Annotated in this window: 96 protein-coding genes and 3 tRNA genes (2 of these 99 cut by a window edge); 56 read left to right on the top strand and 43 right to left on the bottom strand. The window is 51.3% G+C overall.

Features of this window, described 5'->3' with window-relative positions:
* Window positions 1-836, top strand: the 3' portion of a protein-coding gene (ubiA, locus tag AB8809_RS19970; protein ID WP_349855350.1) for a 4-hydroxybenzoate octaprenyltransferase. The gene continues 28 nt to the left of window position 1, outside the view; only the last 836 of its 864 coding nucleotides appear in the window; the start codon falls outside the window, past its left edge; the stop codon is at window positions 834-836.
* Window positions 837-968: 132 nt separating this feature from the next.
* Here ubiA and plsB read toward each other — a convergent pair whose 3' ends face one another.
* The gene (plsB, locus tag AB8809_RS19965) at window positions 969-3,437 is read right to left on the bottom strand and encodes a glycerol-3-phosphate 1-O-acyltransferase PlsB (protein WP_256553862.1); all 2,469 of its coding nucleotides are present in this window, start codon (window positions 3,435-3,437) and stop codon (window positions 969-971) included.
* Window positions 3,438-3,564: 127 nt separating this feature from the next.
* Here plsB and AB8809_RS19960 point away from each other — a divergent pair, with 127 nt between their 5' ends.
* The 3 genes from AB8809_RS19960 (at window position 3,565) to AB8809_RS19950 (ending at window position 5,353) form a co-directional block, all read left to right on the top strand.
* A complete protein-coding gene (locus AB8809_RS19960) occupies window positions 3,565-3,930 on the top strand; it encodes a diacylglycerol kinase (protein ID WP_012773221.1) in 366 nt (121 codons plus the stop codon).
* A 110-nt stretch (window positions 3,931-4,040) separates the two neighbouring features.
* Window positions 4,041-4,649 carry a transcriptional repressor LexA gene (gene lexA / locus AB8809_RS19955; protein ID WP_012773222.1) on the top strand — a complete coding sequence of 203 codons (609 nt, stop codon included), beginning with the start codon at window positions 4,041-4,043 and terminating at the stop codon, window positions 4,647-4,649.
* Between the two features lie 494 nt (window positions 4,650-5,143).
* Window positions 5,144-5,353: a CsbD family protein gene (locus AB8809_RS19950; protein WP_010298839.1), complete on the top strand. Its 210-nt coding sequence runs from the start codon at window positions 5,144-5,146 to the stop codon at window positions 5,351-5,353.
* Between the two features lie 91 nt (window positions 5,354-5,444).
* Here AB8809_RS19950 and zur read toward each other — a convergent pair whose 3' ends face one another.
* Window positions 5,445-5,954: a zinc uptake transcriptional repressor Zur gene (gene zur, locus AB8809_RS19945; RefSeq protein ID WP_010298842.1), complete on the bottom strand. Its 510-nt coding sequence runs from the start codon at window positions 5,952-5,954 to the stop codon at window positions 5,445-5,447.
* A 106-nt stretch (window positions 5,955-6,060) separates the two neighbouring features.
* Window positions 6,061-6,759 (bottom strand): pirin family protein, encoded by a 699-nt coding sequence (locus AB8809_RS19940; protein ID WP_182100378.1) that lies wholly within the window; start codon window positions 6,757-6,759, stop codon window positions 6,061-6,063.
* Window positions 6,760-6,871: 112 nt separating this feature from the next.
* Between AB8809_RS19940 and AB8809_RS19935 the strand changes: the two genes are divergently transcribed.
* Complete coding sequence (locus tag AB8809_RS19935; RefSeq protein ID WP_012773225.1) at window positions 6,872-7,768, top strand: LysR family transcriptional regulator; 897 nt, start codon at window positions 6,872-6,874, stop codon at window positions 7,766-7,768.
* A 70-nt stretch (window positions 7,769-7,838) separates the two neighbouring features.
* Here the strand turns inward: AB8809_RS19935 and AB8809_RS19930 are convergent, their stop codons facing one another.
* From AB8809_RS19930 to AB8809_RS19885, 10 genes are all read right to left on the bottom strand, one after another.
* The gene (locus tag AB8809_RS19930) at window positions 7,839-8,834 is read right to left on the bottom strand and encodes a glutathione S-transferase family protein (RefSeq protein ID WP_349855347.1); all 996 of its coding nucleotides are present in this window, start codon (window positions 8,832-8,834) and stop codon (window positions 7,839-7,841) included.
* Between the two features lie 108 nt (window positions 8,835-8,942).
* A complete protein-coding gene (locus AB8809_RS19925) occupies window positions 8,943-9,338 on the bottom strand; it encodes a DoxX family protein (protein WP_012773227.1) in 396 nt (131 codons plus the stop codon).
* 273 nt (window positions 9,339-9,611) lie between these two features.
* A complete protein-coding gene (locus AB8809_RS19920; RefSeq protein WP_180777433.1) occupies window positions 9,612-9,902 on the bottom strand; it encodes a YqjK-like family protein in 291 nt (96 codons plus the stop codon).
* Entirely contained in the window at window positions 9,899-10,294 is a 396-nt protein-coding gene (locus AB8809_RS19915) for a phage holin family protein (RefSeq protein WP_012773229.1), read from the bottom strand. The genes AB8809_RS19920 and AB8809_RS19915 overlap by 4 nt, the downstream gene beginning before the upstream one ends.
* Window positions 10,295-10,307: 13 nt before the next feature.
* On the bottom strand, window positions 10,308-10,613 hold the full coding sequence (locus tag AB8809_RS19910) for a YqjD family protein (RefSeq protein WP_012773230.1): 306 nt from the start codon (window positions 10,611-10,613) through the stop codon (window positions 10,308-10,310).
* 176 nt (window positions 10,614-10,789) lie between these two features.
* Window positions 10,790-11,179 carry a DUF1090 domain-containing protein gene (locus AB8809_RS19905; protein ID WP_012773231.1) on the bottom strand — a complete coding sequence of 130 codons (390 nt, stop codon included), beginning with the start codon at window positions 11,177-11,179 and terminating at the stop codon, window positions 10,790-10,792.
* A gap of 5 nt (window positions 11,180-11,184) precedes the next feature.
* Complete coding sequence (mzrA, locus tag AB8809_RS19900) at window positions 11,185-11,580, bottom strand: EnvZ/OmpR regulon moderator MzrA (RefSeq protein WP_012773232.1); 396 nt, start codon at window positions 11,578-11,580, stop codon at window positions 11,185-11,187.
* Window positions 11,581-11,582: 2 nt separating this feature from the next.
* Window positions 11,583-12,266, bottom strand: a complete 684-nt coding sequence (locus tag AB8809_RS19895) for a DedA family protein (RefSeq protein ID WP_012773233.1) — start codon at window positions 12,264-12,266, stop codon at window positions 11,583-11,585.
* A gap of 453 nt (window positions 12,267-12,719) precedes the next feature.
* On the bottom strand, window positions 12,720-13,496 hold the full coding sequence (gene exuR, locus AB8809_RS19890; protein ID WP_012773234.1) for a transcriptional regulator ExuR: 777 nt from the start codon (window positions 13,494-13,496) through the stop codon (window positions 12,720-12,722).
* A gap of 206 nt (window positions 13,497-13,702) precedes the next feature.
* A complete protein-coding gene (locus AB8809_RS19885) occupies window positions 13,703-15,004 on the bottom strand; it encodes an MFS transporter (protein WP_181829712.1) in 1,302 nt (433 codons plus the stop codon).
* Window positions 15,005-15,420: 416 nt separating this feature from the next.
* Here AB8809_RS19885 and uxaC point away from each other — a divergent pair, with 416 nt between their 5' ends.
* From uxaC to AB8809_RS19865, 4 genes are all read left to right on the top strand, one after another.
* Window positions 15,421-16,830, top strand: coding sequence for a glucuronate isomerase (uxaC, locus tag AB8809_RS19880; protein ID WP_012773236.1), 1,410 nt, complete (start codon window positions 15,421-15,423; stop codon window positions 16,828-16,830).
* A gap of 206 nt (window positions 16,831-17,036) precedes the next feature.
* Window positions 17,037-18,503, top strand: a complete 1,467-nt coding sequence (locus AB8809_RS19875; RefSeq protein WP_349855344.1) for a tagaturonate reductase — start codon at window positions 17,037-17,039, stop codon at window positions 18,501-18,503.
* A 19-nt stretch (window positions 18,504-18,522) separates the two neighbouring features.
* Window positions 18,523-20,013: a UxaA family hydrolase gene (locus AB8809_RS19870; protein ID WP_012773238.1), complete on the top strand. Its 1,491-nt coding sequence runs from the start codon at window positions 18,523-18,525 to the stop codon at window positions 20,011-20,013.
* 88 nt (window positions 20,014-20,101) lie between these two features.
* Window positions 20,102-20,632, top strand: a complete 531-nt coding sequence (locus tag AB8809_RS19865; RefSeq protein WP_012773239.1) for a YgjV family protein — start codon at window positions 20,102-20,104, stop codon at window positions 20,630-20,632.
* Between the two features lie 84 nt (window positions 20,633-20,716).
* Here the strand turns inward: AB8809_RS19865 and sstT are convergent, their stop codons facing one another.
* From sstT to AB8809_RS19850, 3 genes are all read right to left on the bottom strand, one after another.
* Window positions 20,717-21,964, bottom strand: coding sequence for a serine/threonine transporter SstT (gene sstT / locus AB8809_RS19860; protein ID WP_012773240.1), 1,248 nt, complete (start codon window positions 21,962-21,964; stop codon window positions 20,717-20,719).
* Window positions 21,965-22,250: 286 nt separating this feature from the next.
* On the bottom strand, window positions 22,251-23,204 hold the full coding sequence (locus AB8809_RS19855) for a TerC family protein (RefSeq protein ID WP_349855342.1): 954 nt from the start codon (window positions 23,202-23,204) through the stop codon (window positions 22,251-22,253).
* A 272-nt stretch (window positions 23,205-23,476) separates the two neighbouring features.
* Entirely contained in the window at window positions 23,477-24,475 is a 999-nt protein-coding gene (locus tag AB8809_RS19850) for a Gfo/Idh/MocA family protein (RefSeq protein WP_256542367.1), read from the bottom strand.
* Between the two features lie 161 nt (window positions 24,476-24,636).
* On the opposite strand from AB8809_RS19850, the gene rlmG reads away from it, so the two are divergent.
* Window positions 24,637-25,776: a 23S rRNA (guanine(1835)-N(2))-methyltransferase RlmG gene (gene rlmG, locus AB8809_RS19845; protein WP_012773243.1), complete on the top strand. Its 1,140-nt coding sequence runs from the start codon at window positions 24,637-24,639 to the stop codon at window positions 25,774-25,776.
* Window positions 25,777-25,792: 16 nt separating this feature from the next.
* Here rlmG and AB8809_RS19840 read toward each other — a convergent pair whose 3' ends face one another.
* Window positions 25,793-27,847: an NADPH-dependent 2,4-dienoyl-CoA reductase gene (locus AB8809_RS19840; protein ID WP_349855341.1), complete on the bottom strand. Its 2,055-nt coding sequence runs from the start codon at window positions 27,845-27,847 to the stop codon at window positions 25,793-25,795.
* 215 nt (window positions 27,848-28,062) lie between these two features.
* Here AB8809_RS19840 and AB8809_RS19835 point away from each other — a divergent pair, with 215 nt between their 5' ends.
* From AB8809_RS19835 to AB8809_RS19790, 10 genes are all read left to right on the top strand, one after another.
* Window positions 28,063-28,359 (top strand): hypothetical protein, encoded by a 297-nt coding sequence (locus AB8809_RS19835; RefSeq protein WP_012773245.1) that lies wholly within the window; start codon window positions 28,063-28,065, stop codon window positions 28,357-28,359.
* 251 nt (window positions 28,360-28,610) lie between these two features.
* Complete coding sequence (gene spy / locus AB8809_RS19830) at window positions 28,611-29,099, top strand: ATP-independent periplasmic protein-refolding chaperone Spy (RefSeq protein WP_012773246.1); 489 nt, start codon at window positions 28,611-28,613, stop codon at window positions 29,097-29,099.
* A 201-nt stretch (window positions 29,100-29,300) separates the two neighbouring features.
* Window positions 29,301-30,770: a GGDEF domain-containing protein gene (locus AB8809_RS19825; RefSeq protein ID WP_349855340.1), complete on the top strand. Its 1,470-nt coding sequence runs from the start codon at window positions 29,301-29,303 to the stop codon at window positions 30,768-30,770.
* Window positions 30,771-30,841: 71 nt separating this feature from the next.
* Window positions 30,842-31,201: a DUF305 domain-containing protein gene (locus AB8809_RS19820; RefSeq protein WP_349855501.1), complete on the top strand. Its 360-nt coding sequence runs from the start codon at window positions 30,842-30,844 to the stop codon at window positions 31,199-31,201.
* 318 nt (window positions 31,202-31,519) lie between these two features.
* A complete protein-coding gene (locus AB8809_RS19815; protein WP_349855339.1) occupies window positions 31,520-33,448 on the top strand; it encodes a beta-glucoside-specific PTS transporter subunit IIABC in 1,929 nt (642 codons plus the stop codon).
* 56 nt (window positions 33,449-33,504) lie between these two features.
* Complete coding sequence (locus AB8809_RS19810; RefSeq protein ID WP_349855338.1) at window positions 33,505-35,235, top strand: sulfatase; 1,731 nt, start codon at window positions 33,505-33,507, stop codon at window positions 35,233-35,235.
* Between the two features lie 218 nt (window positions 35,236-35,453).
* Window positions 35,454-36,917 carry a sulfatase-like hydrolase/transferase gene (locus AB8809_RS19805; protein ID WP_349855337.1) on the top strand — a complete coding sequence of 488 codons (1,464 nt, stop codon included), beginning with the start codon at window positions 35,454-35,456 and terminating at the stop codon, window positions 36,915-36,917.
* 108 nt (window positions 36,918-37,025) lie between these two features.
* Window positions 37,026-38,249, top strand: coding sequence for an anaerobic sulfatase maturase (locus tag AB8809_RS19800; protein ID WP_349855335.1), 1,224 nt, complete (start codon window positions 37,026-37,028; stop codon window positions 38,247-38,249).
* Window positions 38,250-38,544: 295 nt separating this feature from the next.
* A complete protein-coding gene (locus tag AB8809_RS19795) occupies window positions 38,545-39,627 on the top strand; it encodes a porin (protein WP_349855334.1) in 1,083 nt (360 codons plus the stop codon).
* Window positions 39,628-39,712: 85 nt separating this feature from the next.
* Window positions 39,713-41,392 carry a sulfatase gene (locus tag AB8809_RS19790; RefSeq protein WP_349855333.1) on the top strand — a complete coding sequence of 560 codons (1,680 nt, stop codon included), beginning with the start codon at window positions 39,713-39,715 and terminating at the stop codon, window positions 41,390-41,392.
* 74 nt (window positions 41,393-41,466) lie between these two features.
* On the opposite strand, the gene AB8809_RS19785 is transcribed toward AB8809_RS19790, so the two are convergent.
* Window positions 41,467-42,855, bottom strand: coding sequence for a 6-phospho-beta-glucosidase (locus tag AB8809_RS19785; protein ID WP_349855332.1), 1,389 nt, complete (start codon window positions 42,853-42,855; stop codon window positions 41,467-41,469).
* Window positions 42,856-43,236: 381 nt separating this feature from the next.
* Between AB8809_RS19785 and AB8809_RS19780 the strand changes: the two genes are divergently transcribed.
* Complete coding sequence (locus AB8809_RS19780; RefSeq protein ID WP_349855331.1) at window positions 43,237-43,740, top strand: DUF1543 domain-containing protein; 504 nt, start codon at window positions 43,237-43,239, stop codon at window positions 43,738-43,740.
* Window positions 43,741-44,155: 415 nt separating this feature from the next.
* Window positions 44,156-48,385: a sulfite reductase subunit alpha gene (locus tag AB8809_RS19775; protein ID WP_349855330.1), complete on the top strand. Its 4,230-nt coding sequence runs from the start codon at window positions 44,156-44,158 to the stop codon at window positions 48,383-48,385.
* 97 nt (window positions 48,386-48,482) lie between these two features.
* On the opposite strand, the gene AB8809_RS19770 is transcribed toward AB8809_RS19775, so the two are convergent.
* Window positions 48,483-49,250: a type 1 glutamine amidotransferase domain-containing protein gene (locus tag AB8809_RS19770; RefSeq protein WP_349855329.1), complete on the bottom strand. Its 768-nt coding sequence runs from the start codon at window positions 49,248-49,250 to the stop codon at window positions 48,483-48,485.
* Window positions 49,251-49,431: 181 nt separating this feature from the next.
* On the opposite strand from AB8809_RS19770, the gene AB8809_RS19765 reads away from it, so the two are divergent.
* Both AB8809_RS19765 and AB8809_RS19760 read left to right on the top strand, forming a co-directional pair.
* Complete coding sequence (locus tag AB8809_RS19765; RefSeq protein WP_342413260.1) at window positions 49,432-50,334, top strand: LysR family transcriptional regulator; 903 nt, start codon at window positions 49,432-49,434, stop codon at window positions 50,332-50,334.
* A 251-nt stretch (window positions 50,335-50,585) separates the two neighbouring features.
* A complete protein-coding gene (locus tag AB8809_RS19760; protein WP_349855328.1) occupies window positions 50,586-52,577 on the top strand; it encodes an acyltransferase family protein in 1,992 nt (663 codons plus the stop codon).
* A gap of 383 nt (window positions 52,578-52,960) precedes the next feature.
* On the opposite strand, the gene AB8809_RS19755 is transcribed toward AB8809_RS19760, so the two are convergent.
* A tRNA-Ile gene (locus AB8809_RS19755) sits at window positions 52,961-53,036 on the bottom strand.
* A gap of 141 nt (window positions 53,037-53,177) precedes the next feature.
* Between AB8809_RS19755 and mug the strand changes: the two genes are divergently transcribed.
* Window positions 53,178-53,681, top strand: a complete 504-nt coding sequence (mug, locus tag AB8809_RS19750; protein WP_256599994.1) for a G/U mismatch-specific DNA glycosylase — start codon at window positions 53,178-53,180, stop codon at window positions 53,679-53,681.
* 96 nt (window positions 53,682-53,777) lie between these two features.
* Here mug and rpoD read toward each other — a convergent pair whose 3' ends face one another.
* From rpoD to rpsU, 3 genes are all read right to left on the bottom strand, one after another.
* Window positions 53,778-55,616, bottom strand: a complete 1,839-nt coding sequence (rpoD, locus tag AB8809_RS19745) for an RNA polymerase sigma factor RpoD (RefSeq protein WP_012773255.1) — start codon at window positions 55,614-55,616, stop codon at window positions 53,778-53,780.
* A 154-nt stretch (window positions 55,617-55,770) separates the two neighbouring features.
* Window positions 55,771-57,525, bottom strand: coding sequence for a DNA primase (gene dnaG, locus AB8809_RS19740; RefSeq protein WP_349855326.1), 1,755 nt, complete (start codon window positions 57,523-57,525; stop codon window positions 55,771-55,773).
* Between the two features lie 153 nt (window positions 57,526-57,678).
* Window positions 57,679-57,894, bottom strand: a complete 216-nt coding sequence (gene rpsU / locus AB8809_RS19735; protein ID WP_001144069.1) for a 30S ribosomal protein S21 — start codon at window positions 57,892-57,894, stop codon at window positions 57,679-57,681.
* A gap of 227 nt (window positions 57,895-58,121) precedes the next feature.
* Here rpsU and tsaD point away from each other — a divergent pair, with 227 nt between their 5' ends.
* The gene (tsaD, locus tag AB8809_RS19730; protein WP_349855325.1) at window positions 58,122-59,135 is read left to right on the top strand and encodes a tRNA (adenosine(37)-N6)-threonylcarbamoyltransferase complex transferase subunit TsaD; all 1,014 of its coding nucleotides are present in this window, start codon (window positions 58,122-58,124) and stop codon (window positions 59,133-59,135) included.
* A gap of 97 nt (window positions 59,136-59,232) precedes the next feature.
* On the opposite strand, the gene argR is transcribed toward tsaD, so the two are convergent.
* Window positions 59,233-59,703, bottom strand: a complete 471-nt coding sequence (gene argR / locus AB8809_RS19725; protein ID WP_012773258.1) for a transcriptional regulator ArgR — start codon at window positions 59,701-59,703, stop codon at window positions 59,233-59,235.
* A gap of 470 nt (window positions 59,704-60,173) precedes the next feature.
* On the opposite strand from argR, the gene mdh reads away from it, so the two are divergent.
* Entirely contained in the window at window positions 60,174-61,112 is a 939-nt protein-coding gene (gene mdh, locus AB8809_RS19720) for a malate dehydrogenase (RefSeq protein ID WP_349855324.1), read from the top strand.
* Between the two features lie 69 nt (window positions 61,113-61,181).
* On the opposite strand, the gene AB8809_RS19715 is transcribed toward mdh, so the two are convergent.
* Window positions 61,182-61,445 carry a helix-turn-helix transcriptional regulator gene (locus tag AB8809_RS19715; RefSeq protein WP_012773260.1) on the bottom strand — a complete coding sequence of 88 codons (264 nt, stop codon included), beginning with the start codon at window positions 61,443-61,445 and terminating at the stop codon, window positions 61,182-61,184.
* A gap of 187 nt (window positions 61,446-61,632) precedes the next feature.
* Between AB8809_RS19715 and AB8809_RS19710 the strand changes: the two genes are divergently transcribed.
* Both AB8809_RS19710 and AB8809_RS19705 read left to right on the top strand, forming a co-directional pair.
* Window positions 61,633-62,019 (top strand): DNA-binding protein, encoded by a 387-nt coding sequence (locus AB8809_RS19710; protein WP_349855323.1) that lies wholly within the window; start codon window positions 61,633-61,635, stop codon window positions 62,017-62,019.
* Between the two features lie 247 nt (window positions 62,020-62,266).
* Entirely contained in the window at window positions 62,267-62,641 is a 375-nt protein-coding gene (locus AB8809_RS19705; protein ID WP_010283015.1) for a DNA-binding protein, read from the top strand.
* Between the two features lie 85 nt (window positions 62,642-62,726).
* On the opposite strand, the gene ispB is transcribed toward AB8809_RS19705, so the two are convergent.
* Entirely contained in the window at window positions 62,727-63,698 is a 972-nt protein-coding gene (ispB, locus tag AB8809_RS19700) for an octaprenyl diphosphate synthase (RefSeq protein ID WP_349855322.1), read from the bottom strand.
* A 256-nt stretch (window positions 63,699-63,954) separates the two neighbouring features.
* Here ispB and rplU point away from each other — a divergent pair, with 256 nt between their 5' ends.
* From rplU to cgtA, 4 genes are all read left to right on the top strand, one after another.
* On the top strand, window positions 63,955-64,266 hold the full coding sequence (gene rplU, locus AB8809_RS19695; RefSeq protein WP_010283026.1) for a 50S ribosomal protein L21: 312 nt from the start codon (window positions 63,955-63,957) through the stop codon (window positions 64,264-64,266).
* A gap of 19 nt (window positions 64,267-64,285) precedes the next feature.
* Entirely contained in the window at window positions 64,286-64,543 is a 258-nt protein-coding gene (rpmA, locus tag AB8809_RS19690) for a 50S ribosomal protein L27 (protein ID WP_012773263.1), read from the top strand.
* Window positions 64,544-64,632: 89 nt separating this feature from the next.
* Window positions 64,633-65,595: a DMT family transporter gene (locus AB8809_RS19685; RefSeq protein WP_012773264.1), complete on the top strand. Its 963-nt coding sequence runs from the start codon at window positions 64,633-64,635 to the stop codon at window positions 65,593-65,595.
* 260 nt (window positions 65,596-65,855) lie between these two features.
* The gene (gene cgtA, locus AB8809_RS19680) at window positions 65,856-67,028 is read left to right on the top strand and encodes an Obg family GTPase CgtA (RefSeq protein ID WP_181847051.1); all 1,173 of its coding nucleotides are present in this window, start codon (window positions 65,856-65,858) and stop codon (window positions 67,026-67,028) included.
* A 70-nt stretch (window positions 67,029-67,098) separates the two neighbouring features.
* Here cgtA and dacB read toward each other — a convergent pair whose 3' ends face one another.
* On the bottom strand, window positions 67,099-68,532 hold the full coding sequence (dacB, locus tag AB8809_RS19675) for a serine-type D-Ala-D-Ala carboxypeptidase (RefSeq protein ID WP_012773266.1): 1,434 nt from the start codon (window positions 68,530-68,532) through the stop codon (window positions 67,099-67,101).
* Between the two features lie 268 nt (window positions 68,533-68,800).
* Between dacB and greA the strand changes: the two genes are divergently transcribed.
* A complete protein-coding gene (greA, locus tag AB8809_RS19670) occupies window positions 68,801-69,277 on the top strand; it encodes a transcription elongation factor GreA (RefSeq protein ID WP_012773267.1) in 477 nt (158 codons plus the stop codon).
* 128 nt (window positions 69,278-69,405) lie between these two features.
* Here the strand turns inward: greA and yhbY are convergent, their stop codons facing one another.
* Window positions 69,406-69,699, bottom strand: coding sequence for a ribosome assembly RNA-binding protein YhbY (yhbY, locus tag AB8809_RS19665; protein ID WP_010283039.1), 294 nt, complete (start codon window positions 69,697-69,699; stop codon window positions 69,406-69,408).
* Between the two features lie 143 nt (window positions 69,700-69,842).
* Here yhbY and rlmE point away from each other — a divergent pair, with 143 nt between their 5' ends.
* The 6 genes from rlmE to AB8809_RS19635 all read left to right on the top strand — a co-directional run bounded on the left by rlmE (window position 69,843) and on the right by AB8809_RS19635 (window position 75,458).
* Window positions 69,843-70,472 carry a 23S rRNA (uridine(2552)-2'-O)-methyltransferase RlmE gene (gene rlmE / locus AB8809_RS19660; protein ID WP_012773268.1) on the top strand — a complete coding sequence of 210 codons (630 nt, stop codon included), beginning with the start codon at window positions 69,843-69,845 and terminating at the stop codon, window positions 70,470-70,472.
* A 56-nt stretch (window positions 70,473-70,528) separates the two neighbouring features.
* Window positions 70,529-72,469 (top strand): ATP-dependent zinc metalloprotease FtsH, encoded by a 1,941-nt coding sequence (gene ftsH / locus AB8809_RS19655; RefSeq protein WP_181829698.1) that lies wholly within the window; start codon window positions 70,529-70,531, stop codon window positions 72,467-72,469.
* Window positions 72,470-72,586: 117 nt separating this feature from the next.
* Window positions 72,587-73,420: a dihydropteroate synthase gene (gene folP, locus AB8809_RS19650; protein WP_012773270.1), complete on the top strand. Its 834-nt coding sequence runs from the start codon at window positions 72,587-72,589 to the stop codon at window positions 73,418-73,420.
* A gap of 7 nt (window positions 73,421-73,427) precedes the next feature.
* On the top strand, window positions 73,428-74,765 hold the full coding sequence (glmM, locus tag AB8809_RS19645) for a phosphoglucosamine mutase (protein WP_181829697.1): 1,338 nt from the start codon (window positions 73,428-73,430) through the stop codon (window positions 74,763-74,765).
* Window positions 74,766-75,014: 249 nt separating this feature from the next.
* Window positions 75,015-75,347, top strand: coding sequence for a preprotein translocase subunit SecG (gene secG, locus AB8809_RS19640; RefSeq protein ID WP_012773272.1), 333 nt, complete (start codon window positions 75,015-75,017; stop codon window positions 75,345-75,347).
* Window positions 75,348-75,371: 24 nt separating this feature from the next.
* Window positions 75,372-75,458, top strand: a tRNA-Leu gene (locus AB8809_RS19635).
* A 60-nt stretch (window positions 75,459-75,518) separates the two neighbouring features.
* On the opposite strand, the gene AB8809_RS19630 is transcribed toward AB8809_RS19635, so the two are convergent.
* From AB8809_RS19630 to AB8809_RS19595, 8 genes are all read right to left on the bottom strand, one after another.
* Entirely contained in the window at window positions 75,519-76,535 is a 1,017-nt protein-coding gene (locus tag AB8809_RS19630) for an NADP-dependent oxidoreductase (RefSeq protein ID WP_180777454.1), read from the bottom strand.
* A gap of 52 nt (window positions 76,536-76,587) precedes the next feature.
* The gene (locus tag AB8809_RS19625; protein WP_180777455.1) at window positions 76,588-77,214 is read right to left on the bottom strand and encodes a hypothetical protein; all 627 of its coding nucleotides are present in this window, start codon (window positions 77,212-77,214) and stop codon (window positions 76,588-76,590) included.
* Window positions 77,215-77,278: 64 nt separating this feature from the next.
* On the bottom strand, window positions 77,279-81,352 hold the full coding sequence (locus AB8809_RS19620) for an amino acid adenylation domain-containing protein (RefSeq protein ID WP_349855321.1): 4,074 nt from the start codon (window positions 81,350-81,352) through the stop codon (window positions 77,279-77,281).
* Between the two features lie 78 nt (window positions 81,353-81,430).
* Complete coding sequence (locus tag AB8809_RS19615) at window positions 81,431-86,932, bottom strand: beta-ketoacyl synthase N-terminal-like domain-containing protein (RefSeq protein ID WP_349855320.1); 5,502 nt, start codon at window positions 86,930-86,932, stop codon at window positions 81,431-81,433.
* Window positions 86,933-87,071: 139 nt separating this feature from the next.
* Window positions 87,072-87,344: a hypothetical protein gene (locus tag AB8809_RS19610; RefSeq protein WP_012773277.1), complete on the bottom strand. Its 273-nt coding sequence runs from the start codon at window positions 87,342-87,344 to the stop codon at window positions 87,072-87,074.
* A gap of 224 nt (window positions 87,345-87,568) precedes the next feature.
* The gene (locus tag AB8809_RS19605; protein ID WP_349855319.1) at window positions 87,569-87,841 is read right to left on the bottom strand and encodes a phosphopantetheine-binding protein; all 273 of its coding nucleotides are present in this window, start codon (window positions 87,839-87,841) and stop codon (window positions 87,569-87,571) included.
* Window positions 87,842-87,851: 10 nt separating this feature from the next.
* A complete protein-coding gene (locus tag AB8809_RS19600) occupies window positions 87,852-89,363 on the bottom strand; it encodes an amino acid adenylation domain-containing protein (RefSeq protein ID WP_349855318.1) in 1,512 nt (503 codons plus the stop codon).
* A 102-nt stretch (window positions 89,364-89,465) separates the two neighbouring features.
* Entirely contained in the window at window positions 89,466-90,095 is a 630-nt protein-coding gene (locus AB8809_RS19595; RefSeq protein WP_181829690.1) for a DUF2589 domain-containing protein, read from the bottom strand.
* Between the two features lie 325 nt (window positions 90,096-90,420).
* Here AB8809_RS19595 and AB8809_RS19590 point away from each other — a divergent pair, with 325 nt between their 5' ends.
* Window positions 90,421-93,519, top strand: coding sequence for an amino acid adenylation domain-containing protein (locus AB8809_RS19590; RefSeq protein ID WP_349855317.1), 3,099 nt, complete (start codon window positions 90,421-90,423; stop codon window positions 93,517-93,519).
* A gap of 246 nt (window positions 93,520-93,765) precedes the next feature.
* Here AB8809_RS19590 and AB8809_RS19585 read toward each other — a convergent pair whose 3' ends face one another.
* The 3 genes from AB8809_RS19585 to AB8809_RS19575 are packed head-to-tail and all read right to left on the bottom strand — an operon-like array spanning window position 93,766 to window position 95,301.
* Window positions 93,766-94,197 carry a hypothetical protein gene (locus AB8809_RS19585; protein ID WP_012773282.1) on the bottom strand — a complete coding sequence of 144 codons (432 nt, stop codon included), beginning with the start codon at window positions 94,195-94,197 and terminating at the stop codon, window positions 93,766-93,768.
* Between the two features lie 56 nt (window positions 94,198-94,253).
* Entirely contained in the window at window positions 94,254-94,715 is a 462-nt protein-coding gene (locus AB8809_RS19580) for a lysozyme (RefSeq protein WP_320702843.1), read from the bottom strand.
* On the bottom strand, window positions 94,708-95,301 hold the full coding sequence (locus AB8809_RS19575) for a DUF2589 domain-containing protein (RefSeq protein WP_012773284.1): 594 nt from the start codon (window positions 95,299-95,301) through the stop codon (window positions 94,708-94,710). Before AB8809_RS19575 ends, AB8809_RS19580 begins: the two co-directional genes overlap by 8 nt.
* Before the next feature lie 433 nt (window positions 95,302-95,734).
* Between AB8809_RS19575 and AB8809_RS19570 the strand changes: the two genes are divergently transcribed.
* The 12 genes from AB8809_RS19570 (at window position 95,735) to AB8809_RS19515 (ending at window position 108,962) form a co-directional block, all read left to right on the top strand.
* Window positions 95,735-96,349, top strand: coding sequence for a response regulator transcription factor (locus AB8809_RS19570; RefSeq protein ID WP_181829686.1), 615 nt, complete (start codon window positions 95,735-95,737; stop codon window positions 96,347-96,349).
* 322 nt (window positions 96,350-96,671) lie between these two features.
* Window positions 96,672-96,748: transfer RNA gene (locus AB8809_RS19565), tRNA-Met, on the top strand.
* A 218-nt stretch (window positions 96,749-96,966) separates the two neighbouring features.
* Window positions 96,967-97,419 (top strand): ribosome maturation factor RimP, encoded by a 453-nt coding sequence (gene rimP, locus AB8809_RS19560; protein WP_010279686.1) that lies wholly within the window; start codon window positions 96,967-96,969, stop codon window positions 97,417-97,419.
* 21 nt (window positions 97,420-97,440) lie between these two features.
* Window positions 97,441-98,970, top strand: coding sequence for a transcription termination factor NusA (gene nusA, locus AB8809_RS19555; protein ID WP_012773287.1), 1,530 nt, complete (start codon window positions 97,441-97,443; stop codon window positions 98,968-98,970).
* Window positions 98,971-98,995: 25 nt separating this feature from the next.
* Window positions 98,996-101,695: a translation initiation factor IF-2 gene (infB, locus tag AB8809_RS19550; protein ID WP_012773288.1), complete on the top strand. Its 2,700-nt coding sequence runs from the start codon at window positions 98,996-98,998 to the stop codon at window positions 101,693-101,695.
* A gap of 74 nt (window positions 101,696-101,769) precedes the next feature.
* Entirely contained in the window at window positions 101,770-102,168 is a 399-nt protein-coding gene (gene rbfA, locus AB8809_RS19545; protein WP_012773289.1) for a 30S ribosome-binding factor RbfA, read from the top strand.
* Complete coding sequence (truB, locus tag AB8809_RS19540) at window positions 102,168-103,112, top strand: tRNA pseudouridine(55) synthase TruB (protein WP_349855316.1); 945 nt, start codon at window positions 102,168-102,170, stop codon at window positions 103,110-103,112. Before rbfA ends, truB begins: the two co-directional genes overlap by 1 nt.
* Window positions 103,113-103,233: 121 nt before the next feature.
* Window positions 103,234-103,503, top strand: coding sequence for a 30S ribosomal protein S15 (gene rpsO, locus AB8809_RS19535; RefSeq protein WP_010279698.1), 270 nt, complete (start codon window positions 103,234-103,236; stop codon window positions 103,501-103,503).
* 249 nt (window positions 103,504-103,752) lie between these two features.
* A complete protein-coding gene (pnp, locus tag AB8809_RS19530) occupies window positions 103,753-105,873 on the top strand; it encodes a polyribonucleotide nucleotidyltransferase (protein WP_012773291.1) in 2,121 nt (706 codons plus the stop codon).
* A gap of 140 nt (window positions 105,874-106,013) precedes the next feature.
* On the top strand, window positions 106,014-106,898 hold the full coding sequence (gene nlpI, locus AB8809_RS19525; RefSeq protein ID WP_012773292.1) for a lipoprotein NlpI: 885 nt from the start codon (window positions 106,014-106,016) through the stop codon (window positions 106,896-106,898).
* 104 nt (window positions 106,899-107,002) lie between these two features.
* A complete protein-coding gene (gene yrbN / locus AB8809_RS19520; protein WP_155116494.1) occupies window positions 107,003-107,080 on the top strand; it encodes a protein YrbN in 78 nt (25 codons plus the stop codon).
* The gene (locus AB8809_RS19515; RefSeq protein ID WP_180777465.1) at window positions 107,073-108,962 is read left to right on the top strand and encodes a DEAD/DEAH family ATP-dependent RNA helicase; all 1,890 of its coding nucleotides are present in this window, start codon (window positions 107,073-107,075) and stop codon (window positions 108,960-108,962) included. Before yrbN ends, AB8809_RS19515 begins: the two co-directional genes overlap by 8 nt.
* A 110-nt stretch (window positions 108,963-109,072) precedes the next feature.
* Here AB8809_RS19515 and AB8809_RS19510 read toward each other — a convergent pair whose 3' ends face one another.
* The 3 genes from AB8809_RS19510 to AB8809_RS19500 all read right to left on the bottom strand — a co-directional run bounded on the left by AB8809_RS19510 (window position 109,073) and on the right by AB8809_RS19500 (window position 112,131).
* Window positions 109,073-110,080, bottom strand: coding sequence for a luciferase-like monooxygenase (locus AB8809_RS19510; RefSeq protein ID WP_181829684.1), 1,008 nt, complete (start codon window positions 110,078-110,080; stop codon window positions 109,073-109,075).
* Window positions 110,081-110,245: 165 nt separating this feature from the next.
* The gene (locus AB8809_RS19505; protein ID WP_181829683.1) at window positions 110,246-111,124 is read right to left on the bottom strand and encodes a U32 family peptidase; all 879 of its coding nucleotides are present in this window, start codon (window positions 111,122-111,124) and stop codon (window positions 110,246-110,248) included.
* A gap of 11 nt (window positions 111,125-111,135) precedes the next feature.
* Complete coding sequence (locus AB8809_RS19500) at window positions 111,136-112,131, bottom strand: peptidase U32 family protein (protein WP_039502133.1); 996 nt, start codon at window positions 112,129-112,131, stop codon at window positions 111,136-111,138.
* Between the two features lie 376 nt (window positions 112,132-112,507).
* Here AB8809_RS19500 and AB8809_RS19495 point away from each other — a divergent pair, with 376 nt between their 5' ends.
* Together AB8809_RS19495 and AB8809_RS19490 are read left to right on the top strand one after the other, a co-directional pair.
* Window positions 112,508-113,032, top strand: coding sequence for an SCP2 domain-containing protein (locus tag AB8809_RS19495; protein WP_012773297.1), 525 nt, complete (start codon window positions 112,508-112,510; stop codon window positions 113,030-113,032).
* A complete protein-coding gene (locus AB8809_RS19490; protein WP_349855313.1) occupies window positions 113,026-113,568 on the top strand; it encodes an N-acetyltransferase in 543 nt (180 codons plus the stop codon). Before AB8809_RS19495 ends, AB8809_RS19490 begins: the two co-directional genes overlap by 7 nt.
* Window positions 113,569-113,592: 24 nt before the next feature.
* Here the strand turns inward: AB8809_RS19490 and AB8809_RS19485 are convergent, their stop codons facing one another.
* Window positions 113,593-113,892, bottom strand: a complete 300-nt coding sequence (locus AB8809_RS19485; RefSeq protein WP_180777469.1) for a GIY-YIG nuclease family protein — start codon at window positions 113,890-113,892, stop codon at window positions 113,593-113,595.
* A gap of 203 nt (window positions 113,893-114,095) precedes the next feature.
* Here AB8809_RS19485 and AB8809_RS19480 point away from each other — a divergent pair, with 203 nt between their 5' ends.
* On the top strand, window positions 114,096-115,343 hold the 5' portion of the coding sequence (locus AB8809_RS19480) for an amidohydrolase (protein ID WP_349855311.1). The gene runs 231 nt beyond the window's last position; the window shows 1,248 of its 1,479 coding nt (coding positions 1-1,248); its start codon is at window positions 114,096-114,098; its stop codon lies off the right edge, out of view.

Below are 115,343 nucleotides of genomic sequence, written 5' to 3'. Positions count from 1 at the left end.
GGCTGGCTTATTGTCGCTTGATGCGAATTGATAAACCGATAGGTTCTCTGCTGCTGCTGTGGCCAACGCTATGGGCGCTGTGGCTGGCGGGAGGGGGAGCGCCTGCGCCGTGGACGCTCTTTGTTTTTGTCGCTGGCGTGTTCTTAATGCGTGCGGCGGGCTGCGTCATCAATGACTATGCCGATCGACACTTTGACGGTCATGTAAAACGTACCGCTTCTCGCCCATTACCCAGTGGTGAGGTGAGCGAGCAATCTGCCAAAGTGCTGTTTGTCGTGCTGGTCTTGCTGGCGTTTGGTCTGGTGCTGACGCTGAATACGATGACGATCTGGCTGTCCGTTGCGGGGCTGGGGCTGGCATGGGTCTATCCGTTTATGAAACGGGTCAGCCATCTTCCTCAGTTTGTGCTGGGCGCCGCGTTTGGCTGGTCGATCCCGATGGCGTATGCCGCAGTGAGTGAAAGCCTGCCTGCAACCTGCTGGATGATGTTTCTGGCGTATATCTGCTGGACGGTCGCCTACGATACCCAATATGCGATGGTGGATCGCGACGACGATCTGAAGATCGGTGTGAAATCCACTGCGATCTTGTTTGGCCGTTTTGACAATCTCATCATCGGGTTATTGCAGTTTAGTATGCTGGCGCTGTTGTTGGTTTTAGGAACGATGACCGGATTGGGAATGCCGTACTACATTTCGCTGTTGGTGGCTGGCGGGATGTTTATCTATCAGCAAATACTCACGGCCGGGCGCGAGCGCGACGCCTGTTTTAAGGCGTTTCACAACAATAAGTACGCGGGAATGGCGATATTTATCGGTGTGCTGTTTGGCCTGTAAGCTGAATAGCAGAGACAAAAAAGCAGCGATTTCTCGCTGCTTTTTTTATGGCAGAACATCCAGATGTATCCGTGATGCTAAACGCACTCGCGGCTTGATGGCGGCGTATCCATCCGCCATTTTCTCGCCTGACTACTCCTGCGTTGTCTCTTCCACTACCTGGCTTTCGGCTTCCATTTCAGCGGATGAGCTGGCGCTTTCAATGGTCAAGCGCACTTCTGGGGTGATCAAATCGCCGAGAATGTTGTAGATCGCCACGATATCACCTTGCGCCGCTTCCGCACTGTCGGTGATATAGCCTTCCGTCCGTAAGGTTGCGACCAGCGTTGAGAACACCGCTTTATCAAAGAACTCTGGCGCATTGATGCCGTGCAGGACGGACAGGCGTTGAGCCATGTTCCGGCTTTCTTTTTCCAGCGTTCCGCGGTTGATTTCTGGATTCGCACACAGCAACGACAGCGTAATCGCATAACGTTGCAGCGTTTCACGCACGCCTGCCGACAGCAATTGCAGCGTGCGGATACGTGGCGGATTGATCGCCAGCTCACCGTCACGACTGCACAACAACTGCTGTTGAACCAGTTCATTAGCCAACGTTTCCAGCACGCCCGGTAATTGCTCTTTGGAATAGTGCAGGAACAGTTCGGATTGCAGCAGCGGATAGATCAGCGCGATCTGGCGCACGACTTCTGCAAGCGTAATCCGACGGTGGTGGATGACGATGCTGGCGATCAGCGACGGTAACACCAACAGATGCTGGATGTTATTGCGATAGTACGTCATCAGAACGGCCTGCTCGCGCGGCAGAATGATGATATCGCCAATGCTGTCCTTCTCGACTTCGAACTTGTTCATGCTCAGCGCATGTTCCAACAGTTCATCCGCTGTCTTTTTGGGAACCGTAATATCTTTGTGGTAAGGAACCTGACGCAGCAGTTGCAGATAGCAATCCAGCTGTTCTTGCATTTGCTCGCGAGTCAGTGAGCGCTGGCGGGATGCCAAAAGAGCCGTAGAACACAGGTTCATCGCGTTTGCTGCCGCAGAATTATTGATGCGTACCATGATATCCATCGAGATATCCTGCACCGTCGGCGTTAGCCAACTTGGGCGCTGTGCTTCGATAGGATCAATCGCATCACGCCATTGCGGAACATGCTGGTTCAGATAGGTGGTCAACGGGAGTGGTTCACCGAAGTTCACATACCCCTGGCCGAGATTACGCAGTTTGCGTAAACCGCGCACCATCTGCATAAAGCCTTCTTTTTCCTTCACCGCGCCGCGCAGCTCTTTCGCATAGGTGCCGACTTCCATCACATGCTCGTAGCCGACATAAATCGGCACCAGCGTGATAGGGCGCGTACCGCCTCTGAGCATGGCCTGAATCGTCATCGCCAGCGTACCGGTTTTCGGCTCTAACAGGCGACCCGTGCGTGAACGTCCGCCTTCCATGAAGTATTCCACCGAATAACCACGGGCAAACAGTTCACCCAGATACTCACGGAAAATAGTGGAATACAGCTTATTGCCTTTGAAGGTACGACGAATGAAGAAGGCGCCAAGGCGACGGAAGATCGGACCCGCTGGCCAGAAATTAAGATTGATGCCTGCGGCGATGTGCGGCGGCACTAGGCCCTGATGGTATAGGACGTAGGACAGCAGCAGATAGTCCATATGGCTGCGGTGGCAGGGCACATAGACAATACCATGACCATCCTGTGCCAGCTGACGAACGCGTTCGGCGTTATGGACGTTGATCCCTTGATAAAGGCGGTTCCACGTCCAGCTTAAGACGCGATCCGACAGACGCACGGCTTCGTAGGAGAAGTCGGCGGCGATTTCTTCCATCAACGCAATGGCGTTCTGCTGCGCTTTTTCATGGGAAATCTTCTTACTGCGCGCCTCATCGTCTACGGCCTTCTTGATCGCTTTGGAATCCAGCAGCTTATTAAACAGTTCCTGACGTACCGGCAAGCGTGGGCCAACTGCCGCCAAACGCTGGCGGGAGAAGTGCATACGCGCGACGCGCGCCAGTTTGTGGGCTATGGTTTTGTCAGTGCCATGCTCGGTCGCCATATAGCGCAGCGACACCGGGCTGGAGAAGCGAACAAAACTGTCACGCCCTAGCCACAGGACGGCGAAGAATTTCTCAATGCCGTTGAGCAATCGCAGGTGTGGTGTAGCCTGAGAATGGCCTTCCCGACCCGGAGAACGTCCAAACATCACGGAAACCGGCACCATCTGCACGTCTAAATCTGGATTGGCGCGATGCAGATCCAGATAGTCGTGGAACAGCTTGACGGATTTCTGCTTGGGAACGTAATAGCGGAAGACGCGCGGCCCGTCATTAATAAAGACGTGGCTGGGAAGTTCGACGCCGTTGAATTCGAACGATTGCGAGGGATCGGGTAACCCCAATGCCAGGCATTTCGCGCGTAGCGTCAAGAGATCCGCCTGAGAGTTATAAGGCAGAACATAGAGTATAGGACGTGAGGGATCTAACCCCAACTCGACCACGGGATCTGCGGGAATAACTTTACTTTTAACCAGCAGTTTTAGTGGGAGATTCAATAATTTATAGTAAATTTTACGCCAACCTGACATAACAACTTGGAGCCTCTTGTTAGCAATGCGCCGCAAGGATACCAGAAACTGCGTCGGAAATCTGTGGTGGTGAGACAACGTAAGCGCGTTAAAATGCGAACTATTTTACGTAAAGAATGGAGGATAAATGAATAAAGCAACGGGGATGACCCGGATTATTAAGGCGACCGGTTATTCCCTTAAGGGGCTGAAGCAGGCTTGGCAACATGAGGCGGCATTTCGTCAGGAAACAATATTGACGATTGTCGGCGTGATTATTGCGTGTCTGCTGCCGGTTACGCTGGTCGAAAAGCTGCTGCTGATCGGGTCTGTGGTATTGATTATGCTTTTTGAGCTGGCTAACAGCGCCATTGAAGCGGTTGTCGATCGTATTGGCCTTGAGCATCACGAATTATCCGGTCGGGCGAAAGATATCGGGTCGGCGGCTGTTTTTGTTGCCATCGTGTTAGCGGCTGTCGTGTGGGGTAGCATTCTCTGGCAACATTTTGCCTGACGGCACGCATAAATGAATAAAAGTCAGAGGCTTTGCCTATATCTCCATTCCCAATTGTGGCGTACCTGTATATACTCACAGCAAGACTGTATAAACAACCAGGGGGCGGAATGAAAGTATTAACAGCAAGGCAGCAGCAGGTTTATGACCTGATCCGCGATCACATTGCGCAGACCGGAATGCCGCCAACGCGCGCGGAAATTGCTCAACAGCTGGGGTTTCGCTCTCCCAATGCGGCTGAAGAACATCTGAAAGCACTGGCGCGTAAAGGTGTGATTGAAATCGTATCGGGTGCTTCTCGAGGTATTCGTCTGCTGATGGAAGAAGAGACGGGTATTCCTCTGGTTGGTCGCGTGGCCGCAGGTGAGCCTCTGCTGGCGCAGGAACATATCGAATGTCACTATCAGGTTGACCCTGCAATGTTCAAACCCAGCGCTGATTTTTTGCTGCGCGTGAGCGGCATGTCGATGAAAGATATCGGTATTATGGATGGCGATTTACTGGCCGTGCATAAAACGGAAGATGTACGCAATGGTCAGATTGTCGTCGCGCGCATTGACGATGAAGTGACGGTAAAACGCCTGAAAAAGCAGGGCAATATGGTGCACCTTCTCGCTGAAAACGAAGAGTTTGCCCCCATTGTTGTTGACCTGCGTCAGCAGAGCTTTTCGATAGAAGGCTTAGCGGTTGGCGTGATTCGTAACAGCGACTGGAGCTAACGGTCATAGAGATGCACTGCTCGTCTTTCTGGGTCAGTGCATCACGTTTTTGTGTTAATCGCTTTATGTGTGAGTTGCTTCATGTGTGAGTGCCCCGCGTGTTAATCTGCTAGTTGTATATATTTCGTTACATTTCGCGTGTGTTTTCTCTTCTCTCCCTTACCGCCTGTTTTTCCATTACTTTTACGGTCATTTTTCCTTTCTTGGCGCCTTCGCTAGTTACAGATTCCTTATTTTTAATTTTAAGTAAAATATTCGACTATAATTTTTATCAAGGTAAGCATTTTTATCTCGATTGAGCGTTTAGTCATTAAACATTAGCCATCACATTTAGGTTAGCCTGGCAGATCGAGGAAGGGCAGTGGTGCAGAGCACCGTGATGGTTCACAGAATGATGACTCTGCTTACTGAACAATTTATCTGACACTGACTGACGCCTACGTCGGTAGTGACGATTCATTTATGCGCAATACACCTAAGGTACGGAGATTCTGATGAATAAAGACCAAGCCAGCGGTAACTGGAAACAGTTTAAAGGTAAAGCGAAAGAGCAATGGGGCAAATTAACGGATGACGATCTGACGGTCATCGAAGGTAAGCGTGACCAACTGGTGGGGAGAATCCAGGAGCGTTACGGGTACGCAAAAGAAGCGGCAGAGAAAGAAGTGAAACACTGGGAAGAGCATCACAAATATCACTGGTAGTGAACGTGATGCTAAAAAACGATAGCCCTGAGGGCTATCGTTTTTTTTATATAGAAAAACCTTGTCAGGCAGAAGGCCCCATCAATAAGCGCTAGCGTTTTTTAATCGGAACCGTATGGTCGTGATCGCAATGATCCGGCTGCTTGCATGATGCCACTTCCTGACAGCCTCCACACAGCCCGTGCGCTTCCACAACGCTGTGGCGCAGCGTAAATCCCGACTGCTGTGCCAGGCTACGTAATGTTTCTTCCACCCCTTCGGTTTGACGTTCCGTAACCTGTCCGCAGCGGTCACAGATGAAAAGGGCAGACGTATGGCTGTGGTCTTCGATATGGTGACACAGCACGTAGCTGTTGTTTGATTCGACTCGATGAATGAAGCCTTGTTCCAGCAGAAAATCCAGCGCGCGATAGACGGTCGGCGGTTTGGCCTGGGGCTCGGAAACTCGCAGCAGATCCAGCAGGTCATAAGCGCTGATAGCACCTGACTGCTGTGCCATAAGGCGTAAAACCTCTAACCGCTGTGGCGTTAGACGCACAGCGCGCTGCTGACAAATCTGTTCAGCCTGGGCAAGAAGTTTGTCCTGTTTGGTTGAATCCATTGTCATATCACCCTGACGCATTGAGGAACAAGACGGATATCTTACCACGGCTGAATAAAAACGCCGAACTGGCGGCGTTTTCCTGATAAAACAACGGACAGAAGATCTAGACGACCAGATCGATGAGCAGCGCACGCAAAGGCGATTCTGCCCGTAGCGTCAACGTTGTTTCTTCTTTGATAAAGGCGCCGTCGCCACAGTGTAGGGCTTCACTGCTCTGATTGCCTTTTACCACCATTGAACCGTGAATCAGTTGGAGGTATGCCTGATTTCCCTGCAGCGCGATCGTGCTTTGCTCATTCTGCTGGAGATCGACATGGTGGATCCAAACCTGCTGGCGCAGTTGCAGACTGGTGTGTTCACCTTCCGGCGACGCAAGCAGAGTATGGCTGGATGAATCCAATTCCATACGCTGTAACGGACTGTTCTCTCGAGTCTGACAGGCGTTTAGCCATAATTGCAGCCGCGTCAGCGGTTTACTGGCGCTGGTATTATGTTCGCTATAGCTGACGTTTGGCTGAGTGGCGAGCAGCAGCACATCTCCGGCTTTGGCCTGAATGTGGCAACCGTTACTATCGCGGTATTCTGCTTCACCCTGAAGAATAATGTTCAGGATATCGACCCGTGGATAGGTTCGTGGCTGGAACGATGCCCCCGGTGCCAATACTTCCTGATTGAGCACGCGTAGAGAAGCGTAGCCCAACAACTGTGGGTCAAAATAGTGACCAAAAGAGAAGGTGTAGCGTGCCTGCAACCAGCCATAGTCGGCCTGGCCGCATTGCCCCGCTGCTCTTCGTGTGATCATAATCTTTATCCCCCAGATAATAATTTCTTAAACCGATAGTAATTGTGTGGACGTTGGATTGTTAGCTAGTTAATCTGGTGGGTATATTCAAAATTCCTGAATGAGTACGAAGATGGCGAAAGAACGAGCTTTGACGCTGGAAGCCTTGAGGGTTATGGATGCGATCGATCGTCGCGGCAGCTTTGCCGCTGCGGCAGACGAGCTGGGTAGAGTGCCTTCGGCGCTGAGCTATACCATGCAAAAACTGGAAGAAGAGCTAGATGTGGTGTTGTTCGATCGTTCCGGGCATCGTACTAAATTCACGAATGTCGGACGAATGCTGCTGGAACGCGGACGTATTCTGCTGGAAGCGGCGGATAAACTCACTACGGATGCCGAAGCGTTGGCGCGCGGTTGGGAAACACACCTGACGATTGTGACGGAAGCGCTTATTCCGACTCAGCGGCTTTTTCCCTTAATCGATAAACTGGCGCTCAAAGCGAATACGCAGGTATCGATTCTGACGGAAGTGCTGGCGGGGGCGTGGGAGCGTCTTGAGCAAGGGCGTGCCGATATCGTGATTGCGCCGGACATGCATTTTCGTGCGTCTTCCGAAATGAATACCCGCAAGCTGTACACGATGAATAATGTGTATGTCGCCAGCCCTGAGCACCCCATTCATCAGGAACCTGAGCCGCTGTCGGATGCGACCCGAGTGAAATACCGTGGGATTGCGGTGGCGGACACGGCGCGTGAGCGCCCGGTACTGACCGTGCAACTGTTGGATAAACAGCAGCGTCTGACGGTGAGCTCTCTGGATGATAAGCGGCGTGCGCTGTTGGCGGGATTAGGCGTCGCGACCATGCCTTATCCAATGGTGGCGCAAGATATTGCCGAGGGGCGTTTACTGGTCGTTGGGCCGGAGCATCAAATGGAAAGCCAGATTATTATGGCGTGGCGGCGAGACAGCATGGGCGAGGCGAAGTCCTGGTTCCTGCGTGAAATTCCGAAGCTGCTAAACCAGCCCTAAATCCCGCACTTTGCTACGGCAAGGTGCGAACCACACCTTGCCTTGTGCTTCATCGCTAATCGACAACGCCTTAGTATAAACTGATCACTGTCTTATCACGCTGATGAGGCTGGTTCAGATCTTGCTCTGGGCCCAGCGAAATCACACCATGTGGATTAATCGTGCCGTGGCTACGGTAGTAATGGTGACGAATATGCGCCATATCGACGGTATCGGCGATGCCAGGCATTTGATAAATATCACGCAGAAAGCCGAACAGGTTTGGATAGTCGCTCAGGCGATATTTATCGCATTTAAAATGCGTGTGATAGACCGGATCGAAACGGATCAGCGTCGTCCACAGCCGCAGATCGGCTTCGGTTAACTGCTCACCAGTCAGATAGCGCTGTTTTGCCAATATGGCTTCCAGATCGGATAACGCAGCGAAAACGGTCATTGCGGATTCATCATAAGCTGACTGACTCGTCGCAAAACCGGCTTTGTAAACGCCATTGTTGACCTTGTCGTAAATCCAGCCGTTCAACTCGTCAATCTGAGCGCGTAGCGCTTCCGGGTAATAGTCTCCCGCTGTTGCCCCCACGCCGTCAAAAGCGCTGTTCAGCATACGGATGATATCGGCGGATTCGTTACTGACGATGGTGTGCTGCTCGGTGTCCCACAGGACTGGCACGGTCACCCGACCACTGTAGTCTGGCTTGGCGTGCAGGTAGAGTTGGTAAAGGAATTCGTGCTGATAGAGCGAGTCTCCTGTTGCCCCCTCAAAATCGGTACCGAACGTCCAGCCGTGATCCAGCATGAGCGGATGAACCACCGAAACGGCGATATGATCTTCTAACCCTTTTAACTGTCGCATGAGTAGCGTGCGGTGTGCCCACGGGCAGGCGAGAGAAACATAGAGATGATAACGGCCGGACTGAGCGGGAAAGCCACCTTTGCCGGTGAGGCCAGGGGTGCCATCGGGCGTTACCCAATTGCGAAATACGGATTCTGAACGCTTAAAGTGACCGCCGGTAGATTTGGTTTCATACCAGGTATTGTGCCATACGCCGTCAACCAGTTGTCCCATAAATCCTCCCGTTAGTGAGTTATGATAAAACGACGGCAAGCCTTGTTTGCTTGCCGTCTAATTCATTATTCGACTATTAAGTGTAGTACAGGCCGGAAAAGGCTCGTCTTACCACTTTTTGCCCAGCAGACGATCGATGCTGAATGCGCCTGGACCGGTTACAGCCAGCAGGAGGTAGCCGCCAGCGATGGTCAGGTTTTTCATGAACATCAGTTGGTTCATACCTTCCGCAAAGTTAGAGTGGAAAATCAGTGCGGTCAGCAGTGTAAAGCCCGCCGTGAACAGTGCAACGGTACGCGTCAGCAGACCGAACAGCACCGCCAGACCACCACCCAACTCCAGCAGAATTGTCAGCGGCAGCAGGAAGGTGGGTACGCCCATCGCCTGCATGTATTGTTGTGTGCCTGCATAGGCATCACCCAGCTTACCGTAACCTGCAACGATAAACAGAATTGGCATTAAGATACGTGCAATCAGCAGTGCAGTGCTTTCTAAATTTTTCATCATCTCTCCAATTAATTTTGTCGTGGGCTATGTCGCCCTGTTGTGTTTGTTGTAGCAGGTGTGGTCTGAAAACCTGGCCTGCCATCAGGTTATGGGCAGATAGTATAGAGAGATGATTTGCGCTACCAGCGAGTATAATTGTTCTTTTATTTCAGAAAAATTGATGTTTAGTTAAATGTACGAGAACGCGCTGTAATGGTGTGAGCGCGTTAGAAGAAAATGAGATGAAAGATGCCGTACGGGAAAGGCCGAACGCCGAGGCGATAGGAAAGATTATGAACGTGAGTCAAACGTTTTGCGGACGAGTCTGAATGTTCCCCACAGCCCGACGAGGCGGCGTCCCCAGCGAATCATGCGGCTGGGATGGCGCACGCCATAGAGTGCGACGAGGCTGGAGCCCACGATCCAGTATTTACGCCACTGCATCAGACTTTGCCAGCCGCGATCGTAACGAGCGGTGGTATCCAGCCAGTGTTTCTTACCTGCCGATAAATCCAGCCGCTGCTGTTGTATCCGGCGCAGTAGCTGGGCTTTTTCTCTGTCTCGCTGCTGACGCTGGCTCATTTGGGATCCTCCTCCAGCAACGATCTGTCGGTCGCCAGCTCCTTACGTGTTGCCTTGAGCAAGGTGGAACGACGTACCTTCAGGAGTGTCCAGACGCCACCTATCAGCGCCAGTCCAAGTAATGTGGCTGTGATACACCCCAGAGCAAAGAGACGATACTGGGGATCGATGCCCCAGATGATGAGCGCAATCAGGCTCATAATGCCAAAAGTGGCGAAAATCAGCGTCAGACCGACCATCATCAGCAACTGAATCAGATTGGTTTTTTCTTCCTCTAATTCAATGACTGCGAGTCGGACACGGCTTTCTACCATGCTGACAATAATGGAGATGATGCGCTGAGCAGAAGCCATGACCCCGCTTGCGGGGCCTTGTTGTGATTTATCCGTCATAACGATCCGCTAATTAGCGACGAGACAGCAGGACGCCAAGCACGACACCGACAGCGGCACCAATACCGACACCGGTCCACGGGTTCTGGCGTACATAGTCGTCCGCAGATTCAACTGCTTCTTTCGTGTGGGAAGCGATACGCTCGCCGGTATCGCTCAGACGATTGCGGGTTTCTTTCAGCGCGCTTTCTGCCTTATTGCGCAGCTTGTCGAGTTCTGCTTTAGATTTATCGCTGGAGGTGCTTAATACTTCTTCCAGCGTATCCGCCAGTGATTTCAATTCGGCGCGTAGGTACTCAGAATTTTGATCTTTAGCCATATTAATAACCCTTCATGTTTATAAACCTGAGTGTTAACTATAGCTGAAGCTGAAATTTATGCCGCCCAAAATGAGTACGGACAATTCTGATAACTCACTGTAAATTTTAGTGATTTGTTTTTTGATTATAAAGTGAACAATTGCTGTGTGTTTTATAGGGACAATATAGTGATGGGTTATTGCGATGCGGCACGTTCCGCAGCGCGTAATTCCTGCTCGGCTTCAGCCAGCTTTCTTTCGCGCTTGAGGATTTTCTCGGCGTCATCCCCTTTCTGCCGGCTTTCGTTCAGTTCCTGCTGCCGTTCCGCGACGTCTTTACGTTTTTCTGCAATCGCTTCCTGACGTTTCTCTGCCAGCCCTGCATCCGTACAGTGGGTTTTCACGCCGTCCAGAGCTTTCTCTAATCCATTGATACGGTTCTGATTACCATGTTTACGCGCTTCATCGATTTGGCGCTGAATGTCCTGCGCTTTTTGCTGACAGGTTTCCACCTGATTGGCGGTATTCGCCAGTACGTGGCCGGAAAGCAGGACAGATAATGCAAGAACAGATGAAGATAGTTTCATATTTGTCACCCCAGTTTGGATTGTTTCTGTGTCAGTTTCTGCTGCCAGAACGGTGTCGGGGTTGTCGCTTGTTGCGCGGTAATGGTGACTTTAGGCAGAGACAAACGCAGGACATCTCTGGCAGCAATACTCTGTTCTGGTGAGGCAAGACGGACGATCAGGCTATCTTGCTCTGGTGTAATGCTTTTGATCGCAATCCCTTTTTCATTAAGACGCTGATACACGTAAAAGCCATCTGGCAGCGCGGCGCCATCATAAGGCTTGATATGCAGCATCGCATCATCCTGGGAATGACGCAGCGACTGGGACTGCGTCAATGCGATAATTGGCAGGGCAAGCAATATCAGTATGCGAGCTACTTTTCTGGGGGTGAGTTTTGGGAATAACCAACGGATTGACACGGTTAGCTCCCTTTCTCTGCATTACTGGCTTTCGTGTCGCGTTTTTTGCGCCATAGCACAAAGAGTGAGCCAAACAGCCCGATAAACAGCAGCGCCAGCGGCAGCAACATCAGGCAAAGCATGAGTTCGTCTTCATATTTCAGGAAAACCGTGGTTTTCCCTAAGGCGAAGCCCAGCGTCACCAGAATAAATACCCACAGGAATCCACTCATCCAGTTAAAGAACTGAAAACGTGCGTTATTCAGGCCTGACAGGCCAGCGATGGTAGGTAATAACGTTCTGACAAAAGCCAGGAAACGGCCAACTAAAAGCGCGGATAGGCCATGGCGGTGGAAGAGTTGGTGGGCACGCTGGTGATAGTGTGCGGGTAAATGCGATAGCCAGCCCTGAACCACACTGGTATTGCCAAGCCATCTCCCCTGAATGTAGCTGGCCCAGCAGCCGAGGCTGGCGGCCGTCGTCAGGAGAAATAGGGTAAACGGGTAATTCATTGTGCCTTTGGCGACGAGAACGCCGACCAAAATGAGCAGGCTATCGCCGGGCAGGAAAGCCGCCGGGAGCAGGCCATTTTCCAGAAAGATAATCAGAAACAGCAAAATGTAGATGGTCCATACCAACTTCGGGTCGGCTAAAATATCGAAATCCTGATGCCAGAGTGCGTTTAACAGTTCTTTGATTAATTCCATCCGGTATTCCTAATACTGCTGTTGCATTTTAGCCTTGGCGACAATCACGCTTCTGGACATGATAAGAGCGAATACAGTGCTTTCAGGGCGCAGGATTATTATTTTTTTATGATCTCTGCCTTGTTCCGCCCGATAGTGACGCGGTGTCTGACTTGATGCTGGTTTTTCGCTGCGAACCCGATAAACAGGCGGGTAGGGATTGTTTGGTCTTGGCTGACTTTACATCCAAAGCGGCGGATTAAGCGTAAGAAAGACGCGTTAACTGTAACAAAATAGGTGTTTCTGAGACAGAAAAATATTACGACAACTGAGGCGGTTTAGGGGGATTTTTCGAGGAAGAATTGGGATTTCTGCGATATTTTACACTCGCTGACAGAAATCAACGTTTTCTGACCTTTTCCAGTGCATCCAAAATATTACCCCTCGTTCAAAACAAGGGGCAAAAAAACGCAATTAGGATTTACCCGCGTGTATCTGGTCGAGGTGCACGACCGGGTTTTCGGCGAACATATAGCGATCGACGTTAAACTCGAAATCGTCTGTCGTGGCGCGAAACAGCATCTGCTTGGTGTTTTCCAGATGTTGCCACATCGCCAGCTTGGCGGCGTAAGGATCTTTGCGAATCAGCGCCTTAAGGATGCGGTCGTGCTCTTCGCACCAGCTTTCTATCGACTTGTCGTCAATGTGCTCATGCAGTTTGCGCCAGTAGGGATTGTGGATCCGTTGGCTCCACATTTTTTCGACGATGGTCGCCATCGCGGAATTTTGTGTTGCCAGCGCGACCTGAACGTGGAATTTCAGATCCCACTGAGAGTCACGGAAGCGATCTTCCTGACGTGCATACTCCTGAATTTCCATCAGTTGGATGATGTCCTGACGGGTTACCTGCGTAGCGGCAAATTCAGCAATGTTGCTTTCAATGAGTTGGCGTGCCTGAAGCAGTTCGAACGGACCAGCCGCGACGAATTCAATATCGCCGCTATTAATGAACGGGTTTTTCTGCTGGTTGGAAATGACGTGAATGCCTGAACCCTTGCGTACTTCAACGTACCCTTCGACTTCCAGCATAATAATAGCTTCACGCACTACGGTGCGGCTGACGTTCATTTCTTCAGAAATATAGCGTTCTGCCGGTAATTTTTCGCCGACCTGGTACATACCGCTTTCGATACGCTGTTTTAATTCTGCGGCTAACTGCTGGTATAGCCGTCGGGGTTCAGTGAGTGCCATGATGATGTCTACTCTCGATAGATGACGGTCCATGTGCCACGTCAGGGCCTGAGTGTCTATCTCGTTAATCTTTGAGGGATGATTTGTTATACCACTTAATCATAGCAGCAACCAATGTTGTGGTCACAGTTATTACAATGTGTTACTGGGAGGTGGCTCACCCGGTATCAGATCATACCGGATGAGTCAGGATAATGCAGGGATTATCAGTGCTGGTTGGCTTCTTTCAATGTTTCAGCTGCGGCGGCGACTTCTGAAGCGGGTTGGTTTTTCAACACCGTCCAGATGACGACAGCGCCTAACAGGTCAAACACCGCCAGTGCGGCAAACAGTGGGCTGAAGCCCATCGTATCGGCCAATGCACCGACCACCAGGGCAAACATGGTGCTCGCCATCCAGGCAGCCATACCGGTTAAACCGTTTGCTGTGGCGACTTCATTACGGCCAAATACGTCGGATGACAGGGTAATCAGCGCGCCGGACAGCGACTGGTGCGCGAAACCGCCGACGCACAGCAGCGCGATGGCAACATAAGGGCTGGTGAACAGTCCGATCATACCGGGGCCAATCATTAGAACCGCACCCATGGTGACCACCATCTTGCGGGAAACGATCAGGTTCACTTTGAAATATTTCTGGAACAGCATCGGCAGATAGCCGCCGAGGATACAGCCGATATCGGCGAACAGCATCGGCATCCAGGCGAACATGGCGATTTCTTTCAGATTAAAGCCATAGGCTTTAAACATGAATAGCGGGATCCAGGCGTTGAATGTTCCCCAGGCCGGTTCAGCCAGGAAACGTGGCAGCGCAATACCCCAGAATTGGCGGTTACGCAGGATCTGCCAGGCAGACATTTTCTTCGCATTATTGGTTTGGTGTTGCGCTTCCTGTCCGCTAAGAATGTAGTCACGCTCTTCGTCGCTGAGTTTCTTCTGATCTTTCGGGTGTTTATAGAAAACGAGCCAGCAGATAGCCCAGATCAGGCTCAGTACACCGGTAATGATAAACGCCATTTCCCAACTGTGCGCCACAATAGCCCAAACGACCAGCGGTGGAGCAACCATCGCGCCAATGGATGACCCGACATTGAAATAGCCGACGGCAACAGAACGCTCTTTTGCCGGGAACCATTCGCTACTGGCTTTCAGGCCTGCAGGGATCATCGCTGCTTCCGCCATACCGACCGCGCCGCGGGCGATCGCTAATCCTCCCCAACTGTTGGCCAGCGCGGTCCCCATACAGAAAACTGCCCACAGAATGGCGAACATGGCATAGCCGATTTTGGTACCCAGCAGATCCAGCACATAGCCGGCGATGGGTTGCATAATGGTATAACAAGCTGAATAGGCAGCAACGATGTAAGAATATTGCTGTGTGGTGATGTGCAATTGATCCTGTAGCGTCGGGGCTGCAACAGAAATTGCATTACGCGTCAGGTATCCCAGCACGGTGCCAATGGTCACCAGGCCGATCATATACCAGCGTAATCCTTTGATTTTACGCATTTAACTTTCTCTCCGAGTCAATAAAAAACACAGTGGTGGCTCTTGAGTAGCGTCACGGTGTGAGGTGTCTTGTAATGTGGTACGACACGTTTTGTTGTTGTGCTGAACAGGAAAACCCTTCTCTTTGTGAGATAGCGATTGAATCCCTGCTTAAGGCAGCGCTACAATAATTTGTCATACAACTTTAAAAGTTGAGTGATATCACAAAACCATTATTTTTATGCGGAATAACGAATTGCTCGCTGAAATCGAGAGCAACAAGCGGTTTGAGGCGATAAATGCTGGGTTATTGTACTGCTTGTTACATTTTTGCGATCATGACCTCACAAATACTGTGAGATATCGCGCATAATTGGTGTGATATCTTTTAACGGTCAACTAATTTGGTGCACAAGAAGCACGGTAAGGAAGAAAACATGCCCCAGTTTCTGAGTGAAGATTTTCTGTTAGACAGTGAATTTGCCCGTCGTCTCTACCATGAGTATGCCGTCGACCAGCCGATATTTGACTACCACTGCCATCTGCCGCCTGAGCAGATCGCGGAAAACTATCGCTTCAAAAATTTGTATGACATCTGGTTGAAAGGCGATCACTACAAGTGGCGTGCGATGCGCACCAACGGTGTGCCTGAGCGTTTGTGTACGGGCGATGCCAGCGACTGGGAAAAATTTGAAGCCTGGGCCGCTACCGTGCCGCACACCATCGGCAATCCGCTTTATCACTGGACACATCTGGAACTGCGCCGTCCGTTCGGTGTAACCGGTACGCTGCTGTCACCAAGTACGGCAAAAGATATTTGGGATCGCTGTAATGCCATGTTGGAGCGCGATGACTTTACCGCGCGCGGCATCATGCAGCAGATGAACGTGAAAATGGTGGGTACGACGGACGATCCGATTGACGATCTGCGCCACCATAAAACTGTTGCTCAGGATTCAAGCTTCTCTATCAAAGTGTTGCCGAGCTGGCGCCCGGATAAAGCGTTCAATATTGAACTGGCAACCTTCAACGACTATATGGCGAAGCTGGGTGAAGTTTCTGACACCGACATTCGTCGTTTCAGCGATCTGCAAGCGGCGCTGACCAAACGTCTGGATCACTTCGCGGCGCACGGCTGTAAGGTGTCCGACCACGCGCTGGATGTGGTGATGTTTGCCGAAGCCGATGACGCGACGCTGGACAGCATTCTGGCGCGTCGTCTTTCTGGCGAAACGCTGAGCGAGCACGAAGTCGCGCAGTTCAAGACTGGCGTGCTGGTCTGGCTGGGTGCGGAATATGCGCGTCGCGGCTGGGTTCAGCAGTACCACATTGGTGCACTGCGCAACAATAACCTGCGTCAGTTCAAGCTGCTGGGGCCGGATGTGGGCTTCGACTCCATCAATGACCGTCCGTTGGCTCAGGAACTGTCTCGTCTGCTCAGCAAGCAGAATGAAGAAAATCTGCTGCCAAAAACCATCCTGTACTGCCTGAACCCGCGCGATAACGAAGTGCTTGGCACCATGATCGGCAACTTCCAGGGCGAAGGGATGCCGGGCAAGATGCAGTTCGGTTCCGGTTGGTGGTTCAACGATCAGAAAGACGGCATGCAGCGCCAGATGACCCAGCTCGCGCAGCTTGGGTTGCTGAGTCGCTTTGTCGGCATGCTGACCGATAGCCGCAGCTTCCTGTCTTACACCCGTCATGAATACTTCCGCCGCATTCTGTGCCAGATGATTGGCCGCTGGGTGGAAGATGGCGAAGCGCCAGCAGACCTGCCGTTGCTGGGCGAAATGGTGAAAAACATCAGTTTCGATAACGCTAAAAACTATTTTGCCATCGAGCTGTAATTCCGCCGTTTCGTAAGGTGTGAATTGCACGAGAGACGCGGCAGTCAGCCTCTTAAAGGGACTTCTGCCGCCGCTCTCGGTGTCTCGATCTTTTGTCATCGGCACTTGTGATGGTTCGGTGCGGGTGAATATGAATATAGGGCAAGGATGACGGTGGTCGATCGGTCGTGCCCTGAATGTGAGATTCGTCCTGAGGTAGCCTGTTAATGCAAACGTTAAATCGTCGTAACTTCCCCGGTCGTCAACACCCGGACCGTGTTATTCAGTTTGGTGAAGGCAACTTTCTGCGCGCCTTCGTCGACTGGCAGTTGGATTTGCTGAATGAGCACACCGATCTGGATGCGGGCATTGTCATTGTTCGTCCGATCGATTCCGATTTCCCGCCCGCGCTGGATACCCAGGATGGGTTGTACACCACCATTATCCGTGGTCTGAACGAGCAGGGCGAGGCCGTGCGTGAACCGCGTCTGATCCGCTCGGTAAACCGTGAAATCAACGTGTACCGTCAGTTCGATGAGTATCTGGCGCTGGCGCACGATCCAAATATTCGTTTTGTTTTCTCCAATACCACCGAAGCAGGTATCAGCTATCACGCAGACGACAGCCTGAACGATGCGCCGCCTGTCAGCTTCCCGGCGAAATTAACCCGTCTGCTGTATGAGCGCTTCTGCCATTTTGACGGCGCAGCGGATAAAGGCTGGGTGCTGTTACCGTGCGAGCTGATTGATTACAACGGCGTGGCGCTGAAAGAACTGGTGCTGCGCTATGCCGCACAGTGGAAACTGACGCCAACGTTTACCGCTTGGTTGAACGATCACAACACCTTCTGCTCGACGCTGGTGGACCGTATTGTTACGGGTTATCCACGTGCCGAAGTGGAAGTGTTACAGCAGGAAATGGGCTATCAGGATACCTTTTGGGATACGGCAGAACATTTCTACCTGTTCGTGATTCAGGGGCCACAGTGGCTGGCGGAAGAATTGCGTCTGAACAAACTGGATCTGAACGTTCGTATCGTTGATGACATCAAGCCGTATAAAGAACGTAAAGTGGCGATTCTCAACGGTGCCCATACCGCGCTGGTGCCGGTGGCATTCCTGGCGGGTCTCGATACCGTTGGCGAATCAATGGATGATGCCCTGATTGGCAAATTCGTGGAAAAGACCATTGCTGAAGAGATTGTGCCGGTATTGGATTTACCTCATGACGAACTGACGTCGTTTGCTCAGGCTGTGTTAAGCCGTTTCCGTAACCCCTTCATTCAGCACCAGCTGTTATCTATCTCGCTGAATGGCATGACCAAATTCCGCACTCGCATCCTGCCGCAGTTACTGACCTACCGTGAACGCCACGGTGAATTGCCTGCGCGTCTGACGTTTGCGCTGGCGGCCTTGATTGCATTCTATCGCGGCGAGCGCAGCGGTGAAGGCGATACGCTGCAAACCTATCCGTTGCAGGACGATGCGCACTGGCTGGAGCGTTATTCCACGCTGTGGGCCGGCGTAAAAGAGAACACCGTCAGCCTGGCTGAACTGGTGAATGTAGTACTGCGCGATGCCGATCACTGGGAACAGGATTTAACACAGGTTCCTGGCCTGGCGGCGCAGGTGACTGAACAGTTGCAAACCATCGTTGAGCGCGGCATGCGCGCAGCTGTGGAAGGTTATTGCTAATCAGCAAGAAGGGTTATCCATGCAAAGTATTATAAAAATTCATTCTCTGGACAATGTGGCTGTCGCCCTGCGTGATGTTGAGCAAGGCGAAACGGTGTCGGTGGATAGCCATACAGTGACACTTCAGCAACCTGTCGTGCGCGGACATAAGTTCGCGCTGGAAACCATCGCACCGGGAGAAATGATTACCAAGTATGGCCTGCCTATCGGCCATGCATTGGTGTCTATTGCTCCTGGAGAACATATTCACTCCCAGAACGCGAAAACCAACCTGAGCGATCTGGATGAATATCAGTACCAGCCTGAGTTTATCGACCTGCCGCCACAAATGGGCGACCGGGACGTACAGCTCTATCGTCGTAAAAATGGCGATGTCGGTATCCGTAATGAACTGTGGATTCTGCCAACCGTCGGTTGCGTGAACGGGATTGCTCGCCAGATCCAGCAGCGTTTCCTGAAAGAAACCAATGACGCGGAAGGTATCGACGGCGTTTATCTGTTTAGTCATACCTTCGGCTGTTCACAGCTCGGTCAGGATCACGAAAACACCCGTACGATGCTGCAAAACATGGTGCGTCACCCGAATGCAGGGGCGGTGCTGGTGATCGGTCTGGGGTGTGAGAATAATCAGGTTGATGCATTCCGCACGACGCTGGGCGGTTTTGATTCCGATCGCGTAACGTTCATGGTGTGCCAGCAGCAGGACGATGAAGTCGAAGCCGGTCTGGAACGTCTGCATACGCTGTATGAGGCGATGCGCCATGACAAACGCGAGCCGGGCAAGCTAAGCGAGCTGAAGTTTGGCCTGGAATGCGGTGGCTCTGATGGGCTGTCCGGTATTACTGCCAACCCGCTGTTAGGCCGTTTCTCCGACTATCTGATCGCCAACGGCGGCACGACTGTGCTGACCGAAGTACCGGAAATGTTCGGTGCGGAGCGTATTCTGATGAGCCGCTGCCGTGACGAAGCCACGTTTGAGAAAACCGTCCACATGGTGAACGATTTCAAACAGTACTTCATCGCGCACGACCAGCCGATTTACGAGAACCCATCGCCGGGTAACAAGGCGGGTGGGATCACTACGCTGGAAGAGAAATCACTGGGCTGTACGCAAAAAGCCGGACAGAGCAAAGTGGTGGACGTACTGAAATATGGTGAGCGCTTACATACTCCGGGGCTCAACCTACTCAGTGCGCCGGGGAATGATGCTGTCGCAACCAGCGCGCTGGCGGGTGCGGGTTGCCATATGGTGTTGTTCAGTACCGGACGCGGCACGCCTTACGGCGGATTCGTGCCTACCGTAAAACTGGCGACCAACAGCGAATTGGCGAAGAAAAAACCGCACTGGATTGATTTCGATGCGGGGCGTCTGATCCACGACATGCCGATGGACGAACTGCTGAGCCAGTTTGTCGAGCTGATTGTCGAGATTGCTGACGGCAAGCGTACGAAGAATGAAGTGAACGACTTCCGTGAATTAGCCATATTTAAGAGCGGCGTGACGTTGTAAATATTATTCATTCCAATTAAAATAAAACGGCGTTTCATTTTTATAATGGCGCCGTTTTTTTTCGTAGCAACTTTTAGAGGCAGGGATCATGACACAGTATTGGATTGCCCAGTCTGTTGGTGTACTGGCATTTCTGGTCGGTATCACCATGTTTTTCAACCGTAACGATCAAAAATTCAAAATACAGCTATCGGCATACAGCGCCGTCATTGGTCTGCATTTTTTCCTGATGGGGGCAAATGCGGCAGGTGCCAGTGCATTGTTGAACTCGGCACGAACGCTAATCTCACTGAAAACACACAACATCCTCGTGATGTTTGTCTTTATCTCACTGACGCTGCTCTTTGGTTTATCGGGTATGCACCATGCGATGGAGCTGCTACCGATAGCGGGCACAGTTGCCAGTACCTGGGCGCTGTTCCGCACGTCTGGGTTGACGACGCGCTGCGTGATGTGGTGTTCAACAGCTTGCTGGGTGGTACACAATATCTGGTTGGGATCGATTGGTGGATCGCTGATCGAAGGCAGTTTCCTAGTGATGAACGGCTTTAACATCATCCGCTTCTGGCGTATGCAGCAGCGCGGCATCGATCCTTTTAGCGTGGAGAAGAAGGCGTAATTCGGGCAATTCTCATCATATTAACGCCGTTCGTTTTAAGGCGAACGGCGTGAGAGAAAGAGGGAGCATTAATCCCCTAATTGCTTACAGCAGATTCAGGCGCTCTTTTTCCGCCAGCTTAGCATCTTCTGCCTGACACACAGCGGCAGTGAAAATAACGTCTGTTGATGAGTTTAATGCCGTTTCTGCGGAGTCCTGTAAGACGCCGATGATGAAGCCAACAGCAACAACCTGCATGGCGATATCGTTGGAAATACCGAACATGCTGCACGCCAGCGGGATCAGCAGTAGCGAACCGCCTGCCACACCGGATGCGCCACAGGCACAGATAGATGCCACCACGCTCAGTAATAATGCGGTAGCGATATCAACTTCAATCCCTAGTGTATGAACGGCTGCCAGCGCCAGTACCGTAATGGTAATCGCGGCACCGGCCATATTGATGGTGGCTCCCAGCGGAATGGCGACGGAATAGCTATCTTCATTCAGGTTCAGTTTGCGGCATAGTTCCATATTCACCGGAATGTTGGCGGCAGAGCTGCGGGTAAAGAAGGCTGTCACGCCGCTCTCACGCAAGCAGCGCAGCACCAGCGGATAAGGGTTGCTGCGAATCTTCCAGTAGACGATTAGCGGGTTGATCACCAGCGCAACCAGCAACATACCGCCGATCAACACCATCAGCAGGTGGGCGTAGCCCCACAATGCGCCGAAGCCGGTTTCCGCCAATGTTGAGGCGACCAGACCAAAGATCCCCAGCGGTGCGAAGCGGATCACGACACGCACGATAGCCGTTACTGCATGAGATGCATCGCTGATCAGATTCTTTGTGGAAGCTGACCCGTGGCGGAAAGCTAACCCCAGACCTACAGCCCAGACCAGAATACCGATGTAGTTGGCATTGAGCAGAGCATGAATCGGGTTAGCGACAACACTCATCAACAGGCCTTTTAATACTTCGACGATACCTGATGGTGGCGTGATGTCGGCGGCCTGCGCGTTGAGCGCCAGCGTGGAAGGGAAGAGGACGCTAAGTACGACGGCAATCAGCGCCGCAGAAAAGGTGCCGATGAGGTAGAGGAACAGGATCGGGCGGATATTGGTTTTTTGCCCTTGCTGATGATTGGCAACCGATGCCATCACCAGCATCAAAACCAGAATGGGGGCGACGGCTTTCAATGCGCCGACGAACAGCGTTCCCAATAAACCGGCAGCCAGCGCGGCCTGTGTGGACAGCGAGGCCAGAATAATCCCGGCGGCGAGCCCCAGAAGAATCTGTTTAACCAGGCTGCCGTGCGTAATGTACTGCAAAAAACGAGAGTGTTGAGTTTCCATAATTTTGACGGGATAACCGTTCCGCTAAGTGGTTGTCTATACGGATCTGGCACCTCTGACATGTGTCGGGTGACTTTTTATTTCCGTAACGAAATGTGTTTGCACATGTCAGTATATGAAAATTTATTTTTGAGAAAAGCAATGATGTGGTTTTTTATGACGGACATCCGTGTCCGTCACCCTACGGGCCGTTGCGCATGGGGACGAACGGATTGAAAGTAGAAACGCTATCAATGAGGGATGCCTTCTCCGCACGGCGGGAACCGTGCGGAGAGAAGAGGAAGCATTAATGCTCGGCGCGTTTGTTTACCCAGACGTTGATCAGCATGGTGATGATCAGAATACTGGCAACGACGCCCAGAGAAATGGCCACCGGAATATGGAAAATGTCGATGAGCATCATCTTAGTACCAATAAAGATCAGGATGACGGCCAAACCATATTTCAACAGCGAGAAGCGTTCAGCTACGCCAGCCAGCAGGAAGTACATCGCACGCAGTCCCAGAATGGCGAACAGGTTCGACGTCAGCACGATAAAGGGATCGGTTGTGACGGCAAAAATAGCCGGGATACTGTCTACGGCGAAAATCACGTCGCTGATTTCAACCATAATCAGCACCAGAAACAGCGGCGTGGCATACAAGATGCCGTTACGACGGACGAAGAACTTTTCGTTCTCAATGCTATCCGTCATGCGCAAACGGCTACGCAGCCAGCGTACCAGCGGTTTGTCGCCGATCGCCCCGTCATCTTCTTTCGCCAGCGCCATTTTAAGGCCGGTGAACAGCAGGAACGCACCGAACACGTAGAGCAGCCACTGGAATTGCGTGACCAGCCAACTGCCGCCAAACACCATCAGCGTTCTAAGGACGATAGCGCCTAACACGCCGTAGATCAGCACGCGGCGTTGGTATTGCGGGGGAACGGCGAAGTAGCCGAAGAGCATCAGCCAGACGAAGACGTTATCGACGGCAAGCGCTTTCTCGATCAAATAACCGGTCAGGAAGGCCAGCGACTGGGCGTTGGCTACTTCGCGGCCCATGGTGCCGTCCAGATACCACCAGAAACCGGCGTTGAACAGCAGCGAGAGCGTAACCCAGATGATAGACCAGACGGCAGCCTGTTTGAACGTCATTACCGTCGACCCTTTGCGCCCTTGATAGAGCAGGTCGATGGCCAGCATCACTATAACAATGGCAGCGAAGCTGCCCCATAACCACGGCGTGCCGATGGAGTGCATAGCAAGATCCTTAAATAGAAACAAAAACGGCCAACATCGGAAGGACGCTGGCCGCTTGTTATTAAAGCTGCAAATGGACCTCGCCTTCCGGCAAGGTCTCACTTACAACGTTAATGAAGCTGTTTCATTAAGAATCACGCTTTTCATCAAAGTTGCCCAGTAACCGGATGCGGAACGCATCGTAATGACGATTAGCTGGCGGAAAAGTTACTCCCCTTTGCCTGACAGAAGATAGGTGAAAAGATGATCCTGGTCAAATAATTATCGCTGCCTTACTCCGCGTTTCCCGGCGTGGCGGCATCGGCAGGAAACACGACGCCGGTTTGGCGGCGAATTTCTGTCAGCAGCCCCGCGACGGTGCGCGATCGTGCCAGTTCTGCATGGTTGATGGCGCTATCGCTTACCAGCGTGGCAAAGACTTCGGCTTCGTACAGCATGCTGTTGATATGCTGCGGTTGGCTGAGATCCAACTGCTTGCCTTCACGCGGAATGAATTTCACGTTATGGCATTCGGAGACTTTTTCAATCACCAGCGAACCGTCTTCCCCCTGAATTTCACTGGGTATCGTGGAGTGGCTGACTTTGGAATGGTTAATGGTCACATCAAAATCGCCGTAATTCAGGATGACGCTGCCATGTGCATCTACGCCGCTTTCTAATAGCGTCGCGCTGGCCTGCGTGGTGCACGGTTCTCCCCACAGCGCCACGGCGAAGGCTAAGCAGTAGTAGCCGATATCCATGATAGAACCGTTGGAGAACGCCGGATTGAACGTATTCGGGTTCTCGCCCGCCAGATAGCGCGGGTAGCGTGAGGAATACTGGCAGTAATTCAGCACCACTTTACGCAGCCGGCCGACTTTTGGCAGCGCCTGCTGGATCACGCTAAAATTGGGCAGGCTGGCGGTTTTGAACGCTTCAAAGAGCACGACCTGATTTTCTCTGGCACAGGCGATCATCTGTTCGACTTCATAGCGGTTGGAAGCCAGCGGTTTTTCACAGATGACATGCTTGCCGTGGCTCAGGAAGAGCAGAGCCTGTTCGCAATGCAGTGAGTTAGGGCTTGCCAGATACACGGCGTCGATAAGATCGGATTTCGCCATGGCGTCCAGTGAATCAAAGCGCGTATCCACCATGTAATCGGCCTGAAACGGCTGCGCTTTTTCTGCCGTGCGCGAATAGATGGCGGTGAGCTTCAGCTTGCCGGTTTCGTGGGCGGCATCAACAAACTGACGGGTGATCCAACTGGTTCCTACAATAGCGAAGCGAATCATAAGCGTTTGGTATCCTGAAGGGATTGGTGATGTCTATGCAGATTATCACGGTCAAATGACAAGGCAACGTCAATCATTTCCCGTTCCGGCAGAGAAAAGCATTTACTGACGGGCTATTTTAAGGGATAAACAGCGCAAATTTTATGATGTAGGAGAGGCTAATGAGCCAACTCGAATTGGAAACGTGCAACCTGACGTTGGTGCGTTACCCTCAGGTCGCCGAAAACTCGGCGCTACAGGCGTGGGATGCCGCAGATGAATACCTGCTGCGTGAGCTGTCCACGATGGAAATCGCGCCGGGGCCGCGTCTGATTTTCAATGATACGTTTGGTGCGCTGGCCTGTGGTTTGCAGGCGCAATCGCCCGTCAGTATCAGCGACTCTTATCTCAGCCAACTGGCAACGCGGCACAATCTGGAACTGAATGGCTATGATGCCAATGCGGTAACACTGCTAGATAGCATGGCGGATCTACCCGAAGCGCCTGCGCTGGTGGTGATTAAAATACCGAAAACGATCGCGCTGCTGGAACACCAGTTGAGAATGTTGCGTAAGGTCGTTACGCCGCAAACGCGTATCATCGCCGGCGCGAAAGCGCGCGATATTCATACCTCTACGCTGCAATTGTTTGAGCGCGTGATGGGCCCGACGAAAACCTCGCTGGCCTGGAAAAAGGCGCGTCTGGTTCACTGCGAGTGGGCGGAGCTAAAAGTCAGTGAGCAGTCACTTACTACCGAGTGGGAGCTGGATGGCTACGGCTATCGTATTCAAAACCACGCTAACGTGTATTCGCGTAATGGGTTGGACATCGGCGCACGTTTCTTTATGCAGCATTTGCCGGAACAGATAGACGGTAAGATCATTGATCTCGGCTGTGGCAACGGCGTCATTGGTCTGGCAGCGCTGAAAGCTAACCCCGAGGCCACCGTTGGCTTCTTTGATGAGTCCTATATGGCGGTGGCGTCGAGTCAGGTGAACGTTGAGGTCAACTGCCCACAGGATGTCGAGCGCTGTAGCTTCGTAGTGAACCACGGATTGGCTCGCGTTAAGCGTGATACGTTGCAAGCCGTATTGTGCAACCCGCCATTCCACCAACAACAAGCTGTGACGGATGAAATCGCCTGGCAGATGTTTATGGATGCCCGTCGCTGCCTTCAGGTTGGCGGAGAACTGCGCATTGTCGGGAATCGCCATCTGGATTATTTCCACAAGCTGAAGCGTCTGTTCGGCAACTGTGAAACCGTCGCCAGCAACACGAAGTTCGTCATACTGCGTGCGGTGAAAACGGGGTCGTCCCGCTAAACCCACGTTGCCTACATTATAGTGTTAACGCCAGCCGGGTAGCCTGATCGATCGCCCGGCGTGCGTCTAATTCCTGTGCCATATCAGCCCCGCCAATCAGATGAACGTGACATCCGGCTGCCAATAAGGGGTCGTACAGTTTGCGATTGGGTTCCTGACCGGCGCAGATAATGATGTTATCCACCGGCAGACAGCGCATTTGCTGGTCGTGGATAATGTGCAGCCCCTCATCATCAATGTGGTGATATTCCACGCCGCCCAGCAGCGTGACGCCGTGACGCAGCAGCGTGGTACGGTGTATCCAACCTGTGGTTTTCCCGAGATTTTCACCCGGTTTGCCGGTCTTCCGCTGTAATAACGTAATGTCCCGTGGGTGGGGAAGCTCGTCAGATTGATGAGGCAGAAGGCCGCCCCGGTGCTGTAGCTGCGTATCAATGCCCCATTCCGCATAAAAGTCGCCGTACCCTGCCTGAGAAGGGTGGGGGTTTAGGCGATGATTCCCGTCAGGAACGATCTTTTTATTCAGAAGATAGTGCGCGGTATCAAAACCGATACCGCCTGCGCCGATAATGGCGACCCGCTTGCCGACGGGTTTTTTGTCGCGCAGCACGTCCAGATAGCTCAGCACGCTAGGATGATCGATACCTGCAATCTCGGGAGTCCGTGGCACGATGCCGCAGGCCAGAATCACGTCATCAAAACCGAGTAAATCGGTGGGGGTCGCCTGCGTGCTCAGGCGTAGCGTGACGCCGAGCAGTTCTAGCTGTCGACGATAGTAGCGCAGCGTTTCATAAAATTCGGCTTTGCCGGGAATCTGTTTGGCAATATTGAACTGGCCGCCGATATAAGAAGAGGATTCAAACAGCGTAACCTGATGGCCGCGTGCAGCGGCGTTAACGGCAAAGGCCATACCGGCAGGCCCGGCACCGACCACCGCAAAGCGTTTGCCAACTCTGGCGGGGTGGATAGGCAGCTCGGTTTCGTGGCAGGCGCGCGGGTTGACCAGACAGGACGTGACCTTGCCTGCAAAAATTTGATCGAGGCAGGCCTGATTACAGCCGATGCAGGTATTGATTTCATCGCTGCGCCCCGACTGCGCTTTTGCCACCAGCTCGGCATCGGCGAGAAAAGGGCGTGCCATCGATACCATGTCGGCACAGCCTTCGGCCAGCAGCTTTTCCGCCACGTCGGGATCGTTGATGCGGTTGGTGGTAATCAGCGGGATGCGAACTTTCCCCATCAGCTTCTGCGTGACCCAGCCGAATGCGCCGCGTGGCACCAGCGTGGCGATAGTTGGAATACGCGCTTCATGCCAGCCGATACCGGTATTAATGAGGGTGGCACCAGCCTGTTCAATCGCCTGCGCCAGCTGCACAATTTCTTGCCAGCTTGAGCCTTCTTCTATCAGATCGAGCATCGATAAACGGTAAATCAGGATGAAGTCCGGCCCTGTTCGCTCCCGCACGGCGCGAACAATCTCAAGCGCGAAGCGGCAGCGGCGTTGAAAATCACCGCCCCATTCGTCATCACGATGGTTGGTATGCGTGACCAGAAACTGATTAATCAGGTAGCCTTCCGACCCCATAATTTCCACGCCATCGTAGCCCGCCTGCTGCGCCAGCGCGGCGCAACGGGCAAAGTCATCGATGGTTTTTACAATATCCTGCGTACTCATTTCCCGTGGCGCAAAGCGGTTAATCGGTGCCTGAATCGCCGATGGCGCGACCGGATCGGGCTGATAGCTGTAGCGTCCGGCGTGGAGAATTTGCAGCGCGATTTTCCCGCCCGCGTCGTGTACCGCCTGTGTCAGAATCTGGTGATGCGCGAGCTGCGCTTCGTCATGCAGGGTCGCTCCGCCTTTGGCAACGGCACCTTTGGCGTTTGGCGCAATGCCGCCAGTGACAATCAGGCCAACGCCGCCCTGCGCCCGCTCGCGGTAAAATGCCGCCAGCCTTTCGGTGCCGTCCGGATGTTCTTCCAGCCCGGTATGCATGGATCCCATCACCACGCGGTTCTTTAACGTCGTGAAGCCAAGATCGAGCGGGGAAAGCAGCGTAGGGTAGGCAGTCATTGCACTCTCCGGTGAAGTTAACTGGTCTGATGAGTTCTTGTGTCCAATCTAGCTGTAATTGAGTGAGTTGTGAAATTTATGTGTATTTATTGTGATTGATGTCATTGCGAATATTGGGGGAAAGCCGAAGCAGGCAAGGGATCGTGCGCCGGAGTGTTTGTTGTCGGGGGCGTGTGACATTATAATCCGCGGGTTTATCGGGCAAAGGTATCGTTATGCGGGTGGAAGAGTTGGAATATCGTCTGGATAGCGCACTGCGTGCGTTAGAACAAAGCGTGCAGCGTCAGCAGCAGACGTGGCGGCAGGAACATCAGTCCCTCCAGCAGCAGTTGCTTCAGGCGAAAGAGCGTGATGCTTACCTTTGTACGCAGATTGAGCGGCTCTCTGCGCAGTTGAGTTCGATGGACAGTTCGCCTGAGCGAAATCCGCTGATTCAGAAAATGAAGGTCATTCATGCCCATCTTGATGCATTGGCACAAGAAGCCAGTGCCTTTAGACGTTCACTGCGGTAACCACCCACCAGCATTTTTTTAGCTATTGTGTTGCCTGTTAATACCAGAGTCGGTTAACACAAAATTCGGTTAACGCAATACTGCGGCTTCCTTACACAATTCCTCCTCATTCTCCATAATTGACGCAAATGTGGAGCCGACACTTGCAGAGATTTACCCTTACTCTAATTAACTGAAGGTGTCGGGCCTATACTTTCCCTCGTAGCACGGCACCCGCCGTCGATAAGTCAATTCAGAGAGAGGAATGAAATATGCGTAAACTCACTGCAATGCTGGTTGCTTCTTCTTTGGCATTGGGCGCGGCAGGTATCGCGCATGCTAATGAAGCATCGAAAGGTCCTGGCCCGGAACACAAGATGATGATGAAAGAGGGTCGGGAGCATCGTGGCATGATGGGGCCGGATGCGATGTTTAAGGAGCTGAATTTGACAGAAGCGCAGAAGCAGCAAGTCAAAGACATCATGAAAGAGTCCCGCGAGAAAATGCACAAAGCGATGCAGGATGACCGTCGTGAAATGCATAGCCTGATCGCATCAGATACCTTTGATACCGCAAAAGCACAGGCGCAGTTGGATAAAGCCGACGCGGAGCACAAGGCCAGAATGCTTAACGGGCTGGAAACCAAGAACAAAATTTACAATGTTCTGACGCCAGAACAGAAGAAACAGTACAACGACAACTTTGAAAAACGACTGACTCAACCGCCAAGACCGGATGGTAAGCCTGTCCCTGCGGAATAACGTGTACGCACGAGAGCCCGCTGTACGATAAGTCACTAAGACCACCGGATCGACGTATTACCTGATGGGTAATGCCTCGGTCCGGTGGTTTTTTTATTTATTTTTCCCGCAACCATCGTGCTGTGAGTCGGTAAATGATTAATGCTATCCTCACGCGGAGAAAGCAGGTGGAACCATCGGACAGCAGGCGGTAAAGGACAAATGAATAACGATTTGACGTTGAAAACTATAAAATTCATGCCGTTTCTGTTCTTGACCACTTTCATCGTGAGCTGTCTGGGATTTCGGTTTCGGGTACTGGATGAGCTGTCGCTGTTTTGGCCCGCCAATATTCTGGTTTTTTGTCTCATGATTAGTTTCAGAGCCAGAAACGGGACGATAAAAGGTAAAACACTGTCTATCGGTATCGGTTTTTTAGTGAGTTATGTGGCGATGCTATCGGCGGCGCTGTGGATGGACAATAACTCACCGTTAAAAACCAAAGTGCTGTTATGTTTGTGCAATATGGTCTTTGTGGTAACGGCCTGGTGCGCCTTTTGCCTGATGTGTCGGTTTACCGGTAAGTGGTCGACATTTGAAAAATTCAGCAAATATTACGTCTATATTATTTTCGCTTCGACGTTTGTCGGTGCGTTCTCATCCGGCGTGGCGTATGGGGTTTATGCGTATGTCTACGATACGGGGAACCGCTATGCCGAGTTTATGGACTGGTTCAGTGAACAACTGGGAACCGGTATTATTCTCGCGTTCTTTTTCCTGCGCGGTAAAGATATCCTGCGGGCGCTGCGGAATATTCCTCTTTGTCCTAAGCACATCAGAGAGAATATTTTTCCCTTTCTGGTCTTCATCATTTTCTTATTGGTGAGCCTGTTTTTTCAGGACGCGAGCCTGATTACGCTGTCTGTTATTCCGCTCACGCTGTGTGCATTCAATTACTCTTTCCCGATCATGTCGTTGCTCTGTGCGATTACGGGCGTAATACTGAATTATCTCTATATTAATCAAGTCGGTATACTCATCAATTCAAACTCTGAGGCGTACATTAATTCGTTTCTCACGACCGCACGACTGAACATCGCGATGTTAATTATGGCGATGTTAAGCGTCTCTCATTTTGTTTCGATGAACCGACGACTGATTAAAATCATCGAAAGCAACAGCCTGAAGGATGCACTCACGAATACCTTCAATCGTCGCGCTTTCCTTAGCATGTTGAATGGGAGGCAGGGCTTGCTAATGAATAAGAGAAAGCGTCAGCTAACGCTGTTATTTCTGGATATTGATTATTTTAAGCAGGTCAACGATACCTACGGTCATGCCAGCGGGGATGAATTGATCGCCAGTTTTGCCCGTATGCTGAGCGCGAATATTCGGCCGAGCGACATTCTTTGCCGCTGGGGTGGGGAGGAATTCGTTATTGCGGCTTATGATCTGACGGCTGAACAATCCGCAGCGATGGCTGAAACCCTACGGCATCTGACGGAATCCACGCCGCTTGTGCTGTCCGATGGTCGGGAAATCCGTTTTACGACCAGCATCGGCGTGGTCACGTTTCCCCAGTATGAAGGCGGCAACACTTACGATTTGATCGGGCTGGCAGATGAGCAGCTCTACAAAGCGAAAGCGCAGGGGCGTAATCGTGTGTGTCTGCGTTTGGTCGAAGATATCTGAATCCTCTCTTGACCTTCCCCTTACTGGAACGTCTACCCTCAAAAAGTCCTGTGACTGATTGAGAGGTTGTGATGAAGAAAGTCCATTTGTTATTAACGGCGGCCTTGCTGGTTCCGTTTCTCTCGTTTGCCGCTGACAGCGCGCATAGCGGCCATGGTTCAGCGAGCGAAGCGTCATCCCAACAGGCGTATATGAAAGGGATGGATGCAATGCATACCGAGATGATGGAAGGGTTACAGTCCAGCGACCCTGATATTGCCTTTGCCAAAGGGATGATTGCGCATCACCGCGGCGCGATTGATATGGCGAAGACGGAATTGCAATACGGTAAAGACCCGGAATTGCGCAAGCTGGCAGAAGAGATTATTAAAGCTCAGCAGCCGGAGATCGACCAAATGGAAGCCTGGCTGAAGAAGCAAGGCAAGCAGTAACATTGCCGATGGCGCTTCTTCTGAGAAGCGCTATTTCGTTTTTACGGTACTGTAGGCTGGGTGACTTCGCCTGATGGGTAGAAATTTAGTGACTGTTTTCACAGAATAAAACGTAGAGATAGCTTTCTCCGCGTGAACTTGTTAGAAAACAGCAAAGGACGTCACCAGAAGTTTCTGGGCGAGACCTGGATAAAGCAGCGTATACCGCACGCTGCTTTATCCAGGTTTTTTTTTGCTTATTTTCCAGCTGGCCAGCGGACAACAAGCGGGATGACGTGTATTAGGCAGTTGCAGCCATTGACGAAACGGGAAGTCATTATGAATAGCAAAGTGCTCGCTGAAAATATTCTGAGGTTGGTCGGAGGGGAAACGAACGTTTCGACTCTGGTGCATTGTGCAACACGCTTGCGCTTTAAGATTGTTGATCACGGTAAAGTGGATGTGGCTGCGCTTGAGGCGTTGGAAGGCGTCATTACGGTCATCAATGCTTCAGGGCAATTGCAGGTGGTGATCGGGAACCGAGTGCCGGAGGTGTATCGCGCTTTTGGTTCGATCTCCAAGCTGCTGGAGGACGGCGACGGGAAACGCCAGACTGCGGAAAGTGAGCAATCGACCTCTGCCATGGGACGATTGATCGATCTGGTTGCCGGGATCTTTACCCCCTTGTTGGGCGCGATGGCGGCAGCGGGGGTGCTGAAAGGGGCGCTGGCTATTGTCCTGGCGCTCGGGTGGCTGAATACCAAAGAAAGTACCTATGTCATCCTGCATGCGGCGTCCGACAGCCTGTTCTATTTTTTGCCGATGCTGTTGGCGATTACCGCTGCGCGTAAATTTGAAACCAATATTTTTGTGGCGGTGTCGATTGCCGGTGCGCTGGTTTACCCGACGATTCAGGGTTTATTTGATGCCGGGCAGCCTGTGACGTTCTTCGGCCTGCCTGTGGTGATGATGAAATACACTGCCTCGGTGATCCCGATTATCTTCAGCGTGTGGCTGATGTCGTATATCGAGCGTTTCCTGAATCGCCATATTCACGAAAGCGTGCGTAATATCCTGACGCCGTTTTTCCTGCTGCTACTGATGGTGCCGCTAACGCTGATGACCATCGGGCCGATTGGGATTTCGGCCAGTAAGCTCATTGCGTCGGTATTCGTCAGTATCTATGAATTCAACCCGATTATTGCGGGCGCGCTGATGGCGGCGTCATGGCAGGTCTTAGTGATATTTGGCGTTCACTGGGGCTTTGTGACCGTGTTCATCAACGATCTCTCCGTCATGGGGCACAGCTACCTTAAAGCCGCCTCCAGCCCGTCGGTCTTTGCCCAGTCTGGCGCACTGCTGGGCGTGATGGTGCGTACCAAAGATAAAAAGCTCAAAGCGTTGGCAGGCAGTACCTTTATCGCGTCGCTGTTTGGCATCACGGAACCCGGTGTTTATGGGGTTACGCTGAAGCTGAAGAAACCGTTTATCTGCGCGGTGATCGCTGCTGCCATCGGGGGCGCTATCGTCGGCTATGCGAAAAGCTCGGCGGTTTCTATGGGGATGCCTGGGTTACTGACGCTGCCGATCTTCTACGGAGAAGGCTTTGTCGGGTTCCTCATCGGCTGTGCTGTCGCCTTCGCCGCGAGTTTTGTACTGACGGTTATTGTGGGATTTGACGATCCAACGCCGCCGGTTGAGAACACGTCAGCGCCCACACATTCATCATCAACTTCTGCGACACCCGCTGCGCCAGTATCACGCCAGCCAGCCAATGCTGTGCCACCTGCCCAACCGCTAAAAGACGCGCCAGCGACGGCGGAACAGCTGGGATCGCCGGTAAAAGGCGAACTGATCTTGCTGGAAGACGTGGACGATAAGGTGTTCTCTTCCGGCGTGGTGGGGCAGGGCGTTGCTATTCTGCCGGAAGAAGGGCGCATCTATTCACCGGTGGACGGCGTGATTGCCAGAACGTTCAGCAGCGGCCATGCCGTCGGCATTCTTTCGCAGAACGGTGCGGAAATTCTGATTCATGTCGGGATCAATACGGTGCAGTTGGAAGGCCAGCATTATCAGATGCATGTTGCAGAAGGTGACAAGGTGCAAAAAGGCCAGTTGCTGCTGGAGTTCGATCTGGAAGCAATCAAGCAGGCAGGCTACGACACGGTGACGCCGATGGTGGTGACGAATGCGGATGAGTACCACTTATTCAGTCCGGGCTCCGCTCGTCAGTTGAGGGTCGGCGATACGATTATCGCGCTGGCGTAACCCGTGATGCGCGGGTTTTCCTGGCGAGTGACGTCAGAACGTCTGAGGAAGCATAAATGATGAAAAAAATACCTCTGGTTGCCGCCGTCGTGGCTGCGTTAGCGCTGCCCGGTCAGGCGATAAGTGCCGATTTTTCTGCCCAAATCGCCAGCCCACGTCCGAACGTGGTGCTGATTGTGGCGGAGGATATGAATCCCCGCTTGGGTGCATACGGAGATACACAGGCGCGAACGCCGAATCTGGATGCGTTGGCAAAAGAGTCCGTTGTCTTTACACAAGCCTTCACGATGGCAGGCGTATCCGCGCCGTCGCGAGCTGGGCTGATTACCGGCATGTTTCAACATACCACCGGGTTGCAGCACATGCGTACGGCGACCCGACCAGCAGGCGGCTATTTAGGCGTGCCGCCTTCTTATGTGAAAGGTTACCCCGAACTGCTGCGCCGCAGTGGTTACTTTACCTATAACGATACCAAGACGGATTACCAGTTTACGAAAGGCCATGCCGATGTCGGCCCTTTCACCCTGTGGACGCGCCACGGGGAGTACAGCAGCATGGACGATCTGCATATTCAGCTGGCCTGGCGTAATTATGATCTGAAGGGCAAGCCGTTCTTCATGAATTTTAACCCGCAGATTACGCATGAATCGGCGCTTTTCACGGCGGAAAACCACCCTGCGGGCCAATCGCGCTTTGTCAAACAGTGGGATACCTTCCGACAGCAGTACCCTTATACGCCAACGGATCCACAAAATCTGATACTGGAACCCTATCTGAGGGATACGCCACAAACCCGGCGGGAGCTGGCGCAGCATTATGACAATATTCACATTATGGATATGCAGGTCGGTAAGCTGCTGGATGGGCTGAAAAAGGACGGGCTGTGGGATAACACCATCGTCATATTTACGGCTGATAACGGTGATGGGATCCCGCGTCACAAGCGTGAGGGCTACGACTCTGGCACCCATGTCCCGCTAATCGTGCATATCCCTGAGAAATATCGTCCGGCTGGCTGGTTGGCGGAGGGGAGTATGAATGACCGGCTTGTGTCGTTCGAAGATCTGGCACCAACCATTCTGGGGTTTGCCGATATCAAACAACCTGACTATATGCGTGGTATCAGTCTGGCACAGGATTTCGCGCCGCAGCGCCAGTTTGTCTATGGCGTGCGAGGGCGGATGGATGAATACGATATGCGCGCCTATTTTGTTCGGGATCGTGACTATCAATATGTGCGTAATCTGGCGACCACGCCGGGAGGGATCGGCATTGCTTTCCGTAACGCGCTCGGATCGATGAAGGATTTGAATGCAGCGCATGAACAGCATCAGCTGAGTGCCGATCAGCAAAGCTGGTTTGACGATCGTCCAGCAGAAGAGCTCTACGATCTACGACGCGATCCCTTGCAGTTGCATAATCTGGCGGCAGAACCTGCCCAAAATGCCGTGCTGGTACGGATGCGTGAAGAGATGGATCGCTGGCGTAACAGGGCGAACGACATGAATTTGATCGTGGAAGATCAGATGGTGGCGGATTTGCTGGATGAGCAGGGTAAGCAGCGCGCCACGCTGACGCCAGTGGCGCAGTGGGATGCGGTCAGCAACAAAATTTATCTGGCTAACCGCACGCAGGATGCCTCGATTGGCTACAGTTGGGATGGCAAAGAGTGGGAGCTGTATACGGGCAGTATCACGCCGCTGAAGAGTGCATCGCAGCTGCAATTCAAGGCGATTCGCTATGGTTGGCAGGAAAGCCCGGTCGGCGCGTTGTCCATTCAGCCGTAAAAATCGGTATGTGAATTTGTTCACATACCTTGATTATGTTGTTTGTATGCAGTTCAGAAAGTGAGTAAAACTACCTTCAGGACATGACCATGAAGCATGACGTAGAGAATGTTATTCATGGGTGAAACCTGATTGGCAAGCGGCCGTTGTGTCGTTTGGCGATCAGGTTTTTTTTTGCCTTGAGAAAAACGAAAACAACACTCTGGGGATGAAACATAATGAAGAAACATGTCATGGCACTCTCTATCGCGACGGCGTTGCTGGCTGGGCCAACGCTGTGGCACACCGCTGCGGCGGCGCAAACGAAACCGAATGTGATCATCCTGTTTACCGATGATATGGGCTGGGCCGATATGTCGGTACAGGGCGCGAAAACGCCGACGCCTCATCTGGATAAACTAGCAGCAACGGGACAGCGCTGGACCAATTTTTATGTCTCGTCAGCGATCTCTTCCCCCAGCCGCGGCGGATTGATGACGGGCCGCGTCGAAACTAAAACGGGGCTATACGGCACGAAAATCCCCGGCGTGTTCCTGGATGAAGATCCTGATGGTTTCCCCGATGATGAAGTCAGCATAGCGGAATCACTCCAGCACAACGGGTATCGCACCATCATGTACGGCAAATGGCACTTAGGGACGCAGTCGAACGCGTTCCCGACACGCCACGGTTTTGATGAGTGGTATGGGATCCCGACCAGCAACGATCGCTTCAGCACCGTTGTCGATCAGGTGGAGATGAATCGTCTGGCAAGCAGCGATCCGAAAAGGCGTGAACTGCTGAGCAAAATGGAAGAGATCAACCGCTCACCGAAGCAGGAATACTGGAACGTGCCGCTTTATCACTCCTATAAAGACAACGGAAAGCAGGTCGATTACGCCGTACCGCAGGGCTTCCAGCAGGCCAGTTTTACCAAGGATGTGACGAACAAGGCGGTGCAGTATATTGCCGACAATAAAGATAAGCCGTTCTTTATGTACATGGCTTACCCGCAGACTCACGTACCGTTGTTTACCTCGCCGGAATTTAAAGGCAAAGGGCATAACCCTTACGGTGATGTGATGCTGGAGATCGACTGGTCGGTGGGGCAGATCTATCAGGCGCTGGAAGCGAGCAACTTGGCGGAAAACACCATCGTGATTTTTACGTCCGACAACGGCCCGTGGTTGCAGTATGACAAAGACGGTTTGGCTGGTTCGGCGCTGCCGCTGCGTTCGGGTAAAAGTACTGTATTTGAAGGGGGGCAGCGTGTTCCGTTTATCGTGAACTGGAAATCGCATATCGCGCCGAAAGTGGTGGATGACATCGGCAGTACGCTGGATCTTCTGCCAACGCTGATGAAGATCACCGGTAGCCAACATGCTCAGCGCGATCTGGACGGCGTGGATCTCAGCGCCGCCTTCCTGAATGGAAAGCCTAGTGCGCGTACCTTCATGCCGTATTTCTACTGGGGCAAAATGGATGCCTACCGTGATGGCGACTACAAGGTGGTCTTCCGTGACAAGAAAGCGGGCATTCCGGTCGATCTGGAAAAACCGCTTATGTTCAACTTGCGCGATGACGTTTCTGAACAGCATGATTTGTCGGCTAAAGAGCCGGATCGCTATCGGGCGTTGATAGAAAAAGCGCGGGCCTATGAGCAGTTGCTGGGTGAGAAGAAACCCCCGCTGTTCGATCTGTAATCGCAAACGATCCGCCGGCCAGGAGGTCGGCGGTGATTTTCTCAGGAAAGAGACTATCTCTCACGAAAAGAGACTATCGTGTAGCCAGTAAATTAAGTCGAGGTGCCCATGAGTCAATCCATTGCCAATTTTCAGTTGATGGCCAAGCCTTCAGGATCCGTGTGCAATATTGATTGCTCATACTGTTTTTATCTGGAGAAGGAACACCTTTATCCAGATCGGAAAAGCCGCTGGAAGATGGATGGCGATACGCTGGAAAACTATGTGCGAAAGAACATCAGCAGCCAGCAGGCACCCGTCGTTGATTTCCTGTGGCAAGGCGGAGAGCCGACGCTGCTAGGCATCGATTTCTTCCGTGAAGCAGTGCGATTACAGAACCACTACCGCGGCACAAAGCAGATCAATAACTTCTTTCAGACCAACGGCACCAATATTGATGACGACTGGGCGCGTTTTCTGAAAGAGAACCAGTTTCTGGTGGGGTTGTCGATCGACGGTGACCGTATCAGCAATGATGCCCATCGTCTCACGCGAGCAGGGAAAAGCACCTTTGATGATGTGATGAAAGGGCTGGAGGCGCTGAAGCGTCACAAGGTCGAGTTTAATACCCTGACCGTGGTGAATGCGGAAAATGTGAAACGCCCGCTGGATGTTTACCAGTTTCTTAAACGCATCGGCAGTCGTTACATGCAGTTCATTCCGCTGGTGGAGCGCCGCGCTGCAAAGCCGGACGATAACGGACTGGTGCTGATTCAGCCGGATTTTTCGGGCCAGTGCAGCGTAACGGAGTGGTCAGTGCCTGCCAAAGCCTATGGTCGTTTTCTGAATACGATTTTTGATTATTGGGTTCAGCACGATCTGGGCAATGTGTTTGTCATGAACTTTGAGCAAACGCTGACCAAAATGACCGGGCAGCTTAGCGCCTGCGTTATCAACGAGACCTGCGGCGGCAATCTGATTGTTGAAGCGAATGGCGATGTGTATTCCTGCGACCATTTCGTTTATCCAGAAAATAAACTCGGCAATATTAATCAGGACGATCTAGCGTCGCTGGTGAATTCGCCGCAAAACCTCGCCTTTGGTGAGAATAAACGAAAGAATATCAGTAAAGATTGTCTGAGTTGTGAAGTAAAAGCCGTTTGTCATGGCGGTTGCCCGAAGCATCGGTTTGAAATTTCTAGCGATGGACGACCGAATAAAAACTATTTTTGTGATGGATTTAAAACGCACTTATTCCATGTATTACCACGTATGAATTCCTTGCTCGTGCAATTGGGACGTCAGGAATCAATGAAGAAGATAAGGAGGAATATAAAAGCAGAATTTTATTAATTGATGTAATTTCAGTCATTATCATAACGCTGAATTAATAGCTTTGCATAATTTCCTGCCTAGGCAGGAGGCATTGCTACGCCAAACACCAGGGATTCTTATAATAATGTCATTTATACCCGTCATACTTCAAGTTGCATGTGCGTTGGCCGCATTCAGTCACCCGAATCACTTACTTGAGTAAGCTCATCGGGATGCCTTCGCTTGCCGCCTGCCTGAAACTCGAATTATTTAAGGTATAGACATTGGAAACCTATTTGCTTTTTTTCAATAACCATAAAAATAGGTCATCACGATGAATAATAAAAAACTGAAGCTGGGACTTTTCTGTACCTTACTCTTATTGTGTCAAACATTCACAGAAGCGGCCCAGATTTACAATAAAGAGGGAAATAAGCTGTACCTCGATGGTCGCGTTATCGCGCGTAGGATTATTAGCGATAACGAGAATATTGATGGTGATAAAGTTCGGTTCAGGATGAACATTCACGGGGAAACGAAAATCACGGAGACGCTATATGGCTATGGCCGATTCGAGCATGATTTTAATGCGTTTGAACCCGAAAGCGCCGCGCCGACGGATTATACCCGTTACGCCTATGCTGGCCTGAATGAGAAATATTGGGGCAGCATCAGCTATGGGCGTAATGATGGCGTTCTGGCTTATCCGCAATATACCACGATGATTTTCCCGATAAACGGCGGAGGAACCTATGCGCCGGATACCTTTATGGGGAAACGTGGAACGGGAATATTGACCTGGCAGAATAACGATCTGTTTGGCTTTATTCCCGGTGGGGAACTGAGGTTGCAATATCAAGGGAAGAACGAAGGCAGCCGTTCGGTTAATACGCAAAACGGTAACGGTTACGGTATCGCATTCGGGTACGCTATACCGTCAGCCCCGCTGGAATTCAGCGCAGCCTGGGCGTTATCACAGCGTACACTAAAACAGCAGCAGGCTGATTACGGTGAGGGCGACAGCGCTGACGGCTGGATGGTTGGAATGGCCTGGCAGCCGGAAAATTGGTATATCGGCGCATTTTATGGCGAAACCGAAAATATGCAGTTTGTTAATAACCGCCGCAGCAAAATATCCGGATTTGCGAATAAAGCACAAAATCTGGAAGCGGGAATACGTTATCGCTTCCCGTCTAAATTAACCACGGCTGTGGGATACCGGGAATCGAAAGCAAAAAATCTGGACGGTATTGGTGATGCGTTACTGGTTCGAAATGCACTTCTGTTCGTGTCGTATCCTCTTAACGCTAATTTCAGTTTGTCTGCGGAATATAGCGTTAATTTACTAAAAGATAACAACCCTCTGGGACTTAATACGGATGATGCCACCTGGTTAACAGCAACATTTATTTTCTGATGTGAAAGTCAGGTGGTGAAAACAGTCTTATTGACGCCATCGCTTTCATTGGATGTGGAAGCGATGGCATAAAAAAGGAAAGACGATGAAAAGAAATAGACTTCTGGCCGCGATGACGCTGGCCTGTATGCAAGCGGCGGGGGTACATACTGCCGCTGCAGCTTCTCCGTCAACGACGGTGCCGTCGGCGGGGGGAGCGCAACCCAACGTGGTTTACATCATTCTTGACGATCAGCGTTACGACGCATTTGGTTTCCTGAACTCGGCCATCCATACGCCGAATATGGATAGCATCGCCAAAGAAGGGACGTATTTTAAGAATGCGTTCGTGACCACCTCGCTGTGCTCCCCTAGCCGTGCCAGTATCCTGACGGGGATGTACGTGCATAATCATGGCGTATCGGATAACAATCCGTCCGATCTCTCTCATCTGAATTACTTCCCGGAGCTGCTGCGCGACAAAGGCTATCAGACCGGTTTCTTTGGTAAGTGGCACTTCGGTGGCGCGGATAAAACGGCCACGAAAGGCTTTGCCGGTTTTGATCGCTGGGTAGGGCTGCTGGGGCAAGGTAGCTATTATCCGATTGATAACTATGGCAAGCCGACCATGCTCAATATTGATGGCAAGATGGTGCCGCAAAAAGGCTATATCACCGATGAACTGACGGATTACGCCGTAGACTGGCTGAACACGCTTGATAAGAAAAAGCCGTTCATGATGTACCTGTCACATAAAGGCGTTCACTCCGACTTTCTGCCCGCCAAACGTCACCGTGGCAGTATGAAAGAGGTAACTTTCCCGCTGCCAGATACCTATGCTGATACGCCGGAAAACTATGCTGGTAAGCCGATGTGGGTGAAGAACCAGCGTAACAGCTGGCACGGCGTGGATTACCCCTATAACACGGATATGGACCTTCAGCAGTATCAGCGTGACTACTATGAAACGTTGCGTTCGGTGGATGACAGCGTAGGGCGCGTACGCGACTGGCTGCAAAAACAGGGGTTGGATAAGAACACCATTATCATGGTGATGGGGGATAACGGCTTTATGTTCGGCGAACATGGGTTGATCGATAAGCGGAATGCCTATGAAGAGTCGATCCGCGTGCCGTTGATTGCTTCCGGGCCGGGCTTCGCTAAAGACAAAGTGGTGGAAGAGATCGTCAGAAATATCGACGTAGCACCAACCATTCTGGAAGCCGCAGGCATTGCCGCGCCGAAGCATTACGACGGGCAGAGCTTCTGGCGTCTGGGTCTGGATGGCTATAATGTGCCGAAGCGTAAAGATTACTTCGTCTACGAATACTTCTGGGAATACAGCTTCCCGCAGACGCCAACCACGTTTGCGATCCGCACGCCGGAATACAAATACATCCAATATTACGGCGTCTGGGATAAAGAAGAGCTTTATGACATGCAGAACGATCGGGAAGAGAAGCACAACCTGATCGATTCTACCGATGAGAAGATCGTGAATGTCAAAATCGCGCTGCGCAAAAAGCTGTATGAAGAACTGGGCGATAGGCAGGGCAAAAACGTGATCCCGTATAACCAACGTACAGGACAAGGGCAGATTTACCGCCATGAAGGTGCTGGTGAACAGCTAGCGCCATTCCCGCGCGAATGGCTGAAAGGGTATAACCACGAGGAGATTCTCGCCGGGTTCATCCCCGATCAGGTGGGTAAAGAAGCGAAGGTGAAAGCTTCGAACGAAGCGGTGAAAAAGAGTGAACCGCTCCTCAAAGAGCTGATGGATAAATAATCCATCGGCATCAATCAGACGGCGCAATGTGAACACGCCGTCTGATTTTCTCTATTATCTTATGTTCTATAGGATTACAGCGACTTTCCGTTGCTGTTAATCACATCCTGATACCAGTAGAAGCTGTCTTTGCGCCGACGCTCCAGCGTGCCTTTGCCGTCATCATCACGATCCACATGAATAAAGCCGTAGCGTTTTGACATCTGCGCTGTTCCCGCGCTGACCAGATCGATCGGACCCCAACTGGTGTAGCCCAGTAGCTCGACGCCATCGTCGATGGCTTCACGCACTTGGAGCAGATGGCGACGCAGGTAATCGATACGGTAGCTGTCGTGAATACTGCCGTCCTCTTCCACCACATCGCGTGCACCCAGTCCGTTTTCCACGATAAACAGTGGTTTCTGATAGCGGTCATACAGCTCGTTCAACAGGAAACGCAGACCTTCTGGATCGATCTGCCAGCCCCATTCGGACGCCTCAAGGTGCGGGTTAGGAATCAGGCGGATGATATTGCCGCGTGAGGACTGATATTTCTCCGGCTCGAAGGTTGCGCAGCCGCTCATGTAATAGCTGAAGGAGACAAAGTCTACGGTGTGGCTCAGATCGTCTTTGTCCTGCGCGGTAATGGTGAGTTCGACGCCATTTTCCCGAAAATAGCGCTGGATCCAGGCCGGATAGGTGCCGCGTACCTGCACATCACCGAAGAATAGCCATTCACGGTTCTTATTCTGCGCTTCCAGCACATCTTTCGGATGGCAGGTCATGGGGTAGCGCACCGCGCCCAATAGCATGTTGCCGATTTTGGCATCCGGGATGAGGTCATGGCAGGCTTTTACCGCGCGTGCGCTGGCAACCAGCTGGTGGTGAATCGCCTGATAAATCTCCTGCTTCGAGGGTTCGCCGCTCAGCCCGATGCCCGTAAAGGGCGAGTGTAACGCCATGTTGATTTCATTGAAGGTCAGCCAGTACTTCACCTTGTCTTTATAGCGGCTGAAAACGGTACGGGCATATTTCTCAAAATGGTCGATGATGGCGCGATTGCCCCAGCCTCCCAGTTTTTTCACCAGACCGTACGGCATTTCATAATGCGACAGCGTAATCAGCGGCTGAATCTGATGTTTTGCCATTTCATCGAACAGGCGATCGTAGAAGGCCAGACCGGCTTCGCAAGGTTCTGCCCCATCGCCTTCGGGGTAAATGCGCGTCCAGGCAATCGAGGTGCGCAACACCTTGAACCCCATTTCGGCAAACAGCTGAATATCCTGCGGGTATTGATGATAAAAATCGATTGCCCGATCTTTGATGCAGCTCGTGTTCTCATCGCGTTCCGTCACCGGGCCATGTACGCCCTTTAGCTGAAGATCGGAGGTGGAAACACCTTTACCGTCTTCATTCCATGCCCCTTCAACCTGGTTTGCTGCAACTGAACCGCCCCATAAAAATCCGTCGGGGAATGCTTTCATGGTATTTCTCCTCATCGTTTTCTACATCATTACGCTGCGCCGGCCTGTGGCTCCGTGCTGGGAACCGCCGAATGACAGGCAAAAAAAAACTTGGGCAGAAGAGAGTATCACTACTCACCTCTGCCCAAGTCTCGCCCGCCATTGGCGGTAACGTCTTATCAGACCACTATACAATCCTGAATTTCTGCGGCAATGCCCCCGTCTGGTTATGTGACTCCGGTCACGACATCTCTGTGGGTGCCACATCGGCACTACATGGGAGGATGGGAGGCCCTCAAGGAAAAGGCAGAGCGCTTTCTGGCTTTATCGCTATATATAAAAAAATATAACGAATGTGAGATAATGTAGCCGATGCCTGACGTCATATAAGGAGAAAATACCGTGCATCTGTATATGTTTTACCTGGGAGGGAATGCGGGGAAGTCGAATATCGAAGTTCACGATATCCAGTTTGTGGCGGCTGAGAAGCCAGAGGATGCGTGGCCCGCGCTCCGGGACGCGTGGTTTGGTGACCCCGATAAAGTGCATATTGATGGGTATGCGCGCGTGGTATGGGCGGATGGTTATACCGTTACCCTTTCTGACACGCGGCCTGCGGACGACAACCGACTCTTTTTTGTTAACGCCGGCGCTTACCATCCGTCAACGCTGGCGGAGCTGCATGCGTTCGATTTATTTGTGGCGAAGAGTGCACAAGAAGCAAAATCGAAAGGATTGGCATCGCTCCTGAATGGCGCGCTGCATCAGCATAAAGACAACCTTAAGGATGTGGATGACTGCCTGCTGCTGGAAAAAATCGGCGGCCTGTATATTCATCTGACACCTTGTGCAACTGGCACCCCCTTCACACCGGAATGGCAGGGTTACCAGCCGATCGGTCTCTGACTTAGCCTGTGTTCCCCGCATCAAGCCGGTAGACCATGTTGATATGGCATACCGGTTCTTCTTCACCGTCGTGCTATCGCCTGATGGCAGATGAACCAAAAATGCACGCGAGCCCTCTTAATCTGCACCATCGTGATGCAAGCGGGCTACGCGGGTCTCCATTGCTTTACGTTCCTCCTCGCTATATCTGGTGGTACACAGCGGTGGCATGCAATTTGCTTATTAACGCATAGCAACTCCGCTGGCTTACCTCAACGGTGAGTGAAGCCTCGGTCAGGACAACGGCGTCCACATCATCATGCTTTTCGCATTACGGCGAGAGCAGGAGGATGTGGACGTTTTTTTATGTCTGGATTTGCCCGTTGCAGCACTGCTTTCGCGGGGCTGTGACACGCTAATCCGATAGGAGGCAGCCATGAATGCCAAATCCTCAACGTGTGTGAAGAGTGTCTGTCCCTATTGTGGGGTCGGCTGCGGTGTGGTGATGGAGGTAAAAGACAATCGCGTGATCAAGGTGTCAGGCGACAAGACGCATCCCACCAACTTCGGGCGACTATGCACGAAGGGAAATACCAGTGGTCAGGCGCTTGCCGAATCAGGACGGCTGGAACATGCCTACTTGCGGGCGGATCGTCAGCACGAATCGGTCAGGGTTGATGTGAATAAGGCGATTAAGGAAACCGCACGGCGGCTACGGACGATCATTGATACTCATGGCCCTGACGCGGTGTCGCTTTATGTCTCCGGTCAGATGTCGCTGGAGTCTCAATATCTGGCTAATAAGCTTGCCAAGGGGTTTATCGGTACCAATAACATTGAGTCAAACTCACGCCTTTGTATGGCAAGCGCGGGGAGCGGCTACAAGCTCTCTCTGGGGTCGGATGGGCCGCCGGGTTCCTATCAGGATTTTGACCACGCCGATGTCTTTTTTGTCATCGGGGCGAACATGGCCGACTGCCACCCGATCCTGTTCCTGCGGATGATGGATCGCGTTAAAGCAGGGGCCAAGCTCATCGTGGTCGATCCACGCCGTAATGCCACCGCGGACAAAGCGAACCTGTTCCTGCACATCAAGCCCGGCACGGATTTAGCGTTGCTCAACGGCCTGCTCTATCTGCTTGTCCAGAACGGACACACCGATCCTGCGTTTATCGCCGAGTTTACCGAAGGGTGGGAAGCGATGCCCGCTTTCCTTAACGACTATCGTCCTGAGACGGTGGCGGAGATAACTGGGTTGCCGGAAGCGGATATCCGCAAGGCGGCAGAATGGATCGGCACCGCGTCGGCGTGGATGAGTTGCTGGACGATGGGGCTTAACCAGAGCACGCATGGTACCTGGAATACCAATGCGATCTGTAACCTGCATTTAGCCACGGGGGCGATTTGCCGCCCCGGCAGTGGCCCGTTTTCTCTGACGGGACAGCCCAATGCGATGGGCGGACGCGAAATGGGCTATATGGGGATGGGGTTACCGGGGCAACGCTCGGTATTGGTAGAGAAAGATCGTGCGGCTATTGAAGCGCTCTGGAACGTACCCGCTGGCACCTTACGCACCGAGTTGGGTGGGGGCACCGTAGCCATGTTTGAAGACATGATGGCGGGTAAGATCAAGGCATGCTGGATTATCTGTACCAATCCGGTTGCGACGGTACCTAATCGCAAGAACGTGATTGCTGGGTTGCAAGCCGCCGAGCTGGTCATCACACAAGACGCCTTCCTCGATACCGAAACCAATCGTTATGCCGATATTCTGCTGCCCGGCGCACTGTGGGCTGAAGCAGAGGGCGTGATGATTAACTCCGAGCGGAATTTGACGCTGATGCAAAAGGCCGTTGATCCACCCGGCGAGGCGATGGCTGACTGGCAAATCATTGCTAAAGTCGCCTGCGAGATGGGCTATGCGCAAGGGTTTAGCTACGGTTCGGCCGCTGAGGTGTTTGAAGAAATCAAGCAGGCATGGAACCCCAAAACCGGTTATGACATTCGTGGCGCCAGCTACGATCGCTTGCGGCAGGCACCATTGCAGTGGCCTTGTCCGCCAGATGATGACAACCATCGTCATCCCGTTCGCTACCTCAACGACGGCGTGAGTCAAACGCTAAAAGCGTTACCAGACGGCACGCGGCCACGGCTTGTTTTTGCGACCGAAAGCGGTAAAGGGATATTCCTCCCCCGACCGCATATGTCACCCGCCGAGATGCCGGATAACGACTTTCAGTTTGTACTGAATACCGGTCGCTTGCAGCACCAGTGGCACACGATGACGAAAACCGGAAAGATTCCGACGCTCAACAAGCTCAACCCAGGGCCTTTCATTGAAGTGCATCCTGAAGATGCCAGCGCGTTTGGCATTCACGATAAGGATCGTGTGGAAGTGCGTTCACGCCGGGGACATGCGGTACTCCCTGCCGTTGTCACCGATCGCGTACGTCCTGGAAACTGCTTTGCGCCTTTCCACTGGAATGATGTCTTTGGTGACGATCTGGCCATTAATGCAGTCACCAGCGATGCCATTGATCCTATTTCCCAACAGCCTGAATTCAAGTTTTGCGCCGTGGCATTGACTCGGATCGCTGAACCCGTATCGCGCATTTCCCCTGAGCGGGAGAGCCATCCGGCTGCGTTGCCCGTATCGAAACAGGCTGAAGTGGGCACGCCGAACAACGATATCAAGGAGCTCGACATGAAACACATTGATGCGCTGGCCACGCTACTCGGTCTGGATGTTCCTCCAACGCTGACGCTGAGTGCGCACGAACAGCACTATCTGCAAGGGTACATTGCCGCGTTGCGTACCGATGCATCACGGTTGGCTGGTGGCGTACCCGTACTGCCTGCCACGGCACCATTGGAACCTTCCAGACGCCTGATGCTCGACGGCATGCTGGCAGGGCTTTTTGCCCGAACCTGGTTGTCTGATGGCGGTATTGCTGCTCTGCCAGCGACGGCCCCTGTCGCGCCCATGGTTCCAGCATCATCACCGTCGCCCGTTTTGGTTTTATGGGCATCGTCGACCGGCAATGCGGAAAGTTTCGCGGCACAGTGCGCTGAACGCCTGAAAGCCGAGGGGCATACCGTGACGCTGTCTGAGATGGGCAGCGTCACGATTGCTGATTTGCCTGCGATACCGCGTGTACTCTTTATCGCCAGCACGTTTGGTGACGGCGATCCTCCCGATAATGGCATGAATTTCTGGACGGCATTGCAGGCGGAAACGGCCCCCAGACTGACGGAAATGGCGTTCGCCGTGTTGGCATTGGGAGATTCAAACTACGATCAGTTTTGCGGCTTTGGCCGCCGGCTTGATGCTCGATTGGAGGCGCTGGGGGCACAGCGTCTGTTAGCACGAATCGACTGTGAACCAGATTATCAGGAGGCAGCAACAGCCTGGCTCGACAGTATGGTCAACGCGCTTGCAGGAGTACCTGCGCCAGCGGCGAATCGGGCCGCTATCGCTGCAATGGTGACAGTGGCTGACGAGGATGACGCCGACGTGCCGGTGCTTACTGCGGCATCGGCTCCCATTTTTAGCAGGAATGCGCCTCTGCCCGCCCGCCTTGTCATCAACCAGCGGCTTAATGCGCCTGGAGCGGAAAAAGAAACCCGGCAATTCGCCTTTGATATTGCAGACAGCAATGTGAGCTACGAAGCGGGCGATGCGCTCGGCGTCTGGCCGACGAACAGCCCTGAGCTGGTGAACACTATGCTTTCAGTGCTCAAGCTTTCGCCTGCTACCGTGGTGACCGTCAAGGATAAAGGCGACATGACGCTGGCTGAGGCGTTATCCCAGCATGTCGAGATTGCCCGTATCACGCCGGAGTTTTTGCAGTTTGTGAGTCAACGCTCGGGTCATGAGGCACTGGCCGACCTGTTGCAAGAGGAACGTAAGGAGGAACTCAAACAGTGGCTGTGGGGACGGCAGATTGTCGATTTGCTACAGGCGTTTCCGATTCAGGTTCAGGCTGACGAATTGCTAACCGTACTTAAGCGCATGCAGCCGCGTTTATACTCGATTTCGTCCAGCCCAAAAGTTACCCCGCATCAGATCCACCTGACAGTCTCGACGGTGCGTTATGGTGTTGAAGGGCAATCACGTGGCGGCGTATGTTCAACCTTTCTGGCTGACCGCGCGGCAGAGTCAGGTACGGTGCCTATTTTCATCCAAAAGTCAGCCCATTTTCGCACTCCTCAACACCCTGATACGCCCATCATCATGGTGGGGGCTGGCACGGGTATCGCACCTTTCCGGGCTTTTCTGCAAGAACGTCAGGCGACGAAGTCACAAGGTAAAAATTGGCTATTTTTTGGTGAGCAGTATGCGGCGACCGATTTCTACTATCGTGAGGAGCTGGAGAAACTAGAGCGTGATGGTTATCTGCATCGGTTGGATACGGCCTTTTCTCGCGACCAACACGAGAAAATTTATGTCCAGCACCGTATGTGTGAGCAGGGCGCTGAACTATGGCGCTGGCTGGAGGAGGGGGCGCATTTCTACGTATGCGGTGATGCCAGCCGTATGGCGAAAGACGTGGATCTGGCGCTCCGGCAGGTTGCGCAGGCACATGGCGGTATGAACAGTGAGCAAGCGGCAGCCTATGTGGCAAAAATGGCGCAGGATAAACGCTACGTACGCGATGTGTACTGAGTTGCCCGTTATCGGTCTACGGTATTCACGTGTGAGATAGGGACTTGCGGGTGACGCGGCATTAGGGTTTTCCCCCTAACGCCGTGGCGGAATGACGTTACTTCGCTTTCGCTTGCAGCGCTTTGACGACGGCTTCGCCGAGGGCTTTAGCGGATGCGGGGTTCTGTCCGGTAATCAGTCGACCATCAACGACGACTTTATTTTCGAAGATTGGGGCTTCTTCGAATGTTGCGCCATCTTTTTTCAGCGCCGCTTCAAGTTCAAACGGAACAATCTTGTCGTAATGGCGGAAGGCCTCTTCTTCTGCGGTAAATCCGGTCAGGTGACGGCCTTTAATCAACAGCTCGCCATTGCTGAGTTTCACATTCAGCAGCCCTGCCGGACCGTGGCAGACCGCACTGACAATACCATTGCTCTCATACGTTGTACGTACGATGTTAATCAGCTCCGGATTGTTGACGAAATCCCACATCGGGCCGTGCCCACCAACAAGCAGGATCGCGGTGTACTTAGCAGGATCGACCTTGGCGAGTGGGATTGAGTCGGCCAGCTTGTTACGGTGCTCTGGGCTGGTCCAGAAATCGAGACTTGCCTGATCTTTGAGATCGAATCCGTCAAACGGAGGCAATCCACCTTTGGGGCTCGCAATATCGTAATCCAGCCCGGCTTTGTCAAAAACCTCGACCGGATGAGTCAGTTCTGGAAACCAGAAACCGCCCACAAGATCGGGTGTTTTTTTATCCAGACTGGAGACGACGATTAATACCTTCTCTTCTTTCAGAGTGGCTTGGGCGAAAACGGGGGAGGCGGCGGCAAACACCGCAATCGTGGCGATAAGACCAGCACAGCGCTTTATTAGTGACATACAAAACTCCTTTCAGCAGGTGGTGATGGACGCCACTATATCCATGATAACTAATTGAAAACAGACGGTAAAAATGGGACGCATTGTTTAAAAAATCGATGTAATATTTTCATATTAGCGTGATAAATTGTCGTAAAATGCGTTTCACGATCTCTGTATGGCATGACGATGAGGAACCCTGATGGGGCAATCCGATAGCTTTGATGGACTCTCCGAGTTTTTGGCTATAGCGAAACGATTGAGCATTCGCAAAGCCGCGCTCGATCTGGGTAAGACGCCAGGATCCGTGAGTTTGTCGCTTCAGAAACTGGAGCATCGTCTCGGCGCGCTGCTCTTCCACCGTACGACGCGCAAGATGGCATTGACGGAAGCTGGGGAAGATCTACTGCTGAGAATTGGGCCTGCAGCACAGGCTATTGCTGCAGGTTTTGAAGATGTCGCCCAATCGGCAAAAAAACCATCGGGGACGCTGAAGCTGATCGTCGAACGTTTAGCATTGCCCCATGTCATTGAACCTCTCATACCTGCATTTCGTCAGGCATGGCCGAATCTGCATGTTGATATCACGGTGAGTAATCGTCACGATAACTTCGTCTCTGAAGGTTATGACGCCGGTATCATGATCGGTTCATACATCGAGCAGGATATGATTGCGATACGGCTTTCCCCGCCCTTTAAGTGGGCGGTATTTGGCTCGCCGGCGTATTTCAAGAAACATGGAAAGCCGAAAGCCGCGCGCGATCTGGTGCATCACGAATGCATTCGCTTTCGCCGCCCTGAAAAGGGAGATATTTATCGGTGGGAGTTTATCGAAAATAAAGAGAGCGTCAGAATTGAACCGGCGGGCACGGTGACCGTAAATGATGGGGAGCTGATGCGTAGCCTCGCGGTGAGGGGCGTCGGGCTGATTTACTCATCCACCTTCCATACCTCACGTGAACTGGCAAACGGCACGCTGGAAGCGGCGCTACTCGATCTTTCGCCGGGAAACGATGGCCTCTTTCTTTATTTCTCTAGAGCCGCAAGGAACCAACCTAAGCTGCGTGCGTTTATTGATGTGTGTTCGCAGGTCATTAAGACGTGAAGGCGTTGCTCTAACGCCCTAAAAAGGAAAGCGATAACAGCACATCAGAAAACAGCAGACACAGCGAAGCATGGCGTTTGTCGAGGGGCGCCCGGTGGTTGCTAAAATATATAAATCATTGATTAACGTAATGGTTGGATAGAGTAAAAGTTGTTGCTGATGGTCATCTGGAGGTATAATTTTTATAATTTTTTTACATTCTATCCGGCTAAAATTTTTTGACAAATTTTGCCAAACATGAATTCATTCCAATGACAACATTGAGTCCCCATCTTTCACACCCAAAGTACCGTCCCGATATTGACGGATTAAGAGCTGTTGCCGTTCTATCTGTTGTGGCTTTCCACGCCTTTCCTGCCTGGATGAAGGGTGGCTTTATTGGTGTCGATATCTTTTTTGTGATCTCCGGTTTTTTGATTTCCACGATTATTTTCGAGAATTTAGATAAGGGAACCTTTAGCTTTTCCGAGTTCTATGCGCGTCGCATCAAGCGCATATTTCCTGCTTTGCTACTCGTTTTGTCGGTCTCTATTGTCTTTGGCTGGTTTGCTTTATTGGCTGATGAGTATAAGCAATTAGGCAAACATACCATGGCAGGGGTTGGGTTCGTTTCTAACCTCGTTCTGTGGGGCGAGTCTGGCTATTTTGATAATGCCGCAGAAACTAAGCCGCTGCTGCACTTATGGAGCTTAGGTATAGAGGAGCAATTCTATTTTCTCTGGCCTTTGCTGTGTTGGTTTTTTTGGCGAATGCATTTTCGCCGAATTGCATTGCTACTTAGTTTTATTTTGGCTTCCTTTGTTCTGAATATTTACATGATAAGGAGTGATGGCGTCGCGACGTTTTACTCTCCATTGACGCGTTTCTGGGAGTTGCTGTTCGGTAGCTTGTTGGCGTTTATCGTTCTGTATCACAAGAGTTTTGTCGATAAGTTTCAAAAAAATCAGTCTTTGATAAACAGTTTGTCATTATTGGGTTTTTTGATATTGGGTTTTGGCTTTTTATCCATCAATAAAGATGCGTATTTTCCCGGTTTTTGGGCTCTTATTCCCGTAATAGGCGCAGTTTTAATCATTTTTGCGGGCCCGAATGCGGTATTCAACCGTGTGTTGTTGAGTAACAAGCTTGTAGTGTGGTTTGGCTTAATCAGTTTCCCTTTGTACCTATGGCACTGGCCGTTGTTAACCTTTTTGAGAATTGTAGAGAGAGGGACTCCGGATCGTTTTTTGCGATTGGCCGCTGTCTTTTTATCGATCTTATTGGCCTGGCTTACGTATAAATTTGTTGAAGGAAAAATAAGAAAGTCAAAGGGATATAAGTTTGTTGGTACGTTGGTTCTTTTAAGTGTTGTACTATTTTTATCTGGCTCTGCTGTTTTTTATAAAGATGGATTTGCAGAACGCAAGGCTGTGACAACGAGTGATTTTACCAAAGAAGTTCAGTATCAGTTTATGGGGCCAATATGGGCCTATACAAAGAATGATATTTGCCTGTCCCAATATCCTTATAAGGATCAGGAAAATTTGGCGTGGTGGTTCTGCATGAAGAGTGGAACTAAGCCGCCAACTATTCTTCTTTTGGGGAATAGTTACGCGAATCAGCTCTATCCTGGGTTCGCTAAAAATGAAAAATTGAAGCACCAGACCATCCTTTCTATAGGAACGTGCGGGGTGGGTTTTGATAGCTCTGGTGATGACCCGCGAAGCCCTTGCTACGGTTCAAGGGTAACGGATCAGGCTGAGTTTATTGATGACATTATCAAGAGAACACCATCCATAAAATTTGTTATCTTGGACGGTTTGTCACTACAACCAACCAGCGATTATATTGCCAGGGTGATTAAGCGTATCGATTTCCTCGAAAGTCAGGGCGTGAAGGTGATTGTTTTTACTCCGCACATAAGACCCGGTTTTAATCCAAAGGCCTGCTTTAAATCGCCTCTTAAACAGCATCCAACGGACTGTGTGATCTCTTCTGATGTTCGAAGTTCCATTCTGAAAGATTTCAGTCCGCTGCTCGTTGCTATTAATAAAACTCACCCCGGTGTGCTGGTTTTTGAACAGAACGATGTATTCTGCGATAGAAAGGATGGCAAATGTTCTTATGTTAGAGATGGCCTCCCGTTATATCGTGATGAAGGCCATACTTCAGAATATGCTTCGATACTGCTGCAAGAATACTTCACTAAGTGGGCATCGATTCATGTTCCATCGATACTTGACTCAGCGCCTGCTGACCATTAAGCGTGTGGGGACGCCTGTTTAGTCCCACACTCTTTTTGAGATAGTGATTTTTCAGCTGGTATTTTCCCATACCAGCCTATTCAGAAATTCACGGGACGCCTGCTGTTATATTCATACAGCAAGCGTCCCGTAATTCATTCGGCTTTATTCAATGTTCTGAACGGGTCAAAACCCAGTATTTCTGTCCGCGATTTCCGGTTAAATCCTTCATGAAAATATTCAGGTTAACTCAGGTCGATAAACCTCAATCGAGGGTCAGGCATCTTGATGCTAGTGAGCATTGGGTGAGGTAAGGCGTTGTACAGAGGAGGCTAACCATCCGCCCTGTTTGAAAATATCCCCAAAAATAAAGGAGCTGCGCTATTAACGCAACTCCTTGAATTTGGTGGCCCCTGCTGGACTTGAACCAGCGACCAAGCGATTATGAGTCGCCTGCTCTAACCACTGAGCTAAGGGGCCGAATGGGCGATGATTATACGGTAATGTGCGGGGGGAGGTCTATAGCCTATCTGCCGGGTGATGGTTTTATACTCAAGATAGCTTGTTGTTATTCTTATCAGAATTTACGATTGTCTGTAGTCAACGTAAGTAGGGAAAGACATGATTACCGATATTCTGGCCGTGAATCTTCAGGTGGTTTTCTGCGGCATTAACCCTGGGTTGTCGACGGCCCATCACGGTTACCACTTCGCGAACCCCAGTAATCGCTTCTGGAAAGTGATTCATCAGGCAGGTTTTACCGAACGTTTGCTAACGCCCGCGGAAGAACAGCATCTGCTTGACACCGGATGCGGCATCACCATGCTGGTGGATCGCCCTACGGTTGAAGCTACCGAACTGGGGCGGGATGAATTGCTGCAGGGCGGGAATGCGATTGTTGAGAAGATGGAACGCTACCAGCCGCGTGCGCTGGCTGTGCTGGGGAAGCAGGCATTTAGTCAGGCGTTTGGTATCAAAAAGGTCTCATGGGGGCGTCAGTCGCTGAATATTGGCGAAACACAGGTGTGGGTGCTGCCGAACCCAAGCGGGTTGAATCGTGCGACGCTGGAGTCGCTGGTGGCCTCATATCAGGAACTGCATCAGGCGTTGCAGGATAAGGCGTAAATCCAACCTGAGCGTTCTACAGGCAAAAAATAACCCCGGCGGATCGGGGTTATCTGGGATATGACTATTTATCGTGTGGATTAGCTAAGGGATGAATTAATCATCCAGGAAGCTACGCAGCACTTCGGAACGGCTTGGGTGGCGCAGTTTACGCAGCGCTTTCGCTTCGATCTGACGAATACGTTCACGTGTAACGTCAAACTGTTTGCCCACTTCTTCCAGCGTATGGTCGGTGTTCATATCGATACCGAAACGCATGCGCAGGACTTTCGCTTCACGTGCGGTCAGGCCAGCCAGTACGTCATGTGTCGCAGAACGCAGGCTTTCCGACGTTGCGGAATCCAGCGGCAGCTCCAGCGTCGTATCTTCAATGAAATCGCCCAGATGTGAATCTTCATCATCACCAATCGGGGTTTCCATAGAAATCGGCTCTTTCGCGATCTTCAGCACTTTACGGATCTTGTCTTCCGGCATCAGCATACGCTCAGCCAGCTCTTCCGGCGTCGGCTCGCGACCCATTTCCTGCAACATCTGACGAGAGATACGGTTCAGTTTGTTGATCGTCTCAATCATGTGTACCGGAATACGGATGGTACGCGCCTGATCGGCGATAGAACGGGTGATTGCCTGACGGATCCACCAGGTTGCATAGGTCGAGAATTTATAGCCACGGCGATATTCAAACTTATCTACCGCTTTCATCAGACCGATGTTGCCTTCCTGAATCAGATCGAGGAACTGCAAGCCACGGTTGGTGTATTTCTTCGCGATAGAAATAACCAGACGCAGGTTGGCTTCCACCATTTCTTTCTTGGCGCGACGTGCTTTTGCTTCACCAATCGACATACGACGGTTGATGTCTTTCACCTGCTCGATCGTCAGACCGGTTTCTTCTTCGATCTGTTGCAGTTTTTGCAGGCTGCGGGTGACGTCTTCTTCAACATCATTCAGCTTTTCAGACCAAGGCTTGCCCATCGCGACGGCTGCGGCAAACCAGGTGCTGTTGGTTTCGTTGCCGGTGAACATGGTGACGAAGTTTTTCTTCGGCATTTTGCATTGTTCAACGCACAGTTTGATGATCAAACGTTCCTGAGTACGGACGCGATCCATCATGGAACGCATGCTGTTAACCAGGAAATCGAACTGTTTCGGCACCAGACGGAACTGTTTGAAGACTTCAGACAGGTTCAGGATTTCCTGTACTGCCAGCGCATGGCTGCGGCCGTGTTCTTTGATCACCTTGCGTGTGGTTTCATATTGATCACGCAGCTCGGTGAACTTCTCACGCGCCAGTTCAGGATCGATGCTGTTATCGTCTTCAGAATCGTCGTCGTCTTCGGATTCTTCGTCGTCATCATCCATTTCTTCGCTCGAAAGCTCGGAGCCAACGTGCGTCGCGGTAGGGGCAATGTCCTCTTCCGCATTAGGATCGACGAAACCAGTGATCAGGTCGGACAAGCGGCTTTCGCCCGCTTCAACGCGATCGTATTGTTCCAGCAGGTAAGTGATGGCTTCAGGATACTCGGCAACAGAGCACTGAACCTGGTTGATACCGTCTTCGATACGCTTGGCGATATCGATCTCGCCTTCACGCGTCAACAGTTCAACGGTACCCATTTCACGCATGTACATGCGAACCGGATCGGTAGTGCGACCAATTTCCGATTCAACGCTGGATAGAACCTGCGCAGCAGCCTCTGCCGCATCTTCATCGGCATCATTGGTGTTTTCGGCCAGCAACAGATCGTCTGCATCCGGTGCTTCTTCCATCACCTGGATGCCCATGTCGTTAATCATCTGGATGATATCTTCGATCTGATCCGAGTCGATGATATCTTCCGGCAGATGGTCATTGACCTCAGCATAGGTCAGGTAGCCTTGCTCCTTACCACGGGTGACAAGCAGCTTCAGCTGTGACTGCGGGTTTTGCTCCATAAGACGGTATCCACACTTCAGAGTATTTGGGTTGGTGTCGGTCAGCGTAGTTCGCTAACAATAGCATTAGGGGTATTTTTCTTATCGCCGCGGCCCCTGTAGCGGCTCTTTGCAGGGCTCAACCCTGCTATTTATCGGCAATTAAGCCTCTGTATCAGTGTTTTCTGGTCAACGCCAGTTGCAACGACCAAAGCTCTTTTTTTTCTTTGGCGCTGAGCCCGTGCGTTCGGTCACGGGCAATCAATGTTTCTTGTCGCTGTTTCAACAGCTGATCGTAGAGCTCTGCCAGACTGATTCTGAACTTCTCGTCGAGCTCTTCCTCTACGATCATATGGTTCCATGAAGCCATGGTTTCAAGCTGTTTGCGGTACTTGCTGTCGCGATATTTTTCCAACAGCAGACCCATGTTCATTCCAGGGCTGGCGTTGCAGGTTTTCACCAAATCCTGAAACAGCGATAAACCAGCCACTTTGTCTTCTTCAATCCCTTCCAGCGCGAGGTCAGGAACCTCTGCTGCCAGCCTTGGGTTTTGTACCAAAAGTCCTATAAGTATACGCATAGTTGTGACTTTTAGTTGCGGCGGCTGATAAGGCTGTGCCTGCTCTGTCACTTTTGGCAGTAGCCTGTCCAATTGGCTGTCGTCCAAAATACCCAGCTTATTGCCGAGCTGCTGGCGCAAATACAGCCGCAGCGTTTCTCCCGGAACCTGACCTATCAGCGGCAGCGCCAGCGTGCTGAGCTTGGTACGGCCATCGGGTGAACTCATATCCACCTGCTGTTGCAGCGTCTCAAACAGAAACTGCGACAGCGGCAAGGCTTGTTCCATGCGCTGTTCAAAGACGGCTTTGCCTTCTTTACGTACCAGCGTGTCGGGATCTTCACCGTCCGGCAGGAACATAAAGCGTAACTGACGACCATCGTTCAAATAGGGTAGCGCAGTTTCCAGCGCGCGCCATGCCGCTTCGCGTCCTGCACGGTCCCCGTCGTAACAACACACCACCAGATCGGTGGCGCGAAATAGTAACTGAATGTGATCGGCAGTCGTGGAAGTGCCCAGCGACGCTACTGCATAATCAATACCAAACTGCGCCAATGCCACCACATCCATGTAGCCTTCAACAACCAAAAGTCGTTTTAGCTCCGCATGGCTTTGCTGCGCTTCATACAGGCCGTACAGCTGGCGACCTTTATGAAAAATCTCTGTTTCCGGCGAGTTCAGGTACTTTGGCGTACCATCGCCTAATACTCGTCCGCCGAAGGCAATCACTCGCCCCCGTTTGTCGCGGATGGGGAACATCACACGTTCGCGGAAGCGGTCATACGTTCGGCCCTGATCGTTAGTCACCAGCATGCCGGCATCGTTCAATGTGCTGCGATCGTCATTATTGCGGCCAAAGCGCTTTAAAACGTTATCCCAGCCGGGCGGGGCGAAGCCAATCGCAAAATGGCTGATAACCTCTGCGCTTAAACCGCGCTGTTGCAGATACTGCAACGCTGGCGTACCGACTGATTGGCTAAGTGCTTGTTGATAGAACCCGCTGAGCTGTCCCATCAATTCGTACAGACTTTGCCGCTGGTGACGCTCTAACTGGGTTGGGCCAGTGCCGCTTTCATAAGGCACTTCGAGGCCGTATTGGGTGGCCAGTTCTTCAATAGTTTCAACGAATTCGAGACGATCGTAATTCATCAAAAAGTCAATGGCGTTGCCGTGGGCGCCACAACCAAAACAGTGGTAGAACTGCTTGTCACCGTTTACGGTGAATGAGGGGGTTTTTTCGTGATGGAACGGACAGCACGCATGGTAGTTTTTGCCTTGCTTTTTCAGTTTGACACGCGCGTCAATGAGATCGACGATGTCGGTACGAGCCAGCAGGTCATTAATAAATACGCGTGGGATTCGTCCAGCCATAAGCCCCTGATGTATATCTTTCTGTAAGGTGGTTACATTGGATATAGCTTATAAACGACAACAAGCCGCGCTTCCTTACGGAAAGCACGGCCTTCGTATGCAACTGCTAAGTCTGCGGATTAATCACGCGTTGGAGGGAAACCCTCCTGAAAATTAATACAGACGAGTGCGGCGTGCGTTTTCTCGAGCCAATTTCTTCGCGTGACGTTTCACTGCAGAAGCTTTAGCGCGCTTACGTTCGGTCGTTGGTTTTTCATAAAACTCACGACGACGAACTTCAGCCAGAACGCCTGCTTTTTCACAGGAACGTTTGAAGCGACGCAGAGCTACGTCGAACGGCTCGTTTTCACGTACTTTAATTACCGGCATGTGCCTCTCACCTCAATAAATTCGGTTTGCCGCTGGCCTTGTGCCAGCCTTTTCAAAATGGTGCGGAATTCTACTGCAAACGTGACGCCTTTGTAAAGCATTGTGGTGATCATAAAACACCCAACCACGGCCAGCGCAGAAATCAGGGCGCTTATGGTAGACTATCCACAGTTTGAAGCAAGCGGCATTCAACGAGCGCTTGTATCGTCATCAAAGTAGGAACAGCAATGCGCGTATTGGGTATCGAAACATCCTGTGATGAAACCGGTGTGGCCATTTATGACACAGAAACCGGTTTGCTTGCCAATCAGTTATACAGCCAGGTTAAATTACATGCCGATTACGGCGGCGTTGTGCCTGAGCTCGCCTCGCGCGATCACGTGCGTAAAACGGTGCCGCTCATTCAGGCAGCGCTGCGTGAAGCTGGGTTGCAGGCTGGCGATATCGATGGTGTGGCTTACACTGCGGGCCCCGGTTTGGTCGGCGCGTTACTGGTGGGGGCGACTGTCGGCCGCTCTCTGGCGTTTGCCTGGGATGTGCCGGCGATTCCTGTGCATCATATGGAAGGGCATTTGCTGGCACCGATGCTGGAAGATAATCCACCGGCGTTTCCCTTCGTGGCACTGCTGGTTTCTGGTGGGCATACGCAGCTCATCAGCGTGACGGGCATTGGTGAGTACCGTTTGCTGGGTGAGTCGATTGATGACGCGGCGGGTGAAGCGTTCGATAAAACGGCGAAGCTGCTGGGGCTGGATTATCCCGGTGGGCCGATGCTATCGAAAATGGCGCAGGCGGGAGATTCCCAGCGCTTTACGTTTCCGCGCCCAATGACCGATCGCCCCGGTCTGGATTTCAGCTTCTCCGGGCTAAAAACGTTTGCTGCCAATACGATTCGTAGCAACGGTGATGACGATCAAACGCGTGCTGACATTGCCCGCGCATTTGAAGATGCCGTGGTGGATACGCTGGCTATTAAGTGCCGTCGTGCGTTGGATGAAACAGGCTTTAAACGGCTGATCATGGCGGGGGGCGTAAGTGCGAACCGGACGCTGCGTCAGCGCTTAGGCGACGTGATGGCGAAACGTGGCGGCGAAGTGTTTTATGCGCGTCCTGAATTCTGTACGGATAATGGCGCGATGATTGCCTATGCGGGCAGTGTACGTCTGGCGCATGGTGCCAGTCAGACGCTGGGTGTATCCGTTCGACCACGCTGGCCGTTGGCTGAGCTGCCAGCAGTATGAGCTTTTTAGCAATAATCGCTACGTGTAGAGAGCCTATACGTAGCGAAAAATATGCAGTAAAGAAACGAGCAATGAAGAGCGGCAGTGAACGGGCGCGTTACAGCTCTTGTTCGAATAACACCAGAATCGCTTCGTAAAGCTGTTTGACGCTGAAGCCTCTTGCTGGGGTGGTGAAGATCGTGTCATCCCCCGCGATGGTGCCGAGGATTCCCTCTGACTTCCCGAGTGAATCCAACAGACGGGCGATGAGCTGCGCGGCTCCCGGGCTGGTGTGGATGACGATGACCGCATCGTTATAGTCCACGTCCAGCACAAGATTCTTCAACGGGCTGGATGTGGTAGGAACGCCGAGTTCGGCTGGGAGACAATACACCATCTCCATTTTTGCATTACGGGTGCGCACGGCGCCAAATTTCGTCAGCATGCGTGACACCTTGGATTGGTTGATATTTTCAAATCCTTCGTCTTGCAATGCCTGAACAATTTCACTTTGAGAACTGAACTTCTCTTCCTTTAACAGCGCTTTGAACGCTTTAACGAGGTCTTCTTGTTTTGTCGAATTTCGCATTCTGCACCGGATTAATTGTTATGGTTAATCCTTCTATTATGCAGTTGTGTGAATTTTTATGCAATTAAATCGCGTATAATTCCAATCTATTTCACCAGATATGTGCTAGTCGCTGTTTTCAAAAAAATTCGCCTCTTGGGGAGTCCGAAAAATGCGTCCTGCGTCACATAAAAGTAAATCAAATGTTATCAGAATGATGTTGTTTGGACGCCATCGATCGGTGTAATGTAGCGCACAGGTTAATTGCACGTGAATGAACACCGCGTTATAGCTCAATAGCTTATTAACTTTACTTACCTTTCAAACGAATGGTTGTTTTTGATTTATTATTAGAGACATAGCGTATTTTTTTGTCTCTCATGCCATTTGCAGAACGATGAGTAGACTGATCTTATCCCCATTTTTATATTCTGTTTATAACCAAATGAATTCACGGCACTTTTTTATTTTACGATAATAAGGAGTTTAGGATGAAAGTTGCAGTTCTCGGAGCAGCAGGTGGTATCGGTCAGGCACTCGCACTCCTCCTCAAAACCCAGCTTCCTTCAGGTTCAGAACTATCCCTCTACGATATCGCGCCGGTCACGCCAGGTGTTGCCGTCGATCTGAGCCACATTCCTACAGCAGTGAAGATCAAAGGCTATAGCGGTGAAGATGCTAAACCTGCGCTTGCTGGCGCGGATATCGTGCTGATCTCTGCCGGTGTGGCACGTAAGCCTGGTATGGATCGTTCCGATCTGTTCAACGTCAATGCGGGCATTGTGCGTAATCTGGTTGAGCAAATCGCGGTTACTTGCCCGAAAGCCTGTATCGGTATTATCACCAACCCAGTGAACACCACCGTTGCCATTGCAGCAGAAGTGCTGAAAAAAGCCGGCGTGTATGACAAAAACAAACTGTTCGGCGTTACCACGCTGGATATCATCCGTTCCAACACGTTTGTCGCTGAACTGAAAGGCAAACAGCCGCAGGATATTAATGTACCGGTTATCGGCGGACACTCTGGTGTGACGATTCTTCCATTGCTGTCTCAGGTTCCTGGTATCAGCTTCAGCGAGCAGGAAGTGGCCGATCTGACCAAGCGTATTCAGAATGCCGGCACCGAAGTTGTTGAAGCCAAAGCGGGTGGCGGATCGGCGACGCTGTCCATGGGTCAGGCTGCTGCACGTTTTGGTCTGTCTCTGGTTCGTGCGCTGCAAGGCGAAAGCGGTGTGGTGGAATGTGCATACGTTGAAAGCGATGGCAAACATGCCCGTTTCTTCGCTCAGCCGGTGCTGTTGGGCAAAGACGGCATTGTAGAGCGTAAAGACATCGGCACATTAAGCGCTTTTGAGCAAAACGCGCTTAGCAGCATGCTGGATACGCTGAAGCAGGATATTGAGTTAGGCGAGACGTTCATCAAGAATTAATCATTGAGATTCTTGTAATACGTGACGTTGAATAAAAAGCCGGAGATGTCGATCTCCGGCTTTTCTTTTTTAATCGGGGCGGATGAGTTTTTTTCTGTCGATAAGCTCATTGGTTTCCGGATCGTAGTATCGGCTTGGCCAAATCTCTGATGGGTGGATATTTAGCGCATCAGCAATAAGCCATTCTCCCTTTGGCCAAGGGCGTGAGAGCGCGTTGGCTAACGTCGATGAGCTTAATCCGGCCGCTCGCGATACTGCCGCCAGCGTCGTGTTTTTCTTGCGCAGTGCAGCAATGATATCAGCGGGATGCCAGTCTTGTTTCCTTAAAATCATAATCCTTCCCTTATTTGCTATAAGACGACTGTAGATTAGTGGTATAAATAACGGATGTTAGTTATATGCCGAGCTAACATGACATTATTATTTGGAAATAATATAGCATTAATTTTCCTTAAAATTCTCAATTAATTTCCAAATAAGCGCGTTTTTGTTAGGGATGGCACTATCAGGATGAAAGGCAATGAAAAAAGAGTGGTTTGCTACCAGCGAATTGGTTGGAGTCGGCGGCCTTCCGAAATCAAGACAAGGATTGAATAAGCGCGCCCGTGAGGATGGATGGGAGAAGCGTCGCCGTAAAGGCGTCCAGGGAAGAGGAGTGGAGTACTCAATTCACAGCTTGCCGGATATAGTAAAAAAATCCCTATTACTCGAAATCGAGCCTTCCGCCTACTCGGCTAAGCAGCCTGCGGCATTAGCGGTATGGATGCAGATTTATCAGCAACTATCTGAAAAAGAAAGGGATGAGCTAATCGCTTATATTCTTCGCGTCGGCGTGTCGTCTACGCTGAGCCAGCTGGGCATTACACCGTCGGACGAGGAACCTATCTCATCAATGGAGATTGACTGAGTCATCGAAAGCGATCTTTCTGGTGGTGTGCTTTGGCGATAAAAAGGAACCCGCATTTTTGTTCGCTTTACCGTATTGCTTTGATCGCGATGTTTCGGCATCGCACTGGATTTAATCATTTCTTTATTACTTAGGTGTGTCGGTAACGCGTAAAAGTTAGCGGTTTAGGTAATTATAGTCTATTATATGGAAACTTTTGGGCGAGTTGATGTAATGCCTGTTCAAAACAAACAAGGGAGTGACGAGTATGGACAAAGAATGGTTTGCAACAAGTGAGCTGGTTGGCGTAGGTGGTTTGCCGAAGTCACCGCAGGGGCTGAACAAACGGGCGCGAGACGACGGTTGGGAAAAGCGCAGGCGGAAAGGAGTTCAAGGACGCGGTGTCGAATATTCGATTCGCAGTTTGCCGAACGAGGTCAGGAACTCTCTGCTAGTAAAAGAGAATCCGCCAACAGAATATTATCGTATCGATAATGAGCCAACGCTGCTGTCATCGTGGGTGCATATTTTCCATCAACTTTCCGTTGATGAACGAACCCGACTGATTAATTTCATCTTGCGTGAAGGGACGATAGCGATGTTGTCTCGGCTGGATGATGTCACCATCGACCAGACTGCCTAGTCTGCGAGCGAGTAGCGCTGCAAGGCAGCGCTACTTACGATTGAGTTAACGATGAACGTTACCAGGCAAGTACCTCACACCACGATTAGAAATCGCGCTGTACGGCTAAGTGGGCAAGGCCTTCGAGCGCAATACGGTATGGCGTTTCTGGCAACTGCTGCAATGCGCTAATCGCTTTATCTGCCTCTTCTTCTGCACGCTGACGTGTGTAATCAAGCGAACCACATTGTTGCATGGCGGCAAGCACAGGTTCCAGAAGATGGCGCCCGTTTCCTTCTTCAATTGCCTTACGAATCAGCGAACTCTGTTCTGCATTACCATTACGCATGGCGTGCAGCAGTGGCAGCGTTGGTTTGCCCTCATTGAGGTCATCACCTGTGTTTTTGCCTAGCGTTTTGCCGTCTGCGCTGTAATCAAGCAGGTCGTCAATTAACTGGAACGCGGTGCCCAGATAGCGGCCATAATCTTGAAGCGCTTTTTCTTGCTCTGGCGTCGCGCCAGCAAGGATGGATGACGATTGCGCGGCGGCTTCAAATAAACGTGCCGTTTTACTGTAAATGACACGCATATAGCTTTCTTCGGTAATATCCGGGTCGTTGCAGTTCATTAATTGCAAGACTTCGCCTTCGGCAATTACGTTTACTGCTTCTGACATCAGCGCTAGTACGCGTAACGATTCAAGGCTGGTCATCATCTGGAAGGCGCGGGTATAGATGAAATCCCCAACCAGCACGCTCGCGGCATTGCCAAAGGCGGCATTGGCCGTTGCTTTCCCCCGTCGCATATCGGATTCGTCAACTACGTCATCATGCAATAGCGTTGCGGTATGGATAAATTCGATCAGTGCGGCGACAGTGACATGTTTATCACCGCTATAGTCGAGGGCTCTGGCGGCTAGCACAGCAATCATTGGGCGTATACGTTTTCCACCGCCGCTGATGATGTAATGCCCAAGCTGGTTGATCAAAACGACGTCGGAATTCAGTTGTTCAAGAATGACGTTATTAACAGCTGCCATATCCTGTGCGGTTAATGTTGTAATTTGTTCTAGATTCATGATTTGAGCCAACGTATGTCTTCAACACTGCCGTAAGATTGCTGTTGCATATCGGCAAGACGGAACTTATTGCGCCGATTGTACTTGAAAAATGAGAGAGATAAACGGCAGTTCATACGTTGTATTCTTTTTCTTCACATCCTTTGATTATGCACTTGTCATCCGCAGTATTTTTGCGTAGAATTCGCGCCCTATTATGAATATTTATAGCGTGCTCTGAAACCTATTAACGGGTGCGCGGAAAGCGGAGTTTTATATGTACGCAGTTTTCCAAAGTGGTGGTAAACAACACCGAGTAAGCGAAGGTCAAACCGTTCGCTTGGAAAAGCTGGACATCGCAACTGGTGAAGCCGTTGAGTTTGACCAAGTTCTGATGGTTGCTAATGGTGAAGAAATCAAAATCGGCGTTCCTTTCGTCGATGGCGGTAAAATCAAAGCTGAAGTTGTTGCTCATGGTCGTGGCGAGAAAGTTAAGATCGTTAAGTTCCGTCGCCGTAAACACTACCGTAAGCAAGCAGGCCACCGTCAGTGGTTCACTGACGTGAAAATTACCGGCATCAGCGCTTAAGATTAGGAGAGCGGATTAAATGGCACACAAAAAAGCTGGCGGTTCAACCCGTAACGGTCGTGACTCTAACGCACAACGTCTGGGCGTAAAACGTTTTGGCGGCGAAAGTGTACTGGCTGGTAACATCATCGTTCGTCAACGTGGTACCAAATTCCACGCAGGAACTAACGTTGGCTGCGGGAAAGACCACACTCTGTTTGCTTTGACTGATGGTAAAGTTCAGTTTGAAGTTAAAGGCCCAAAAAACCGTAAATATATCAGCATCGTTGCTGAATAATTTTTCGCGTTAGGTCTTACGGATTCAAGCCCCGCAATTCTTTGCGGGGCTTTTTACATTCTGATTCTGAGTAAACCATCTGGATAAGTATGAATACTAAACAACAGACGGGGATCGGTCTTTGTCTGGCGCTGACTACGGCTGTTTGCTGGGGGGCGCTGCCGATAGCCATGAAACAGGTTCTGGTGGTTATGGAGCCTTATACGATTGTTTGGTATCGCTTTATTATTGCTTCTATTGGACTCGGCATTATTCTGTCATCCCGTAAGAATTTACCGCCAATGCGAGTTTTTCGGCATCGCCGCTGGTGGGTTCTGTTGCTGATTGCAACGGCGGGGTTATTAGGAAATTTTGTTTTCTTTAGCTCGTCTCTGCAATATCTGAGTCCGACTGCGTCTCAGGTCATTGGACAGCTTTCTCCTGTTGGTATGATGTTCGCCAGCGTACTTATCCTAAAGGAAAAGATGCGTGGCACGCAGGTTATTGGCGCGATCATGCTGATCTGTGGCCTGATTCTGTTCTTTAATACCAGCCTGATTGAGATCTTTACCCGACTGACGGACTACACACTGGGCGTACTGCTGGGTGTTTGCGCCTCGGCGGTATGGGTATCCTATGGTGTGGCGCAGAAGGTGTTATTGCGGCGTCTGACATCGCAGCAGATTCTGTTTCTGCTGTATGTTCTGTGTGTCGTCTTTATTACGCCTTTTGCCAAGCCTGAAGTTATTTTCCAACTTAGTGGGTGGCAACTTATCTGCCTGCTGTTCTGCGGCGCGAATACCTTGATTGGGTATGGCGCGCTAGCGGAGGCGATGGCTCGCTGGCAGGCATCGCAGGTTAGCGCGGTCATTACGTTGACACCGCTATTTACGCTGTTGTTTTCCGATCTCCTTGCGTTAGGATGGCCGACTTTTTTTGCTGCGCCAGTACTAAATTGGGTCGGCTATGTAGGGGCCTTTGTCGTTGTTGCGGGTGCCATGTTTTCTGCTATCGGACACCGCTTCCTCCCTGGAAAGAAAGAGCCTGTGCCACCATTGATGGTGAAAAAGTAACTTAAGATAAAGTGTATTGCAGCGGTCACAGCCATCTTTTGATAGTCTGCATAGGTTGTTTATTTTTAATACAGATGAAATTATTGGAGCGGGCAGGTACAATCCGCTCCTTTGCTGGAATGCGTTCTAGTGCGTCAGTTTTTTTAATGGTAAGTAGAAATACGCTACATACCGTAAAATCAAAAAGTTACGCCAAGAAGAACCAATAACAAGCCTAAAACACGTAGATATTCTCTATTGGTTTTTTGCGGAGAGAATCAATGAAGTTTGTAGATGAAGCCACAATTCTCGTTGTGGCAGGCGATGGCGGTAACGGTTGTGTTAGCTTTCGCCGTGAAAAATATATTCCTAACGGCGGCCCAGATGGCGGTGACGGCGGTGATGGCGGCGACGTTTATCTGCTGGCTGACGAAAACCTGAACACGCTGATTGACTATCGTTTTGAAAAATCCTTCCGCGCTGAGCGTGGACAAAACGGGCAAAGTCGCGACTGTACCGGTAAACGCGGTAAAGATATTACGATTAAAGTCCCTGTTGGTACCCGTGTTCTGGATCAGGGTACCGGCGAGGTATTGGGTGATATGACGCGTCATCAGCAGAGCCTGATGGTCGCGAAAGGCGGCTGGCACGGTTTAGGTAACACGCGTTTTAAATCATCCGTCAACCGTGCTCCTCGCCAGAAGACTAGTGGCACGAAAGGTGAAGAACGTGAGCTGACGCTGGAACTGCTGTTGCTGGCTGACGTGGGAATGTTGGGTCTGCCGAACGCAGGTAAATCGACTTTCATCCGTGCGGTATCAGCAGCGAAGCCAAAAGTCGCCGATTATCCGTTTACTACACTGGTGCCGAGCCTTGGTGTGGTCCGTATGGACAGTGAACAGAGCTTTGTTGTGGCGGATATCCCTGGTTTGATTGAAGGGGCATCTGAAGGTGCTGGGTTAGGGATTCGTTTCCTGAAACACCTTGAACGCTGCCGTGTTCTGTTGCATTTGGTTGATCTGGCACCGATTGATGAGTCCGATCCGGTTGAAAATGCCAAAATCATTATCAACGAGCTAGAGCAGTACGGCGCAGGTTTAGCAGAAAAACCGCGTTGGCTGGTTTTCAACAAAGTGGATTTGATCGACAAGGCTGAAGCGGAAAAACGTGCCAGAGAGATTGCGACTGCGCTTGGCTGGGAAGGTAAGTATTACCTGATTTCTGCAGCGAACCGTGAAGGCGTCACCCCACTTTGCTGGGACGTAATGAGCTTCCTGAAAGCTAATCCGAAAGTGACGGCGATTGCCGAAAGCGCGCCGGAAAAAGTTGAGTTCATGTGGGATGATTATCATCGCCAACAGTTGGCTGAAATAGAAAAAGAAGCCGAAGAAGAGTGGGATGATGATTGGGACGATGAAGATGATGAAGGCGTTGAGATTATCTATCAAAAGTAATTCTTTCTTCTGCTAGTTAATTCTCGCCTATTGCGGCCTTATCCCATCAGGGTAAGGCCGCATTCTTATTTTAATTGCTCTGATAAATGTCTTTATAGAGACGGCTTTCAAATCTCACCAGAGGGACACGGCGTGCGCGTTGGTCTTCTGGCGGCACGGCATAGCCCGAAAGGAACTGGACGAATGCCATACGCTGGCCGCTCGCTGTGGTAATAAAGCCTGCCAGATTGTATACCCCCTGCAGCGCCCCTGTTTTTGCCGACACCTTGCCATCAACGCCAGCTTCATGCAGACCACCACGATAACGCAACGTGCCGTCATAGCCGGAAAGCGGAAGCATAGTGATGTAATTCAACTCATTATCGTGCTGTGCGATGTACTGCAATACCTGCATCATCGTTTCTGGCGAGATCAGGTTGTGTCGTGACAGGCCGGAACCATCAACAACAATGCTGTTTCCTAAATCTACGCCTGCCTTTTGACGAAGGATCTGACGCACTGCATCTGCGCCTGCACGCCACGTTCCCGGGACGCTAAATCGCTCGTGTCCAATGGTGCGAAAAACCGTATCGGCAATCATGTTGTCCGATTTTTTCAGCATGATGGTGAGCAGATCGTGCAGTGGGGCAGACTGTGTCTGAGCCAGCACACTCCCCGCTGCTCCTGGCTGCGTCTGACGACGAAGACTGCCTTTTATGCGTATATCTGCCTGCTGTAGCTCATCTTTAACAATAGCGCCGGCATAGCTGGCGCCATCCTGAATGGCGAACGCCAGCGGAAGCGGCTCTGTGCGTTGAGTCAAACAGCCTGTAAGCGTAAAGCGATTCAGTTCCCCCGGCACGACATCCAGTTCGCAGTATTGTGCATCGGCTGACCCTTTAGCCAGCGTGCGGACCTCGCTGAACATTTGCACTGGATAATAGGAGGCGACGCGGATAAACGCATTATCACCCGCTTTAGGCGCACTGTAGAGTGAGACGGAGAAGCAGTTACGATCGACAATCGCGGCACCCGGAGGGGCGCTGAAGCACTGTGTCATGTCGTTCCACGGCCAGCCCGGGGCTTTATCGTGACTGGCGAATACCGAAGTGTCGATCAGCACATCCCCGGCGATTTCCTTTATCCCGCGCTTTCTTAATTCCTGCACCATGTTCCGTATTTGCTGGCGCTTCAGTGTTGGATCACCGCTAAACCGTACGATGAGGTTACCGTTCAGAATACCGCTAGTGACAGGGCCATGGCTTTCCATCGTAGTGACGAATCGATAATCTGGACCCAATTGCAGTAATGCAGCTAATGCGGTTATCACCTTTTGTGTACTGGCGGGAAGCGCCATTTGCTGGCTATTGAAGGCCATGCTGGGTGTTGTTGAGCCAACTTTTTGTACCAATAGCGCCAGATTGGCACCGTCTGGTAAATATTGGCGATGATCCTCAACAGAAGCTGCATTGGCATGCAGAACAAAAGCGCAGGCAAGTCCGGTAACAATCGATGAAAAACGCATAATCTCAGCTAAGAACGGGGTAACGTGTGGTCATACTACGGCGCAACAAGGTCTAAAGTAAACGATGACCCTCATTGAACTCTGGGGTAAAATACGTATCAAAATGCAAAACCGCTGCCAGCCTGGAAATTTTGTTCCGGGGCTGGTTGCTTTTGCTTTATGTCCAGTGAGGACTGGCACGTTGCAGAGACTCCGTCGCCTTTGATTTTTAGCGCGTCAGGATGACGATTATTTGAGTCTTACGGACTTTTTTAGAGGTATAGACAATATGAAACAATTTCCGATGACCTTGCGTGGTGCTGAAAAATTGCGCGAAGAGCTTGACCACCTGAAATCTGTGCGTCGACCTGAAATTATTGCGGCCATTGCCGAAGCGCGTGAGCACGGCGATCTGAAAGAAAATGCAGAATACCACGCCGCACGTGAGCAGCAGGGCTTTTGTGAAGGGCGCATTCAAGACATTGAAGCTAAGCTGTCTAACGCACAGGTTATCGATGTCACGAAGATGACGGCGAACGGTCGTGTTATTTTTGGCGCCACTGTGACTGTGATGAACCTGGATAACGAGGAAGAACAAACCTACCGGATCGTGGGTGATGACGAGGCGGATTTTAAGCAAAATCTGATCTCTGTAAATTCCCCGATTGCGCGCGGTCTGATCGGCAAAGAAGAAGATGACGTTGTGGTCATTCGTACGCCGGGTGGCGACGTGGAATATGAGATCCTGAAGGTCGAATATCTATAAATTTTGCCGTGTTGTTGATTAAAACAGCAAAAATTGTAAAGAAAAGAAAAAGGCCGCTTGCGGCCTTTTCTCTAACCGAGAGGCATGGCACCTTTCCGTTAAAACTGAGTATCCTGAAATAAAAAGTGTTATCGTGGTAACACAATTTTACGTTCTTTAGCAGGACGGTAGAGCACCAGCGTGTGGCCGATGACCTGAACGTTAGCGGCACCCGTTTCACGAACAATCGCTTCAACAATCAAGGCTTTGGTTTCGCGATCTTCTGTCGCTACTTTTATCTTGATCAGTTCGTGATGCGCCAATGCTTGTTCGATCTCAGCCAGAACACCTTCGGTGAGACCGTTATTGCCCAGCATGACAACCGGTTTTAGCGGATGTGCCAAGCCTTTCAGGTGTTGTTTTTGTTTATTACTTAGGTTCATTGTCTTTTTTACTTAGGTTGGGATTGAAAACGGTTCATTCTACCGCCATCTCATGATTATAACCAATTTGACTGTTCTGATTGGTAATATGTGAGAAGTTTCTCCCCACCACGAGCGTGTTACTGAGAATAGTTGGAAAATCGATGGCGAATAAAAAGCGTTCTGCAAGTTCCAGTCGCTGGTTGCAGGAACACTTTAGCGATAAATATGTGCAGCAGGCTCAGAAAAAAGGGCTGCGCTCGCGTGCTTGGTTTAAACTTGACGAAATACAGCAGAGCGACAAACTGTTTAAACCCGGGATGACGGTTGTGGATTTAGGCGCTGCACCTGGCGGTTGGTCACAGTATGTGGTCACGCAAATCGGTGGAAATGGTCGAATTATCGCGTGCGATATTTTACCAATGGATCCGATTGTCGGCGTCGATTTCCTGCAAGGGGACTTTCGTGATGAACTGGTCCTCAAAGCCTTGCTCGAAAGGGTTGGCGATAGCAAAGTTCAGGTGGTGATGTCTGACATGGCCCCTAACATGAGTGGTACACCAGCCGTTGATATTCCGAAGTCGATGTATCTGGTTGAATTAGCCCTTGGTATGTGTCGGGATGTATTAGCGCCAGGCGGAAGTTTCCTGGTGAAAGTGTTTCAGGGAGAAGGTTTTGATGAATACCTGCGGGAAATTCGCTCCCTGTTTACGAAGGTGAAAATTCGTAAACCAGACGCCTCACGTGCCCGGTCTCGTGAAGTGTATATTGTAGCGACAGGGCGCAAACTGTAGTACCCTAACGCTGTTTTTTAACACAGTTGTAATATGAGGTTAATCCCTTGAGTGACATGGCGAAAAACCTAATTCTCTGGTTAGTCATCGCAGTTGTGCTGATGTCTGTTTTCCAGAGCTTTGGGCCCAGCGAGTCGAATGGCCGTAGGGTGGATTATTCAACCTTCTTGACTGAAGTGAATCAGGATCAGGTCCGTGAAGCACGTATTAACGGGCGTGAGATCAGTGTTATCAAAAAAGACAGCAATAGATACACGACTTACATTCCTGTCAATGACCCCAAGCTACTGGATAACCTGCTAACGAAGAACGTGAAAGTCGTTGGTGAGCCACCGGAAGAGCCGAGCTTGCTGGCTTCTATCTTTATTTCCTGGTTCCCAATGCTGTTACTGATTGGTGTCTGGATCTTCTTCATGCGCCAAATGCAAGGCGGCGGCGGTAAAGGTGCCATGTCCTTCGGCAAGAGCAAAGCGCGTATGCTGACTGAAGATCAGATCAAGACGACGTTTGCTGATGTAGCCGGTTGCGACGAAGCGAAAGAAGAAGTTAGCGAACTGGTCGAATACCTGCGTGAACCTAGCCGTTTCCAGAAGCTGGGCGGTAAGATTCCGAAAGGCATTCTGATGGTCGGCCCGCCGGGAACGGGTAAAACGTTGCTGGCGAAAGCGATTGCCGGTGAAGCGAAAGTACCTTTCTTTACGATTTCCGGTTCTGACTTCGTTGAAATGTTTGTGGGTGTCGGTGCTTCTCGTGTCCGTGACATGTTCGAGCAGGCGAAGAAGGCTGCACCTTGTATCATCTTTATCGATGAAATCGACGCCGTTGGCCGTCAGCGTGGCGCAGGTTTAGGCGGTGGTCACGATGAACGTGAACAAACGCTGAACCAGATGCTGGTTGAGATGGACGGCTTTGAAGGCAACGAAGGTATTATTGTTATCGCGGCGACTAACCGTCCCGATGTGCTTGACCCGGCTTTGCTGCGTCCCGGTCGTTTTGACCGTCAGGTTGTTGTTGGCCTGCCAGATGTTCGTGGTCGTGAACAGATTCTGAAAGTACATATGCGTCGCGTACCGTTGTCTCCAGATATCGATGCGTCAGTTATCGCTCGCGGTACACCAGGTTTCTCTGGTGCGGATTTGGCTAACCTGGTTAACGAAGCTGCATTGTTCTCTGCTCGTGGCAACAAACGCGTTGTTTCGATGGTTGAGTTCGAGAAAGCGAAAGACAAGATCATGATGGGTGCTGAGCGCCGTTCCATGGTCATGACCGAAAAGCAGAAAGAATCGACGGCATACCATGAAGCGGGACACGCTATCATCGGTCGTCTGGTGCCAGAGCACGACCCAGTCCATAAAGTGACGATCATTCCACGTGGTCGCGCGCTGGGTGTGACGTTCTTCCTGCCTGAAGGTGATGCGATCAGCGCCAGCCGTCAGAAACTGGAAAGCCAGATCTCTACGCTGTACGGTGGTCGACTGGCCGAAGAAATCATTTACGGCGTGGAGCATGTTTCAACTGGTGCGTCCAATGACATCAAAGTTGCAACGTCGATTGCTCGTAACATGGTGACGCAGTGGGGCTTCTCTGAAAAGCTGGGTCCATTGCTTTATGCGGAAGAAGAGGGTGAAGTATTCCTCGGTCGTTCTGTAGCAAAAGCCAAGCACATGTCAGATGAAACGGCGCGTATCATCGATCAGGAAGTGAAATCACTGATTGAACGCAACTACGTGCGTGCTCGTGAGCTGTTGATGGCTAATATGGACATCCTTCACTCGATGAAAGATGCCCTGATGAAGTATGAGACCATCGATGCGCCGCAGATTGATGACCTGATGGGACGTAAGAAAGAGGTTCGTCCGCCTGCGGGTTGGGAAGAGTCTCGTTCTGACAACGATTCCGGCAACGGCGGTGGGACACCTAAAGCCCCTACGCCAGTGGATGAGCCGCAGACGCCGAATCCCGGTAACACCATGTCAGAGCAAGCGGACGACAAATAATTCGCCTGCGATTGATATCGGTCACTTATGAAACCCCAGCTCAGGCTGGGGTTTTTTACTGGGAATATTCTTCGAATCACATTTCATGCTAACTACACCAGAATGCGGAGGTAAATCATGCAACTGGTTGCCAGAGACTCAACGCTGGATCTTTCCTGCCCACACGTCATGGGAATTCTTAACGTCACGCCGGACTCTTTTTCCGATGGTGGCAAACACAACAAGCTCGATGCTGCATTGCTGCACGTTCAGGAGATGGTTACCGCTGGCGCGACCCTGATCGATATTGGTGGTGAATCAACGCGTCCTGGGGCGGATGAGGTGAGTACGGAAGAAGAACTGGAGCGTGTGGTGCCCGTTGTTGAAGCCATTGCTCAGCGTTTTGACGTCTGGATCTCTGTTGATACCTCAAAACCGGAAGTCATGACGGCATCAGCGCTGGCAGGCGCACATCTGATTAATGATATTCGCGCTTTGCAAGAACCTGGCGCTCTGGAAGCTGCTGCGGCAACAGGTTTGCCCGTGTGCCTGATGCACATGCAGGGTATGCCGCGAACGATGCAGCACAAACCGCATTATGATGACCTGATGCAGGACATCGGAAATTTCTTGCAACAGCAAATAGATCGCTGCGTGAACGCCAATATTCCGAAAAGTAAGCTATTGCTGGATCCTGGGTTCGGATTCGGTAAGAATCTTGCCCATAATTATGCGCTTCTGGCCCGCCTGAGCGAGTTGCATCGTTTTGAACTGCCTCTTCTGGTGGGGATGTCGAGGAAGTCCATGATTGGACAACTTCTAAACGTGCCACCTGCGCAGCGTGTTCATGGTAGCGTCGCTTGCGCAGTGATTGCGGCGATGCAGGGAGCACAGATTATTCGCGTGCACGATGTTAAAGAAACGGCTGATGCCATGCGCATTGTTGAGGCCACCCTTTCTGCGAAGGAATAAAAACGAGATGAGTAACCGCAAATATTTTGGTACCGATGGCGTACGTGGCAAGGTTGGCGATACGCCGATTACTCCTGACTTTGTGCTTAAACTGGGTTGGGCCGCTGGGAAAGTGCTTGCGCGACACGGTTCTCGTAAGATTATTATCGGCAAAGATACCCGTATTTCTGGCTATATGTTGGAGTCTGCGCTGGAAGCCGGGCTGGCTGCGGCGGGCTTATCGGCTTCTTTTACCGGCCCCATGCCTACGCCTGCGGTTGCTTATCTGACTCGCACGTTCCGCGCAGAAGCGGGGATCGTGATTTCTGCTTCTCACAACCCGTATTACGACAACGGAATTAAATTCTTCTCAATTGACGGCACCAAGTTGCCAGATGACGTAGAAGAAGCGATAGAAGCTGAACTGGAAAAACCGCTGACGTGTGTTGAGTCTGCTGAATTAGGTAAAGCCAGCCGCATTGTTGACGCTGCTGGACGCTACATCGAGTTTTGTAAGGGAACGTTCCCGAGCGAGTTGAGCCTCAATGGTTTAAAGATTGTCGTCGATTGCGCCAATGGTGCGACCTACCATATCGCTCCCAGCGTATTGCGCGAGCTTGGCGCTAAAGTGATCGCGATTGGCTGTGAACCGGATGGCATGAATATCAATGAAGAGTGCGGAGCGACCGACGTCAGACAGCTACAAGCTCGCGTACTGGCTGAAAAAGCGGACGTTGGTCTGGCCTTTGACGGCGATGGCGATCGGCTCATCATGGTCGACCATTTGGGCAACAAAGTTGATGGTGACCAGATCCTCTATATCATCGCGCGTGAAGGCTTGCGTCAAGGACAGCTGCGCGGCGGTGCGGTAGGCACGCTGATGAGTAACATGGGGCTTGAGGTTGCGTTAAAACAGCTCGGCATCCCGTTTGCTCGCGCCAAGGTGGGCGACCGCTATGTATTAGAAATGATGCAGGCAAAAGGATGGCGCATTGGTGCAGAGAACTCCGGTCATGTGATCCTGCTGGATAAAACGACGACGGGCGACGGTGTGATTGCCGGTTTGCAAGTACTTACCGCGATAGTGAGAAACCATATGAGCCTGCATGATTTGTGCAGCGGTATGAAGCTGTTCCCACAGATTCTGGTTAACGTACGGTTTACGGGTGAAAACGATCCGCTGGAAGATAAAAAAGTGCAGCAGATTACGCAGGATGTGGAAAAAGAGTTGGCCGGACGCGGGCGGGTACTGCTGCGTAAATCCGGTACTGAACCGCTTATCCGCGTCATGGTTGAGGGTGAACATGAAGAGACGGTAATCGCGCTGGCAAACCGTATTGCCGATGCGGTGAAAGCCGCTGGTTGAGGGCTTTTTTATTCACCAATCAGGCAGATAAGGCTTTCGACAGGCATCTCGTGTCGAAAGCCGCTGTTTTTTTCTGCAATCAACCCGTGGTGGCTAAATTACCCTTGCGTACGTTACATCCTTTGGTTAGTATTCAGACCCGCTTGATAACGGATGTTCAAGACATCTGACTTGCGGAATGACACGCGGTTTACCGCCAGAATATAGCATTCTCCATAAAACATGGGGAAACGGTTAACAGGTACGACTATGTACGAAGCTCTATTAGTGATTTTCCTGTTAGTATCGATCGGGCTGGTTGCCTTGATCATGCTGCAGCAGGGTAAAGGTGCTGATATGGGAGCGTCGTTCGGAGCAGGTGCTTCTGCCACTTTGTTCGGTTCGAGCGGCTCTGGTAATTTCATGACCCGCATGACGGCGATACTGGCGACTCTGTTCTTCATTATCAGCCTCGTTCTGGGCAACCTGAGTTCGCTGCAGAAAAAAGGTGGCGCCTGGGATAACCTTAACCAGCCTGAAAAAGCTGAGCAGACGACAACGCCTGCTGCGCCTTCAACGCCGGCGAGTGACATTCCGAAGTAAGCGTTTTAAAGTAGTAATTGTGATGCCGTGGTGGTGGAATTGGTAGACACGCTACCTTGAGGTGGTAGTGCCCGATTGGGCTTACGGGTTCAAGTCCCGTCCTCGGTACCAACATAAAAAATAGACGTCAATGGACGTCTATTTTTTTGTCTTTAATTTCTGGTCTCAGCTTTACAGACGAACCAGCTGCTTGCCAAAGTGTTTGCTATCTAACAGATCGATAAAGGCTTGAGGTGCATTTTCTATTCCCTCAACAATGCTCTCCCGGTATTTTAACCGTCCTTTCTCTACGGCATCCAATAGCCAGATGTTTGCTTCCGCATAGTCTTTGAACCATTCTGTTACGAGAAAAAAACGGCTCAGCGGGGCATCGGGTAGAGAAGAGAAAAACGCGACTGTGCTGGACGCGTCAACGTCAGGATCCTGATTGTATTGTGCTGCACTGCCACAGACTGGGACTCTTGCGCCTTCGTTGAGCAGTTTGGCGACGAAAAGTGAGATCCTGCCACCAACGTTTTCAAAATAGATATCAATCCCGTTAGGACAGGCAGCCCGCAAGGCTCGGTTTAGGTCATCTTCTTTATAATTAACGCAGGCGTCAAAGCCTAATGTGTCAACGACATAGCGACACTTCTCCTCGCTGCCAGCCAGACCAACAACCCGGCACCCAGCCTGTTTACCTAATTGACCGACGACGGATCCTACGCCCCCTGAGGCTGCTGAGACCACCAACGTTTCCCCCGCTTTAGGTTTGGCTATTTTGTTCATGCCAAAATAAGCGGAACGTCCCGGTGTTCCGACTACGCTGAGAAAAATCGAAGGTGACAGAGTCGTTGGCGGCAGGCGATGCGTAATAAAATCCTGAGGCGTGCCGACATAGTATTTCTGCCAGCCTGAGAAGGTGAACACGCAGTCTCCAACCTGAAAATGTGGATTTTTCGTCGCCACGACGTAGCCTATCGTTTCGCCTTGAATTACCTCGCCCTGTTTGATTGGGCTCACATAGGCCGTGTTCTTGTTAAGTCGTGGACGCGTATAAAGGTCAATGGATAACCATTTGTTTTCAACCAGATATTCGCCGGGCTGTAGTGCATTGATATGGCGCTTTTCAAACCTGAAATGCTCTAGCTGCGCAGGGCCATCAGGATGGTGATCCAGTACAATCAGCTTGTTTTCTAACGGATTCATAATATTCCCTATATTTATCATTCATTATGTTATGCGCTACCTGTTGAGTTGGTCAGGAAGCGTTGTCGTGTGCGTGCGAGGTCCAACGATGCTTTGGCCAGCGGAAACTGAAAATCACCAGTAGTAGCGTAAGCGGCCATCCGCTGATGAGGACAAGGGTATCCATCGGTAATCCGGGCTGGAGAGAAAGGAGGTAAATGATGATGGCTTTCACCAGGTAGACAAGAATCCAGACAAGTGATACCTCATTCCAGACTCTGACATACTGCGGTGTGCCATAAACGGGGAGCGTCTTAAGGTCCGGCGTAGCTTGTTCTGCCAAGATTTGTATGACCGGACGCCCCTTGATACTGTAAATGGCAAAAATAATAACGGTGGAAAGTGCGCCGCTGATCGATAAAAAGACGCTCTCCTGATGGATACCAAGCAGCATTACCCCTTCGAGATAAAGGTAGTGACTAAGCCCCGAAACCAGGATGAGAGCGATGATTGGCAGATAGCCCTGCCAACGGCTGAATAATTGCAGGACACCGGAATAGATCGCGGTAATTAACAGCGCAATGCCCGCCCCCCATTGTAAGAATGCGATGTTGTAAAGAATGACCGGTATGATAATGGTCAGAAGCGCATCGCGTGATCTCAGATATCGCCAAACGGTTAACGACGGGGGATGGCCCATGTTTTCTCCTCGCTTACGTCATGAAACCGCCGTTCTGCGTTTGAAACCACAGACGGCGGATGTGTTATCGCAATACTTTCTTGAGCTGTTCGGCTATACGCGAAATATGTGGGGCGTTCATCATTGAGATATGGTCGCCAGACGTCGGCAGTACCGTCAGGCAGCCTGACGTAAGGCGACGCCACCCCAACCCGGATTCAGGCAGGCGGATGCGGCCGGGCAAAATATCGTCTGCCTCGACGACCAGTACATCACCTGAGTAGGGCTCACTACGGTAAGCATCCGTTGCATAGATATGGGTTTGCAGGATATTGAGAAAATCTTGAAACGCTTTCGGTCCAATTGACTCAGGAACCAGCCCCACCCGTTTAAATTCAGTCAGAAAGCGTGCCGTGCGTTGCGCATTGCTCATGTCCGCAAGTGACTGCTCTGACAGATCGAAAGACGTGCCGGTAAACAAAGCCACTTTATGCGCAAAGTACGCCAGACGTTCAGCCTCGTTCATGTTTGCTGAACCGTCGATGTTGATCTCTGGCGCAGGCTGATCCAGGACTAATACCGTGGGGGTTATGCCTTTTGCCGCGAGCTGCTGTGCCATTTCAAAGGCAATGGTCGCGCCGAGGGACCACCCGCCTAGAACCAGACGAGAGTGATGAATGATGTCGCCAGCCTGTGAGAGGTAGAATGCGGCAAGCGCTTTGATATCGGCGTTATAAGGCTGGTTAACGCTGAAGTCAGGCACCTGAATACCGTAGACCGGGTAGCTCTCGCCCAATTCACGCGCTAGCGCGGAATAGCACAGCACGTTGCCGCCTGCTGGGTGGATCAAAAGCAACGTAGGTTTATCTTCAGGCTGACCACGGTTGATTGTCACCCTTGCGGCTTGAGTCTGGGGTCCTTTTTCGTCAATCACGCGAGCCAACTGCGCAATGCTGCTGTTTTCGAACAGTTGCCCCAGAGACAGGGAGGTGCCGAAGTGCTGATTAATGTTCAGAATGAGCTTTAATGCACTGAGAGAATTCCCGCCAAGCGTGAAGAAACTCTCCTGCGTATCAATGGCATCGTTTTGTAAAATATCACGGTAAATCTCATGCAGGTCGCGTTCACGCTGATTTTCCGGGGTATGAAGCGATTCGCGCTTTTCCGCTGAGGGCAGAGGTAACGCGGCATAGTTTATCTTACCGCTGGCGGTTAATGGCATCGCCTCTAGCCATACCCAGCGTTCAGGCTGCATATAGTCTGGTAGTTTCTTTTGCAGTGCTGCTTTTACCGCAGTCTGATGAGCGTCGGTAATATCGCACACATAGGCGGTTAAAACGGCTTCTCCGTGGGGGAGCGTGTTTTGTTTAATGGCCACGTGCGTCGCATTAGCGACCTGTTGCAATGCCTGTTCGATCTCTGCCAACTCAACACGGTAGCCGCGCACTTTAACCTGGCGATCCAAGCGTCCCATAAATTCAAGATTGCCGTCAGGCAGGAAGCGGCCTTTGTCACCGCTGCGATAAAGCCGCTCGCCCTCAAGGTAAGGGTGGGGGATAAAGCGTGTGTGATTTTGCTCCGGCAGGCCGATGTATCCTTCCGCCACATGTGAACCACCCAGATAAATTTCACCCGGCAGACCGGCAGGAACTAACTGGTGATAAGGATCGAGCAACAGGACATGGCTATCGGACAGGGGTTTACCGATGGGTAAGTAGTTCCCTGAGAGCGCGCTAAGATCCTCTGGCACCGGATAGGTGGTGACACCGACGGTACACTCGGTTGGACCATAATGGTTCAGGATGCGGCAAGGAAGGGGGAACTCACGTACGCGCTTGATGAGTGACAGAGGAACGCGTTCTCCGCCGATAACCAGCAATTGACGAGGTAATAACGCTTCGGCTTGTGGCGACGTCAATAACGTCGCTAAATGGGAAGGCGTGATCTTTATGCAATCTACGGGGTAGTGTGCCAGATAAGCAAACAGCTCTTGTGGCGAGCGGAGTAATTCAGTCGTGATGACATCCAATTGACCCTGATGGATCAATGCGGGGAATAACACCGTGTGTGCCAAATCGGTTGTGAAGGATGAAAACATGCCGTAGCGGGCATCGGACGACAGGTTGAGCACGGGTCGAATGGCCTGACAGTAGTGGCTTAGCTGTGAGTGTTTGACCTGAACGCCCTTGGGTTTTCCGGTACTGCCCGAGGTATAAATGATGTAAGCAAAGCCATCTGTCACGGGCTGTGGTTGTGATGGATTGTTGTCTGGCATCGTGCTGCGGTTTTGTCTTACGTAGACGCAGGGGAGCATCTCACCGGGCGCCTGTTCGTCGATGATGACACGACGGGCGGCGGAGTTTTGCAGTATGAACTCAACCTGCTGCGCAGGAAGATCCATATCGACTGGGACATAGCATCCGCCCGCTTTTAACACGGCCAGAATCGCGATGACGTAATACTCGCTTTTAGGCATAAATAATGCGACACACTCCCCATGAGCGAGCCCGTCTTTCTGTAGCTGATGAGCCAACTGGTTCGCTCGTTCATTGAGCTGAGCGTAGGTCAGTGTGCGTCCTTCACAGCGAACCGCGATAGCATTCGGCCTCTGCTGTGCCTGTTGTTCAAACTGCCGATGAACGGTTGGTGGGAGCGTGTTAGCGGTTGGACGACATTGCGCGATGGTCGCGCGGCTCTCTTCATCGCCTAACAGCGAAATATCCCGCACGGTGAGTTGCGGCTGGTTAATTAAGGTTTCAATCACCGTACGCAAGTCATTCAGCATGCGTTGGATGGTATTGCTGGAAAATAGCGCGCTGCTGTAGTTCATGGTGAACAGCAAGCCGTCGTTATCCTTGTCTTCTTCTACCCATAAGTTCAGGTCCAGTTTGGCGGTGCCGTAATCCACTTTTAACGGCTTGTATTTGAACCCGCTGTTGCTGTGAAAATGAGGAAACACCTGATAAGTCAGCATTGCCTGAAATACCGGGTTGATCTGGGGATTACGCACATAGGCAATCTCATCCAGAATGTAATTGAACGGCACATCCTGATATTTCATGCTTTCTTCACATTCGACGCGCCCCCCCTCAATCAGCGAAGCGAGACTGGCATCAGGATCGATATCAAAGCGTAATGGCAGGGTATTCATGAACAGCCCCATCATGTTTTGCGTGGCTGGTAGATTGCGGTTGGCAAACGGCGCGCCGATGATGATTTCCTGCTGCCCGCTGTATTTATGTAGCAGGAGTTGATATGCCGTGAGGATAACGTGGAATTGCGTGGCCTGATGCTGTGTGGCACAGGTTTGCAAACGCTGGCAGAAAGAGGAATCAAAGAACTGACTTATGATGCCGCCGGCGGTGCTCATTTTGGCTGGACGGGGATAATCTGTTGCCAGATCTAACTGCCCCGTGATGCCATCCAGCTTCTTCGCCCAGTAAGCGAGCCCGGTCTGGTATTCGCCCTCGGTATACCATCGATCTTCCGCCAGCGCGTAATCGGCGAACTGGAGCGTTTTCTCGATAGGTAATGTGCCTCCTTGCAACAGACGAAAGTAGTTTTCCATCAGCATTTTGAAGAGCACATTGACCGTCCACCCGTCGGAAATAATGTGGTGGAATGTCAGAAATAGGACATAGTCGTACGGATGGGTTTTGACCATATGGAGGTAAACCAGAGGGCCATTCTCCAGATCAAAAACAATATTCCCTTTCGCTATGGCCGTCTCTGAGACGTATTTTTCAATGTCTTCTTCGCTGAATGCGGAGATATCTTCAAAGCTAAACGGAAAAGACATATCGTCGGCGATGTGTTGGCACACATCGTTATCGACCAGCCGGAATGTCGTACGCAGAATGTCATGTTGTTGCATCAGATAGTCGAGCGTTTGCTGTACTCGCCGCGGCTCCATGTCGTGCTCGATTCTGCAGGCAAGCACATACGGATTGTTATAGACCTGACTATCGTCAAGGTATTGGGAGAGCATCCAGATACGCTTTTGCGCGCTGGTCATGGGGAAATGGACTCTGCCGGGGGTTGCGTGCGGAGTAATGGCTTTACCTGAGGATGTGTTGCTCGTTTTCTTCTTTTCTCTTGCCAGCTTTTTGAGTTCATCCAGGCTAAGCGAGGTCAGTTTTGCGGTGGGAAGCTGCGTCATTATCGAGTCTCATTTTGTGACATTCGGTTTTTACATTAGCGGCCGCCTTCGAGATGCATACCGAAGGCGGCCGTGCCCTTATTCCTGCAATAAGGCTTCCAGTTCGGTAAGGATCAGCGTTGCTAACCCTTGCACGGTCTGGTTTTGGTAAAACAGATCAACGCGAATATCGATTTCAAATATGCCGGAAACGGTAGAAACGACCTGTACTGCCAGCAGTGAGTTACCGCCCAGTTCAGTAAAGCTGTCATTAACGCCGATACCCGAGATCCCCAGAATGGACTGCCAGACTTTGACGATCTCTTTCTCAATGTCATTTTCTGGCGCAACGTAATCCACAGAGAGAGCGGGTCTGGCATACCCTTCCGTAGCTTCGCTATCCTGCAAGATGAATTCAGGCGTTTCCTGCTCAGGGATTGACTCATAAATGAGCTGGTCCAGATCGCTGGTGACGACGACTAACTGTTCAAATTCCAGATGTGCGAGCTGGCGCTTTATGGCATCCGCCCCTTCTGGCAACAGAATGTCTTTATCTGCCAGATTCACTTTTACCGTGGCTGCGGTTGCCGCAGTGCTGTTCTCTGGCGTCGCGAGCTGATTGCCCATCGTCATCTTCATCAGCGTGTAGTTTTCCAGGACCAGCAGCGGAACGCCCGCCGGTGAAAGGAACGTGATATCCATGACGATGGCGTTGTCCTGCGGCTGATAGGCTTGCTTGAGCCTGGCGTGGACGTAGCACTCTGTTTCCAGTGGAGATAGGAAGGTCATCTTGCCATAGCTAATAGGCAGGAAATTCTCCTGTGTAATCAATGACAGGCAGGATATCGCCGTGGCATCAATCAGCGCTGGATGGTACGGGTAGCGGGTAAGATCGTGCGTATATTCGTTCCCCAGCACCTTGTGTATCAGCCATTCGTTATTGCCCTGAACGATCTCGCGGTGGTTGTTCCAGCGCTGGCTGAACGACAGGAAATTTTCGCCCGTGTTGGCATTGTCCAGCTCAGTGATAAACGGCGCGTAGGGCACCTGCGTGGTGCAGCGCTGTTTAATGGCGTCAATCGATTGTGGCGTGAGATCGGAAGCTGGCGCACCGTTGCCGATTCCCCCGAATGCATGCTCTTGCCATGCGAGTTCAAGCACGCCCCGGCTCTTGAGGCTGAACTTATAACCTTTGCCATCTGGTGTGATGAATAGCTTCATCTGCCGTGGCCAGGCATCGGTATAGATAACGGGCTTGGTCAGCATCAGGTTTTTGACCTGAAGGCTTTCCTGAGGCTTAAAGCACGTCATGAACTCATGCAGTAGCGATAAAATAGTTGCTCCCACCAGTGAAGGCTGCTTCGCGAGGCGGTGCTCATCGATGACCCAGTCTTGCACGGTGAGATTAACCTGATAGCTTTCCTGCATGCCTTCGCGCTCAAGGTATGTAAGCAGGTCGCCTTTGGTTTCCTCAACCGCCGCCAGCTTGCTGTTTTTCTTCTCCTGTAACTGCTTGCCCCAACGGACAGCCATGCCCACATCGCCCCATTTTCCCCAGTTCAGCGAGACAGTGCGTCCGCGGCGATGCTGGTTGCGGTAATGCGCAAAGGCATCCATAAACGCGTTACCCGAGCAGTAATCAATGCGGGCTTCGTCACCGACAATGGAGGTAATGGAAGAGAATAAAATAAAGAAGTCAGGCTGTTTGTCCTGTAGCAATTCATCCAGAATGAGCGAACCTGCGACTTTGGGATCGAGCACGTTGGCGCAATCGGCGTCATTTTTCAGCGGAATGATGCCGCCGCCAGCCACGCCTGCGGTATGGAATACTCCGTCGACCTGCGGGAACGCGGATAACATGTCACGCATACCGTGATAGTCATTCACGTCGACCTGTGCCAGATGTATCAGGTTGCCGCGGGCTTCCAGACGTAAAATGCTCGCCAGCTTTTCACTGACAGGATCGTCAACAGGATGCTGTTGGATCCAGGCTTGCCACTCTTCGCGTGGCGGTAGCGCGGCGCGGTAGGTCAGGATGAGTGTCGCATGACTTTTTTCTGACAGGTGGTTGGCAAGCAGGATCCCCAAGCCACCGAGGCCGCCTGTGATGAGGTAGACGCCGTCGTCTTTCAATTCTGCAGGTAAACCGAGATCGTCCTGCTTCAGATGGACGGCCTGATAGCTTTCTTCCCAGCGCTGGTTTCCGCGGTAAGCCACCAGATTGCCGTGTGTTGCAATATGGCTTTCTGCAATCAGGCTATGGGCAAATTCATCAAGCTGTACGGCGTTTTGTTTGAGATCGATATCTACCAGATGGCATTGCACCTCAGGGTATTCGTGATAGAACACGCGCGAAGGTCCTACCAGCAGTGCATTCTCTGGGGAAGCGATGCGTTCGCCCATGACGCTGAATGTGTTGCTGGTGGCAAAAGTGATATGCAGATCGTCCAGCAAATTCTCATTCACCAGCGCCTGCTGGAGATAGAGGGCAGGATAGAATGTATTCAGCGGTGACGAGAGATAGGTGTGCTCAAGCGGCTGTACCTGTTCCTCTGCCGTCAGGTTCCATAAATACAGGATACGCGATGGACGTAGCCCTTGCTCCGTCAGACTTTTCAGTAACCGGACATAGTCGGCGCGTGAGGCAGGGTTGAGAGTGTATCGGCCTTCGGAAAGTGTTTCCTGATACTGCGTTCCCGGGCTGACGAAAAAGACCTGATGCCCGTCCTTTTCCAGTATCTGCTTCGTGCGTTCGGCGATGCCCTGTGTATCCGTCAGGATCAGCCAGCAGGTGTTCTCAGCTTCAACGCGTTTGCCCGCCATGTATTTCGCTGGAATGGTTTTTTTCCAGGTCGGCATATAGAACCAGTCACCGATATCGGCCTGTTTCCGCTTCTTAGCCTTAACGGATTGTTCACTCTGCGCGTCAGGACTGGCTGACGACAGTGCTGGCAGGGCGAAGCGTTTGCGTTCAAAAGGGTAGCCCGGCAGCGGGATTCGGCGACGGTGCTGCTCTGAATGATGCAGATGCCAGGGAACGTCTACGCCGCTAGCCCAAAGTGCGCCAAGCGTTGAGAGGAGATGTTCGCCGGACAACGCAACGTCTTTTGCCGTGGGTAATGAGGCATAAATCAAGGCGCCGTCTTCCGCGCTGAAATGCTGCTTGGCGGACGATTCCAGTGAACGCCCCGGTCCGACTTCAAGGAACACGAAGTCATGATGCTCTTCAGCCATCAGCGTTTTGAAGGCGTGGGAGAACAGCACCGGGTTGCGTACGTGACGCACCCAGTAGTCGCTATTTTTCGCCAGTTCTTCAGTGACCCAAGCGCCGTTAACGGTAGAGACAAACGGGATCTGTGGTGCATGGAGCTTGATGCTGTCGATGACCTTTTTGAAGGCGGGCAGCATGGGTTCCATCATGTGTGAGTGGAACGCGTGTGAAGTGTCGAGATGTTTACAGAAAATATTGCTGTCTTCCAACTGCTGCTGGAAACGTGCGATATCGTTTGAAGCACCGGCGATGACGCAGAGTCCAGGGTAGTTAACCGCTGCAATTTCCAGCTTGCTGCCGTGAAGTTTTGCCTTCAGGCTTTCCTCATCAAGCAGAACAGCCAGCATATCCCCTGCGGGCAATGCCTGTACCATTTTGCCCCGGAGCGCCACGGCTTTCAGTGCATCTTCCAGTGAGAATACGCCGGACAGGCAGGCTGCCACGTATTCCCCCACGCTGTGCCCAATCATGACATCTGGCTGAATGCCCCACGACATCCACAGTTTTGCCAGACTGTACTCCACCACGAACAGGGACGGTTGGGTAAATTGGGTTTCATTGATACGGGACTCGGCGATATTGTCGCTGTCCTGAAAAATAATTGACGTCAAATTGACGTCCAGAATCGGTTCCAGATAGTCACAGCATTGATCCATGCTCGCGCGGAATACGTCATAGCTGTCGTACAGTTCACGCGCCATATTGACATACTGATTGCCCTGTCCCGGGAACATGAACACGACGGACTTTTTGCTTTTACCCTGTTGGGTCACTACCAGTGACGGCTGATCCAGTTTGGCCAACAGAGAATCACGATCTTTCCCGATAACCGCCGTGCTGTGCGAGAACTTTTGTCTCCCAACCTGTAGGGTGTAGGCGATATCTGCCAGATTGGCGTCGTCATGCGCACTGAGGTAATCGCGCAGGCGGCGTTTCATGTCTTCCAGCGCCGTGCGGCTTTTGGCGGAGAAAGGCAAAACCAGCAGGCTGTCATTATGGGTATCGCCCGCGTTGAGCGGTGGCGCCGCTTCCAGAATGACGCAGGCATTGGTGCCGCCGACGCCGAAAGAGTTTACCAGCGCGCGGTGCGGTGTCTCCGACGGTTCCAGCTCGCTGAGCTCGGTGTTCATGATGAACGGGCTGGTTTCAAACTCAATGTTAGGGTTTGGTGATTCGAAATGGAGTGAGGCTGGCAGCTTGCCGGTTTCCAGCGCCAGTGAGGCTTTAATGAGACTGGCCATTCCTGATGCCGCGTCCGTATGGCCGATGTTGGTTTTCACCGATCCCAGGCGGCAATACTGGGTTTTATCTGTATATTCCTGAAACGTTTGTGTGAGCGACGTGAATTCGATGGGGTCGCCCAATGCCGTCGCGGTGCCGTGTGCTTCAACAAAATTGATGGTGGCGGGATCAAGCTGCGCATTGGCGATGGCCTGTTTGGCAACGGCGATCTGCCCGTCGATGCTCGGCGCGGTAAAACCAGCTTTCAGGTTACCATCGTTATTCACTGCGCCGCCTTTCAGCACGGCGTAAATATGGTCGCCGTCACGCACAGCGTCATTCAGACGCTTCAGTAACACGACGCCAGCACCGCGGCTGAACACCGTGCCGTTGGCGCGGGAGTCAAAGGCATAGCAGCGGCCATCTGCGGATTCCATGCCGCCCTGCATATAAGGATAACCCCGGCGTTCTGGCGTATCCACGGAAACACCGCCCGCAACGATCAGATCACTTTCCCCATTCAACAGGCTATTCATGCCCATCACGACGGCAACCATCGCGGTTGAACAGGCGGTCTGTACGTTAACGCTTGGCCCTTTGAGGTTGAGCTTATAAGAAACCCGGGTCGTTACGTAATCTTTATCATTGTTGGTGACGACCGATGCGCCACTGGCATACTTCTGTACTTCAGGATGGGCATTCACTTTACTCAAATGCCAGGCGGTTCCTGTTCCGCCGAAGATGCCAACTTTGCCGGGATAGGTGGCAGGTACATAGCCTGCGTCTTCAAACGCGTGCCAGCAGCATTCCAAAAAGACACGATGCTGTGGATCCATAATTTCGGCATCGCGCGGCGTAATATCAAAGAAATTAGCGTCAAAGTGCTGTGCGTTGCCCAAAATTCCCCGACGGCGAATATAGTTGGGCGAGGCGATCATCTCTTCTTCAATGCCTGACTCCCTCAGTTCTTCTTCACTGAATGTGCTGATCGTCTCCACGCCGTCCAACAGGTTTTGCCAAAATATCGCGGTATCTTCCGCACCGGGAAAGCGGGCCGACATTCCTACAATAGCAATATCCTTATCGCGGAACTGTTCTTGCTGTTTCATTTCATTACCTCACCGTGAATATATTCGCCTCCTTTCACGGCGCAGGCCGTTAACCTTCTCTCGCTAAATATTCTTCAGAGAAAGAAAGGTCGACGTCCTACGCCGTGAATATAGAAGGGACAGCTAAATTAAACGTTAATTACTTTTTGCTACCTGCGACGCCAGCAGTAACCCGGCTGATGAGGCTTTGCAGGTTGGATGCCGACGGGTGTTGCAATGATGCTTTGATTGAAACAGGAATGGCTGGAATAGATTTAGTCCCCCAATATTTTTTGGCATAAGGAAGGATTTTCTGGCCAATCGCATAGTAGTGCGCGGGCTTGGATGAATTTTGGTGACTCAGGACAAATTTAATTGCCGAAGCCACTTTTGCTTTTACTGCCGAGGAAACGTTCAGTTGATTTGCAGACATGGTATTACCACCTATTATCAGTGAAATAAGGATGATGAAATGCATTACCCATTATTGGGCGGTTATTCCCCTGGAGCATATACTCGTCATACTTCAAGTTGCATGTGCGTTGGCTACGTTCAGTCACCCGAATCACTTACCTGAGTAAGCTCATCGGGATTCCTTCGCTTGCCGCCTTCCTGAAACTCGAATTATTTAGAGTATCAATACGCTTTTTGGCGTAATTACTTCTTGCTGCTTGATTTCCCAGCGTGTATTTCGCTAATACGTTTGCTTAGCATCTGTACCGTCGGGTATTGGAATAAATCAACAATAGAGATAGGTGACTCTATTTTGTTTTTTATTTCGCGATAAACCTTGGACATCAGCAGGGAATTTCCTCCTGCATCGAAGAAATTCTCTTGAATGGAGACCTTCGGATTATTGAGTACGGTCCGCCAGATAGAAATAATGTTTTTTTCTATCTCGGAAGGTAATATTTCTTTGTCATTTGACATTTTTTCACCATTAGTTATTTACATAGGAACACAGCTTGGATTTATCTATTTTTCCATTAGGATGCGTAGGCATTTTCTCCAACGCAACGAAATGAGAAGGCACCATGAAAAAAGGCAGCGTCTTGGCAAGGTGCGCTTTTATTTCCTGAATATCGATGTGCTGTTGATGCCGTAATACATAAAACGCGGAGAGTGATGGCGCCGCGTTTTCCGGGCGCGTTTCGAGAATAACGGCGGCGTGATTAATCTGGGGCAACGCCTGCAAGTGCGTTTCTATTTCTGCCAGCTCAATACGGTGTCCGCGCAATTTAACCTGACTGTCTATGCGGCCAATGAATTCCAGCACGCCATCGGCGCGCTGCTTAACCCAGTCACCGGTTTTATACATTTTCTGCCCAGACGGGTGACTAAACGGGTCATCGACAAATCGCTCCTGTGTCAGCTTTTCTGCATGCAGGTAGCCTTTGGCCAGAATATCTCCTGCCAGATAGAGTTCGCCGCTTTCCCCTGGATTGACAGGCTGTTGCGCCTCATTCAGTACATAAGCGATGGCGTGCGGGATTGGCCTGCCAATCGGGGCGATGGTTTCCTCTGCCCCCGGCTGGCAGTGCCAGTGGCAGGCAAATATCGTGGCCTCGGTCGGGCCATAGAGGTTGTGGATTTTCCCTGGATATTGCAGGGAAAGATCGTTAACCAGCGTTTGATCGAGCGCCTCGCCGCCAGAAAAGATATGGCATAGGGATGTGCAGCGAGATAGCACATGCGCATCAACAATGACGCGCAGTGCCGTCGGTACGAACTGCGCAACCGTGACCTGATGGCGGCACATAAATTCTGCCAGTAACAGCGGATCGTACTTGGCGTCCTCGGTGATGACCGCACAACTGGCACCAGCGATCAGCGGCCAGAAAATTTCCCACACCGAGACGTCAAAACTGAATGTGGATTGATTAAGGACAACGTCTTCGTGACGCAGTCCGAAGGCGTTTTGCATCCACACCAGGTAATTGATCACCGTTCGATGGCTGACCATCACGCCCTTTGGCGTTCCGGTAGAGCCTGAGGTGTACATCACATAACACAGGTCTTCCTCGCTGACGGTGGGAAGCGCTGGAGTAGCCTGCGTGCTCAGATCGAGCTGATTGAGGTCAACGATCTCACGGAGGCCCGGCGCCAGCTTAAGCGCGTGTTCATCGTCAGTGATCACCACACGTGCGTTGGCATGATTGACCATATAATCCAGACGCTCATGTGGATAGTACGGATCAAGTGGTAAATAACAGGCACCGGTTTTCAATACGCCGAGCAGGCTGACGATCAGATTCGGGGTTTTATTCAAATAAATACCGACAACATCTTTTGGCTTTACGCCCCGCTGCAACAGCGCGCTCGCCATGGCGTTCGCACGTTGCTCCAATTGCCGATAGGTCAATGTTTCGGTATCGCTTCTCAGGGCGATGGCGTCCGGCGTCTGATGCCACTGCTGTTCAAATAAGGTATGGAGCACTTTTGCCGATGCCATGGTCTGATCCTCTGGTGATGCCAGGGAGTCACGCCGGGCATCCTTTTACGCGTTATGCAGGTACGGCACACATGTGCTATGCCGCTGAATAATGTTCTTTGCTTATGATGACGCTTCTTGCTGCTCCGCAGACGCAGGTGGGGCGGCGTTTTCCGCTGCCGGTGACGTGCTTTCCCCATTGGGAATACTGGGCCTGATTGCGGCATCGGTCAGAAAATCAATGACGCGCATCAGTGCTTCAGGCGCAGGTTGACGTTTTACCTGCGTGTGAATGCTGTATTTGGCACGTGTGTCTGTAGCCCGGGTTTGCGCCGACTTGTGTGATACCCGGCCGGCCATTTTGACCTTGAAGGCTCCCCATCCCAGTGAAGCCGCCAGATTGCCGTCTTCTCCGGTGTCATCGGATGAAGATTCACTCTGCGTTACCTCAAGCTCGAAATCGATTGTCCCTTCTTCAATAGAGATAATCGGATGGGTAATGGCGGCAATGAGCGGTATGCGCATCGTTTTTGTCACTGCGCCTTTTGCGACTCCGCTTTCATCAATAAGCGTTTCGTCGTAATCGAATTGGATAGCGACCGCTTTATTATTTTGAATGCATACAGATAATAAAAAATCCGTATAGGCTTTGCTGGCTTGAACCTGTGCGTTAATCATTGCCTGTAAAGGCCCGCTAATCATATTTTCCAGCGGTAACGCATTAATAACCGAACCGATAAATTGTGAATCCATCGGAGCCTCCAATTATCTGCTAATAGGGTGTGATGCACTGTCAATAAAAAATAGCAAAGGGAAGGGAAAAGAATACCCGTCAGGGTACGGGGGGACTTTCGCATTCTGGCATAGTCCCTTTGGTATATAGGCAATAATGTCTTTTATTTGTTAAACCCATACTCAGGCATGCGTATTATTTTAAGTGTCTTTCCTGGTATTAGCATGACGAACCCATCGTTACGTGTTCTCATTTTTACTGCATTCACTTTTCACCGTGTGAGATACCGGACGTCGCGTTAGAACCATTCCCGCAAAAAGCATCCTTTTACAATATGGAAGGAAAATGATGAAGAATAGAAAAACGGTCTTTGAAATTATCTCTGAATGGTCACTGAAAAGCCCCGATAAGACGGCGGTGGAATTTAATGGCGACAGGCTGAACTATCAACAAGTAGAATTACGGTCACGTCTTTTGGCCGACTATCTGTTATCACACTACCCGAATAATAAACGTGGCAGAATTGCCGTCTATCTGGAACCTGGGGTCATGATGCCCGTGGTCTTACTGGCTATTTTAAAAGCCGGGTATACCTATGTTCCTCTCTCACATTTTCATCCGTCAGAAAGAATCATTCAGATCCTTGATGACTCGTCGGCATTTTTACTTATTTCCACGCGCTCGATGTTAAATAAAACGGCTATCGATAAAGTTTTTTCTTCTACGCTCGTATTAGAGGATATCCATTATCCGGCTGAGCCGGTCGCCGTGCTGCCTCCCGTTTGTGAAAACGATCTCGCTTATATTCTCTATACCTCCGGCTCTACCGGGAAGCCAAAAGGGGTGGCCATTGAGCACCGGAACCTGAGTTATTATCTGAACTGGTTTAATGAGGATGTGTGGCCAGAAACGCGTGCGACGCTCCCTCTGACATCGTCACTCAGCTTTGCCGCCGCCGTGACACAGCTTTATGCGCCTTTATTACGTGGCGACACCCTGTTTATTTTGCCCGCCGATAGCTTGAATGAGCCGGACGTTTTATTACGTTGGCACCAACAGCATCCAGACGGAGCCATTTACTGCGTGCCGACCGTTTGGGACGAACTGCTGCGTTATCAGGCGGCATCTGCTCACGCATGGGCGTTACCCAAAACCGTTTTTCTCTCTGGCGAACCCGTCTCTTTTGATTTAAAAGAGCGCACGTTCCAGCAGATCCCTGATGTCCGGCTCTTTAATCTGTATGGCCCGACGGAAACGACGGCCAACTGCTCGTTTGCCGAATTGGCACCGGGAAAAGGTGTGACGCTTGGTAAGGCGCTACGTGGCAGCGAAATTCTGATCGTGGATGAGAGTCTGCGTCCCGTGGCTGAAGGGGAAGAAGGGGAAATTTGCGCATTCGGTGAAGGTGTCGCCCGTGGCTACATTAATCGAGACGAATTAACGCAACAGCGTTTCTTCACCCATGTGCGAGCTGATAAAAGCGACTGGGGACATCGCACTGGCGACCTGGGAAAAAGGATGCCGGATGGGGAGATTGTGTATCTGGGGCGCATCGATCGCCAGATTAAGATTAATGGTATTCGTATCGAGCCTGAAGAGATCGAAATCGTGTTACGTCAACATGGCGATATCGACAAGGCGCTGGTGCGGCCGATTCAGGAAAACGGGCGTCAGCGTCTGGTCGCCTATCTGGTGAGTCATAACCCGTCGCTTGCCACGAACGATCTGCGTCGCTTCTTGCAGGACAAACTGCCGCGAGCGATGCACCCGTCCCATTTTATTATGCTGGAAACTCTGCCCAAATTGCCTAACGGGAAATTGGATGTGAGCCGACTGCCTGCGCCTTGTCCGCAGCGCCCTGAGCTGGGGTATCCGGTTAAAACCGCAGGTAATGAGCTGGAGCAGGAACTGATTGATATCTGGCAGGAAGTGCTTGGTTTTCGTGAGCTCGGCGCCAACGATAACTTTTTCGATTTAGGGGGCGATTCGCTTCAGGCGATGAACGCCAGGCTACTGATTCGAAAACGACTGTTTAGCGACATTGATTACCCGTTGTTTTTCAACAACGCAACGCCCCATCTGCTGGCTTTCATCGTCCCTTACTATGTTAACGATGACGAGCCCACGTTTGACGAGGGTACAACGGATATTGAGGCGCTCACACCGTCATCCCAGCAGCGTTATTTTCTGACGCTGGATCAGCTCAGTCCGGAACCGTCGGTCTATCAATTGGCCTTTCGCCTGACGATAGACGGTACACTGGATGAATCTGCCGTGGAATGGAGTCTTGGACGTATTCTGGAAGGTAATCCGGTATTGCGGACTCGCTTCGATCTGGATCGGTTACAGTGCCTTGAGGGGGATTATCCGATCGAGGCGATCCCGATTGAACGACTGACGGCTTGCTCTCCCGGCGGGCTGGCGAATACGCTGAGCGACCGACAGCTGCTGGAGCTGGTCAATACGCCAGAGATGGATTTAGAACATTCACCGCTCATCTGTTTTCATCTGGTCTCGCTGACGGCGCAACGGCATATTCTGCTGGGACGTGTACACCATACGGTATTCGATCATGATGCCATTGGCTTGTTCTTCAATCAGTTTATTGCTTACGTCCGTGCTTATAGCGCCGGCGATCGCAGCTATCGAATAGGCAGTGAGGAGCGCTATCTGCGCTATCGTCAACAGCAACGACGTACCAACGATCTGTGCTACCCAAGAGAACGGCAGTTCTGGCTGGATAAAATGGAGGATTACCTGACGGCGGGTGCCGATGCGACGGCGTTTCCTCTTAGTGAAAGTCAGGAGGGAGAAAATTATTGGTGTATTTTTTCTGATACGTTAACGCAGGCGATCAAGCACTATGCCCAGCAGCATCGCACAACGCCATTTGTCTGCATGCTGACCGCTTTTACTCTGCTGCTCAAAACCACAAACTACCGCCATGTGCCCATCGGTATTCCGGTGTCGAACCGTATGCTGGCGGACAACGCTACCACGATAGGCTGTTTCGTTAACATGGTGACGTACTATGATGATGCACCCGCGCAGGAGTCTTTCTGCACGCTTTTGGCCCGTAGCCAGAATAAGATCCATGCCATTTTGGACAATCAGACGCTGCCCTATGATGTGTTAATGGCCGACGTTCGGGCCAGAGGATGGTCTGATCAGCTGCGTTTCCCTGTCAGTTTTAACTATCTGACCGCCATGCCGCCAGCGGTACAAATCAATGAGACTGAATATCAGATCGCGGACATTGCTAATCATCAGGCTCGGCTGGATTTGACGCTCTCTGTTTATGACGATGATGCACTAACGCTGTGTTTTAATTATCAGCAGGCGGCGTTTGAAGCGGAAGAGATTGCTGCACTGTCTCATCAGTACCATCAAATTCTCATGGATATCGTACAGCCAAACGCGACGTCCTCGTACGGCAAGCCGTAATAACGCTAACGAAGGCGTCCCGAACCAAGGCGCCTTCGTTGAGGTGGTTTGCATTTAGGCGTTGGTTTCGTTGGCAATGCATGGGTGGGGTAGTCGAACACGTCGGGAAGGAGAAAGCGGTAGCAGGAAGGCAGTGAGGTACCTTCCTGCCATATGGGCGATGTGCGGTTGAAAGCCCTCATTCTTAAGAACGTTTGCCTTCAAAAACACCTGCTCTCAAGAACATTGACCTCTAAGAACACTCTCTTAAGGGGCTGGTGGGGTTTTGTCATCGGGCGTTTTTTTCTGGGCCTCATTAATTAAATGAACGCCTTTCCTAGCCTGTTTTATTTCTGATGCGACATCCAGAATATCGTTATTCTCTCGATAGCTGAAGAAATTTGCCAGCAGCGTAACCAGGCCTACGCTAATCGCGCCAACCAGATAGCCTAATCCTATTGCATTCTCCATTTTACTAATATTAACGTGCAGCAATTCGGCGATAATCCCTACCAGTGAGAAGGCAGCTGAAATGCTGATGATGATAATAATTAATGCGGCAATGAATTTGTCATAATTATTCAATTTCTGCGGTCGCCAAAAAAAGGAAATACTGAGGCCGCCGAATAGTCCTGCAACTGATGCAATAATATCACTGATCAGAATGTCATAAATGATAGGGAGTTGTGAGGTATCCATAATATATCCACGATGATTTACTCTGTGAAATAGCGTTTTTTAACTTCTGTTGAATATTAATTTGGTGTGATGGATTGTAGGAAAAGGGCTTTCTCTGCTTCTCTACGGCGAAGGAGTCCTTCCACGACTTGCTCACCATCTTTGTCCCAGCGTGGAAATTGAGCTGCTGCGCCAGCATAGTCACCTTGGTTAAGCAGGCGCAATAATGTCGACGTCTTCAGACTATTGACTCCCAGGTTGTAGGTAAATGATGTTAATGCACCAAATTGATTTCCGTTGAGGTCAACGTTCACATAATGCTGAACACCATTTTCCGCCGTTTTTAAGTCCTGTCGTAACAATAAATCAGCTTCCTGGGGGGTAATTCCATTATCAAAGTTTTCATTCGGCAGTATTAAATGTCCATATCCAATCGTCCATTTACCTGCGGTGTCACGATACTTTGTTAATTTCAGACCTTCAAAACTCTTAATCAGCGAGAGTCCTGCTTCATTGATCGTTTCAGGAATGTTAGCCATTGTTTTTTTCCTCTTGTGTTATTTTTGGAAGAACGAGATTGGTATATTCATCAATTAACCGCATGATGCTTTCCGGTGGTTCGAGCGCAGTGAACTGCATTTCTATATCGACGTGCTGACTATTTCTGCCTTTTGTATTTTTGCCAGAAGGCGACATACTGACGTGAAAATTACTAATATTATAATCGTCTAAAGGTGAGGTTATTTCGTCCTTGTTTACCGCATCGGTTCTCACCGTCATTTGCACTTTCATTTTTTCCAGCATCAACCCCCTTGGGGTAGAAAGGGCAACCAGCGGCAGTTCGATGTGGTGTCGGGAGTCGAGTTGAATCGAAACCGTCTTTGGCGTTAGTGCGCCATCAGCGCCACGTTCAAAAAAAGGATCGAGCGTTTGTTGGTATTGGTGAGCGATAAATTGATTGGCGGCGGTGGCGGCATGCTGCATGCCGCGAGCAATGTCTGCCAATGTCATTGCCTTTGATGACGTTGCGCAATCGTTTAGCGTGGAATGCGGATTTTTCCCTTGGGAATGATCAACATCATCTGGTTTTTTATTTTTCCCCGTTATCCAATTTTTGAATGACATACTCTCTCCTTATCTTATTTTCCAATCGCTAAAAATAAACAGCCTGGAGGGAAATAAATGACAATTTGAGAAAACTTAACAGCTAATGAAAGAGGGATATATCAGTCATTGTGTTAGAGGCAGCATGTAATACGACATAGGCCATTTATTACCATTTTTAAAATCTATTATGCTAAATATTTTTATGCGTTTATGAAATCATTACGCCATTAGGTCTTATTTTGAGATAATATTTCATTGCTAATGGTATTCCTCTTCGGGGGTTTTATCTGAAGTTATCATGTCAGTATGCGTGAATAAATATGACCAGGTCTATAAGGTAAACGGCATATGCCAAATGGCGTGACATCATATCTTTCAAGATAGGCTAAAACTTCTTAGAGGGCATTTTTAAATATGGCATTTTAAAATAAAGGTAAATGGAGATTGCACAGTGAATGTTGTTATTATTGACAAATCCCCTGTTTTCATTCAGGGCTTATCTGTTGGGCTGAATGATTTTATTCATAATGTCAATATTGTTGGCGTAAAGGAAATTGACGATGTATGGTCTTGCCTTGAGGGGATGAAAAACGCTTTTATTTTACTAAATTGTAATAAAGAAAATGGAGAGTACAGTTTTTTCCTTGAAACTCTGCATGAGAAATATATTGGTGTCAGTGTGATTATTATGGTTGATGCTATTGAAAGACATATTTTGAATAACTATCTGAAGCATCATGTTATGGGGGTCGTTCTTAAAACATCTCCCGTTGATTCTATTGCTCAGGCATTAAAAACAGTGTCAATGGGTATGGTCTGTTTACCGGATGATGGTGTGATCTATGAAGGATGGAGCGTCGATAACAGTGTAAAAGGCAAACTGAGTGAAAGGCAGCATGAAGTGCTACAACTGATTGCATCAGGCGCTTCTAATAAACAGATTAGTCGGACATTAAACATCAGCGCAGGAACCGTGAAGTCGCATTTGGAGTCGATTTTCAGGCGACTTAATGTGCGTAACAGAACGCAGGCTGCGATCGTACTATTAGAAGAAGAACGAAGATAAGTTAGAAGAACGAAGATAATTTTATCCCATTACATTATTTAGCTGTTGTTTTATTAAAGCATCAGGGAATCCCCACTGCGTCATCTTTTTTAGCCACTTCAGGTACCCGTGCCTTTCTTCGACGGTTGCTTTACTTTACGGCTGGTATGACGACACCAGATCGATTTATAAAGTGAAATACCTCTTGCCGTGAGCCGTCCCCCGGTGGCCGATGATTCTTGACAACGGTGCGCATTGCGCGTATAAGAATCGCCTTCGAACCAATCCTATGGATGACTTGCATTTCTGGAGTTGTCAGCGTAGTATTTGCCACGTTTTCGGACGCGGGGTGGAGCAGCTTGGTAGCTCGTCGGGCTCATAACCCGAAGGTCGTCGGTTCAAATCCGGCCCCCGCAACCACTTAACTTCCAGTAAAGTGTTTTTTCAAATACGTTCTTCACTCAATTTCTATCTCTTTTTGCAGTGATTTTTGAAAAAATCCTTCACCGAAAGTTATGCCGCGCTGGTTAGCGGTATTAGGGTCCAGTTGCATAAAGCCCCGATTTTTCGGGGTTTTTTGTTATTTGGCAACAAACAACTGGGCTATTAGGCCCTTTTTTTATGTCTTGGGGGTGGACTTGTCCACATTAGAGCAAAAATTAACAGAGATGATTTCAGCACCCGTTGCCGCCTTAGGCTACGAGTTGGTTGGGATTGAGTTCATCCGCAGTCGCCAATCGACGCTGCGTATCTATATTGATAGTGAAGATGGCATCACTGTTGATGATTGTGCTGATGTCAGCCACCAGGTCAGTGCGGTATTGGACGTCGAAGATCCAATCACTGTTGCCTATAACCTGGAGGTTTCGTCTCCAGGGCTTGAGCGTCCCTTATTCACGGCAGCACATTATCTGCATTTCGTCGGTGAAGAGGTAACAGTGGTGCTGCGTATGGCAGTCCAGAATCGCCGTAAATGGTTGGGTGTAATCAAAGCTGTTGACGGCGAAATGATCACCATAACAGTGGAAGGCAAAGATGAAGTATTCGCGCTGAGCAACATCCAGAAAGCGAATCTTGTACCCCACTTTTAAAGTTTGGATGAGGCAACTAGGATGAACAAAGAGATTCTGGCTGTTGTTGAAGCAGTTTCCAATGAGAAAGCCGTCCCGCGCGAGAAGATTTTTGAAGCGCTGGAAACCGCACTGGCGACAGCGACCAAGAAAAAATACGAGCAGGAAATTGATGTTCGCGTCAGCATCGATCGCAAAACAGGCGATTTTGATACCTTCCGTCGTTGGTTAGTGGTGAATGAAGTCACTCAGCCAACGCGTGAGATTACGCTTGAAGCCGCGCAGTTTGAAGATTCCTCTCTTGATGTTGGCGGTTACGTTGAAGATCAAATTGAATCCGTAACCTTTGACCGCATTACGACGCAAACGGCAAAACAGGTTATCGTACAGAAAGTTCGTGAGGCCGAACGTGCGATGGTTGTTGATCAATTCCGTGAGCAAGAAGGCGAGATTATCACCGGTGTCGTGAAGAAGGTGAACCGTGATAATATTTCGCTTGAAGTCAGACCAATCGATGGCTCTAACACCAGCGCAGAAGCGGTAATCGGCCGCGAAGATATGCTGCCTCGTGAGAATTTCCGCCCTGGCGACCGTATTCGTGGCGTGCTGTATTCCGTTCGTCCTGAAGCTCGCGGTGCTCAACTGTTTGTCAGCCGTTCCCGTCCGGAAATGCTGGTTGAACTCTTCCGCATTGAAGTGCCAGAAATCGGTGAAGAAGTTATCGAGATTAAGGCCGCTGCCCGCGATCCGGGTTCACGTGCGAAAATTGCAGTGAAGACGAATGACAAGCGTATCGATCCCGTCGGTGCTTGTGTTGGTATGCGTGGCGCACGCGTGCAGGCGGTTTCCAGCGAACTGGGCGGTGAGCGTATTGACATCATTCTGTGGGATGACAACCCTGCACAGTTTGTGATCAATGCCATGGCACCTGCCGATGTGGTATCGATCGTGGTTGATGAAGATACCTGCACGATGGATATCGCCGTTGAGTCGAGCAATCTGGCTCAAGCGATTGGTCGTAACGGGCAAAACGTACGTTTGGCTTCTCAACTGCTGAAACAGCATCGTTCAGACGACCGTTGGGAACTGAACGTGATGACAGTGGAAGATCTTCAGGCCAAGCATCAGGCTGAAGCACATGCTGCAATCGACGTCTTTACCAAGCACCTTGATATTGATGACGAGTTTGCCACTGTGTTGGTTGAAGAAGGTTTCTCTTCACTTGAAGAACTGGCCTACGTGCCAATCAAGGAACTGCTGGCTATTGAAGGCCTTGATGAAGAAACCGTTGAAGCATTGCGTGAGCGTGCTAAAGCCGCATTAACAACGCTGGCACTGGCGCATGAAGAAAGCCTTGGTGACGGTCAACCTGCTGAAGACTTGCTTAGCTTGCCTGGGCTGTCGCGTGAGTTGGCGTTCAAGCTTGCTGCGATCGGTGTTTGTACGCTGGAAGATCTTGCTGAACAGGGCGTTGACGACCTGACAGATATTGAAGGGCTCAATGATGAGCAAGCGGGCGAATTGATTATGGCCGCACGTAATATCTGTTGGTTTGGCGACGACAACGAATAACGAACTGTAGCAGGAAAGGAACAGCATGACAGATGTAACCGTAAAATCGCTGGCCGCAGAGATTCAAACTCCGGTTGACCGCCTGATACAGCAGTTTGCTGATGCGGGAATGACCAAGTCTGCATCGGACGCTGTGACCCAGCATGAGAAAGAAACATTATTGGCGCACCTGAACCGCGATCGCGGTAATGCGCAGGGTAAACTGACGCTGCAACGTAAAACGCGCAGCACGTTAAATGTCCCCAGCACTGGCGGTAAAAGTAAGTCGGTGCAGATCGAAGTCCGCAAGACACGCACTTATGTAAAACGCGATCCGATTGATGCCCAACAGGCGGAAGAGGAAGAGCAGGCACGGCGTGAAGCGGAAGAACAGGCACAACGTGCCGCTGAAGAGCAGGCTAAACGCGAGGCTGAACTGCGCGAAGCTGCTGAGAAAGCGAAGCGTGCTGCCGACGAGCAAGCCAAACGTGAAGCCGCTGAAAAAGCTAAGCGTGATGTAGCGGAAAAAGAAAAAGTGACGAACCAACAAAACGAAAATATGACCAAGCCGGCCCAGGCCGAGAAAGCGAAGCGCGAAGCGGAAGCTGCCGAACTTAAGCGTAAAGCGGAAGAAGCGGCACGTCTGAAAGTTGAAGAAGAAGCCCGTCGCATTGCTGAAGAAGCCCGTCGTATGGCCGAAGAGAATGCAGGTCGTTGGGAAGCGGAAAGCGCTAAACCTGAAGAGTCTGCCGATTATCATGTGACGACGTCTCATCATGCCCGTGAAGCGGAAGATGAAAATGACCGTCAGGTTGAAGGCGAACGCCGCAGCCGCAGCCGCGCTGGCAAAGTAACCAAGCAGAAGAAAGGCAATCGCCAGTCTGAGTCCAAAGCTGACCGCGAAGAAGCGCGTGCCGTTACCCGCGGTGGTAAAGGTAAGCGTAAGCCAAGCTCGCTGCAGCAGAGCTTCAATAAGCCTGTTCAGGCGGTCAACCGTGATGTTGTGATTGGTGAAACCGTTACCGTTGCTGAACTGGCTAACAAAATGGCCGTTAAAGGCTCTCAGGTCATCAAAGTAATGATGAAACTGGGTGCGATGGCAACGATCAACCAGGTTATCGACCAGGAAACTGCGCAACTTGTCGCAGAAGAAATGGGCCATAAAGTCATCCTGCGTCGTGAGAACGAGCTGGAAGAAGCGGTAATGAGTGACCGTGATACGGGTGTTGCAGCGGAAGCGCGCGCACCGGTCGTGACCATCATGGGTCACGTTGACCACGGTAAAACCTCTCTGCTTGACTATATTCGTTCAACCAAGGTCGCAGCGGGTGAAGCGGGTGGTATTACCCAGCACATCGGTGCTTACCACGTTGAAACCGACAACGGTATGATTACGTTCCTGGATACACCGGGACACGCCGCGTTTACCGCAATGCGTGCTCGTGGTGCTCAGGCAACGGATATCGTCGTACTGGTTGTGGCAGCTGATGATGGTGTGATGCCTCAGACCATCGAAGCTATCCAGCACGCGAAAGCTGCTCAGGTTCCGGTTGTTGTTGCAGTCAACAAAATCGATAAGCCTGAAGCCGATCCCGATCGTGTGAAAACCGAACTGTCTCAGTACGGCGTTATGCCGGAAGAGTGGGGCGGCGAATCCCAGTTTGTCCACGTATCCGCTAAAGCCGGTACGGGCATCGACGAACTGCTGGATGCGATTCTGTTGCAGGCCGAAGTTCTGGAACTGAAAGCAGTCCGTAGCGGCATGGCAAACGGTGTAGTGATCGAATCCTTCCTGGATAAAGGTCGCGGTCCGGTTGCAACTGTACTGGTTCGTGAAGGTACGTTGAATAAAGGCGACATCGTTCTGTGCGGCTTTGAATATGGCCGTGTCCGTGCGATGCGTGATGAGTTAGGTCGTGAAATTACGTCCGCAGGTCCATCTATTCCTGTCGAAATTCTCGGTATGTCCGGTGTGCCTGCCGCAGGTGATGAAGCGACGGTTGTTCGTGACGAGAAGAAAGCGCGTGAAGTGGCCTTGTATCGTCAGGGTAAATTCCGTGAAGTCAAACTGGCTCGTCAGCAGAAATCTAAACTGGAAAACATGTTTGCCAACATGACAGAAGGTGAAGTTTCTGAACTGAACATCGTGCTGAAATCTGACGTTCAGGGTTCTTGTGAAGCGATTTCCGATTCACTGCAGAAACTGTCTACTGATGAAGTGAAAGTGAAGATCGTGGGCTCCGGTGTGGGCGGTATCACAGAAACGGACGCCACGCTGGCAGCCGCTTCGAATGCGATTATCCTTGGCTTTAACGTTCGTGCAGATGCATCAGCACGCCGCATTGTTGAATCAGAAAGCCTGGATTTACGTTATTACTCCGTCATCTATGACTTGCTCGACGAAGTAAAACAGGCGATGAGCGGTATGTTGGCGCCGGAATACAAGCAAGAGATCATCGGTCTGGCTGAAGTTCGTGATGTCTTTAAATCACCGAAATTTGGCGCTATCGCCGGTTGTATGGTGACAGAAGGTATCGTGAAACGTCACAACAAGATCCGCGTACTGCGTGACAACGTGGTGATCTACGAAGGCGAGCTGGAATCTCTGCGCCGCTTCAAAGATGACGTTAACGAAGTTCGTAACGGCATGGAATGTGGTATCGGCGTGAAGAACTACAACGACGTTCGCCCTGGCGATATGATCGAAGTCTTTGAAACGATTGAGATCAAACGTACGATCGCGTAATTCTTTTGCAGCGACGACGTAAGCTATTCGTAAGGGGGGCCTAGTGCCCCCCGATTTTTACTGGAGAATTTATCATGGCAAAAGAATTCAGCCGCACCCAGCGCGTTGCGCAGGAAATGCAAAAAGAAATCGCCATTATCATTCAGCGTGAAGTAAAAGATCCGCGTATCGGCATGGCGACCGTATCCGGTGTGGAAGTTTCTCGCGATCTGGCGTATGCCAAAGTTTTTGTGACCTTCCTTAATGATAACGAGCCAGAACAAGTTAAAACGGCGCTGAAAGCACTGCAGGATGCTTCTGGTTTTATTCGTACACTGGTTGGTAAGGCAATGCGTCTGCGTGTTGTCCCGGCACTGACCTTCTCCTACGACAACTCGTTGGTTGAAGGGATGAGAATGTCCAACCTGGTGACCAATGTGGTCAGAAACGATACGGAACGTCGTTCTGTTACGGGCGAAGATCAGGAGGATTAATGAGTCGTCCTCGTCGCCGTGGCCGTGATGTACACGGCGTATTGCTATTAGATAAGCCGCAGGGCGTGTCGTCTAATGATGTTTTACAGAAGGTAAAACGGATTTTTAACGCTAACAGAGCGGGCCACACGGGGGCATTGGATCCATTAGCCACCGGTATGTTGCCGATTTGCCTTGGGGAAGCGACGAAATTTTCCCAATACCTGCTGGATTCAGATAAACGCTACCGTGTTATTGCTCGCCTTGGGCAACGAACCGACACCTCTGATGCCGATGGCAACGTGATTGAAGAACGGGCGATTGGTTTTTCTGCTACGGAACTGGAGCAGGCGCTGGAGGGCTTTCGTGGCACCACGCAGCAAGTGCCATCCATGTACTCAGCGCTGAAATATCAGGGGCGTAAGCTGTATGAGTATGCCCGTCAGGGGCTGACGGTTCCGCGTGAAGCACGTGAAATCACCGTGTACGAACTGCAGTTCATTCGCTGGGAAGGGGATGAGCTGGAGTTAGAGATCCATTGCTCTAAAGGGACATACATCCGTACCATTATTGATGATTTGGGCGAAAAGCTGGGCTGTGGCGCGCATGTGATTTACCTGCGTCGTTTGCAGGTGGCTACGTATCCTATCGAAAGAATGGTAACGCTGGAGCAGTTGGCCACATTGGTCGAGCAGGCTCAGGCACAAGAGCTTTCGCCTTCGCTGAGTCTCGATCTGCTGCTCATGCCGATGGAAAGCCCGGTTATTGATTTTCCTGAAGTGAATTTGACGCCCGTTGTCGCCGGTTATTTGAAGCTGGGGCAGCCCGTTCAGGCCGCGAATACGCCGTTGAACGGTATGGTGAGAATCACCGAAGGCGACGCGCACACGTTTATCGGTATGGGTGAAATCGACGGCGATGGTCGCGTTGCGCCACGGCGTCTGGTTGTTGAGTATCCGGTGTAAACCCGCCCGTTGCTGCCTTGCTATCGCAGAACGCTGAGGGTAGAATAGCGCGGCTTGACTGCTGGGTGGCTGAATTAGAGATCGGCGCCCGTTTTTTTATCTATAATGTTGGAGTATTACAATGTCTCTAAGTGTTGAAGCTAAAGCTAAAATCGTAGCAGACTTCGGTCGTGGCACTAACGATAGTGGTTCTACTGAAGTTCAGGTTGCTTTGTTGACTGCGCAGATCAACCATCTGCAAGGCCACTTTTCTGAGCACAAAAAAGATCACCACAGCCGTCGTGGTCTGCTGCGTATGGTTTCTCAGCGTCGTAAGCTGCTGGACTACCTGAAGCGTAAAGATGTAGCACGTTACACCAGCCTGATCGAGCGTCTGGGTCTGCGTCGCTAAGTCTTCTGAGTTTCAGTGGGAAGGGGCCTCTTTTGGCCCCTTTCTTCTAGGAAGCGTTAGCAAAACAGAGTAGTGTATTGTTGTTAATATGATCTTTCATTACAGAGGTTCGCGCGGCTAATGAGAGGCTTTATCTGCATGAGCAAGATAAGGGTTGTCATTAGTCGTGAGGATGTAGTGTAAAGGTCGGGAGTTCACTGGCGCGTTTATCTTGAATACGTGTAGCGCGCCCCAGCTAAGGATATTATTTTGCTGAATCCGATCGTTCGTAAGTTTCAATATGGTCAGCATACCGTTACGTTAGAGACCGGTATGATGGCTCGCCAGGCTACCGCCGCTGTGATGGTAAGCATGGATGACACCGCGGTATTCGTTACCGTGGTCGGCGCGAAAAACGCCAAACCCGGCCAAAGTTTCTTCCCATTAACGGTTAACTATCAGGAGCGTACCTACGCTGCCGGACGTTTCCCTGGTGGTTTTTTCCGTCGTGAAGGACGTCCAAGCGAAGGCGAAACGCTGATTTCTCGTCTGATCGACCGTCCAATCCGCCCTCTGTTCCCAGAAGGTTTCCTGAATGAAGTTCAGGTGATTGCGACCGTGGTTTCCGTTAACCCACAGGTTAACCCTGACATCGTTGCCATGATTGGTGCCTCTGCGGCGCTGAGCCTGTCTGGCATTCCGTTCAGCGGACCTATCGGCGCTGCACGCGTTGGTTACCTGAACGATCAGTATGTTCTGAACCCAACGACAGATGAGCTGAAAGAAAGCCGTCTGGATCTGGTTGTTGCAGGTACAGAAGGCGCGGTTCTGATGGTGGAATCCGAAGCCGACCTTCTGAGTGAAGACCAGATGCTGGGCGCAGTGGTATTTGGCCACGATCAACAACAGGTTGTGATCGAAAACATCAACGCTCTGGTTGCCGAAGCGGGCAAACCGAAGTGGGACTGGCATGCGCCAGAAGTGAATGTTTCTTTAGAACAGCGTGTACAGGCTCTGTCTGAAGCTCGTTTGGGTGACGCTTACCGCATCACTGAAAAACAAGAGCGTTATGCACAAGTTGACGTCATCAAAGCTGACGTTGAAGCCGCTCTGCTGGCAGAAGATGAAACGCTGAACGCGGGTGAGATCCAGGAAATTCTGGGCAACGTCGAGAAAAACGTTGTACGTAGCCGCGTGCTGGCTGGCGAACCACGTATCGATGGCCGTGAAAAAGACATGATTCGTGGTCTGGATGTGCGCACTGGCGTACTGCCGCGTACCCACGGTTCTGCACTGTTCACCCGTGGTGAAACTCAGGCGTTGGTCACCGCGACGCTGGGTACCGAGCGTGACGCACAGACCATCGACGAGCTGACCGGCGAACGTACCGATCGCTTCCTGCTGCACTACAACTTCCCTCCGTACTCTGTTGGTGAAACGGGTATGGTTGGTTCGCCTAAGCGTCGTGAAATTGGTCACGGTCGTCTGGCTAAGCGTGGCGTGTTGGCTGTTATGCCGAAGGCGAGTGAATTCCCGTACACCGTCCGTGTAGTATCTGAAATCACGGAATCCAACGGTTCTTCCTCTATGGCGTCTGTCTGCGGTGCGTCTCTGGCACTGATGGACGCGGGTGTACCGATTAAATCAGCCGTTGCGGGTATCGCGATGGGTCTGGTGAAAGAAGGCGACAACTTTGTTGTGCTGTCCGATATTCTGGGTGACGAAGACCACCTGGGCGATATGGACTTCAAAGTTGCCGGTAGCCGTGAAGGTATCACCGCGCTGCAGATGGATATCAAGATCGAAGGGATTACCCGTGAGATCATGCAGGTTGCGTTGAATCAGGCCAAAGGTGCGCGTTTGCACATTCTGGGCGTGATGGAACAGGCAATCAGCACACCACGTGGCGATATCTCTGAATTTGCACCACGTATCCACACCATCAAGATCAGCACCGATAAGATCAAAGATGTCATCGGTAAAGGTGGTTCTGTGATTCGTGCGTTGACCGAAGAAACGGGCACCACCATTGAAATCGAAGACGATGGTACTGTGAAGATCGCTTCAACTGACGGCGAAAAAGCGAAACACGCGATTCGTCGTATTGAAGAGATCACTGCTGAAATCGAAGTTGGCCGCGTGTATCAGGGTAAAGTTACCCGCATCGTTGACTTTGGTGCTTTCGTCGCTATCGGCGGCGGCAAAGAAGGCCTGGTGCATATTTCTCAGATCGCCGATAAGCGCGTAGAGAAAGTGACTGACTACCTGCAAATGGGTCAGGAAGTACCGGTCAAGGTTCTGGAAGTTGATCGTCAGGGCCGCGTACGCTTAAGCATCAAAGAAGCAACAGCGCCAACTCAGGAAGCGGCAGCCCCGTCTTCTGAGGAATAACGACTGTTAGAAAACAGTCTTATGGCACCTTGCCTGATTATCATGGCAAGGTGCCTCGTCTATCGTAAGGGTATGGATGTCCTTGCGTTGAGCAGTCCGGGACAGGATGTTCATCCAATGTTTGTCTTCGGGAGTGGGAAATGAAGCCTTTCTTGCGCTGGTGTTATGTTGCAACAGCACTCATGCTGGCAGGATGCAGCAACACGGATTGGCGTAAAGACGCAGTATTGGCGATTCCGTTACAGCCTACTTTACAGCAGGAAGTGATTCTGGCACGCATGGAACAAATCCTTGCAAGCCGGGCATTAACCGATGATGAGCGAGCACAGCTATTATATGAGCGCGGAGTGCTGTATGATAGTCTCGGGTTACGGGCATTGGCGCGGAATGATTTTTCACAAGCGCTGACGATCCGCCCTGATATTCCAGAAGTTTTTAACTATTTGGGTATCTATTTAACGCAGGCAGGCAATTTTGATGCTGCCTATGAAGCGTTTGATTCTGTACTAGAGCTTGATCCAACTTACAATTACGCGCGTTTAAACCGGGGCATCGCTTTGTATTACGGCGGTCGCTACCTGTTAGCGCAGGATGATCTGCTGGCGTTTTATCGAGACGATCCGAATGATCCTTTCCGTTCGTTGTGGCTGTATCTTGTGGAGCGAGAAATCAATCCAGAGACGGCCAAAGTTGCGTTGAAGAAACGCTATGACGACGCCAAGAAAGGGCCTTGGGGATGGAATATTGTCGAATTCTACCTGGGTGGTATCAGTGAAAAAACACTGATGCAGCGTTTACAGGAAGAAGCTACGGATAACACTTCGCTCGCTGAGCATCTCAGTGAAACTGACTTCTATTTAGGTAAGCACTACCTAAGTCTGGGGGACAAGAACACCGCTTTGGCGCTGTTCAAGCTGACGGTTGCCAACAACGTCCATAACTTTGTTGAGCACCGCTATGCATTGTTGGAATTGGCGCTATTAGGCCAAGAGCAAGACGACCTATCAGGATCGGACCAGCAATAGCTGACGAACATCTAATCAGCCTGAAAAACTTCGGTTATCACCTTCACGGGTGAGGGCTTTTTTGTTCGCTTTTTAATCCAATTTGAGCCGGTTCACACTTTTCAATGAAAATGACTGAAAATTTTCACGACGAGTTATGTAGACTGGCCGCCATGTGTAATGAGGCACGTGTACATGACTGATTTAGTAACTTCTTTTGCCGATTTGGGGTTGAACACCTCTATCCTTAATGCCCTGACTGATTTGGGCTATGAAAAACCGTCTCCGATTCAGGCGGAATGTATTCCTCACCTGCTGAACGGTCGCGATGTGCTGGGTATGGCACAGACCGGTAGCGGTAAAACAGCAGCGTTCTCTCTGCCATTACTGAACAATCTGAAACCTGAGCTTAAAGCACCACAGATTCTGGTGCTGGCACCGACCCGTGAGCTGGCGGTGCAGGTAGCAGAGGCCTGCAATGATTTCTCCAAACATATGCACGGCGTTAACGTCGTCGCACTGTATGGCGGCCAACGCTATGACGTGCAACTGCGCGCGCTGCGCCAGGGTGCGCAGATTGTCGTGGGTACGCCGGGTCGTCTGCTGGATCACCTGAAACGCGGTACGCTGGATCTGTCCAACCTGAGTGGTCTGGTACTGGACGAAGCCGATGAAATGCTGCGTATGGGCTTCATCGAAGATGTTGAAAACATCATGGCTCAGATCCCTGCTGAACATCAGACTGCGCTGTTCTCTGCGACCATGCCTGAAGCGATTCGCCGCATTACGCGCCGTTTCATGAAAGATCCGCAGGAAGTTCGCATTCAATCCAGCATTACCACGCGTCCAGACATCAGCCAGAGCTACTGGACGGTGCAGGGTATGCGTAAAAATGAAGCGCTGGTGCGTTTCCTGGAAGCAGAAGATTTTGATGCGGCGATTATTTTCGTTCGTACCAAAAATGCAACGCTGGAAGTGGCTGAAGCCCTGGAACGTAGCGGCTACAACAGCGCCGCGCTGAACGGTGATATGAACCAGGCGCTGCGTGAGCAAACGCTGGAGCGTCTGAAAGATGGCCGTCTTGATATCCTGATCGCGACCGACGTTGCGGCGCGTGGTCTGGACGTTGAACGTATCAGCCTGGTCGTCAACTACGATATCCCGATGGATGCCGAGTCTTACGTTCACCGTATTGGCCGTACCGGTCGTGCGGGTCGTGCGGGTCGTGCTCTGCTGTTTGTTGAAAACCGTGAGCGCCGCCTGCTGCGCAACGTTGAGCGCACAATGAAGCTGACGATTCCTGAAGTGGAATTGCCAAATGCAGAATTGCTGGGTCAACGCCGTCTGGCTAAGTTTGCTGCTAAAGTACAGCAACAGCTGGAAAGTAGCGATCTGGATATGTACCGCGCGCTGTTGACGAAACTGCAACCGCAGGAAGAGCTGGATGTCGAAACGCTGGCTGCGGCGTTGCTGAAAATGGCGCAGGGTGAACGTCCTCTGATTCTGCCACCGGATCCTGTGTTCCGTCCTCGTCGCGAATTCCGCGATCGTGATGATTCCCGTAGTGATTCACGTGGCGATCGTCGCCGTGATCCGCGCGATTCTCGCGAAAGCCGTGACGGTGACCGTCCGCAACGTCGTGAGCGTCGTGATGCAGGCGAAATGGAACTGTATCGTATCGAAGTGGGCCGTGATGACGGTGTTGAAGTTCGTCACATTGTTGGCGCAATTGCCAACGAAGGCGATATCAGCAGCCGCTACATCGGTAACATCAAGCTGTTCGCGTCTCACTCGACGATTGAACTGCCGAAAGGTATGCCGGGTGACCTGTTATCACACTTTACCCGCACGCGTATTCTGAACAAACCGATGAACATGCAATTGTTGGGTGATGCTCAGCCGCATGAACGTCGTGGCGGTGGCCGTCCTGGTGGCGAACGTCGTGATGGCGCTGCTCCACGTCGCTCTTTCGGCGGTGGTGAACGTCGTGAAGGTAACGGTGGTGAGCGTCGCGAGCGTTCTTTCAACCGTGATAACCGTGACGGTGCTTCACGCGCTCCACGTCGTCGTCCTGCTGACGCGTAAGCTTCACTTCAGCTTGCTTCAATACAGGCTGTCGTAACAAAATCAGCTGCAATATAAAACGACCCGTTCAGGGTCGTTTTTTTTGGTTCAAACAAATCTATCAACGTACGTTAAAGCGTTTGCCGCACATCCATCGCAATTTCAAAAGATTGCAGGCGTGCCTGATGGTCAAATATTTGGCCATTGATCATCACTTCGTCCGCCTGTGTTTCTCGCAACAGACTCTGCAATCCATGACGCACCTTGGCGCGATCGCCAACAATGGACAGCCGTAATGCTTGATCCGCGCCAAACTGCTCGGCAGGTGATCCTACCGTGTCGATGTTTTCTACCGGTGCGGGGAGCGGGCCCGGTGTACCACGGCGCAGGTTGATGAATTGTTGCTGCATCGAGGTAAAGAGGAAACGTGCATCCCGATCGCTCTCTGCCGCGACTACATTCACGCAAACCATCGCGTAAGGTTTGGCGTGGGTGGCTGAAGGGATAAAGTGTTCGCGATAGAGATGGAACGCTTCCAGCAACATATCGGGCGCGAAATGGGCGGCGAAGGCAAAAGGCAACCCCAGTCTTGCGGCCAGTTGTGCGCTGTACAGGCTCGATCCCAATAGCCAGATCGGAACGTGTAAACCTTGTCCCGGAACGGCTTGCACCGGTTGACCCGGCTGTGCATCGGCGAAATAGCGTTGCAGTTCCTGCACATCTCGTGGGAAATCTTCAATATCGGCATTGAGGTGACGGCGCAGTGCCATCATGGTGCGCTGGTCGGTGCCGGGGGCACGGCCTAATCCCAAATCGATGCGGCCGGGATACAGCGATTCCAGCGTACCAAATTGCTCTGCAATGACGAGAGGTGAGTGGTTCGGCAGCATCACGCCGCCGGAGCCGAGACGAATGCGCGCCGTTCCCGAGGCAAGATAGCCGAGCAGCACTGAGGTTGCTGCGCTGGCGATACCGGTCATGCTGTGGTGTTCTGCCAGCCAATAGCGGTGATAGCCCCATTTTTCTGTATGTTGCGCCAGATCCAGCGAACGATGGAAGGCGTCACGTGCTGTCGCACCCTGTGGAATAGGCGCAAGATCGAGGACGGAAAACACAGCAGCTTGAGAAGGTGTGGACATAATATGACTCACTTTGTTGTTCACTGACTCCACCTGAGCGATGGATGCTAATGCCGTCAGTCAATGATGAAAGTCAGATCAGTATGCGGGAATGTCACGGTTATACGTAGTTCAAAGGTGCGCTTAGGAAGGAAAGGGCGGCATGCCGCCCGGATAGGATGTGGCTTACGGGACAAGCTCAAGGCCAGCGACGCGGCGCCAGTAGCCGTTACAATCGGCCTGATTTTCCAGCGCTAATGGTGCAGTGCCTTGTTCGTTGGCGCGGAATTTATCCAGCATCGCCAGCGTGCTGATATCGTTCGGGGACAGCCGGACAATATCCACCAGATCCCGCATCGACGCCAGCTCGTTACCGAGGTTGTAGCAATAGCCGCTTTGCGTCTGGATACCATTCAGGACAAAGACCTGCTGGTTCTCCTGCGACAGCATTTTTCTGCCTTGCGGGTAACTCAGGCAGCAGGTTTCACATTCGTCTTTTGGTCGATCTTCTGAACGTGCGGTGAAGCAGCGGGCGGAATAGGCTAACGGCAAATGTCCGTAGCTGAGCACTTCCACCTCAAATTGGTGGCGAAAGCCAAGCTCGTCACACTGATTCAGCAGGTTTTGCAGCCAGTCACGAGAAAGCTCGACTGGCATACACCAACGCACCATGCCTTGTTTGTGCAGCACACGTAGGGTGTATGCGTTGTAGCAGTTGAGCGCGTGTCCGGCGACAAACGGCAGGTTGCGTTCGGCTGCAATATTGACGGCACCCAGATCGTTCGCTTCCAGCAAGAATTCGCCATTTTCTACATAGCGTTTCAGTTCCGTGAGCTCAGACGGAGCTTGTAAGAGCGCCAGCGTTGAGATCACCACCTGCTTGCCGCTGCTGGCGACTTCGCGGGCCACGTTGAACCAGTCCGCCACCTTCATCAGTCGGCGTTTGCTGCACACCGTTTCGCCGAGATAGACGATATCGGCGCTGCTGCTTACCGCAGCCTGATAAAACGCCTCGACGTCCTCTTTCGGCCAATAGTAGAGAATATTCCCTAATGCGTATTTCATGTGTTCTCCCACTACTGCCATTTACGGTGATAAGCACCGAGTGTGGTCTGCGTGCCTTCGGCCACCGCACCTAACGCGTCCATCCAGGCCTGTGTTGGCACGAATGTCTCAGGATTGGCGCGGCAGCGATCGATAGCCTGCCGCCATACCTGCGTAATCTGGCTGACATAGGCCGGACTACGCTGGCGACCCTCTATCTTCACGGAAGCAATATTGGCGGCCATCAACTCAGGCAGAAGCTCCAGCGTGTTCAGGCTGGTGGGTTCTTCCAGCGCGTGATAGCGCTGCCCATCAACGAGGTAGCGGCCTTTACATAGCGTGGGATAACCGGCGTTTTCATCATCCTGATAGCGGTCGATGAGAATATTGTTCAGGCGTGATTCCATGCCGTTCTCCGTCTGCTGCCAGCGTACGAATCGCGCGGGTGAACAGGCACCCACGGTATTCGGTGATTCACCGGTCAGATAAGACGAGAGATAACAGCGGCCTTCCGCCATGATGCACAGGCTACCGAAAGCAAAAACTTCGAGCGGCACTGGGCTGGTGCGGGCGATTTGCTTCACCTGATGAATGGACAGCACACGTGGCAGCACAATGCGTGAGACATCAAAATGACGATGATAGAAACGGATCGCTTCAGTGTTTGTCGCCGAAGCCTGCACCGACACGTGACGCTCAATGTGAGGATAGCGTTCGGCGGCGTACTCCAGCATGGCGAGATCGGCGAGGATCAGCACGTCAGCGCCGATCTGTGCTGCCATATCCACGGCTCGCTGCCAGCGCTGATAACCGTCCGGGTGAGCAAACGTATTGATGGCGATATGCAGTTTACGCCGATGGCGGTGCACGTATTCGCGCGCTTCCTGGAGTTTCTTATCGGTAAAATTCAGCCCGGCAAAATGACGAGCGTTGGTGTCGTCCTTCAAGCCGATATAGACCGCATCTGCGCCATTATCGATGGCCGCTTTCAGTGCCGGCAGGTTGCCGGCGGGGCAAAGCAATTCCATACACAATCCTTCATTAATCCCTTCGGTGCCGTCGCGGCTCGTACGATCAATGATGTTTAGACTGACGATCGCTGTTGATGACGGCGTTCTGCCATCCCCCTTGCGGGTTGTCGCGAGCGATGCTGAAAACCGTTTACGACGATTTTTTATCAGTCGATGAATGTTGTTAACGATTGAGAATCTTAATTAACCCATCAGGTAAGGACTTTGATTTAAGGCAGTTTATGGTGCTAATCGTTGCGCAAGGACAAAATCTGTTGGGCATAATCGGATAACCGACTAAATTATTGACATAGACCTCTTCCGCTCGCGGTGGATGTGGCAAAATGTTTGCAGATTATCTGAACAGTCAGATTGCTTTAAGAGGAGTACGCCAGTGTTGGAAAAACTACGAGCGCAGATTGTGCGTCAGGGGCCGAGCTTATTAGGTAAGCCACTCAAGTTCACCCCCTTTGCGCTACAGCGTCAGGTTTTGGAACAGATGTTGGGCTGGCAGTTCCGTCAGGCGCTGGAGGAGGGCGATCTGGCATTTCTCGAAAGCCGCTGGCTGAAAATTGAGGTACGTGACGTCGGTTTGCAGTGGTTTATGACGCTGCGCGATGGCCGTCTGGTGGTGAGCCATGATGAAACGCCGGATGTCAGCTTTAGTGCGGACGCGAACGATCTGATTTTGATCGCCGCGCGTAAAGAAGATCCCGATACGCTCTTTTTCCAGCGTCGTCTGCGCATTGAAGGCGATACTGAGTTAGGTTTGTATGTGAAGAACCTGATGGACGCCATTGAGCTTGAAGCCATGCCTGCGCCGCTGCGTATCGGCCTGCTGCAATTGGCGAATTTTGTTGAAGCTGGTTTACAGGAGGGCGTGGTGCAAACAGCAAATCACGCGCCAGTATCATGCTAGTTCGGGTGGAAATTCCCGTTGATGCCGCCGGGATCGACAGCTTATTGCGCCGCGCTTTTCCTACGGGTGCAGAAGCCGATCTGGTGCATCAACTGCGTGAAGACGGCTTATTGACGCTTGGCGTTGTAGCAACCGACGATGAAGGTGGAGTGGTGGGCTACGCGGCATTCAGCCCAGTGCTGATCGAAGGTGAGGATCGGCTGTGGGTGGCGCTTGCGCCGTTGGCGGTAGACGAAAGTCTGCGCCGGCAGGGCGTGGGGGAAAAGCTGGTCTACGAAGGCCTGGATGCGCTGAATGAATTTAGCTATACCGCCGTCGTTGTGCTGGGTGAGCCTGCTTACTATTCCCGCTTTGGTTTCGTTCCGGCTACAGAGCACCAGTTGCATTGCCGCTGGCCGGACAGTGAATCGGCGTTTCAGGTCTACCCGCTAGCGGATAATCAGGTTGCTGGTGAAAATTCATCTGAAGGCGAAAACGGATTTGAACAGGCGACCGGTCTGGTTGAATACGCCGAACCGTTTAACCGCTTTCTCTAACATGATTTGTTAACCGATAACACATCAATACATTGTGTCTGAAATGCATAGTGTCTGAGGCTGGTCTTGTACCAGCCTTTCTTTTTGGCTTTTGCTCAACTGCTTAATACGATATTCCAGTTTGAGTGCGTTTGAGCGGTCGCCCGCCAGACAGTGAAACACCAGCGTCAGCTCCCCTTTCCCCCGCAGCGCTTTCGCCCCTTTTCCCGTTTGATGTTGATTCAGGCGGCGGCTGACATCCGTCGTGATACCCGTGTACAGCGCTCCGGTGATTGTGCGCAGTATATACAGATACCACTGGGGATGTTCGATGTGTTCAGTCATGGTCTTGTCTATGGATTATTGTTTGAAAAAGTGATTTGTCCCAGCTAAACATAAATAGCATGTCCTACTCATCGTATTTCACACCAATCGTATTTCAAACCATTAGTACTTCAAACAGTCAGCATTTCAAATAACTAGCACTGCATCGCATTAATAGCCGTTATTCACCACGATGCACTTCTTTTACGGATAGGGAAAAACGTATGACACTGAAACGATATATACCCCCCGCGCTGGCCGTAGCGTTCTCTTCTTGTCTCCTCTCACTGGGTTATGCCGCTGAACTGGCAGAGAAAGATCGGGAAACGATTGTGAACGCCGTTGCGAACTACTCCACCCAAATGACAACCGTTGCTCAGCAGATCTGGTCGAAGCCCGAGCTGGGTTATCTGGAAACCAACACGTCCCGGCTGCTACAGGATGAGCTAAAAGCGGCCGGGTTCAGCGTTGAAGCGGGTGTCGCGGGCATTCCGACTGCGTTTGTGGCGACGGCGGGGAAAGCGGGTGGGCCGGTTATCGGTATTCTGGCCGAGATGGACGCGCTGCCGGGCTTCTCTCAGGCCGCGACGCCGGAGCGTTCGCCGGTTGCTGGCATTGAAGCCGGACATGCCTGCGGGCATCACCTGTTTGGCGCGGGGTCGGTAGGCGCCGCGATTGCGCTGAAGCAGTGGCTGGAGGCAACGGGAAAACCTGGCCAAATCCGGGTTTACGGCACGCCGGCTGAAGAAGGCGGTTCCGGTAAAGTGTATATGACGCGAGCGGGGCTGTTTAAGGATGTGGATGTGATGCTGCACTGGCATCCGGGCGATGAAAATTCGGCCTCGCAAGATTATTCGCTGGCGAATGTGAACGGTAAATTCCGTTTCTATGGCCGCTCTGCGCATGCCGCGTTGGCACCAGAGAAAGGGCGTTCGGCGCTGGACGGCGTGGAGGCGCTGAATTTTATGGTGAACGCGATGCGGGAACATGTGCCGCAGGAAACGCGTATTCACTATGTGATTACCGATGGTGGCAAAGCGCCGAACGTGGTGCCGGATTTCGCCGAAGTGTATTACTACGTGCGTCATCCCGATCCGGCCGTGGTCGCCAGCGTGACCGATCGTATCCGTAAAGCGGCGGAGGGTGCTGCGCTGGGAACCGAAACGCGCTATGAGTTTGAAATTCTCGGCGGCGTGTACAGCCTGTTGCCGAACAATGTGTTGGGAAAAGTGATGGATGACAGCCTCAGAAGTGTTGGGGCACCACAGTGGGATAAGGCGGATACGGATTTCGCCACTGCGTTACAAAAAACGTTGGATCAAGCCAAATTGCCGCCGCTTTCCAGTGCCGCGAATATTGCGCCGTATCATTTTGGTCAAACGGGATATGCATCGACCGATGTGGGTGATGTCAGTTGGGTAGTACCGACGGTCGGGCTGGGAACGGCGACCTGGGTGCCTGGTGTGCCGGCA

It is taken from the genome of Pectobacterium aroidearum, from assembly GCF_041228105.1.
GTDB lineage: Bacteria > Pseudomonadota > Gammaproteobacteria > Enterobacterales > Enterobacteriaceae > Pectobacterium > Pectobacterium aroidearum.
Note: the sequence above shows the minus strand (reverse complement) of the source record. Positions and strands in the feature narration are given on the sequence as shown.

Coding starts and splice junctions, on each gene's coding strand:
- plsB (WP_256553862.1), bottom strand. CDS start 3,437: ATGTCAGGTTGGCGTAAAATTTACTATAAATTATTGAATCTCCCACTA.
- AB8809_RS19960 (WP_012773221.1), top strand. CDS start 3,565: ATGAATAAAGCAACGGGGATGACCCGGATTATTAAGGCGACCGGTTAT.
- lexA (WP_012773222.1), top strand. CDS start 4,041: ATGAAAGTATTAACAGCAAGGCAGCAGCAGGTTTATGACCTGATCCGC.
- AB8809_RS19950 (WP_010298839.1), top strand. CDS start 5,144: ATGAATAAAGACCAAGCCAGCGGTAACTGGAAACAGTTTAAAGGTAAA.
- zur (WP_010298842.1), bottom strand. CDS start 5,954: ATGGATTCAACCAAACAGGACAAACTTCTTGCCCAGGCTGAACAGATT.
- AB8809_RS19940 (WP_182100378.1), bottom strand. CDS start 6,759: ATGATCACACGAAGAGCAGCGGGGCAATGCGGCCAGGCCGACTATGGC.
- AB8809_RS19935 (WP_012773225.1), top strand. CDS start 6,872: ATGGCGAAAGAACGAGCTTTGACGCTGGAAGCCTTGAGGGTTATGGAT.
- AB8809_RS19930 (WP_349855347.1), bottom strand. CDS start 8,834: ATGGGACAACTGGTTGACGGCGTATGGCACAATACCTGGTATGAAACC.
- AB8809_RS19925 (WP_012773227.1), bottom strand. CDS start 9,338: ATGAAAAATTTAGAAAGCACTGCACTGCTGATTGCACGTATCTTAATG.
- AB8809_RS19920 (WP_180777433.1), bottom strand. CDS start 9,902: ATGAGCCAGCGTCAGCAGCGAGACAGAGAAAAAGCCCAGCTACTGCGC.
- AB8809_RS19915 (WP_012773229.1), bottom strand. CDS start 10,294: ATGACGGATAAATCACAACAAGGCCCCGCAAGCGGGGTCATGGCTTCT.
- AB8809_RS19910 (WP_012773230.1), bottom strand. CDS start 10,613: ATGGCTAAAGATCAAAATTCTGAGTACCTACGCGCCGAATTGAAATCA.
- AB8809_RS19905 (WP_012773231.1), bottom strand. CDS start 11,179: ATGAAACTATCTTCATCTGTTCTTGCATTATCTGTCCTGCTTTCCGGC.
- AB8809_RS19895 (WP_012773233.1), bottom strand. CDS start 12,266: ATGGAATTAATCAAAGAACTGTTAAACGCACTCTGGCATCAGGATTTC.
- exuR (WP_012773234.1), bottom strand. CDS start 13,496: ATGGCACTCACTGAACCCCGACGGCTATACCAGCAGTTAGCCGCAGAA.
- AB8809_RS19885 (WP_181829712.1), bottom strand. CDS start 15,004: ATGCGTAAAATCAAAGGATTACGCTGGTATATGATCGGCCTGGTGACC.
- uxaC (WP_012773236.1), top strand. CDS start 15,421: ATGCCCCAGTTTCTGAGTGAAGATTTTCTGTTAGACAGTGAATTTGCC.
- AB8809_RS19875 (WP_349855344.1), top strand. CDS start 17,037: ATGCAAACGTTAAATCGTCGTAACTTCCCCGGTCGTCAACACCCGGAC.
- AB8809_RS19870 (WP_012773238.1), top strand. CDS start 18,523: ATGCAAAGTATTATAAAAATTCATTCTCTGGACAATGTGGCTGTCGCC.
- AB8809_RS19865 (WP_012773239.1), top strand. CDS start 20,102: ATGACACAGTATTGGATTGCCCAGTCTGTTGGTGTACTGGCATTTCTG.
- sstT (WP_012773240.1), bottom strand. CDS start 21,964: ATGGAAACTCAACACTCTCGTTTTTTGCAGTACATTACGCACGGCAGC.
- AB8809_RS19855 (WP_349855342.1), bottom strand. CDS start 23,204: ATGCACTCCATCGGCACGCCGTGGTTATGGGGCAGCTTCGCTGCCATT.
- AB8809_RS19850 (WP_256542367.1), bottom strand. CDS start 24,475: ATGATTCGCTTCGCTATTGTAGGAACCAGTTGGATCACCCGTCAGTTT.
- rlmG (WP_012773243.1), top strand. CDS start 24,637: ATGAGCCAACTCGAATTGGAAACGTGCAACCTGACGTTGGTGCGTTAC.
- AB8809_RS19840 (WP_349855341.1), bottom strand. CDS start 27,847: ATGACTGCCTACCCTACGCTGCTTTCCCCGCTCGATCTTGGCTTCACG.
- AB8809_RS19835 (WP_012773245.1), top strand. CDS start 28,063: ATGCGGGTGGAAGAGTTGGAATATCGTCTGGATAGCGCACTGCGTGCG.
- spy (WP_012773246.1), top strand. CDS start 28,611: ATGCGTAAACTCACTGCAATGCTGGTTGCTTCTTCTTTGGCATTGGGC.
- AB8809_RS19825 (WP_349855340.1), top strand. CDS start 29,301: ATGAATAACGATTTGACGTTGAAAACTATAAAATTCATGCCGTTTCTG.
- AB8809_RS19820 (WP_349855501.1), top strand. CDS start 30,842: ATGAAGAAAGTCCATTTGTTATTAACGGCGGCCTTGCTGGTTCCGTTT.
- AB8809_RS19815 (WP_349855339.1), top strand. CDS start 31,520: ATGAATAGCAAAGTGCTCGCTGAAAATATTCTGAGGTTGGTCGGAGGG.
- AB8809_RS19810 (WP_349855338.1), top strand. CDS start 33,505: ATGATGAAAAAAATACCTCTGGTTGCCGCCGTCGTGGCTGCGTTAGCG.
- AB8809_RS19805 (WP_349855337.1), top strand. CDS start 35,454: ATGAAGAAACATGTCATGGCACTCTCTATCGCGACGGCGTTGCTGGCT.
- AB8809_RS19800 (WP_349855335.1), top strand. CDS start 37,026: ATGAGTCAATCCATTGCCAATTTTCAGTTGATGGCCAAGCCTTCAGGA.
- AB8809_RS19795 (WP_349855334.1), top strand. CDS start 38,545: ATGAATAATAAAAAACTGAAGCTGGGACTTTTCTGTACCTTACTCTTA.
- AB8809_RS19790 (WP_349855333.1), top strand. CDS start 39,713: ATGAAAAGAAATAGACTTCTGGCCGCGATGACGCTGGCCTGTATGCAA.
- AB8809_RS19785 (WP_349855332.1), bottom strand. CDS start 42,855: ATGAAAGCATTCCCCGACGGATTTTTATGGGGCGGTTCAGTTGCAGCA.
- AB8809_RS19775 (WP_349855330.1), top strand. CDS start 44,156: ATGAATGCCAAATCCTCAACGTGTGTGAAGAGTGTCTGTCCCTATTGT.
- AB8809_RS19770 (WP_349855329.1), bottom strand. CDS start 49,250: ATGTCACTAATAAAGCGCTGTGCTGGTCTTATCGCCACGATTGCGGTG.
- AB8809_RS19765 (WP_342413260.1), top strand. CDS start 49,432: ATGGGGCAATCCGATAGCTTTGATGGACTCTCCGAGTTTTTGGCTATA.
- AB8809_RS19760 (WP_349855328.1), top strand. CDS start 50,586: ATGACAACATTGAGTCCCCATCTTTCACACCCAAAGTACCGTCCCGAT.
- mug (WP_256599994.1), top strand. CDS start 53,178: ATGATTACCGATATTCTGGCCGTGAATCTTCAGGTGGTTTTCTGCGGC.
- rpoD (WP_012773255.1), bottom strand. CDS start 55,616: ATGGAGCAAAACCCGCAGTCACAGCTGAAGCTGCTTGTCACCCGTGGT.
- dnaG (WP_349855326.1), bottom strand. CDS start 57,525: ATGGCTGGACGAATCCCACGCGTATTTATTAATGACCTGCTGGCTCGT.
- rpsU (WP_001144069.1), bottom strand. CDS start 57,894: ATGCCGGTAATTAAAGTACGTGAAAACGAGCCGTTCGACGTAGCTCTG.
- tsaD (WP_349855325.1), top strand. CDS start 58,122: ATGCGCGTATTGGGTATCGAAACATCCTGTGATGAAACCGGTGTGGCC.
- argR (WP_012773258.1), bottom strand. CDS start 59,703: ATGCGAAATTCGACAAAACAAGAAGACCTCGTTAAAGCGTTCAAAGCG.
- mdh (WP_349855324.1), top strand. CDS start 60,174: ATGAAAGTTGCAGTTCTCGGAGCAGCAGGTGGTATCGGTCAGGCACTC.
- AB8809_RS19715 (WP_012773260.1), bottom strand. CDS start 61,445: ATGATTTTAAGGAAACAAGACTGGCATCCCGCTGATATCATTGCTGCA.
- AB8809_RS19710 (WP_349855323.1), top strand. CDS start 61,633: ATGAAAAAAGAGTGGTTTGCTACCAGCGAATTGGTTGGAGTCGGCGGC.
- AB8809_RS19705 (WP_010283015.1), top strand. CDS start 62,267: ATGGACAAAGAATGGTTTGCAACAAGTGAGCTGGTTGGCGTAGGTGGT.
- ispB (WP_349855322.1), bottom strand. CDS start 63,698: ATGAATCTAGAACAAATTACAACATTAACCGCACAGGATATGGCAGCT.
- rplU (WP_010283026.1), top strand. CDS start 63,955: ATGTACGCAGTTTTCCAAAGTGGTGGTAAACAACACCGAGTAAGCGAA.
- rpmA (WP_012773263.1), top strand. CDS start 64,286: ATGGCACACAAAAAAGCTGGCGGTTCAACCCGTAACGGTCGTGACTCT.
- AB8809_RS19685 (WP_012773264.1), top strand. CDS start 64,633: ATGAATACTAAACAACAGACGGGGATCGGTCTTTGTCTGGCGCTGACT.
- cgtA (WP_181847051.1), top strand. CDS start 65,856: ATGAAGTTTGTAGATGAAGCCACAATTCTCGTTGTGGCAGGCGATGGC.
- dacB (WP_012773266.1), bottom strand. CDS start 68,532: ATGCGTTTTTCATCGATTGTTACCGGACTTGCCTGCGCTTTTGTTCTG.
- greA (WP_012773267.1), top strand. CDS start 68,801: ATGAAACAATTTCCGATGACCTTGCGTGGTGCTGAAAAATTGCGCGAA.
- yhbY (WP_010283039.1), bottom strand. CDS start 69,699: ATGAACCTAAGTAATAAACAAAAACAACACCTGAAAGGCTTGGCACAT.
- rlmE (WP_012773268.1), top strand. CDS start 69,843: ATGGCGAATAAAAAGCGTTCTGCAAGTTCCAGTCGCTGGTTGCAGGAA.
- ftsH (WP_181829698.1), top strand. CDS start 70,529: ATGGCGAAAAACCTAATTCTCTGGTTAGTCATCGCAGTTGTGCTGATG.
- folP (WP_012773270.1), top strand. CDS start 72,587: ATGCAACTGGTTGCCAGAGACTCAACGCTGGATCTTTCCTGCCCACAC.
- glmM (WP_181829697.1), top strand. CDS start 73,428: ATGAGTAACCGCAAATATTTTGGTACCGATGGCGTACGTGGCAAGGTT.
- secG (WP_012773272.1), top strand. CDS start 75,015: ATGTACGAAGCTCTATTAGTGATTTTCCTGTTAGTATCGATCGGGCTG.
- AB8809_RS19630 (WP_180777454.1), bottom strand. CDS start 76,535: ATGAATCCGTTAGAAAACAAGCTGATTGTACTGGATCACCATCCTGAT.
- AB8809_RS19625 (WP_180777455.1), bottom strand. CDS start 77,214: ATGGGCCATCCCCCGTCGTTAACCGTTTGGCGATATCTGAGATCACGC.
- AB8809_RS19620 (WP_349855321.1), bottom strand. CDS start 81,352: ATGACGCAGCTTCCCACCGCAAAACTGACCTCGCTTAGCCTGGATGAA.
- AB8809_RS19615 (WP_349855320.1), bottom strand. CDS start 86,932: ATGAAACAGCAAGAACAGTTCCGCGATAAGGATATTGCTATTGTAGGA.
- AB8809_RS19610 (WP_012773277.1), bottom strand. CDS start 87,344: ATGTCTGCAAATCAACTGAACGTTTCCTCGGCAGTAAAAGCAAAAGTG.
- AB8809_RS19605 (WP_349855319.1), bottom strand. CDS start 87,841: ATGTCAAATGACAAAGAAATATTACCTTCCGAGATAGAAAAAAACATT.
- AB8809_RS19600 (WP_349855318.1), bottom strand. CDS start 89,363: ATGGCATCGGCAAAAGTGCTCCATACCTTATTTGAACAGCAGTGGCAT.
- AB8809_RS19595 (WP_181829690.1), bottom strand. CDS start 90,095: ATGGATTCACAATTTATCGGTTCGGTTATTAATGCGTTACCGCTGGAA.
- AB8809_RS19590 (WP_349855317.1), top strand. CDS start 90,421: ATGATGAAGAATAGAAAAACGGTCTTTGAAATTATCTCTGAATGGTCA.
- AB8809_RS19585 (WP_012773282.1), bottom strand. CDS start 94,197: ATGGATACCTCACAACTCCCTATCATTTATGACATTCTGATCAGTGAT.
- AB8809_RS19580 (WP_320702843.1), bottom strand. CDS start 94,715: ATGGCTAACATTCCTGAAACGATCAATGAAGCAGGACTCTCGCTGATT.
- AB8809_RS19575 (WP_012773284.1), bottom strand. CDS start 95,301: ATGTCATTCAAAAATTGGATAACGGGGAAAAATAAAAAACCAGATGAT.
- nusA (WP_012773287.1), top strand. CDS start 97,441: ATGAACAAAGAGATTCTGGCTGTTGTTGAAGCAGTTTCCAATGAGAAA.
- infB (WP_012773288.1), top strand. CDS start 98,996: ATGACAGATGTAACCGTAAAATCGCTGGCCGCAGAGATTCAAACTCCG.
- rbfA (WP_012773289.1), top strand. CDS start 101,770: ATGGCAAAAGAATTCAGCCGCACCCAGCGCGTTGCGCAGGAAATGCAA.
- truB (WP_349855316.1), top strand. CDS start 102,168: ATGAGTCGTCCTCGTCGCCGTGGCCGTGATGTACACGGCGTATTGCTA.
- rpsO (WP_010279698.1), top strand. CDS start 103,234: ATGTCTCTAAGTGTTGAAGCTAAAGCTAAAATCGTAGCAGACTTCGGT.
- nlpI (WP_012773292.1), top strand. CDS start 106,014: ATGAAGCCTTTCTTGCGCTGGTGTTATGTTGCAACAGCACTCATGCTG.
- yrbN (WP_155116494.1), top strand. CDS start 107,003: ATGAAAATGACTGAAAATTTTCACGACGAGTTATGTAGACTGGCCGCC.
- AB8809_RS19515 (WP_180777465.1), top strand. CDS start 107,073: ATGACTGATTTAGTAACTTCTTTTGCCGATTTGGGGTTGAACACCTCT.
- AB8809_RS19510 (WP_181829684.1), bottom strand. CDS start 110,080: ATGTCCACACCTTCTCAAGCTGCTGTGTTTTCCGTCCTCGATCTTGCG.
- AB8809_RS19505 (WP_181829683.1), bottom strand. CDS start 111,124: ATGAAATACGCATTAGGGAATATTCTCTACTATTGGCCGAAAGAGGAC.
- AB8809_RS19500 (WP_039502133.1), bottom strand. CDS start 112,131: ATGGAATTGCTTTGCCCCGCCGGCAACCTGCCGGCACTGAAAGCGGCC.
- AB8809_RS19490 (WP_349855313.1), top strand. CDS start 113,026: ATGCTAGTTCGGGTGGAAATTCCCGTTGATGCCGCCGGGATCGACAGC.
- AB8809_RS19485 (WP_180777469.1), bottom strand. CDS start 113,892: ATGACTGAACACATCGAACATCCCCAGTGGTATCTGTATATACTGCGC.